At 68.1% G+C, this 112608-nt stretch carries 111 protein-coding genes, 3 tRNA genes, 2 pseudogenes and 1 riboswitch (2 of these 117 only partly in view); of the genes and pseudogenes, 73 read left to right on the top strand and 43 right to left on the bottom strand.

The annotated features are described in order from the left end of the window. A protein-coding gene (locus V9K99_RS01520) for a glycoside hydrolase family 2 TIM barrel-domain containing protein (protein WP_337002974.1) crosses the window boundary here: on the top strand, nucleotides 1-1774 show its 3' portion. 1004 nt of this gene lie to the left of the window's left edge; the window shows 1774 of its 2778 coding nt (coding positions 1005-2778); the start codon falls outside the window, past its left edge; its stop codon occupies nucleotides 1772-1774. A gap of 3 nt (nucleotides 1775-1777) precedes the next feature. Here the strand turns inward: V9K99_RS01520 and V9K99_RS01515 are convergent, their stop codons facing one another. Beyond that, nucleotides 1778-3202, bottom strand: coding sequence for an aminotransferase-like domain-containing protein (locus V9K99_RS01515; RefSeq protein WP_337002976.1), 1425 nt, complete (start codon nucleotides 3200-3202; stop codon nucleotides 1778-1780). A 63-nt stretch (nucleotides 3203-3265) separates the two neighbouring features. Here V9K99_RS01515 and V9K99_RS01510 point away from each other — a divergent pair, with 63 nt between their 5' ends. From V9K99_RS01510 to V9K99_RS01490, 5 genes are all read left to right on the top strand, one after another. Next, the gene (locus V9K99_RS01510; protein WP_337002978.1) at nucleotides 3266-4378 is read left to right on the top strand and encodes a pyridoxal phosphate-dependent aminotransferase; all 1113 of its coding nucleotides are present in this window, start codon (nucleotides 3266-3268) and stop codon (nucleotides 4376-4378) included. 9 nt (nucleotides 4379-4387) lie between these two features. Next, nucleotides 4388-6373 carry a dTMP kinase gene (gene tmk, locus V9K99_RS01505; RefSeq protein ID WP_337002980.1) on the top strand — a complete coding sequence of 662 codons (1986 nt, stop codon included), beginning with the start codon at nucleotides 4388-4390 and terminating at the stop codon, nucleotides 6371-6373. Beyond that, nucleotides 6370-7542 carry a DNA polymerase III subunit delta' gene (locus V9K99_RS01500; RefSeq protein WP_337002982.1) on the top strand — a complete coding sequence of 391 codons (1173 nt, stop codon included), beginning with the start codon at nucleotides 6370-6372 and terminating at the stop codon, nucleotides 7540-7542. Before tmk ends, V9K99_RS01500 begins: the two co-directional genes overlap by 4 nt. Nucleotides 7543-7660: 118 nt before the next feature. Next, nucleotides 7661-8326, top strand: a complete 666-nt coding sequence (locus tag V9K99_RS01495; RefSeq protein WP_337002984.1) for a DUF4190 domain-containing protein — start codon at nucleotides 7661-7663, stop codon at nucleotides 8324-8326. A 73-nt stretch (nucleotides 8327-8399) separates the two neighbouring features. After that, a complete protein-coding gene (locus V9K99_RS01490; RefSeq protein ID WP_337002986.1) occupies nucleotides 8400-9404 on the top strand; it encodes a DUF4190 domain-containing protein in 1005 nt (334 codons plus the stop codon). A 213-nt stretch (nucleotides 9405-9617) separates the two neighbouring features. Here V9K99_RS01490 and V9K99_RS01485 read toward each other — a convergent pair whose 3' ends face one another. Next, entirely contained in the window at nucleotides 9618-10385 is a 768-nt protein-coding gene (locus V9K99_RS01485; protein WP_337002988.1) for a RibD family protein, read from the bottom strand. A gap of 162 nt (nucleotides 10386-10547) precedes the next feature. Between V9K99_RS01485 and V9K99_RS01480 the strand changes: the two genes are divergently transcribed. Together V9K99_RS01480 and V9K99_RS01475 are read left to right on the top strand one after the other, a co-directional pair. Next, complete coding sequence (locus V9K99_RS01480) at nucleotides 10548-11561, top strand: PSP1 domain-containing protein (RefSeq protein WP_337003266.1); 1014 nt, start codon at nucleotides 10548-10550, stop codon at nucleotides 11559-11561. After that, on the top strand, nucleotides 11558-13099 hold the full coding sequence (locus tag V9K99_RS01475) for an alpha/beta hydrolase (protein ID WP_337002990.1): 1542 nt from the start codon (nucleotides 11558-11560) through the stop codon (nucleotides 13097-13099). Before V9K99_RS01480 ends, V9K99_RS01475 begins: the two co-directional genes overlap by 4 nt. Before the next feature lie 66 nt (nucleotides 13100-13165). Here V9K99_RS01475 and V9K99_RS01470 read toward each other — a convergent pair whose 3' ends face one another. Continuing rightward, nucleotides 13166-13792: a hypothetical protein gene (locus tag V9K99_RS01470; protein WP_337002992.1), complete on the bottom strand. Its 627-nt coding sequence runs from the start codon at nucleotides 13790-13792 to the stop codon at nucleotides 13166-13168. An 82-nt stretch (nucleotides 13793-13874) separates the two neighbouring features. Here V9K99_RS01470 and V9K99_RS01465 point away from each other — a divergent pair, with 82 nt between their 5' ends. Continuing rightward, complete coding sequence (locus tag V9K99_RS01465) at nucleotides 13875-14210, top strand: sterol carrier family protein (protein WP_337002994.1); 336 nt, start codon at nucleotides 13875-13877, stop codon at nucleotides 14208-14210. 57 nt (nucleotides 14211-14267) lie between these two features. Here the strand turns inward: V9K99_RS01465 and V9K99_RS01460 are convergent, their stop codons facing one another. Next, a complete protein-coding gene (locus V9K99_RS01460) occupies nucleotides 14268-14528 on the bottom strand; it encodes a hypothetical protein (RefSeq protein ID WP_337002996.1) in 261 nt (86 codons plus the stop codon). 114 nt (nucleotides 14529-14642) lie between these two features. Between V9K99_RS01460 and V9K99_RS01455 the strand changes: the two genes are divergently transcribed. The 3 genes from V9K99_RS01455 to V9K99_RS01445 are packed head-to-tail and all read left to right on the top strand — an operon-like array spanning nucleotide 14643 to nucleotide 17399. Beyond that, nucleotides 14643-15938, top strand: coding sequence for an MFS transporter (locus tag V9K99_RS01455; RefSeq protein ID WP_337002998.1), 1296 nt, complete (start codon nucleotides 14643-14645; stop codon nucleotides 15936-15938). A gap of 21 nt (nucleotides 15939-15959) precedes the next feature. Next, on the top strand, nucleotides 15960-16922 hold the full coding sequence (locus V9K99_RS01450) for a hypothetical protein (RefSeq protein WP_337003000.1): 963 nt from the start codon (nucleotides 15960-15962) through the stop codon (nucleotides 16920-16922). 30 nt (nucleotides 16923-16952) lie between these two features. Then, nucleotides 16953-17399 carry an ABC transporter ATP-binding protein gene (locus tag V9K99_RS01445; RefSeq protein WP_337003002.1) on the top strand — a complete coding sequence of 149 codons (447 nt, stop codon included), beginning with the start codon at nucleotides 16953-16955 and terminating at the stop codon, nucleotides 17397-17399. 85 nt (nucleotides 17400-17484) lie between these two features. Here the strand turns inward: V9K99_RS01445 and V9K99_RS01440 are convergent, their stop codons facing one another. Beyond that, complete coding sequence (locus tag V9K99_RS01440) at nucleotides 17485-18102, bottom strand: TetR/AcrR family transcriptional regulator (RefSeq protein ID WP_337003004.1); 618 nt, start codon at nucleotides 18100-18102, stop codon at nucleotides 17485-17487. Nucleotides 18103-18208: 106 nt separating this feature from the next. Between V9K99_RS01440 and V9K99_RS01435 the strand changes: the two genes are divergently transcribed. From V9K99_RS01435 to V9K99_RS01425, 3 genes are all read left to right on the top strand, one after another. Next, nucleotides 18209-20326, top strand: a complete 2118-nt coding sequence (locus V9K99_RS01435; protein WP_337003006.1) for an MMPL family transporter — start codon at nucleotides 18209-18211, stop codon at nucleotides 20324-20326. A gap of 81 nt (nucleotides 20327-20407) precedes the next feature. Continuing rightward, on the top strand, nucleotides 20408-21553 hold the full coding sequence (locus tag V9K99_RS01430; RefSeq protein WP_337003008.1) for a DUF222 domain-containing protein: 1146 nt from the start codon (nucleotides 20408-20410) through the stop codon (nucleotides 21551-21553). After that, entirely contained in the window at nucleotides 21517-21942 is a 426-nt protein-coding gene (locus tag V9K99_RS01425; protein WP_337003010.1) for an HNH endonuclease signature motif containing protein, read from the top strand. The genes V9K99_RS01430 and V9K99_RS01425 overlap by 37 nt, the downstream gene beginning before the upstream one ends. A gap of 741 nt (nucleotides 21943-22683) precedes the next feature. Here V9K99_RS01425 and V9K99_RS01420 read toward each other — a convergent pair. Continuing rightward, the gene (locus V9K99_RS01420) at nucleotides 22684-24453 is read right to left on the bottom strand and encodes an aminotransferase class I/II-fold pyridoxal phosphate-dependent enzyme (RefSeq protein WP_337003013.1); all 1770 of its coding nucleotides are present in this window, start codon (nucleotides 24451-24453) and stop codon (nucleotides 22684-22686) included. A gap of 28 nt (nucleotides 24454-24481) precedes the next feature. Between V9K99_RS01420 and V9K99_RS01415 the strand changes: the two genes are divergently transcribed. Genes V9K99_RS01415 through V9K99_RS01405 form a run of 3 tightly spaced genes read left to right on the top strand, consistent with a single transcriptional unit; the run spans nucleotide 24482 to nucleotide 26986 of the window. Beyond that, a complete protein-coding gene (locus V9K99_RS01415; RefSeq protein WP_337003015.1) occupies nucleotides 24482-25282 on the top strand; it encodes a methyltransferase in 801 nt (266 codons plus the stop codon). Further along, nucleotides 25279-25434: a hypothetical protein gene (locus V9K99_RS01410; RefSeq protein WP_337003017.1), complete on the top strand. Its 156-nt coding sequence runs from the start codon at nucleotides 25279-25281 to the stop codon at nucleotides 25432-25434. The genes V9K99_RS01415 and V9K99_RS01410 overlap by 4 nt, the downstream gene beginning before the upstream one ends. Before the next feature lie 31 nt (nucleotides 25435-25465). After that, nucleotides 25466-26986, top strand: coding sequence for a CYTH and CHAD domain-containing protein (locus V9K99_RS01405; RefSeq protein WP_337003019.1), 1521 nt, complete (start codon nucleotides 25466-25468; stop codon nucleotides 26984-26986). 109 nt (nucleotides 26987-27095) lie between these two features. Here the strand turns inward: V9K99_RS01405 and V9K99_RS01400 are convergent, their stop codons facing one another. The 5 genes from V9K99_RS01400 to V9K99_RS01380 form a co-directional block, all read right to left on the bottom strand. Beyond that, the gene (locus tag V9K99_RS01400) at nucleotides 27096-28742 is read right to left on the bottom strand and encodes a solute symporter family protein (RefSeq protein ID WP_337003021.1); all 1647 of its coding nucleotides are present in this window, start codon (nucleotides 28740-28742) and stop codon (nucleotides 27096-27098) included. Next, entirely contained in the window at nucleotides 28739-29083 is a 345-nt protein-coding gene (locus tag V9K99_RS01395; RefSeq protein ID WP_337003023.1) for a DUF485 domain-containing protein, read from the bottom strand. The genes V9K99_RS01400 and V9K99_RS01395 overlap by 4 nt, the downstream gene beginning before the upstream one ends. Before the next feature lie 220 nt (nucleotides 29084-29303). Further along, nucleotides 29304-30899, bottom strand: coding sequence for a sodium/solute symporter (locus tag V9K99_RS01390; RefSeq protein ID WP_337003025.1), 1596 nt, complete (start codon nucleotides 30897-30899; stop codon nucleotides 29304-29306). Nucleotides 30900-30901: 2 nt separating this feature from the next. Beyond that, nucleotides 30902-31294, bottom strand: coding sequence for a hypothetical protein (locus V9K99_RS01385; RefSeq protein ID WP_337003027.1), 393 nt, complete (start codon nucleotides 31292-31294; stop codon nucleotides 30902-30904). A gap of 1 nt (nucleotide 31295) precedes the next feature. Then, nucleotides 31296-32042 (bottom strand): LytR/AlgR family response regulator transcription factor, encoded by a 747-nt coding sequence (locus V9K99_RS01380; protein WP_337003029.1) that lies wholly within the window; start codon nucleotides 32040-32042, stop codon nucleotides 31296-31298. A 62-nt stretch (nucleotides 32043-32104) separates the two neighbouring features. Between V9K99_RS01380 and V9K99_RS01375 the strand changes: the two genes are divergently transcribed. Beyond that, the gene (locus tag V9K99_RS01375; protein ID WP_337003031.1) at nucleotides 32105-33055 is read left to right on the top strand and encodes an aldo/keto reductase; all 951 of its coding nucleotides are present in this window, start codon (nucleotides 32105-32107) and stop codon (nucleotides 33053-33055) included. A gap of 10 nt (nucleotides 33056-33065) precedes the next feature. Here V9K99_RS01375 and V9K99_RS01370 read toward each other — a convergent pair whose 3' ends face one another. The 5 genes from V9K99_RS01370 to V9K99_RS01350 all read right to left on the bottom strand — a co-directional run bounded on the left by V9K99_RS01370 (nucleotide 33066) and on the right by V9K99_RS01350 (nucleotide 37966). Further along, nucleotides 33066-33257, bottom strand: a complete 192-nt coding sequence (locus V9K99_RS01370) for a hypothetical protein (protein ID WP_337003033.1) — start codon at nucleotides 33255-33257, stop codon at nucleotides 33066-33068. 134 nt (nucleotides 33258-33391) lie between these two features. Beyond that, the gene (gene fdhA / locus V9K99_RS01365) at nucleotides 33392-34636 is read right to left on the bottom strand and encodes a formaldehyde dehydrogenase, glutathione-independent (protein WP_337323616.1); all 1245 of its coding nucleotides are present in this window, start codon (nucleotides 34634-34636) and stop codon (nucleotides 33392-33394) included. A gap of 169 nt (nucleotides 34637-34805) precedes the next feature. Further along, complete coding sequence (locus V9K99_RS01360) at nucleotides 34806-35939, bottom strand: histidine kinase (RefSeq protein ID WP_337003038.1); 1134 nt, start codon at nucleotides 35937-35939, stop codon at nucleotides 34806-34808. A gap of 17 nt (nucleotides 35940-35956) precedes the next feature. Beyond that, on the bottom strand, nucleotides 35957-36694 hold the full coding sequence (locus tag V9K99_RS01355; protein WP_337003040.1) for a metallophosphoesterase family protein: 738 nt from the start codon (nucleotides 36692-36694) through the stop codon (nucleotides 35957-35959). Nucleotides 36695-36769: 75 nt separating this feature from the next. After that, a complete protein-coding gene (locus tag V9K99_RS01350) occupies nucleotides 36770-37966 on the bottom strand; it encodes a hypothetical protein (RefSeq protein ID WP_337003042.1) in 1197 nt (398 codons plus the stop codon). Between the two features lie 126 nt (nucleotides 37967-38092). On the opposite strand from V9K99_RS01350, the gene V9K99_RS01345 reads away from it, so the two are divergent. Beyond that, nucleotides 38093-39529: a serine/threonine-protein kinase gene (locus V9K99_RS01345; RefSeq protein WP_337003043.1), complete on the top strand. Its 1437-nt coding sequence runs from the start codon at nucleotides 38093-38095 to the stop codon at nucleotides 39527-39529. On the opposite strand, the gene V9K99_RS01340 is transcribed toward V9K99_RS01345, so the two are convergent. Further along, nucleotides 39526-40467: a hypothetical protein gene (locus V9K99_RS01340; RefSeq protein ID WP_337003045.1), complete on the bottom strand. Its 942-nt coding sequence runs from the start codon at nucleotides 40465-40467 to the stop codon at nucleotides 39526-39528. The genes V9K99_RS01345 and V9K99_RS01340 overlap by 4 nt on opposite strands. Nucleotides 40468-40588: 121 nt before the next feature. Between V9K99_RS01340 and V9K99_RS01335 the strand changes: the two genes are divergently transcribed. Genes V9K99_RS01335 through V9K99_RS01320 form a run of 4 tightly spaced genes read left to right on the top strand, consistent with a single transcriptional unit; the run spans nucleotide 40589 to nucleotide 44760 of the window. Beyond that, on the top strand, nucleotides 40589-41923 hold the full coding sequence (locus tag V9K99_RS01335) for a dipeptidase (RefSeq protein WP_337003047.1): 1335 nt from the start codon (nucleotides 40589-40591) through the stop codon (nucleotides 41921-41923). Between the two features lie 43 nt (nucleotides 41924-41966). Then, complete coding sequence (locus V9K99_RS01330) at nucleotides 41967-43091, top strand: NAD(P) transhydrogenase subunit alpha (RefSeq protein ID WP_337003049.1); 1125 nt, start codon at nucleotides 41967-41969, stop codon at nucleotides 43089-43091. Further along, nucleotides 43088-43393 (top strand): NAD(P) transhydrogenase subunit alpha, encoded by a 306-nt coding sequence (locus V9K99_RS01325; protein WP_337003051.1) that lies wholly within the window; start codon nucleotides 43088-43090, stop codon nucleotides 43391-43393. The genes V9K99_RS01330 and V9K99_RS01325 overlap by 4 nt, the downstream gene beginning before the upstream one ends. Then, a complete protein-coding gene (locus tag V9K99_RS01320; RefSeq protein ID WP_337003053.1) occupies nucleotides 43390-44760 on the top strand; it encodes an NAD(P)(+) transhydrogenase (Re/Si-specific) subunit beta in 1371 nt (456 codons plus the stop codon). The genes V9K99_RS01325 and V9K99_RS01320 overlap by 4 nt, the downstream gene beginning before the upstream one ends. A 191-nt stretch (nucleotides 44761-44951) precedes the next feature. Here the strand turns inward: V9K99_RS01320 and V9K99_RS01315 are convergent, their stop codons facing one another. Beyond that, nucleotides 44952-45935: a helix-turn-helix transcriptional regulator gene (locus tag V9K99_RS01315; protein WP_337003054.1), complete on the bottom strand. Its 984-nt coding sequence runs from the start codon at nucleotides 45933-45935 to the stop codon at nucleotides 44952-44954. Between the two features lie 276 nt (nucleotides 45936-46211). Between V9K99_RS01315 and purF the strand changes: the two genes are divergently transcribed. Together purF and purM are read left to right on the top strand one after the other, a co-directional pair. Continuing rightward, entirely contained in the window at nucleotides 46212-47774 is a 1563-nt protein-coding gene (purF, locus tag V9K99_RS01310) for an amidophosphoribosyltransferase (RefSeq protein WP_337003056.1), read from the top strand. Nucleotides 47775-47816: 42 nt separating this feature from the next. Further along, complete coding sequence (gene purM, locus V9K99_RS01305) at nucleotides 47817-48899, top strand: phosphoribosylformylglycinamidine cyclo-ligase (protein ID WP_337003058.1); 1083 nt, start codon at nucleotides 47817-47819, stop codon at nucleotides 48897-48899. Nucleotides 48900-49047: 148 nt separating this feature from the next. Here purM and V9K99_RS01300 read toward each other — a convergent pair whose 3' ends face one another. The 3 genes from V9K99_RS01300 to V9K99_RS01290 all read right to left on the bottom strand — a co-directional run bounded on the left by V9K99_RS01300 (nucleotide 49048) and on the right by V9K99_RS01290 (nucleotide 51162). Next, complete coding sequence (locus tag V9K99_RS01300; RefSeq protein ID WP_137252242.1) at nucleotides 49048-49233, bottom strand: DUF3073 domain-containing protein; 186 nt, start codon at nucleotides 49231-49233, stop codon at nucleotides 49048-49050. Nucleotides 49234-49439: 206 nt separating this feature from the next. After that, entirely contained in the window at nucleotides 49440-50246 is an 807-nt protein-coding gene (locus tag V9K99_RS01295) for an ABC transporter permease (RefSeq protein WP_337003063.1), read from the bottom strand. 28 nt (nucleotides 50247-50274) lie between these two features. After that, the gene (locus tag V9K99_RS01290; RefSeq protein WP_337003065.1) at nucleotides 50275-51162 is read right to left on the bottom strand and encodes an ABC transporter ATP-binding protein; all 888 of its coding nucleotides are present in this window, start codon (nucleotides 51160-51162) and stop codon (nucleotides 50275-50277) included. 143 nt (nucleotides 51163-51305) lie between these two features. On the opposite strand from V9K99_RS01290, the gene V9K99_RS01285 reads away from it, so the two are divergent. Further along, nucleotides 51306-52493: a sensor histidine kinase gene (locus tag V9K99_RS01285; RefSeq protein WP_337003067.1), complete on the top strand. Its 1188-nt coding sequence runs from the start codon at nucleotides 51306-51308 to the stop codon at nucleotides 52491-52493. After that, entirely contained in the window at nucleotides 52490-53146 is a 657-nt protein-coding gene (locus V9K99_RS01280) for a response regulator transcription factor (RefSeq protein ID WP_337003069.1), read from the top strand. The genes V9K99_RS01285 and V9K99_RS01280 overlap by 4 nt, the downstream gene beginning before the upstream one ends. Before the next feature lie 112 nt (nucleotides 53147-53258). Here V9K99_RS01280 and V9K99_RS01275 read toward each other — a convergent pair whose 3' ends face one another. Then, on the bottom strand, nucleotides 53259-54119 hold the full coding sequence (locus tag V9K99_RS01275; RefSeq protein WP_337003071.1) for a C40 family peptidase: 861 nt from the start codon (nucleotides 54117-54119) through the stop codon (nucleotides 53259-53261). A 2-nt stretch (nucleotides 54120-54121) separates the two neighbouring features. Next, nucleotides 54122-54287: riboswitch (cyclic di-AMP (ydaO/yuaA leader) on the bottom strand. 292 nt (nucleotides 54288-54579) lie between these two features. Then, entirely contained in the window at nucleotides 54580-55542 is a 963-nt protein-coding gene (locus V9K99_RS01270; RefSeq protein WP_337003073.1) for a threo-3-hydroxy-L-aspartate ammonia-lyase, read from the bottom strand. 103 nt (nucleotides 55543-55645) lie between these two features. Between V9K99_RS01270 and V9K99_RS01265 the strand changes: the two genes are divergently transcribed. After that, nucleotides 55646-56008: a YciI family protein gene (locus V9K99_RS01265; protein WP_337003076.1), complete on the top strand. Its 363-nt coding sequence runs from the start codon at nucleotides 55646-55648 to the stop codon at nucleotides 56006-56008. 51 nt (nucleotides 56009-56059) lie between these two features. Here the strand turns inward: V9K99_RS01265 and V9K99_RS01260 are convergent, their stop codons facing one another. From V9K99_RS01260 to V9K99_RS01250, 3 genes are read right to left on the bottom strand one after another with little or no spacing between them, the layout of a single operon-like run. Then, nucleotides 56060-56245, bottom strand: coding sequence for a YegP family protein (locus tag V9K99_RS01260; RefSeq protein WP_337003078.1), 186 nt, complete (start codon nucleotides 56243-56245; stop codon nucleotides 56060-56062). A gap of 51 nt (nucleotides 56246-56296) precedes the next feature. After that, entirely contained in the window at nucleotides 56297-56890 is a 594-nt protein-coding gene (locus V9K99_RS01255) for a GNAT family N-acetyltransferase (protein WP_337003080.1), read from the bottom strand. 1 nt (nucleotide 56891) lies between these two features. Beyond that, a complete protein-coding gene (locus V9K99_RS01250) occupies nucleotides 56892-57563 on the bottom strand; it encodes a TetR/AcrR family transcriptional regulator (RefSeq protein WP_337003082.1) in 672 nt (223 codons plus the stop codon). A gap of 90 nt (nucleotides 57564-57653) precedes the next feature. Here V9K99_RS01250 and V9K99_RS01245 point away from each other — a divergent pair, with 90 nt between their 5' ends. The 3 genes from V9K99_RS01245 (at nucleotide 57654) to V9K99_RS01235 (ending at nucleotide 60429) form a co-directional block, all read left to right on the top strand. Then, nucleotides 57654-59078: an MFS transporter gene (locus V9K99_RS01245; protein WP_337003084.1), complete on the top strand. Its 1425-nt coding sequence runs from the start codon at nucleotides 57654-57656 to the stop codon at nucleotides 59076-59078. A gap of 10 nt (nucleotides 59079-59088) precedes the next feature. Beyond that, a complete protein-coding gene (locus V9K99_RS01240; RefSeq protein ID WP_337003086.1) occupies nucleotides 59089-59844 on the top strand; it encodes a phosphotransferase enzyme family protein in 756 nt (251 codons plus the stop codon). A 96-nt stretch (nucleotides 59845-59940) separates the two neighbouring features. Beyond that, a complete protein-coding gene (locus V9K99_RS01235) occupies nucleotides 59941-60429 on the top strand; it encodes a GNAT family N-acetyltransferase (RefSeq protein WP_337003088.1) in 489 nt (162 codons plus the stop codon). On the opposite strand, the gene V9K99_RS01230 is transcribed toward V9K99_RS01235, so the two are convergent. Both V9K99_RS01230 and V9K99_RS01225 read right to left on the bottom strand, forming a co-directional pair. Continuing rightward, on the bottom strand, nucleotides 60358-61593 hold the full coding sequence (locus V9K99_RS01230; RefSeq protein WP_337003090.1) for a hypothetical protein: 1236 nt from the start codon (nucleotides 61591-61593) through the stop codon (nucleotides 60358-60360). The genes V9K99_RS01235 and V9K99_RS01230 overlap by 72 nt on opposite strands. After that, on the bottom strand, nucleotides 61590-62678 hold the full coding sequence (locus tag V9K99_RS01225; protein ID WP_337003092.1) for a helix-turn-helix domain-containing protein: 1089 nt from the start codon (nucleotides 62676-62678) through the stop codon (nucleotides 61590-61592). Before V9K99_RS01225 ends, V9K99_RS01230 begins: the two co-directional genes overlap by 4 nt. 381 nt (nucleotides 62679-63059) lie before the next feature. Here V9K99_RS01225 and V9K99_RS01220 point away from each other — a divergent pair, with 381 nt between their 5' ends. The 3 genes from V9K99_RS01220 (at nucleotide 63060) to V9K99_RS01210 (ending at nucleotide 65725) form a co-directional block, all read left to right on the top strand. Beyond that, on the top strand, nucleotides 63060-63629 hold the full coding sequence (locus V9K99_RS01220; RefSeq protein ID WP_337003094.1) for a hypothetical protein: 570 nt from the start codon (nucleotides 63060-63062) through the stop codon (nucleotides 63627-63629). Nucleotides 63630-63769: 140 nt separating this feature from the next. Then, nucleotides 63770-64864: a serine hydrolase domain-containing protein gene (locus tag V9K99_RS01215; protein WP_337003096.1), complete on the top strand. Its 1095-nt coding sequence runs from the start codon at nucleotides 63770-63772 to the stop codon at nucleotides 64862-64864. Between the two features lie 216 nt (nucleotides 64865-65080). Next, a complete protein-coding gene (locus V9K99_RS01210; RefSeq protein ID WP_337336367.1) occupies nucleotides 65081-65725 on the top strand; it encodes a hypothetical protein in 645 nt (214 codons plus the stop codon). 9 nt (nucleotides 65726-65734) lie between these two features. Here V9K99_RS01210 and V9K99_RS01205 read toward each other — a convergent pair whose 3' ends face one another. Further along, a complete protein-coding gene (locus V9K99_RS01205) occupies nucleotides 65735-66451 on the bottom strand; it encodes a MerR family transcriptional regulator (RefSeq protein ID WP_337323621.1) in 717 nt (238 codons plus the stop codon). Between the two features lie 350 nt (nucleotides 66452-66801). On the opposite strand from V9K99_RS01205, the gene V9K99_RS01200 reads away from it, so the two are divergent. From V9K99_RS01200 to V9K99_RS01140, 13 genes are all read left to right on the top strand, one after another. Then, complete coding sequence (locus tag V9K99_RS01200) at nucleotides 66802-67005, top strand: cold-shock protein (protein WP_337003102.1); 204 nt, start codon at nucleotides 66802-66804, stop codon at nucleotides 67003-67005. A gap of 218 nt (nucleotides 67006-67223) precedes the next feature. Further along, entirely contained in the window at nucleotides 67224-68282 is a 1059-nt protein-coding gene (locus V9K99_RS01195) for a fatty acid desaturase family protein (protein WP_337003104.1), read from the top strand. A gap of 242 nt (nucleotides 68283-68524) precedes the next feature. Beyond that, nucleotides 68525-69226: a PAQR family membrane homeostasis protein TrhA gene (gene trhA / locus V9K99_RS01190; RefSeq protein WP_337003106.1), complete on the top strand. Its 702-nt coding sequence runs from the start codon at nucleotides 68525-68527 to the stop codon at nucleotides 69224-69226. 167 nt (nucleotides 69227-69393) lie between these two features. After that, complete coding sequence (locus tag V9K99_RS01185) at nucleotides 69394-70050, top strand: class I SAM-dependent methyltransferase (RefSeq protein WP_337003108.1); 657 nt, start codon at nucleotides 69394-69396, stop codon at nucleotides 70048-70050. Between the two features lie 54 nt (nucleotides 70051-70104). Then, nucleotides 70105-70797, top strand: a complete 693-nt coding sequence (locus V9K99_RS01180; RefSeq protein WP_337003110.1) for a DUF4386 family protein — start codon at nucleotides 70105-70107, stop codon at nucleotides 70795-70797. 54 nt (nucleotides 70798-70851) lie between these two features. Next, nucleotides 70852-71598, top strand: coding sequence for an AAA family ATPase (locus tag V9K99_RS01175; RefSeq protein WP_337003112.1), 747 nt, complete (start codon nucleotides 70852-70854; stop codon nucleotides 71596-71598). 21 nt (nucleotides 71599-71619) lie between these two features. Then, entirely contained in the window at nucleotides 71620-72261 is a 642-nt protein-coding gene (locus tag V9K99_RS01170; RefSeq protein WP_337003114.1) for a histidine phosphatase family protein, read from the top strand. Nucleotides 72262-72393: 132 nt separating this feature from the next. Then, the gene (locus V9K99_RS01165; protein ID WP_337003116.1) at nucleotides 72394-73341 is read left to right on the top strand and encodes an alpha/beta fold hydrolase; all 948 of its coding nucleotides are present in this window, start codon (nucleotides 72394-72396) and stop codon (nucleotides 73339-73341) included. A 528-nt stretch (nucleotides 73342-73869) separates the two neighbouring features. Further along, nucleotides 73870-74643 carry an SDR family NAD(P)-dependent oxidoreductase gene (locus tag V9K99_RS01160; RefSeq protein ID WP_337003118.1) on the top strand — a complete coding sequence of 258 codons (774 nt, stop codon included), beginning with the start codon at nucleotides 73870-73872 and terminating at the stop codon, nucleotides 74641-74643. A 258-nt stretch (nucleotides 74644-74901) separates the two neighbouring features. Continuing rightward, complete coding sequence (locus V9K99_RS01155) at nucleotides 74902-75642, top strand: PP2C family protein-serine/threonine phosphatase (protein ID WP_337003120.1); 741 nt, start codon at nucleotides 74902-74904, stop codon at nucleotides 75640-75642. Nucleotides 75643-75824: 182 nt separating this feature from the next. After that, nucleotides 75825-77171: a flavin-containing monooxygenase gene (locus V9K99_RS01150; protein WP_337003122.1), complete on the top strand. Its 1347-nt coding sequence runs from the start codon at nucleotides 75825-75827 to the stop codon at nucleotides 77169-77171. Further along, entirely contained in the window at nucleotides 77168-78046 is an 879-nt protein-coding gene (locus V9K99_RS01145; protein ID WP_337003124.1) for an SDR family NAD(P)-dependent oxidoreductase, read from the top strand. Before V9K99_RS01150 ends, V9K99_RS01145 begins: the two co-directional genes overlap by 4 nt. Beyond that, a complete protein-coding gene (locus V9K99_RS01140) occupies nucleotides 78043-79479 on the top strand; it encodes an aldehyde dehydrogenase family protein (RefSeq protein ID WP_337003126.1) in 1437 nt (478 codons plus the stop codon). Before V9K99_RS01145 ends, V9K99_RS01140 begins: the two co-directional genes overlap by 4 nt. Here V9K99_RS01140 and V9K99_RS01135 read toward each other — a convergent pair. Continuing rightward, nucleotides 79387-80571, bottom strand: coding sequence for an AraC family transcriptional regulator (locus V9K99_RS01135; protein WP_337003128.1), 1185 nt, complete (start codon nucleotides 80569-80571; stop codon nucleotides 79387-79389). The two genes, V9K99_RS01140 and V9K99_RS01135, sit on opposite strands and share 93 nt — an antisense overlap. Before the next feature lie 225 nt (nucleotides 80572-80796). Here V9K99_RS01135 and V9K99_RS01130 point away from each other — a divergent pair, with 225 nt between their 5' ends. Both V9K99_RS01130 and V9K99_RS01125 read left to right on the top strand, forming a co-directional pair. Then, nucleotides 80797-82005, top strand: a complete 1209-nt coding sequence (locus V9K99_RS01130; RefSeq protein WP_337003130.1) for an MFS transporter — start codon at nucleotides 80797-80799, stop codon at nucleotides 82003-82005. A gap of 11 nt (nucleotides 82006-82016) precedes the next feature. Next, a pseudogene (locus V9K99_RS01125) lies at nucleotides 82017-82181 on the top strand (tyrosine-type recombinase/integrase); the annotation flags it as partial. 127 nt (nucleotides 82182-82308) lie between these two features. Here the strand turns inward: V9K99_RS01125 and V9K99_RS01120 are convergent. From V9K99_RS01120 to V9K99_RS01105, 4 genes are all read right to left on the bottom strand, one after another. After that, a tRNA-Phe gene (locus V9K99_RS01120) sits at nucleotides 82309-82381 on the bottom strand. 45 nt (nucleotides 82382-82426) lie between these two features. After that, nucleotides 82427-82503: transfer RNA gene (locus V9K99_RS01115), tRNA-Asp, on the bottom strand. A gap of 59 nt (nucleotides 82504-82562) precedes the next feature. Beyond that, a tRNA-Glu gene (locus V9K99_RS01110) sits at nucleotides 82563-82635 on the bottom strand. A gap of 204 nt (nucleotides 82636-82839) precedes the next feature. Next, the gene (locus V9K99_RS01105) at nucleotides 82840-84018 is read right to left on the bottom strand and encodes a hypothetical protein (RefSeq protein WP_337003132.1); all 1179 of its coding nucleotides are present in this window, start codon (nucleotides 84016-84018) and stop codon (nucleotides 82840-82842) included. Nucleotides 84019-84152: 134 nt separating this feature from the next. Here V9K99_RS01105 and V9K99_RS01100 point away from each other — a divergent pair, with 134 nt between their 5' ends. The 4 genes from V9K99_RS01100 (at nucleotide 84153) to V9K99_RS01085 (ending at nucleotide 87272) form a co-directional block, all read left to right on the top strand. Continuing rightward, nucleotides 84153-85103 (top strand): hypothetical protein, encoded by a 951-nt coding sequence (locus tag V9K99_RS01100; RefSeq protein ID WP_337003134.1) that lies wholly within the window; start codon nucleotides 84153-84155, stop codon nucleotides 85101-85103. A 24-nt stretch (nucleotides 85104-85127) separates the two neighbouring features. Then, nucleotides 85128-85478: a metallopeptidase family protein gene (locus V9K99_RS01095; RefSeq protein WP_132323932.1), complete on the top strand. Its 351-nt coding sequence runs from the start codon at nucleotides 85128-85130 to the stop codon at nucleotides 85476-85478. Between the two features lie 121 nt (nucleotides 85479-85599). Next, the gene (locus V9K99_RS01090) at nucleotides 85600-86589 is read left to right on the top strand and encodes a hypothetical protein (protein WP_337003138.1); all 990 of its coding nucleotides are present in this window, start codon (nucleotides 85600-85602) and stop codon (nucleotides 86587-86589) included. Then, the gene (locus V9K99_RS01085; RefSeq protein ID WP_337003140.1) at nucleotides 86589-87272 is read left to right on the top strand and encodes a hypothetical protein; all 684 of its coding nucleotides are present in this window, start codon (nucleotides 86589-86591) and stop codon (nucleotides 87270-87272) included. The genes V9K99_RS01090 and V9K99_RS01085 overlap by 1 nt, the downstream gene beginning before the upstream one ends. Before the next feature lie 4 nt (nucleotides 87273-87276). Here the strand turns inward: V9K99_RS01085 and V9K99_RS01080 are convergent, their stop codons facing one another. The 3 genes from V9K99_RS01080 to V9K99_RS01070 all read right to left on the bottom strand — a co-directional run bounded on the left by V9K99_RS01080 (nucleotide 87277) and on the right by V9K99_RS01070 (nucleotide 90004). Continuing rightward, a complete protein-coding gene (locus V9K99_RS01080; protein ID WP_337003142.1) occupies nucleotides 87277-88005 on the bottom strand; it encodes a polyprenol monophosphomannose synthase in 729 nt (242 codons plus the stop codon). 71 nt (nucleotides 88006-88076) lie between these two features. Then, nucleotides 88077-88460: an STAS domain-containing protein gene (locus V9K99_RS01075; protein WP_337003143.1), complete on the bottom strand. Its 384-nt coding sequence runs from the start codon at nucleotides 88458-88460 to the stop codon at nucleotides 88077-88079. Between the two features lie 188 nt (nucleotides 88461-88648). Further along, a complete protein-coding gene (locus V9K99_RS01070) occupies nucleotides 88649-90004 on the bottom strand; it encodes an LVIVD repeat-containing protein (RefSeq protein WP_337003145.1) in 1356 nt (451 codons plus the stop codon). Between the two features lie 89 nt (nucleotides 90005-90093). Here V9K99_RS01070 and V9K99_RS01065 point away from each other — a divergent pair, with 89 nt between their 5' ends. The 4 genes from V9K99_RS01065 (at nucleotide 90094) to V9K99_RS01050 (ending at nucleotide 93074) form a co-directional block, all read left to right on the top strand. Then, the gene (locus tag V9K99_RS01065) at nucleotides 90094-90729 is read left to right on the top strand and encodes a DUF305 domain-containing protein (RefSeq protein WP_337003147.1); all 636 of its coding nucleotides are present in this window, start codon (nucleotides 90094-90096) and stop codon (nucleotides 90727-90729) included. Continuing rightward, nucleotides 90729-91460 carry an SDR family oxidoreductase gene (locus tag V9K99_RS01060; RefSeq protein WP_337003149.1) on the top strand — a complete coding sequence of 244 codons (732 nt, stop codon included), beginning with the start codon at nucleotides 90729-90731 and terminating at the stop codon, nucleotides 91458-91460. The genes V9K99_RS01065 and V9K99_RS01060 overlap by 1 nt, the downstream gene beginning before the upstream one ends. After that, nucleotides 91412-92185, top strand: coding sequence for a DNA alkylation repair protein (locus V9K99_RS01055; protein ID WP_337323620.1), 774 nt, complete (start codon nucleotides 91412-91414; stop codon nucleotides 92183-92185). The genes V9K99_RS01060 and V9K99_RS01055 overlap by 49 nt, the downstream gene beginning before the upstream one ends. Nucleotides 92186-92270: 85 nt before the next feature. Next, the gene (locus tag V9K99_RS01050; RefSeq protein WP_337003150.1) at nucleotides 92271-93074 is read left to right on the top strand and encodes a M23 family metallopeptidase; all 804 of its coding nucleotides are present in this window, start codon (nucleotides 92271-92273) and stop codon (nucleotides 93072-93074) included. A gap of 104 nt (nucleotides 93075-93178) precedes the next feature. On the opposite strand, the gene V9K99_RS01045 is transcribed toward V9K99_RS01050, so the two are convergent. Beyond that, nucleotides 93179-94651 (bottom strand): MFS transporter, encoded by a 1473-nt coding sequence (locus V9K99_RS01045; protein WP_337003152.1) that lies wholly within the window; start codon nucleotides 94649-94651, stop codon nucleotides 93179-93181. Nucleotides 94652-94668: 17 nt separating this feature from the next. Next, the gene (locus V9K99_RS01040) at nucleotides 94669-95391 is read right to left on the bottom strand and encodes a hypothetical protein (RefSeq protein WP_337003154.1); all 723 of its coding nucleotides are present in this window, start codon (nucleotides 95389-95391) and stop codon (nucleotides 94669-94671) included. Between the two features lie 369 nt (nucleotides 95392-95760). Here V9K99_RS01040 and V9K99_RS01035 point away from each other — a divergent pair, with 369 nt between their 5' ends. From V9K99_RS01035 to V9K99_RS01015, 5 genes are all read left to right on the top strand, one after another. Then, nucleotides 95761-96552, top strand: a complete 792-nt coding sequence (locus V9K99_RS01035) for a DUF4397 domain-containing protein (protein ID WP_337003156.1) — start codon at nucleotides 95761-95763, stop codon at nucleotides 96550-96552. A 152-nt stretch (nucleotides 96553-96704) separates the two neighbouring features. Continuing rightward, nucleotides 96705-97223 carry a class F sortase gene (locus V9K99_RS01030; RefSeq protein WP_337003158.1) on the top strand — a complete coding sequence of 173 codons (519 nt, stop codon included), beginning with the start codon at nucleotides 96705-96707 and terminating at the stop codon, nucleotides 97221-97223. A gap of 46 nt (nucleotides 97224-97269) precedes the next feature. After that, nucleotides 97270-97890, top strand: coding sequence for an L-threonylcarbamoyladenylate synthase (locus V9K99_RS01025; RefSeq protein WP_337003160.1), 621 nt, complete (start codon nucleotides 97270-97272; stop codon nucleotides 97888-97890). Between the two features lie 21 nt (nucleotides 97891-97911). Continuing rightward, a complete protein-coding gene (locus V9K99_RS01020) occupies nucleotides 97912-98430 on the top strand; it encodes a hypothetical protein (RefSeq protein WP_337003162.1) in 519 nt (172 codons plus the stop codon). A gap of 46 nt (nucleotides 98431-98476) precedes the next feature. After that, a complete protein-coding gene (locus V9K99_RS01015; protein WP_337003164.1) occupies nucleotides 98477-99121 on the top strand; it encodes a nitroreductase family protein in 645 nt (214 codons plus the stop codon). Here V9K99_RS01015 and V9K99_RS01010 read toward each other — a convergent pair. Beyond that, a complete protein-coding gene (locus V9K99_RS01010; RefSeq protein WP_337003166.1) occupies nucleotides 99108-99608 on the bottom strand; it encodes a DNA polymerase ligase N-terminal domain-containing protein in 501 nt (166 codons plus the stop codon). The two genes, V9K99_RS01015 and V9K99_RS01010, sit on opposite strands and share 14 nt — an antisense overlap. Then, nucleotides 99605-100429, bottom strand: coding sequence for a SigB/SigF/SigG family RNA polymerase sigma factor (locus V9K99_RS01005; RefSeq protein WP_337003168.1), 825 nt, complete (start codon nucleotides 100427-100429; stop codon nucleotides 99605-99607). The genes V9K99_RS01010 and V9K99_RS01005 overlap by 4 nt, the downstream gene beginning before the upstream one ends. Nucleotides 100430-100610: 181 nt before the next feature. On the opposite strand from V9K99_RS01005, the gene V9K99_RS01000 reads away from it, so the two are divergent. Then, complete coding sequence (locus V9K99_RS01000; protein ID WP_337003170.1) at nucleotides 100611-100982, top strand: VOC family protein; 372 nt, start codon at nucleotides 100611-100613, stop codon at nucleotides 100980-100982. Here the strand turns inward: V9K99_RS01000 and V9K99_RS00995 are convergent. Next, a complete protein-coding gene (locus V9K99_RS00995) occupies nucleotides 100979-101206 on the bottom strand; it encodes a hypothetical protein (RefSeq protein WP_337003172.1) in 228 nt (75 codons plus the stop codon). The genes V9K99_RS01000 and V9K99_RS00995 overlap by 4 nt on opposite strands. A gap of 253 nt (nucleotides 101207-101459) precedes the next feature. Between V9K99_RS00995 and V9K99_RS00990 the strand changes: the two genes are divergently transcribed. Further along, a complete protein-coding gene (locus V9K99_RS00990; protein WP_337003174.1) occupies nucleotides 101460-101711 on the top strand; it encodes a hypothetical protein in 252 nt (83 codons plus the stop codon). Between the two features lie 30 nt (nucleotides 101712-101741). Here V9K99_RS00990 and V9K99_RS00985 read toward each other — a convergent pair whose 3' ends face one another. Continuing rightward, complete coding sequence (locus V9K99_RS00985) at nucleotides 101742-102854, bottom strand: serine hydrolase domain-containing protein (protein WP_337003176.1); 1113 nt, start codon at nucleotides 102852-102854, stop codon at nucleotides 101742-101744. A gap of 121 nt (nucleotides 102855-102975) precedes the next feature. Between V9K99_RS00985 and V9K99_RS00980 the strand changes: the two genes are divergently transcribed. From V9K99_RS00980 to V9K99_RS00945, 8 genes and pseudogenes are all read left to right on the top strand, one after another. Beyond that, complete coding sequence (locus tag V9K99_RS00980) at nucleotides 102976-104940, top strand: amino acid transporter (RefSeq protein WP_337003178.1); 1965 nt, start codon at nucleotides 102976-102978, stop codon at nucleotides 104938-104940. 12 nt (nucleotides 104941-104952) lie between these two features. After that, the gene (locus V9K99_RS00975) at nucleotides 104953-105885 is read left to right on the top strand and encodes a LysR family transcriptional regulator (RefSeq protein ID WP_337003180.1); all 933 of its coding nucleotides are present in this window, start codon (nucleotides 104953-104955) and stop codon (nucleotides 105883-105885) included. Nucleotides 105886-105978: 93 nt separating this feature from the next. Beyond that, nucleotides 105979-106709: pseudogene (locus tag V9K99_RS00970) on the top strand (SDR family oxidoreductase). A 27-nt stretch (nucleotides 106710-106736) separates the two neighbouring features. Beyond that, nucleotides 106737-107627, top strand: a complete 891-nt coding sequence (locus tag V9K99_RS00965; RefSeq protein WP_337003182.1) for an SDR family oxidoreductase — start codon at nucleotides 106737-106739, stop codon at nucleotides 107625-107627. A gap of 64 nt (nucleotides 107628-107691) precedes the next feature. After that, entirely contained in the window at nucleotides 107692-108390 is a 699-nt protein-coding gene (locus V9K99_RS00960; RefSeq protein WP_337003184.1) for a GAF and ANTAR domain-containing protein, read from the top strand. Between the two features lie 710 nt (nucleotides 108391-109100). Further along, nucleotides 109101-110411, top strand: a complete 1311-nt coding sequence (locus V9K99_RS00955) for an SWIM zinc finger family protein (RefSeq protein ID WP_337003186.1) — start codon at nucleotides 109101-109103, stop codon at nucleotides 110409-110411. After that, nucleotides 110378-111814, top strand: coding sequence for a DUF5691 domain-containing protein (locus tag V9K99_RS00950; protein ID WP_337003188.1), 1437 nt, complete (start codon nucleotides 110378-110380; stop codon nucleotides 111812-111814). The genes V9K99_RS00955 and V9K99_RS00950 overlap by 34 nt, the downstream gene beginning before the upstream one ends. After that, nucleotides 111811-112608, top strand: the 5' portion of a protein-coding gene (locus V9K99_RS00945) for an ATP-binding protein (RefSeq protein ID WP_337003190.1). It continues 285 nt past the right edge of the window; only the first 798 of its 1083 coding nucleotides appear in the window; the start codon lies at nucleotides 111811-111813; its stop codon lies off the right edge, out of view. The genes V9K99_RS00950 and V9K99_RS00945 overlap by 4 nt, the downstream gene beginning before the upstream one ends.

The following is a 112608-nucleotide window of genomic DNA, read 5'->3' as shown; positions in this document are numbered from 1 at the left end:
CTACCCGCCGCACCCGCACTTCCTGTCGCTGTGCGACGAGTACGGCCTGTACGTGATCGACGAGTGTGACCTGGAGACGCACGGGTTCGGGTACGAACCGCAGCCGCCGCAGCTGCCGAACCCGGTGATGGACCCGCGGTTCCTGCCCGACCTGGTCGACCGGATCACCCGGACCGTCCACCGGGACAAGAACCACCCCTCGATCATCATCTGGTCGCTCGGCAACGAGTGCGGGATGGGCGAGAACCTCAAGTCCATGTACGACGTGGCCAAGGAGATCGACCCGTCCCGGCCGGTGCACTACGAGCGGGACACCGAGGCCGAGTTCGTCGACATCTACTCGCGGATGTACACCGACCCGGCCGGCTGCGCCGAGATCGGTGCCGACCCCTCGTTGTACCGCGGGATCCCGTTCATCCTGTGCGAGTACGGGCACGCGATGGGCAACGGGCCGGGCGGGCTGCTCGACTACCGCGAGGTGTTCGAGAAGTACCCGCGCTGCCAGGGCGGTTTCATCTGGGAGTGGATCGACCACGGCCTCCGCACCACCATCGACGGCCGCGAGGTCTACGCGTACGGCGGTGACTTCGGCGAGACGATCCACGACGGCAACTTCGTCTGCGACGGACTGCTGTTCCCGGACCGGACACCGTCACCCGGCATGCTCGAGTACATCAAGGTGATCGAGCCGCTGCGCATCGTTGCCGACGGCAATGGTGGGGTGTCGATCGGCAACCGGTACGAGGTGCTGGACACCAGCCACCTGACCTTCTCGTACGTCGTCGAGGTCGAAGGTCAGCAGGTCGACGCCGGTGAGCTGTCGGTGCCGGTGATCGCGGCCGGCCAGACCGCGACCGTAGCGCTGCCGGCCGCGGACGCGTCTCAGCCCGAGACCTGGGTGACCGTCACTGCGAAGCTCACTGAGGCGACGTCCTGGGCCGAGGCGGGGCACCGCATCGCCTGGGGCCAGGTCCGGCTGGACGAGCCGACCCCGGTGGAAGCTGCCACTGGTGGTACGCCGGCCGACGGTGTCGCGGGTGTGGACGGGATCAGCGTCGGCGCCGTGCGGAAGGCTCGACTGGACGTCTGGCGGGCGCCGATCGACAACGACGCGAACCCGGGTGTCGCGGATGCCTGGCGTGAGGAAGGTCTGCACCGGGTGCAGCACCGGATCGTCTCGCAGGGCGAGCGCGACGGTGCCTGGGAGGTCGTCACCCGTACGGCGCCCCCTCAGCTCCAGTGGGGCCTGGTCAGCACGTGGCGCTGGACCGCTGTCGACGGTGGGGTCGTTCTGGACCTCAACGTCGTACCGGACGGGCTCTTCCCCGAGGTGCTCCCGCGGCTCGGCATCACCTTCGAACTGCCGAAGGTGGAGCGGGTTGAGTGGTTCGGCACCGGCCCGAACGAGGCGTACGTCGACACGCGCGAAGCTGCCGCGGTCGGCAAGTACTCGGCCACGGTCGCCGAACTGCAGACGCCGTACGTCCGCCCGCAGGAGAACGGCCACCGCATCGACACCCGCTGGGCCGCGCTCGACGGCCTGCGAATCGAAGCAGTCGGCACCCTCTTCGGCCTCACGGTCCGCGACTGGACCACCCACGACCTGGAAACCGCCAAGCACACCGCCGACCTCACCCCCGGCGACACCACCTACGTCACCCTCGACATAGCCCAAACCGGCGTAGGCACAGCCGCCTGCGGCCCCAAACTCCCAGACCGCGACAAACTAAAGACCGCTCCCGCGTCCCTGTCCCTCAGATTCACGACAGCCTGAGGTTCAGATCGCTATGGCTGGCCGGGGTGATACCCGGTCGGCCGGTGGGTGGTAGGCCTGCCAGGCGGTGGTTAGGCGGGTTACTGCTTCGGTGAGCTCGTCGTGGCGGGCTCGGAAGTGGAGGCGGACGTAGGGGTCGCTGTGGCCGGTTACGTCCAGGCCGGAGCCGGGGAGGATGGCTAGGCCGTGGCGGAGGGCGGTTTGGGCGAAGGAGTTGCCGTCGCCGTGGGGTAGGCGGACCCAGAGGCATTGGCCGCCGTGGATCTGGGGCACGTCCCAGGTCGGCAGGTGCTTGGTGAGCAGTGCGCGCAGGTGGTCGTGGCGGGTTTGCAGCTCGGTGGCCAGGTCCAGGTCGTCCAACCCGGCGACCAGGTGGGCGGCGGCTAGTTGGGCGGGGACGTTGCCGCCCAGGTCGTGGACGGCTCGTAGTCGGGCGAGCCGGTTGATGAGTGGGGCGGAGGCGCGGATCCAGCCGATCCGCAATCCGCCCCAGACACTCTTGCTCAGTGAGCCGATCGAGATCACGGCTTCGCTGTACGCCGCCATCGGCAACGGCCGCGTCGTACCAGGGAATCCGAGATCAGCCGGCACCTCGTCCTCGATCAGCGGTACGTCGGCCGCCGCCGCAGCCCGGGCCAGCCGCTGCCGCACCAGCGACGGCAGCACCGACCCGGTCGGGTTCTGGTACGTCGGGATCACGTAAGCGAGCCCTGGACGCCGCTCCCGCACCGCGGTCTCGAAGCCCTCCAGACCGATCGGCAGACCACGCAGTACGGCGGCCTCCTCCCGGAAGGCCTCCAACGCGCCCGGATAGGTCGGTGCCTCGACCAGCACCTGGTCCCCGGGCGAGAGAAGCGCATGTGCGAGCAGTGACAAGGCTTGTTGGCCGCCGTTCGTCACCAGGATCTGGTCCGGCTCGGTCGGTACGCCGTGGTCGTCGTACCGGGTGGCGATGGCCTGCCGCAGCGTCGGGTGACCGTACGGGTAGTAGCCGATGTCGCCGCGGATCTCGTGCAGTGACGGCACGATCCGTGCGTACGCCTCCGCGAGTTGCGGTGGTGGATCGCCCGGGGCGGCACAGATGGCGAGCAGTACGTCGTCGTCTCGCGACTCCAGTGAGTCCAGGAAGATCGGGTCGACCGGTGCGTCCTCGATCGCCCCCGACGACGAGCTGCCGGCCACGCGCGTCCCGCTGCCCTGGCGACGGGTGATCCGGCCTTCTGACCGCAACAGCTCGTACGCGGCGACCACAGTGGTCCGGCCGACCGCGAGAGCACCTGCCAGCGCCCGGTCTGGCGGCAGCAGTGCGCCCGGTGGCAGTTCGCCGTCGTCGATCAGCCGGCGCATCCGGGCCGCGAGCAGCACGTACAGCGGGCCGCGGCCGGATGACCAGCGGCCCAGACGGTCGCTCAGCTCAATTGGTCTCATTCGCGGACCAATTATGCCGGATTGGCTCTGGGGTGGCCAGACCCCGGCTCGGACGATGGCGGTATGGCCACCTTTCCTCGCAACGACATCGTGTCCCTGACCGACGTACAGCCCGCCCACGAGCTGGGTGAGAGCTATGGACCGGACCTGCGGCTGGCGGACCTGCTGACCCCGGAGCTGGCCGAGCTCGAGCTCGGCTACGGCACCGCGTACGGCGACCTGCAGTTGCGGACCGCGATTGCTGACCGGCACGGTGTACGGCCCGACCAGGTCGTCATCACCGTGGGCGGGATGCACGCGATCTTCCTGCTCGCCTATCTGGTCGCGGACCACGGCGGTCAGGTCGTGACGACTGCCCCGCTGTTCCCACTCGCCCGCAACTGCTACGAGTCGGTGGGCGCCGACGTACGGGTGATTCCGCTGTCCTTCGACGACGGCTACCAGCTGAGCGCAGACGACGTCCGCGCGTACCTCACTCCCGACACCAAGCTCGTCAGCCTGGCGACACCGCAGAACCCCTCCGGTGTCGCGGTGAAACCGGCAGTCCTACAAGACATTGCGGCCGCGATGGCCGAGATCTGCCCGGACGCCTATCTGATGGTCGACGAGACCTACCGGTCCGCCGCGTACGGCGACGATCCGGTCGCGGAGACCGCCGTACACCTGGGACCGAAGGTGGTGTCGGTCGCCTCGCTGTCGAAGTGCCACGGCGCCGCCGGGCTGCGGATCGGCTGGCTCGTCAGCACCGACGCCGACCTGGTCGACCGGATGGTGACCGCCAAGTTCAACACGGTCGTGACCGCGGCACCGCTGACCGAGGTGCTGGCCTTGCGGGTCTTCGAGCAGGAGGACGAGATCCTCGGCGTACGGCGGCGCTGGTTGGCCGACTCCCTGGCCGCGACCGAGGAATGGGTGCGGGCGAACGACGAACTGGTCGAGTGGATCCGGCCGGACGCCGGCGCACTGTGCTGTGTCCGCCTCAAGCCGGAGGTCTCGGTCGAGCGGTTCAAGCGGGCCGCCGAGGAGCTGAGCGTGCGGGTGGCCGACGGCGACTGGTTCGGGGACGAGCCGCGGGTCTTCCGGCTCGGGTTCGGGTTCCCCCCGCCGGTCGAGCTCAAGGCCGCCCTCGACGCCCTGTCGACGGCACTGCGTCAAGCTGTCGATGCCTCCGACTAGTCTTTGGGTGTGCCGGAGGTTTACGACCCGCTGACTGATCCTGCACCGGCGCATGACGTGCGCGCGGTGTTGCGGATCCGGGCGTTCCGGCGGCTCTGGATCGCGTTCGGGCTGTCCAGCCTGGGTGACTGGATCGGCCTGCTGGCACTGACCGCGATGGCGAAGTCCTTCGCCGGGGACGACTACCAGGCGGCGAACTTCGCCATCGGCGGCGTGCTGTTCCTGCGGGTGCTGCCCGCGCTGGTGATGGGGCCGGTGGCCGGCTGGATCGCGGACCGGCTGGACCGGCGCTGGACGATGATCCTCGGCGACCTGATCCGGGCCGCGTTCTTCGTCAGCATCCCGATCGTCGGCACCCTCACCTGGGTGCTGGTGGCAACGGTGCTGATCGAGATCGTCAGCCTGATCTGGGGCCCGGCCAAGGACGCCAGCGTGCCGAACCTGGTGCCCCGGCACCGGCTCGAGGCGGCCAACCAGCTCAGCCTGATCACGACGTACGGCACCGCCCTGCCGGCCGCGGTCATCTTCACCGCGATCACTCTGGTCTCCCGCTGGGCCGGCGACTTCTCCATCGACCTCGCCGTCTACGTGAACGCCGCGACCTTCGTCATCTCGGCCTTGGCGATCGTGTCGGTCGCCGAGATCGGCCGCGCCATCCACGAGCACGAGCAGCACCCGACGCTCTGGCGGACCATGGTCGAGGGCTGGTCCTACGTCACCGGTACGCCGGTCGTCCGCGGTCTCGTGGTCGGGATCTCCGGGGCATTCGCGGCCGGCGCGGTCGTGATCGGCCTCGGTCGCACGTACGTCGAGGACCTGAAGGCCGGCGATCCCGGGTACGGCGTCCTGTTCGGTGCCGTCTTCGGCGGTCTCGCCCTCGGCATGGGGTTCGCGCCGCGACTGTTCTCCGGGCTGTCCCGGCGGCGGCTGTTCGCGGCCGGCCTGGTCGGTTCCGGGATCTGCCTGGCCGGGCTGGCGCTGATCCAGCAGATCGAGATCGCCACCATGATCGCGATCCTGCTCGGCTTCTGCGCCGGCGCCTCCTGGGTCTCCGGCTACACCCTGCTCGGGCTCGAGGTGCCGGACGCGGTTCGCGGCCGGACCTTCGCCTTCGTCCAGTCCGCCGTACGCACCGTGCTTGCCGTCACGCTCGCGATCGCGCCGTTCGCGGCCGGTGCGATCGGCCGTCGTACCTGGACCATCGGCGGGAAGTCGGCGTCGTACAACGGTGCCGCGCTGACCATGCTGATCGCCGCCGTGCTGGCCGGAGTGATCGGCCTGATCGCCTGGCGGCAGATGGACGACCGTCCGGGGGTCCCGTTCTGGCGCGACGTACGACGGAGCTTCGGCAAGACTCCCGGTGTCTACCCGACCACCGGCCTGTTCATCGCGATGGAAGGCGGGGACGGCGCCGGCAAGTCGACCCAGTCCGCGTTGCTGGTCGAGTGGCTGAAAGAGCAGGGCCAGCAGGTCCTGATGACGCGCGAGCCGGGGGCCACCGACCTGGGCAAGACGCTCCGGCAGATCGTCCTGGACCCGGCCACCGGCGACATCTCGCACCGCGCCGAGGCGCTGCTGTACGCGGCCGACAAGGCCGAGCACGTGGACTCGGTGATCAAGCCCGCGCTCAAGGCCGGTGCGGTCGTCATCACCGACCGGTACGTCGACTCCGCCCTGGCCTACCAGGGATCCGGGCGGGATCTCGACCTGTCCGACGTGGAGCGGGTCAACCGCTGGGCCACCGACGACCTGCGGCCGAACCTGACGATCCTGCTCGACCTCCCGCCCAAGAGCGGGCTCGACCGGTTCACCGAACGGGACCGGATCGAGGCCCAGTCGCACGACTTCCACGTCCGGGTCCGGAACGCGTTCCTCGAACTCGCCGCCGCCGAACCACAGCACTACCTGGTCGTCGACGCCACCCAGGACCGCGAAGTCATCGCCGCCCAGATCCGCGCCAGACTCGAGCCAATCCTCCCGAAGGTGGACCTATGAGCGTGTGGGACGACCTCGTCGGGCAGGAGCCGGCGGTCGCCGTACTCAAGAAGGCTGTGTCCGGGGCGGAAGCCGGCATGCGGGGTGAGTCCGGCGCGGCAGTGGCCGGGATGACGCATGCCTGGCTGATCACCGGGCCGCCTGGATCCGGTCGATCGAACGCGGGCCGGGCGTTCGCGGCCGCGCTGCAGTGTCGGACGCAGAGCGGCTGTGGCGAGTGCAACGAGTGCCGTACGGCGCTCAGCGGTGCGCACCCGGATGTGTCGCTGATCCGCACCGAGCTGCTGTCGATCCGGGTCAGCGAGATCCGCGAACTGGTCCGCCGGGCCGCGATGAGTCCGACCCAGGGACGCTGGCAGGTGATGGTCGTCGAGGACGCCGACCGGCTGACCGAGCAGGCCGCTGACGCGTTGCTGAAGAGCATCGAGGAGCCGGCGCCGCGGACGGTCTGGGTGCTGTGTGCGCCGACCGTCGAGGACGTCGTACCGACGATCCGGTCGCGCTGCCGGCTGCTGGTGCTGCGCACGCCGCCGGTGGACGCGGTCGCGAACATGCTGATCGGCAAGCTGGGCGTGGATCCGGAGCTGGCTGGGTTCGCGGCCCGGGCCGCTCAGGGCCACATCGGCCGGGCCCGGGCGCTGGCGCGGGACGAGGAGGTGCGGGACCGCCGGACCAAGGTGCTCGAGGTCCCGTTCGCGCTCCGCGATCTCGGTGCCTGCCTGAAGGCGGCGCAGCAGCTGGTCGAGGCGGCCAAGGCCGAGGCCAAGGCCAGCGCCGAGAAGGTCGACGAGAAGGAACGGGCCGCGCTCGAGCAGGCGCTCGGCGTCGGCACCAAGGGCGCCAAACCGCGCGAGGCGAACGCTGCGCTGAAGGAACTCGAGGACCAGCAGAAGGCCCGGGCCAAGCGCTGGGAGCGCGATGTGCTCGACCGGTCACTGGTCGACCTGATGGCGCTCTACCGCGACATCCTGATGGTCCAGACCCGGGCCGGCGCCGACCTGATCAACGCCGAACTCCGCCCGAACATCGAGCAACTGGCGGGCCGGACCACGCCGGAACAGACGATTCGAAGGATCGACGCCGTCGCCGCCTGCCGAGAGGCGATCGAGACCAACGTGGCACCCCTGCTCGCGCTCGAAGCGATGACAATCGGGCTCTTCGAGGGATAAATCACCTTTTGGGATTGGTGTCCGTTTAGCGGGCAGCCGCTGTAACACCGAGACCAGCCGGTCCGATGTCTGCGGTGTCCGGGCAGAACGCTCGGCGTACATGCCCGAACGGACCTGAATGACGCAACCGCCCCCGATCCAGCCTGCCCGGCCTTCACTGCCGCCGGCCGAGTCCTGGCTCGCGGGCGTACCCACTCCCGCGCAGCAGCGCCAGGACCGCTACGCCGTGGCGGCGTTGGTGACGAGCCTGCCCGGGCTGGTTCCGGTCGCGGTGGTGCTGGCCGGGATCGCGCTGCGCCGGATCAAGCGGACCGGGAGCCGCGGCAAGCGGCTGGCGTACGGCGCGCTCGCGATCAGCCTGTGCTGGATGATCGCGATCGGGGTCGCGGTCGCCCTCGGTCTCTACGGCGAACGCCGGGCCGGGATCGGCCGCACTGTGGCCATCTCGGAGGTCGCCGTACAGCAGTGTTTCGACGCGGATCTGGAGGCGGAGACGCTGCGACTGGTGCGGATCGCCGACTGCGCGGTCGCGCACACCGGCGAGGGGTACGCGAAGGTGCGGGCCGAGCTGGCCGGGCTGACGGCCGAGGACAAGGGAACGGTCGCCACCCAGCAGTGCGCGACCGCGTTCAACACCTTCGTCGGCAAGCCGTACGAGCAGTCGGAACTGGACATGTACTACGTCGTCCTGGAGGATCGCGCTGTTGCTGATGGCAACGTCCTGTGCCTGGTCGGGATGCCTGGGACCCGGTTGACAGGTAGCATGCGCGGGTCGCAGCGCTAGCACCTGCGGGGGAGCACTGGGGGAGAACGTGAGCCAACCACCGTACGGATCGGAGCCGGAACGGCCCCAGGACGTGCCCAGGTCGTTTCCGACCTACGGCCGCCCTGGAGAGCGGCCTGCCCAGCAGCCGGGGGCACCGCAGTCCGGCGCGTCGCAGTCCGGTGGACAGTCGCCTTACGGGCAGCAGCCGTCTTACGGGCCGTCGGGGCAGTCGTCGTACGGGCAGCAGCCTGGGCCGACGCAGTGGGCGGCGCCGGGGCAACCGCAGCAGCAGCCGGTTGGGCAGCCGTCGTACGGGCAGCCAGGGCAGTCGCCGTACGGGCAAGCGCCGTACGGGCAGCCGGGCGGTCAGCCGCAGTACGGCGCCGGCTACGGCCAACCGGGGTATCCGGGGACGTGGCCGCAGCCGTACGGCTACGGGTACCCGGGTGGCCGCGGCGGTGGCAACAACGGGCTGGCGATCGCCTCGCTGGCGACCGGGATCGGCGGATTCTGCATCGGTCTCGCCTCTCCGGTGGCGCTGGGCCTCGGCATCGCCGCGTTGATGCAGATCAAGAAGCGCGGGGACGACGGCAAGGGCATGGCCATCGCCGGCCTGGTACTCGGAGCCCTGGGCACCATCGGCTGGCTGCTCTACGTCGTGCTGATCATCGTGCTCGGCGTGACCAGCGACGACGACTACTACGGTGCACCGGAGCCCACCTCGTCGTACTCCAGCACGCCGGCCACCTACATCGACGACCTCGCCGTGGGCGAGTGTTTCGACGAAGGCGACGAGGATGACGAGGTCATCCGCCAACCCTGCACAGAGCTGCACGACGGCGAGATCTTCGCCGGAGTCACCCTCCCCGACGGCCCGTACCCGGGCGACAAGGAGGTCGACAAGGCCGGCGAGCAGAGCTGCATCACCGAGTTCGGCGAATACGTCGGGTCGACGGTGAAGGACACCGAGCTCGAATGGGATTACTGGACCCCGACCAAGCAGCTCTGGAACTCCAACGACCGCCTGGTCGTCTGCGCCGCCTACGGCCCCGACTTCGACCAACTCACGGGAACCGTAAAAGGCACCCGCCGGTAGAAGTACTGGTGTCCAGCCCACGCGTGCTACGCGGTCACTCCTTCGTCACGCCCACTCCGCGAGCTCCCACCCCCGGCGTATCGCCGGTGCGTCCTTGCCCGGCTACCGCCAGCCTCTGAGCGCTGCCGCGCTCCTCAACCGCCTCGCAGTCCCGCGCGCTGGTGGTTGGTCGAGCAGACTCGTGCAGCGCACTGATCAAGCTGTCGCAGGAGATCAGCTTTCGGTCACGGAGTAGTGCAGGCGAACGGAGCCCCCAGTGTCGGTGTGCACCGAGAGCAACTGCAGTCGGGTCGGAGCCTCGCCTACGGCAAGAGGTGGGCCGTCCATGACCGATGGTGTGCCGAGTCCGCCGATCAGAGCAGGCGCCAGCGTCAGGTGCAGTTCGTCGATCAGACCTGCCCGCAACAACGCACCGTTGAGGCCGCCGCCCGCGGCCGACAGGACGCAACTGACGCCGAGCTCGGTGCCCATCGCGGCGATCCCTCCCGCCAGGTCGACCCGATCTTCGCCGACGACGAGATAGCAGATGCGTTCCCGGCGGAGATAGCCGAGATAGTCGGCCGGAGTCGACCGCGCCACCAGGACCAGCGCGTCCCAGTTCTGATGTTTCTCGGTCCAGCGCACTCGTCCGCGGCTGTCGACGACGGTGAACCACATGTGCGGCGGCGACGGTAGCCCGGTGATGTCCGGTGGAAGGAAATGCTCGTAGAGCCCAGCGGTATCACCGTCGTAGGCGGGCAGCTCCTCCGGAATCGCATCCTCGGTCACCAGGCTGCCGCTGCCCTCCAAGATGGCGTTACAGCCGTACTGCTGCCTGACCACCTCGATGATGTCGATCGGCACCGGATCGGCGGCGGGCGGCGTCATCGCCTCCCAAAGATCCGAACTCGGCGGATGCATCAACAGCGCGTCCCGAGTCAGCGCGACCTTCCCGTCAACACTGGCCCCCACGCTAACCACGACACGCGGTCGCTTCTGCATCACAACCTCCCTCGGCTCGCCGGACCACCAGACCTACCAGCGGCCACCGACAACGCGCCGCGCGGAGTGGGTGCGACGAGGGGAGCGGGGCGACGAGGAGGGGGTGCGGAGCACGTGTGGGACGACCGTAGGGGTTTGGGCAAGTACTCTGGCCGCGTGGGCATGGTGATGGCGGTGTCGTTCGAGCGGTACGGGCGGCTCTACTACCTGGACCCCGGCCCGCATCGTCCGCGCGTCGGGGACAAGGTGCTGGTTCCGACCGATGACGGTCCGGAGGTGGCGGAGTGCGTGTGGGCGCCGCAGTACGTCACGGAGGAGATCGGCGGGCTGCCGCTGTGTGAGGGCATCGCGACGGCCACGGACCTGGACCGGGACGAGCAGAACCGGCAGCGTCGCGCCGATGCGCGGGTGATCGCGAAGCGGCTGATCCGCCAGCACGGGCTGCCGATGAAGGTGGTCGGTATCGACTTCGTCGACCGCCGCCCGGACGTGGACCAACTGGTCATCGTGTACTTCTCGGCGCCGCATCGGGTCGATTTCCGGGAGCTGGTCCGGGATCTGGCCCGCGGGCTCCGCGCCCGGATCGAGCTGCGCCAGGTCGGGGCCCGCGACGAGGCGCGGTTGCAGGGCGGGATCGGGCCGTGTGGCCGGGACCTTTGCTGTGCCACCTTCCTGAAGGACTTCGAGCCGGTCAGTGTGCGGATGGCGAAGGACCAGGATCTGCCGCTCAACCCGCTGAAGATCTCCGGTGCGTGCGGCCGGTTGATGTGCTGCCTGAAGTACGAGCACCCGCTGTACCAGGAGTTCAACGCGAAGGCGCCGGCTGCCGGGACCCAGGTGGAGACCCCCGCGGGTGATGGAGTGGTGGTCGGACACAACGTGCCGAGCGACACCGTGGTGGTGCGGTTGGCGGCGTCGGGCCGGCGCTGCGCGTGCAGCCGGGCGGACGTCTGCTCACCGCGCCAGCAGTACGAGGCCTCCAGTACGACGACGCCGGACGCACCGCCCATCCTCGGGGAACCGATGAAGCGGATCGAGGAACCGGTGGCAGCCGAGGTGGTGGAGCCGGAGGACGTCGTACCTGCGGAGCCCGAGTCGCAGGAGGAGCGTCGCCGGCGGAAGCCACGGCGACGTCGGCGCTTGCACCATGACGACGAGGGAGACACTTCGCAGTGAGTTACCGCAAGACGACCACCCTCATCGTGGCTTTGGCGGTTCTGGCGAGTGGGTGTGGTGTCGCGAGCCGCGCTCAGGACGCGGGCGACGGCGGGACGACCGGATCGACCGGTGGCAACCCGACCAAGGGGCCGGCAGGCCCGATCCCGGCCGGGCTGGAGAAGTTCTACCAGCAGCAGCCGGACTGGGAGCGCTGCGGCGCCAACCAGCAGTGCGCGACCATCACCGTGCCGCTCGACTACTCCAAGCCGACCGGCGAGACGATCGAGCTGCGGGCGCGCAAGGTGCTGGCCCGGGACCGGTCCGGCAAGATCGGGACACTGTTCATCAACCCGGGCGGGCCGGGCGCCTCTGGGCAGCAGTTCGCCGCCTCGGCCGGGTTCGTACTCGGCGCGCAGTTGCTGCGGAAATTCGACGTGATCGGCTGGGATCCGCGCGGAGTGGCGCAGTCGACGCCGGTGCGCTGCCTGGACACGGCTCAGATGGACAAGTTCATCGCGGCCGACGGCAGCCCGGACAACGACGCCGAGATCACCGAGCTGAACGACGAGGCGAAGATCCTCGCGAACGGGTGCCAGCAGCGCTCCGGTGAGCTGCTGCCACATGTGTCGACCAAGGACGCGGCTCGCGATATCGACGTACTGCGGGGGATCGTCGGCGACTCGGAGCTGTACTACCTCGGCATGTCGTACGGCACCTACCTCGGTGCGACGTACGCCGAACTGTTCCCCAAGAACGTCGGCCGGCTCGTGCTGGACGGGGCGGTGGACCCGTCGAAGACGTCGAAGCAGAACAACATGGCCCAGGCGAAGGGCTTCGACACCGCGCTGGACGCGTTCGCGGAGGACTGCGCGCAGCGGCAATGCCGGCTCGGCAGCACCAAGCAGGAGGTGCTCGCGAAGGTCGACAAGCTGATCAACGACAGCGACGCGACTCCACTGCCGGGTGACGGGAAACGCGAGGTCACGCAGGCTCTGGTGGTGCTCGGGATCATCTACCCGCTGTACGTGAAGGACTTCTGGCCGCGGCTCGAGGACGCGGTCCTGGACGGGCTGGCCGGGAACGGCGCCCGGCTGCTGGCGCTCGCCGACGAGTACACGGACCGCGAGCCGTCCGGCTACGCGAGCAACAGCAACGAGGCGATCTACGCGGTGAACTGCCTGGACCGCCCGGACATCACCTCGATCGCCCAGGCCAAGGCGGAGGAGCCGGAGTACAAGGCGGCCTCACCGCGGTTCGGGCCGTTCCTGCTGTGGGGATCGCTGGCCTGCGCCAACTGGCCGGTGAAGCCCGAGGACCAGCCGCACCCGATCAAGGCGGCCGGTGCGAAGCCGATCGTGGTCGTCGGCACCACGCGCGACCCGGCGACGCCGTACGAATGGGCTGTCGGCCTGGCCGGTCAGCTGGAGAGCGGTGTCCTGATCACCCGCGACGGTGACGGCCACACCGGCTACAAGGCCGGCAACTCCTGCGTCGACAACGCCGTCGAGAGCTATCTCCTCCAAGGCACCGCCCCCACCGCTGACATCAAGTGCTAGACCGCTAACGTCCGAAGATCTGTGGTCTATAGGCCACAGATCTTCGGACGTTGCGAGGCTTGAGGGTCAGCTCGGGCGCGTGTCGTTGGCGTCTGTCGGGAGCTGGAGGGTCTTCGTCGCCTGCTCGAGGACGGCGCGGAGGGCGGCTTCGTCCTTCGGGCGGCCGCCGACGGTGATCTCGACGGCGGAGTTCTTGCCGCCGTCGGTGGAGATCCAGCGGGACAGGCCCATCCGCGGTCCGCGACTCTGGTCGTCGTACGTGTAGATCAGGGTGCCGTTGTCGCGGCTGATCACCTTGAGGCCCGGCTCCTCGATGCTGCGGGCGCGGCTGTCCACCTGCTCCTCGGGGGACCTCGAGCTGCCGCGGGTGTCGAACCGGATCTGCCAGACCCCGGTCGGGTCCACGAACCGCGGCCGGGTGCCGTCCTGGGTGCTGTTCCAGCCGGTCGGAATCTCGGCCGACACCGGGTCGCTCTTCGTGCCGAAGGTCTGCAGCGTGTACTGCAGCGAGTCCGCCCGCAGGCAGTCGGTGCAGGACGGTGTGCTGGGTACGGGTTGGGTGTTCACGATCCCGGTGGACTTGTCGTCCCCCGTCAGATCCCCGTTGATCGCCAGCACGGTGCCGAATACGGCTACGCCGACGGTCATTCCCGCCAGCGTCATCAGCAGCGCCTGGTGCCTGGGCGTGAGCATCCCGACCTCGCTTCCCTGTCTCCCCCGTGATTATCGACTACGAAGGGGGCGACACCACAATTCGCGCGTACGCTGGCACGTCGTGGAACCCGCTTTCGACCAGGCACTGCAGCGATACGACGCCGGTACGGCGGAACGCGCCGACCTCAAGCTGCTCACCAAGCACCTGCTGAAACTGCTGGTCGCGAAGGCTCCCGGTCACGCGGTCGAGGTCCGAGTCCCGCCGTACGGCGCGGTCCAGTGCATCGAGGGGCCCCGGCACACCCGCGGTACGCCGGGAGCCGTGGTCGAACTCCCGCCGGAGCTGTGGATCGACCTGGCCCTCGGCCGGACCACCTGGCCGGACGCCCGCGCCACCGGCAAACTCCGGGCCAGCGGCGAACGCACCGACCTGAGCGCCTTCCTGCCGCTCGTCTGACCGCACAGAGCCGCGACACCCGGGTGGGTGCCGCGGCTCAACGTCGTACGGGCTAGGTCAGCGACCGGCGGTGTTGGTGGCCCAGACCCGCGTGCGGCCGTGCATGATGACGGCGTTGCCGTCGTTCAGTTGCTGCAGTACGGCGCCCGCGCGGGGAGCGGTCTTGCTCGACCACAGGGGCTTGTTCGCGGCGGTGTAGACGACCAGGTTGCCGTCGCCCTGCATGATCGCCCAGGCGTTCGGGTTCATACCGGTCGCGGTGTGCCAGAGCGGGGTCTTGCCGTTCTTCACCAGGACCAGGTTGCCGTCGGTCTGCATCTGCAGGCGGTAGATCCGGTTACGGGAAGATTGACGCCATCGGCAACCAATCGGGACCACGGTAGGAAATAAAAGGGTTCTTCCCGGGCGGACTTCCCATGCCACTATGTGCCAGTGGCATCAAGTGTCCGCGAACGCCTTTCGAGGCTGCGCGTCGATCTGACTCCCTGGCGCGGTTCCCGCGACTTCAGGATCCTGCTGATCTCCGGCTCGATCTTCTTTCTCGGCGCCATGGTCGGGTACGTCGCGCTGCCGTATCAGCTGTACCAATTGACGCATTCGAACTTCGCCGTCGGCGCGATGGGAATCGTGACGATCGCACCACTCGTCGTGTTCGGTTTGTACGGCGGAGCACTCGCGGACCATGTCGACCGGCGCAAAATGCTGATCGGCACCGGTATCGCCCAGGTCGTCATTTGTGCGTTGCTGCTCGCCAATACCCTGCTCACCAATCCGCAGGTCTGGCTGATTTATGTCTGCGGTGGTCTAAACGCGATCGCGTCGTCCCTGCAACGGCCGAGCCGGGACGCCCTCTTCCCGCGGGTGGTGAAACACGAGGAGATGCCGGCCGCGGTCACGCTGAACGCGCTGACCCTCCAGGTCGGCCAGCTCGCCGGCCCCGCGCTCGGCGGTGTGCTGGTCGCGACGGCTGGTGTCGGCTGGGCGTTCACGGTCGAGCTCACCGGTCTGGCCGTCGCGACGCTGCTGTACCTGCGGCTGCGGCCGTACAAGACGAGCGAGCACAGTTCGCCGCCCAGCCTGCGCGGGATCGGGGAGGGGATCAGCTACGCCTTCCGGCGCCGCGACCTGCTCGGGACGTACGCCGTCGACATGGTCGGGATGTTCCTGGCGATGCCGATCGTGCTGTTCCCGGCGTTCGCGACCGAGGTGCTGAAGGAGCCGAAACTGCTCGGTCTCCTCTACAGCGCGGAGGCGGTCGGGGCGATGCTCGCGACCCTGACCAGCGGCTGGGCCCGCCGGGTGCACCACCACGGCCGGGCCGTCGTCCTGGCGACGATCACCTGGGGTGCGTCGGTCGGCGTCGCCGGGCTGGCGCCGAACATCTGGTTCGCGATCGCCTTGTTCGCCGTCGCCGGCGGCGCCGACATGATCTCCGGCCTGTTCCGCGCGGTGATCTGGAACCAGACCATCCCGGACGAGATGCGCGGCCGGCTGGCCGGGATCGAGATGCTGTCCTACTCGCTCGGCCCGCTAGGCGGCCAGACGCGATCGGGCCTGGTCGCCGACCTGACCAGCGTCCGTACGTCGATCGTCAGCGGCGGCGTGCTGTGCGTCGCCGGGGTGATCGCGACCTCGGTCTGGCTGCGGTCCTTCTGGCAGTACGACGCTCGCACCGACGAGCACGCCGTACGGGAAAGAGAAGCGCGGGCCGCCGCCGAAGCGGTGTGATTCTGTACAGTCGGGATCACCATGCGTATCCGTCCTGTCATGCTTGTCGTTCTGCTGGCCTTGGCCGGCTGTGGCGGTCCCGGTAACGAGACCGCGCCGAACGTGCCACCGCTGGTCTCGGTGAGTACGACGCCCACTGAGACGCCGTCGGAGACCCCGTCCCCGAGCACTCCGCCGACTGCGAAGGTCGCGGAGACCCTGTGCGTGCGGATGGATCAGCCGCTGGTGCAGTCGACGCTTGGTGTGCCCGTGGTGACCCTCCAGACGAAGGCGCCCCCGGCCGATCTCGGCCTGCCGACGTACGACGTGTGCCAGTTCGGGCTGAGCACCAGTCCGAACGGTCCGGTGCTGCGCGTCGGGGTTTCGGTGCTTCCGGCAACAAAGGTGACGTTGACGGGTGCGCAGAAGATCTACGCGGCCTCGAAGGGTGAGCCGGCCAAGCCCGCGGTCGTGGGTGAGGGCGGGTTCGGGACCAGCACGTTCGTGGTGTTCCTGCTGAGCGGGCGGTTGTACAAGGTCAGTGGTCCGCCGGCCACGCTCGCGAAGTACGTCGTACTCGGGCAAGAGGTGGTCCGTCAGGCGCCCGGGCTGCCGGAGGCGCAGCCGCTGATCGCCCGGCCGGACTGCGAGCGCGGGTCGTCGGCGGCGGAGAAGGTGATGGGCGCGCCCGCGATGGTCCGCCGCGACGGCCAGACCGCGCTCGGCGACCTGGTATGCGGCTGGGTCAACCCGAACAGCGTGCTCTCAACGTCGGTACGGCGTACGCCGAACGCGGAGGCGTTGATGCAGCCGATCCGCAAGGCCGCGACCTCGCAGTCGATCCCGCTCGGGGACGAGGCGTACGTGGATACGGCGACCGGCCGCACCACGATCCGGGTCGGCTCCGACAAACTCGTCGACCTGGTCCCACTCCCGGCCCGAGCGATCGACCCGGACACGATGACTGCGTTCGCACTGGCGATGTCGCCGCTGTACACCCGCTGAGACTTCCAGCACGTGCCTGCAGACCCATAGGTGCGACCTGGTCGCGGGTGTCACTGTGGCCGCGCCGCGACGGGCGTCTGGGACCTGGCGGACCGTTCGCTCGATGAACTGTCCGGCGGTCAACGCCAGCGGGTCTGGATCGCCCTCGCGCTCGCACAGGACGCCGACACCATGCTCCTCGACGAACCGGCCACGTTCCTGGATCTCGCGCATCAGCTCGAGATTCTCGACCTGGTCCAAGACCTCAACCGCGACCAAGGGAAGACGATCGTCCTGGTCCTCCACGACCTCAACCTCGCCGCCCGCTACGCCGACTACTTGATCGCGTTGAAGAACGGCGAGGTGGTCACCGCCGGCACACCAGCCGACGTCATCACATCGGCCGTCGTGGAGCAGGTCTTCGGTCTGTCCAGTGAGGTGATCCCAGATCCCCTCACTGGCACCCCACTTGTCCTGTCGCGCCCCCGTCGTCCTTGAACGCGTACCGAAGGACGGGTAGACCTCGTCCCGATCGGACATATGTCGGGGAACTACGCGGGACAGGTTGGGCCGGAGCCGACCACTACCCGTTCGTCGGTACGTCGGCCAGGGGGCTCAGATAGCCGACCAGGGCGCGGTTCAGTTCGGTGATCCAGCGTTCGCGGTCGGCGGCGGGGACGCTGACGATCGTGCCGAGGAGGGCGGCGAAGATCTGAGTCGCAACGGCGGCCGCGGTGTCGCGTTGCTCGGCGGGCAGGCCGGGGACTCGGGCCGCGAGGACCTCGGCGACCCGGCCGGTGACCGCCTGTTGGAGCGCCCGGGTGGGGGCGGTCAGGCGGTCGGGGAGATCGCCGCTGCTGAAGAGTGCCTTGAAACCGGGGTTGGCGAGGTTCACGTCGACCATCGGGCGGATCATCCGGTCCACCATCTCCGGCAGCGGCAGCTCGACCATGCTCAGGTCGAACGCCTTCTCGTGGGCGGCCTTCAGCTCGGCCCGGTAGCGATCGGCCAGCGCCTCGGCGAGCGCCTCCTTGTTGGGGAAGAACTGGTACAGCGTGCCAGGCGAGACGCCGGCCAGCTTGGCGATCGCGTTGGTGGTCGCCTTCGCGTACCCGACCTCGGCGAACACCACCGCGGCCGCGTCCGTCAGTTGCTCCATCCGCCGCTGCCCACGCGCCTGCCGCCGCGGTTCCTCCGGCATGCCGGACTCCTTCGTTGACAAACACGAGCAAATGCTCGTATTTTTCGGTATGCGAGCAACCGCTCGTGTTTCTTCATCCTACCGCCACTGGCTCCGGAGGTCCGCCGTGCCCGAACCCCTCATGCCACGCACTCGTCCGCAGTTGCTTGATCGGCTCGGCCGGGTCCTGGTTCGGCGTCGCCGGCTCATTGCCGCTCTCTCAGTGCTGCTCACCGCGGTGCTGCTGGCCGTTGCAGCCGGAGCTCTGAACGCGCTGTCGCTCTCCCGCATCGCCGATCCGGCCTCCGAGTCGGACCGCGCCCGCCAGCTCCTCGCGACCCAGTTCGACACCGGCCCGCCGAACCTCGCGTTCCTGGTCACCGCGGATTCGGGGACGGTCGACGATCCCGCCGTACGCGCGTCCGGCCTCGCACTCACCAAGGAGATCGCCGATCGCGCCGGCGTCGCCGAAGCGGCGTCGTACTGGTCGCGCGACGACAGCCCCGCTCTACGCAGCAAGGATTCTCGCCAAGCGCTCGTGCTCGTCCGAGTGCCCGGCGATGTCAACGAGGCCCGCGCTCGCGTCGGCGAACTGGCGAAGGAGTTCGCCGGGCAGCGCGACGGCATCAGTGTGCAGTCCGGCGGGCAGGACGAGGTGTTCCGGGAGATCGGCGCGCAGGCGCGGGAGGACTTTCTGCGCGCGGAACTGATCGTCCTGCCGATGGTCCTGGTGCTGTTGATCCTGATCTACCGCAGGGTCTCGTTAGCCCTTGTGACGTTGGGAGTTGGCGTCTTCGCGGTCGGCGGCGCGCTCGCGGGGTTGCGGGCGATCGCGGCCTTCACCGAGGTCTCCACCTTCGCCGCGAACCTCTCGCTCGTCATGGGTCTCGCCCTCGGTGTGGACTACTGCTTGTTCGTCATCGCCCGGTTCCGCGAGGAATTGGCTGCCGGCTCGGAGGTCGCCGACGCGGTAGTGGCAGCGGTCCGCACGGCCGGACGGACGGTCTTCTTCAGCGGTCTGACCGTCGCCATGTCGTTGCTCGCACTGCTCCTGTTCCCGTTGTCCTTCTTGCGTTCCTTCGCGTACGCCGGTGTGCTCGTCGTCGCCTCGGCACTCGTCGGTGCGCTCGTGATCCTCCCCGCCGTACTCGCCCTCCTCGGTCATCGCGCGGCCGGAACGGTTGTCCAGCGCAACGAAGGTCGCTGGTTCCGCCTGGCCCAGTACGTGATGCGGCGCCCGGCGTTGACCGGTGGTGCGATGCTCGCGCTGATCTTGTTGCTCTCGGCACCGGCTCTGGGCTTGCGGCTCGGCCTTCCGGATGCGCGGATCCTCCCCGCCGATGCGAGCAGCCGGATCATGGCCGATCAGGTCCGGGCCAACTTCGGTCAGGAAGAGTCCGATGCCCTGTACGTCGTGATGCGTACGACGCCTTCGCCGACAGCACTTCCGTCGTACGCCGAGACGCTGTCGAAGCTGGACGGTGTCGCGCAGGTAGACACGTATACCCGGAACGGCGGCTCCTACCTGACGGTCACGCCGACCCAGGACGCGCTCGAGGGTGACATCGCCGGCTTGGTGGAGCGGGTGCGGGCCGTCGAGGCGCCGTACGACGCGATCATCGGCGGGACTCCGGCCGAGATGGTGGACTGGCGGTCGGCGTTGACCGAGCGGATCCCGTTGGTACTAGGGCTGATCCTGATGCTGAGCTTCGCGGTGCTCTATCTGGCGACGGGCAGTGTGCTGTTGCCGTTGAAGGCGACTGTGCTGAATCTGCTCAGTCTGGCGGTGATGTTCGGGGTGATGGTGTGGGTGTTCCAGCGGGGGAACCTGTCCGGGCCGCTCGGGTTCACCGCGACCGGGGTGCTGGAGGCGAGTATGCCGACGCTGATGTTCTGCATCGTCTACGGGCTGTCGATGGACTACGAGGTGTTCATCGTGTCGCGGATCCAGGAGGAGTACCTGCGGACTGGTGACACGGTGAACGCGGTGGCGACCGGGTTGCAGCAGTCCGCGCCGTTGGTGACGACGGCGGCCGCCGTACTGGCGATGTCGTTCGCGGTCTATGCGACTGGAGGAGTCGTCTACTTGAAGATGATCGGCATCGGGATGGCGGTGGCGGTCCTCGTGGACGCGACCGCGATCCGGGGCGTGCTGCTACCTGCCTTCATGAAACTCGCCGGCCCCGCCAACTGGTGGCGGCCGAGTCTCCGTGGCCGGCGTGAGGTAGTGGCTGCAGGCAACTAATTGCGTTCGTTGTCCACCGTCGCGTCGTCTGTGGATAACTGGAGATTGCAGAGATCCATTGAAAATAAGGGGAATCTCGCTTTGGAACTGTCGGTGGGTGTGCATACGATTCTCGGTATGGAGATCCTCGGCGAGCGGCCCGTATGGTCGATGAGTGACAGTGTGAAGCTGGCGACTCTCGACGCGGTCTTCGCGGAGGAGGCGCGCTTGAAGACGATCAAGCTGCAGTTGGTCGGTGACCTCGACCAGTCTGGCTACGCCAAGGAGATCGGCGCCGGTGACACGGCGCGGCTGATGTCGGAGCGCTATCGCATTGACCCTGTCGAGGCGCGCCGCGATGTCAGCCTCGCCAATGCTCTGATCAAACACCCCGCGACCGCTGCTGCTCTGCCCGATCCGGCGATTCCGTTTGCCGACCCTGCGACCGCCGATCTCGCCCCCGACGATCCCGATGCCTCCGTTGGCTGGCGGGTGCATCCCGCGCAGGCGGAGGCGATCGTCTCGGTGCTGGCCAAGGTCCCCACCACCGTTCCGATCGAGAATGTCGAGGTCGCCGAGCGGAAACTGATCGACTTGGCCGCCACCCACACCCCGGCCCAACTGCGCCTGGCCGGCAAGAAGATCCGAGACATCCTCGACCCCGACGGGCCCGAGCCGGACGAGAAGAAGGCCTACGCCCGCGAGTCTCTGACTATGCAGAACGCCGACCAGGGCGTGAACTTCCGCGGCTTCCTGGCCAACGAGAACGCCGAACTGTTCCGCACCCTGATCCACGCGCACGCCCGACCGCACAAGACCCTCGACGGCGAACACGACCCCCGCCCCCGAGACAAGCGCCAAGCCGACGCCCTGGCCACCCTCCTCAACACCGCCGCCAACACCACCCACCCCCACGCCGCCGCACCCACTGACGCAAAACCACCCGCACCGCGACCCCTGGTCCCGCCGCCGCCTCCGCCGCCCCGACGCCCCCGACCGCCAGCGCCACCCGCACCTCGACCGCCGGACCGGCCGATCGCACCTGCACCTCGGCCGCAGCCCACGGTCCATCGGCTGACTCAGTCAGTCCAACTGCCGCGACCGGCTCCGCGGAAGCCGGTGCATGGCACGCGCCATTGCCAGGCATCAACGGGCAGGATCAAGTGGCCAACTCGGGTCCGAGCCAGGCTGGCAGTGCGAGGTCTGGTTCCGTGGCCGGGCATGGGCCGAAGGCGCACATCAGCGTGACGATCGACTTCGAAGCACTGAAGGCCGCCACGGCGACCGCGACCGGTGAACTCGTCTTCGGTGGCACCCTGTCTGCCGCCGCGATCCGTCGCCTGGCCTGCGATGCCGAGGTATTGCCGATCGTGCTGGGATCAAAGTCTCAGCCGCTGGATGTCGGCACCAGCGAACGCTTCGTCACCCGCGCGATGCGCCAGGCCCTGAACGCCCGCGACAAGGGCTGCGTCGTCTGTGGTGCACCACCGATCCAATGCGAGGCCCACCACCTGATCCACTGGATCGACGGTGGCATCACCGCGGTCTCTACCTGGTCCTCCTCTGCAAACGCCACCACATCGACCTACACGCCGGCCACTGGCGCATCCAGATCCTCGACGGCGTTGTCCACGTAGCTCGCCCCACCTGGGCCACACCCGACCCCATCCCACGCACCAGATACCAGCCACCCGCCATCGTCAACCCTCCTCCCGCCGCCAGCATGTCGCCTGGCCCACCACCCCACGCCCACCGAGACCCCACCAACCCACCCCAAACCACAGCCCTCGCCCCGCCGTCTGTTGACCCGTGGGGTGACGACTCCACGCCGATCAAGTCACCCGGTACTCCGGTCGCCGTCCCGCCATGTGTTGACCCGTGGAGTGATGTCTCCGGGCCGACCAAGTCGTCCGCGTCTCCGGTCACCGACCAGGCGTCTTGCAACCCGTGGGGAGACGACACTCTCGGGATGTCAGTCGCCGGTGTACGGCACATCAGAACTACCAGCGCCGCGACTATCGACCCGTGGGGCGACGCCGCGAACATCAACACCGCCGCAAGTTGACTGTCTGCGCTGCCCGTTTTGGGCGGCCGACCTCGGCCTCGGCGACACGGGGCGCAGTTGAGAGGATGCGCTCCGCGCGGGCCCGACCCAACGCCGCATCGCCCCCTCCGTTGGGCGATCATTCCCGGCCCTGCGAGGCGCGCCCCTGGCAGGCGCTCCCGCGGCGGGTTCGTCGCAGGCTGCGGTGCGGTCGGCTCTCAGTTGGCTCGGCGTCCCTGGTTTCTGCGTTCTGTGGGTGCGGTAGGTGGGACCGGCGGCGCCCGAGAGTGTTGCTGGGGCGGCTTCGGGTGGGGCTGGCGGGGATCGGGGTTTGTTACAGGACTTCGGCGATGGTGGCTATGGCTTCGGTGAGTTCGGTGGGGGTGCGGGCGGCGTACCCGAGGACGAGGCCTGGGGCGTGTGGGAGTTGGCAGTGCCACGAGAGGGGGTGGGCTTTCACGCCTTTCTGCAAGGCGGCCGCGGCCAGGTCGACGTCGTTGAGGGAGGAGTCGAAGGTGATGGTGAGGTGGAGGCCGGCGGCGGCGCCGTGGACGGTTGCTGAGGGCAGGTAGTTGGCGACGGCACGGACCATCGCGTCACGGCGGGTGCGGTGGCGGCGGCGGAGGAAGCGGAGTTGGCGTTCGAGTTCGCCGGACTCCATCAGGTGGGCGAGGGTGAGCTGCGGGAGCGCCGCGTTGCCGAGGTCGGCGAGGCGCTTCATCGCGATCAGGTCGTGCTTGTACTGCGGCGGCGGCAGCATCCACCCGATCCGCAGCGACGGTGCGAGCAGCTTCGACACACTGCCTGCGTAGATCACCTGATCGGCCAGCATCGCCCGCAGCGCGGGGACCGGCGGACGGTCGTACCGGTGCTCCGCGTCGTAGTCGTCCTCCAGGATCAACCCACCCTCGGCAGCCCACTGGATCAACTCCCGGCGCCGTTCTCCATCCAGTACGACGCCAGTCGGGAAATGGTGAGCTGGAGTCGCCATCACCACGCGGGCGCCGGATTCGCGGAGCAGGTCGACCCGGAGACCGCCTTCGTCGACGGGAATCGGGGGTGTGTGGAGACCCCAGTTCTGCAGGTGCTGGCGCGAGCCGAGTGAGCCGGGATCCTCGACGGCGATCTCGGTGATGCCGCGGGGCCTGAGGACCTGGGCGACGAGGCCGATCGCCTGGGAGACCCCGGCCACGATGATGAGGTCGTCGGGGTGAGCCGACACGCCGCGGTAGCGGGCCAGCCAGTTGGCGACGGCTCGGCGCAATGCCGGTGTGCCGGCTGGGTCGCCGTACCCGAACTCCGCCGACTCGAGGTCGTTCAGCACCGCACGCTCGGCCCGGAGCCAGGCTGCCCGTGGGAAGGCGGCCAGATCCGGAACCCCAGGTGTCAGATCAATCCGAGCCGGCACCGCCCGCAACGCGTCAAAAACATCGAGCCCCGGCTCAGCGACCACTGTGGTGAGTGCAGGCGAGCCCGGCCCGGCGGAACCGGCGGACGCCGAGCCGTTCCTGCCGGAGCCGGCGGGCGCCGGGCCGGTCCGAGCCTGGGACCCGACCGGGCGGGTGCCAGCGGTGGGTGAACCTGCCTCCGGCGTCGCGGCGGTGCTGGGGCGGGAGGTGGTGGGTCCTCCGGGTCTGGTGGTGGTGCGGGCTGTCGCGGGCCGGTAGGAGTCGCCGGGCGCCGAGCCGGTCCGGGGGTGGGGGCTGCCTTGGGCGGTGCGAGCGTTGGGCGAACCTGTCGCCAGGGCTGCGGTGGTCGTGGGGCGGCGGGCCGCGGTGGGCTGGGCCGAGGTGGCGGTGGTGGTCGAGAGGGGGGCGGCGGCGACTGTGGTGCCGGCGCGGCCTTGGGGGGTTAGTTGGCCGTCTTCGGTGAGGCGTTGGTAGGCCTCGGTGACGACCCCGCGGGAGACCTGGAGGTCGGCGGCGAGGACTCGGGTGGCGGGTAGCCGGGTGCCGATCGGGAGGCGGCCGTCGGAGATCGCGGCGCGGAGCCGCTCGGTCAGCCAGTCCGACAACCCGCCGGCCGGCGCCTCCGCCGGATCCAGTTGAAGGAAGTCGGAGCCCGCTTTGGACCGGCCAATTTTGCCCTGATTGGACCTGTTCACTAGTCCATAGTGGCGGCAACGTGGAGATATGGGAACTGACTACGTGCACGGCTACACACCCGCCGAGACCCGCCGGCTGACCGACCAGGCGCAGACTCTCGCTGATCTGCTGCACGCCGGGACCAGCTTCCCGGCCGGGAGCCGCGTGCTCGAAGCGGGGTGCGGGGTCGGCGGGCAGACGGTCCAGCTGGTGACCCGCAGTCCCGGCATCGACCTCGTCTCGGTCGACATCTCCGAGGAATCACTCGCCCAGGCCAAGGCCCGGGTCAGCGCGGTCGCGCCCGATGCCCGCGTCGACTGGCGGCACGCCGACCTCCACGAGCTGCCCGACGAAGAGTTCGACCACGTCTTCCTCTGCTTCGTGCTCGAGCACCTCCCGAACCCGCACGAGGCTCTGGTCCGGCTGCGTCAGCTGCTCAAACCCGGCGGCACCATCACTGTCATCGAGGGCGATCACGAGTCGGCCTTCTTCCACCCGCGCAGTACGGCGGCGCAAAAGGTCATCGACTGCCTCGTCGACCTCCAGGCGTTGTCGGGTGGCGACGCGCTGATCGGCCGGCGGTTGCAGCCGTTGCTCAAGGACGCCGGGTACGACGACGTGCGCGCCTGGCCGTGCACCGTGTACGCCGACGAGACGCTGCCGCACCTGGTCGACGGGTTCACCCGGAAGACGTTCATCGCGATGGTCGAGTCGGTCCGGGAGCGGGCCATCGCGGCCGGGATGCGAACGCCGGCCGAATGGGCGCAGGGCATCCGCGACCTGGAGAAGGCCGCGGAATCCGGCGGCACCTTCCACTACACCTTCTTCAAATCGGTAGGTATCAGATGATCACGCTGCTGGTCCTCGCCGCACTGATCGGCTGGGCCCTCGAACGCAACCACCGTCGCCAGGTCTGGCCGTCCAGGACCGGCATCACGCGCAACGCCGTACCTGATCGGGATCTGGAACGGGTGGTCGCCGATCTGCGGGCGTTTGGGTGACCAGTTCATGAACGCCTGGTAAACAGGGGACATGCCGGCGACTGAGCAAGTGGAGATCGAGACCAAGTACGACGTTGACGAGCAGGCGGTCCTGCCCGCGCTGCACGAGTTGCCCGGGGTCGTACGGGTGTCCCCGCCCGTCACGTTGGAGCTCGAGGCGGTGTACTACGACACCGACGAGCTCGGCCTCGCGGCGAACAAGGTGACCTTGCGCCGGCGGTCCGGGGGTGAGGACGACGGCTGGCACATCAAGTTCCCGAAGTCCTCGGGTGAGCGGCTGGAGGTCCATCACCCGCTCGGCCGCTCGGTCCGCAAGGTGCCGATCGCGGTGGTGCGGACGGTGCGGGTCCATGCCCGCGACAACGAACTCATCCCGGTCGTGACGCTGAACACCAAGCGCGTCGTCCGCCGGCTGCTCGGCGAGGACGACAAGGTACTCGCCGAGCTCGCCGACGACCGCGTCACCGCCACCGTCGCCCCCGAGCTGGACCAAGCCGACCCCGAGCACGCAGCCCAGCCCGAGAGCTGGCGGGAGTGGGAGTTGGAGCTCGTCACCGGTGACGAGGAACTGCTGGCAGCGGCCGAAACCTTGCTCACCTCCGCCGGCGCGAAACCCGCGGAGGGACCGAGCAAGCTGGCCCGGGCCCTCGGCGACCGCGTGCCGAAACAGGACGAGGGGGAGCTGCCCAAGAAGCCCCGGACCTCGGACCTGTTCCGCGCGTACGCCGCCGCGCAGGTGCAGGCGATCCGGGACCGGGATCCAGAGGTACGGCGTGATGTCCCGGACTCGATCCACAAGTTCCGAGTCGCGACGCGGCGGCTCCGATCGGCAATGGCGACGTACCGACCGGTGGTGGACCGCGAGGTGACCGACCAGATCCGGACCGAGCTGAAGTGGCTCGCAGGTGAGCTCGGGGTCGCACGGGACGCCGAGGTCCAGCGTGAGCACTTCGCTGCCGAGGTCGCGGAGCAGCCGGTCGAGCTGGTGATGGGCCGGGTCGCCGGCCGGATCGACGATCACCTGCGGGCTGTGTACAAGGAGGGCCGCGCGGGCGCGCTCGCCGCGTTGGAGAGCGACCGCTACTTCCGCCTGCTGGACACCCTCGACGAGCTCATCAGCCAGCCGCCGCTGGTCGGTGACGACCGCAAGGCGAGCAAGCAGATCCACGACCTCCTCGACCACGACTGGAAGCGGATGCGGAAGGCCGTCCGCCGCTCCGAGGCTGCCGAGACCTCCGCCGAGCAGGATCACGAACTCCACGAGGTCCGCAAGGCCGCCAAGCGACTCCGGTACGCCGCGGAGTCCGCCGTACCCGTTCTCGGCGACGAAGCCACCAACCTCGCCGCCCGCGCCGAAGAGCTCCAGGAAGTCCTCGGCGCCCACCAGGACTCCGTCGTGTCCCGCGACCTGCTTCGCCAGCTGGCTGTCCAGGTCCACCTGGACGGCGGCAACGCCTTCACCTTCGGCCGCCTGCACGCCGCCGAAGAACTCCGAGGCACCAACTCCCGCGACGCCTTCTACGAACTCTGGCCCACCCTGAAACTGGCCTGAGCAACAGAAGACGGACCCGGCCAGGGGGTACCGGGTCCGTCTCCAGGGGCGGAGGTGGGGCTGTCAGGCAGGTTCGCGTGGAATCAGCAGGGCCTGCCTGACAGGTCTACTAGTGCTGCACCGCCTTCTCGGCGCCCGCGCCGGTCAGGGAGCGGACCTCCATCTCGGCGAACCTGTCGACGTCGACCGGCTCCTTGCTGGTGACCGTGCCGAGCCAGCCGAGCAGGAAGGCCAGCGGGATGGAGACGATGCCGGGGTTGTCCAGCGGGAACCAGTGGAAGTCGATCCCGGTGTCGGTGATCATCGACAGGCTCTTGCCGGTCTTGGCGTCCACCTTGCCGGAGACGACCGGGCTGAACGCGATCAGGATGATCGCCGAACCCAGGCCGCCGTAGATGCTCCACAGCGCGCCGCGGGTGTTGAACCGCCGCCAGAACAGCGAGTACAGGATGGTCGGCAGGTTCGCACTGGCCGCGACCGCGAACGCCAGCGCCACCAGGAAGGCGATGTTCTGACCGTTGGCGAAGATACCGCCGATGATCGCGACCGCACCGATCACCAGCGCGGTGATCCGGGCGACCCGGACCTCGCCGTCGGCGTTGACCTGGCCCTTCTTGATCACCTGGCCGTAGACGTCGTGGGCGAACGACGTACTCGCGGTGATGGTCAGACCGGCCACCACGGCCAGGATGGTGGCGAAGGCGACGGCGGAGATGACGCCCAGCAGGAGCTCGCCGCCGAGTTCGAACGCCAGCAGTGGTGCGGCCGAGTTCGCCTTGCCCGGAGCGGCCCGGATCGCGTCCGGTCCGACCAGCGCGGCGGCGCCGTACCCGAGGACCAGGGTGAACAGATAGAAGATGCCGATGATCCAGATCGCCCAGCTGACACTGCGGCGGGCCTCCTTGGAGTTCGGCACCGTGTAGAACCGCATCAGCACGTGCGGCAGGCCAGCGGTTCCGAGGACCAGGGCCAGCGCCAGGGAGATGAAGTCCAGCTTGCTGATACCGGTCGCGCCGTACTGCAGGCCCGGGTTGAGCAGCTTCTCGCCGGCGGCCGGGCTCTTGTCGACGGCGGCACCGAGCAGACCGGACAGGTTGAAGGTGTACTTCGCCAGCACCCACAGCGTCATGATGCCGGCGCCGATCACCAGCAGGACGGCCTTGATGATCTGCACCCAGGTGGTGCCCTTCATCCCGCCGACCAGCACGTAGGTGATCATGATGATGCCGACCACCGCGATCACCAGGCTCTGCCCGGCCCGGCTGTCGATACCGAGCAGCAGGGCGACCAGACCCCCGGCGCCGGCCATCTGCGCCAGCAGGTAGAAGAAGCAGACGCCGAGGGTCGAGATCGCGGCCGCCATCCGGACCGGCCGCTGCTTGAGCCGGAACGAGAGTACGTCGGCCATCGTGAAGCGGCCGGTGTTCCGGAGCAGCTCGGCGACCAGCAGCAGGGCCACCAGCCATGCCACCAGGAAGCCGATCGAGTAGAGGAAGCCGTCGTACCCGTTCAGGGCGATCGCACCGGCGATGCCGAGGAAGGACGCGGCGGACAGGTAGTCACCGGCGATCGCGACGCCGTTCTGCGGGCCGGTGAAGGACCGGCCGCCGGCGTAGAAGTCGGCCGCGGTCTTGTTGTTCCGGGAGGCCTTGATCACGATCGCCAGCGTCGCGATCACGAACAGCGCGAAGATCGCGATGTTGACGGTCGGGTTGCCGATGTCGGTTGCCAGTGGCAACAGCAGGGGGGCGCTCACTGGTCAACTCCCTCGATCTGGTGGCGAAGCTTCTCGGCGTCGGGGTCGACCTGCTTGTCGGCCCAGCGGACGTAGATCATCGTGATCGCGAAGGTCGAGACGAACTGACCGAGCCCGAACAGCAGCGCGACGTTGATGTTCCCGCCGATCCGCGACGACATGAAGCCGGGCGCGTAGGCGGCGAGCAGGACGTAGAGGAAGTACCAGACCAGGAACAGGCCGGTCATCGGGAACACGAAGCGCCGGAACCGGCGACGCAACTCGGAGAAGTCCGGGGACAACTGGACATCTCGGTACGTCGACACTTCCGGATCGCCCGCGGATCGCGTGGTATCGCTCATTCGCGGGACCTCCAGACGGATCAGGCCGGGCGGAGACCGGCAGGGGTTGCTGGTCCGTACTGTGGTCGGCGTCACGCCGCGCCAACAGCACCCACGCACACCGAGCGCTCAGCGGCACCCATCAGGCGGTCGATGGCGGCGGCCATTGCGACGAGCGGTAGGAAGTGCGCGACGAGTGGCGGACCGCCACCGCTCACCAACGTCCGGCGGCCGGCGGCCTCTAGGTGCGCCGAGGCGCAGGCGGGGCGTTGGGCGGGAGGTTGGTGAGTGCTGCAGGTCCGGGGCCTCGGTCGACGTCGACCGCCTCCGGGGTGTGCAGGCGGACCATGCTGCGGGCGGTGCCGGCCGGGATCTTGTCCGGGGTCAGCTTGGACACCACGATCACGGTGATGAACGCGAGCGGCATCGTCCACGCGGCCGGCTGACCGACGAGCGCCTGCGGCCAACCGCTTTCCGGACCGCCGATCACGTTGATCAGCGCCGCCGCACTCGCCGCGACCCCGCCGACGACCAGCCCGGCAGCGGCGCCGGTCGTCGACATCCGCCGCCACCAGATCCCCAGCACCAGCAGGGGACAGAACGTCGACGCGGCCACGGCGAACGCCAGCCCGACCGTGTCCGCCAGACTCAGCGCCCCGGTCAACTGGAACGCGAGGTACGGCACGCACATCGACAGCAACGCCGCGATCCGGAAGCTGTTGACTGCGACGTAGTCCCCGCCGGTCCATCGGTGCAACCTGCTCCGCAACAGGTCCTGGTCGATCACCCCCGCGATCGCGACGGTCAACCCCGACGACGTCGACAGGAAGGCCGCGAACGCCCCGGCCGCGACCAGTGCCCCGAGCAGATCCCCTGCTGTACCAGGGAAAATCCGCCCCGGCAGCTCCAGTACGACGGTATCCGCGCCACTCCCGACCAGGTCCGCCGCAAACGTCCTGCCGAGGATCGCGTACATCGGCGGGAACAGATAGAACGTCCCCAGCAGCGCCAGTACGACGACCGTCGTGCGACGTGCCGCCCGTCCGTCCGGGTTCGTGTAGAACCGGACCAGCACATGCGGCAGGCCCATCGTTCCGAAACAAAGGGCCAAGAGCAACGAATAGGTCGCGTACAGCGGATGGTCCCGGCCGCCCGCGGTGGACAGCGGCTGGGCCCATTCCGCGCCCGCGCCCTGCAGTGACTCGAGGACGCCGACCGGATGCTCGGCGGACCGCCAGGCGATCAGGATGACGAAGACCGGGAGCGCGAGAGCAGTGAGTTTCAGCCAGTACTGGAAGGCCTGTACGAAAGTGATCGAGCGCATGCCGCCGGCCGCGACGTTGATCACCACGATCACCGCGACGACCGCGGCGCCGACATCGGGTGGTGCGCCGGTCACCGTTTGCACGGTGAGGCCCGCACCGTGGAGCTGGGGCAGCAGGTAGAGGGTGCCGATGCCGACCACGAGACCCGCGCAGATTCGTCGTACGACGGCCGACTCGAACCGGGTCTCGGCGAAGTCGGGCAACGTGTACGCACCCGATCGGCGCAGTGGTGCGGCGACGAGCACGAGCAGCATCAGGTAGCCGACCGTGTACCCGACGGAGAACCAGAGCATGTCGGCGCCGTTCACCAGCACCAACCCGGCGACGCCGAGGAACGATGCCGCCGACAAGTATTCGCCACTGATCGCGGAGGCGTTCCAGCGCGGCGTGACGACCCGGCTGGCGACGTAGAAGTCGCTCGTGGTGCGGGAGATCCGCAGCCCGAACAGACCGATGCCGATGGTCGCGACGATCACCAACCCGATCCCGATCAAACTCGTTGCCGGCGACATTTCTACTCCTGCCGCCCCACGAACTCGGTGAACTCGGTCTCGATCCGCTCGGCGTTGCGGACGTAGACGCGGGCGGCGACGTACACGACCGGATACACCACGATGCCGAGGATCACCCAGGGCAGCGGCAGGCCGAGTACGTCGAACGTGCGGGTGGCCGGGACGAGGGCGAACAGGAGTGGGATGCCGCCGAGGACGACGACCGCACCGCCGATGACGGCGAGGGCGAGGCGGAGCTGGGACTGGATCAGCGAGTGCATGTAGACCTCGCCGAGCCTGGTCTGTTCGTCGATCTCGCGGGTGCCGGTGGGGATGATCGGGCGACGGGCCGCGCTGGTGCGCGGGCTGGTGATCCGCACGCGCCGGGGAACGCGGGGCTCGTCGGGGGTACTCATCTCAGCCGCGCAGCGACGTCGACCGGACCAGGAGGTCGCGGAGCTCGCGGGTGTGGCGACGGCTGACCGGAAGCCAGTCCCCGCCGACGCGGACCGCGCACCGGCCGCCGTCGACGCGCATCTCGTCCACGTGCGCGAGGGCGACCAACGTACTGCGGTGGATCCGGGTGAACCCCGCGTCGCGCCAGCGTTCCTCCAACGTGCTGAGCGGGATGCGGACCAGGTGCGAGTTCTGCCCGGTGTGCAGGCGGGCGTAGTCGCCCTGCGCCTCGACGTAGCGGACGGTCGAGCGCTGGACGAACCGGGTGACGCCGGCCAACTCGACCGGGATGACCTCGTCCTCGGACTCGTCGGCACTCTGCAGCGCGGCCGGTGCGCCGACGGTGACGACTCGGCGGACTGCTTCGGCCAGCCGCTCGGCCCGGACCGGTTTCATCACGTAGTCGGTCGCCTCGAGCTCGAAAGCCGCCACCGCGTGTTCGTCGTACGCGGTGACGAAGACGATCTGCGGGCGGCTGGCGAACTTGGACAGCACCTTGGCCAGGTCGATCCCGTCCAGGCCGGGCATCTTGATGTCGCAGAACACCACGTCCAGGTCGGCGGCCTGCAGGATCTTCAGCGCCTCCGGCCCGTTCGAGGCGGTCCGGATCTCGCCGATCCGGTCGTCCCGCGACAGCAGGTACACCAGCTCGGCCAGGGCGGGCTCCTCGTCGTCCGCGACCAGCGCGCGCAGGGGAGTGTCGGCCATGCCCACACACTAATGCCAGCCAATCGCGAATTGGAGCTACTGTTTTTCCAGGGGTGCCCGGAATGAGCGAGCTATCGATGACACTGGGGCGGACGGACGTCCGGGTGTCGCGGCTCGGCGTCGGGGCGATGGTCTGGGGCGACATGTCGACCGCGCCGCGGTGGAATCCCGCCCGCAACGTCTACGGACCGACCAGCACTGCTGACGATCAGCGAGCGGCGCTCGACGTGAGCCTGGCCGCGGGGGTGAACTTCGTCGACACCGCCGCGATGTACGGAAAGGGTGCATCCGAGCGCCGGGTCGGTGAGCTGACGGCGGGGCGGGACGTCGTACTGGCGACCAAGTTCCCGTCCGGGTTCCTCTCCCGGACGAGCAGTCTGCCGGCGACGCTGGACGCCAGCCTTGCCCGCCTGCGACGTACGACGATCGACCTGTACCAGGTCCACTACCCGTTCCGGTGGATGTCGATCCCGACGCTGATGAACCTGATGGCAGACGCCGTCGAGGCGGGGAAGATCCGCGCGGTGGGCGTGAGCAACTACAGCGTCGAACAGATGCGCACCGCCCATACCGAACTCGCCCGTCGTGGGCAGGTGCTGGCCTCCAACCAGGTGCAGTACTCGCTGCTGCATCGCGGCCCGGAGACGGACGGCGTTCTCGATGCCTGCCGGGAGCTGGGCGTGACCCTGATCGCCTACATGCCGCTGGCTTCGGGGGCGCTCACCGGCAAGTACTCGGCTGACACCCGACCTACAGGGTGGCGGCGCCACAGCAGCCCCTTCCGCTACGAGAACCTGGCGGAGCTGGTCCACCTGCTGCGCGACATCGGCGACCGCCACGACCGGACTCCCAGTCAGGTCGCCTTAAGGTGGCTGATCCAGCAGGACGCCGTACTGCCGATCGTCGGCGCCAAGAATGCGGACCAAGCCGCTCAGAACGCGGGAGCACTCACCTTCACGCTGGACGAGGCAGAAGTCGAGGAGCTCAGCCGCGCCACCGCGCCCGACATGTGAGCTCGACGACTCAGGACAGCATGTGTGGGGCGTGATCGGGCTGGTGCTCCCAGCGGAGTCGGCTCGAGCCGAAGCCCGCGGCATGTACGCCGTCGTGGCCGAGCGGACGCCGACAGTAGTAGTACGGCGAGTAGAGGTCTCGGCAGGAGTCCTGGTACGCCGTGTAGGCGAACTCGAGGTCGAGCCGGCTGTCACTGCTCATGGAAGGTCGCTCTCGTGACGGGTTACCTTCCCTGCAGTATGGCCAGGTCGTTGTTACCGGCACGTTTCGCCGTGGTCACGACTACCAGCGCGACGGGAGCCGGGCCGTGACCCCGCTCCCGTCGTCCGGTCCGGTTACTTGATCAAGCCGTGCGGGTCGAGCACGTACTTGCGGGCCGCGCCCTGGTCGAACTGGCTGTACCCCTGCGGCGCCTCGTCCAGTGGAATGACCGTGGCGTTCACGTTCTTCGCGATCTGCGTCCGGTCGTGCAGGATCGCCTGCATCAACTGGCGGTTGTACCGCATGACCGGGCACTGCCCGGTGGTGAACGACAGCGACTTGGCCCAGCCGAGGCCCAGCCGGATCGACAGCGACCCGGTCTTCGCGGCCTCGTCGCTCGCACCGGGATCGCCGGTGACGTAGAGGCCGGGGATACCGACCGCACCGCCGGCCCGGGTGACGTCCATGACCGCGTTCAGCACGGTCGCGGGACGCTCGGTCCGGGCGTCGCTGCCGTGGCCGTGTGCCTCGAACCCGACCGCGTCGATCGCGCTGTCGACCTCCGGCACACCGAGGATCCGTTCGATCTGGTCCCTCGGATCGCCCTCCGACACGTCGATCGTCTCGCAGCCGAAACTGCGCGCCTGCTCCAGCCGTTCCTTCTGCAGGTCGGCCACGATGACGACCGCCGCGCCGAGCAGGAACGCCGACGTGGCCGCGGCCAGGCCGACCGGCCCCGCGCCCGCGACGTAGACGGTCGAACCGGTCCCGACGCCGGCCGTGACGGCACCGTGGTACCCGGTCGGGAAGATGTCCGACAGCATCGCCAGGTCGCGGATCTTCTCGAGCGCCTGGTCCTTGTCGGGGAACTTCAGCAGGTTCCAGTCGGCGTACGGCACCAGCGCGTACTCCGCCTGGCCGCCGACCCAGCCGCCCATGTCGACATACCCGTACGCCGACCCCGGCCGGTCCGGGTTCACGTTCAGGCAGACGCCGGTCTTGCCCTCCTTGCAGTTGATGCACCGCCCGCAGGCGATGTTGAACGGGACCGACACGAGGTCGCCGACCTTGATGAACTCGACGTCCCGGCCGACCTCCGCCACCTCACCGGTGATCTCGTGGCCGAGTGCGAGCCCCGACGGTGCTGTGGTCCGGCCGCGGACCATGTGCTGGTCGCTGCCGCAGATGTTGCTGGCCACCACCTTGAGGATCGCCCCGTGCGGAATCTGCCGACCCACGTTCGCGGGGTTGACCCCGGGACCGTCCTTGAGCTCCAGACTCGGGTAGTCGATCGTCTCGACCGCCACGTCGCCTGGGCCCTTGTAAATCACTGCCCTGTTGCCTGGCACGAGCAACTGCTCCTCTCCAGCAGGCTCCACCGCAGAACGCCGTGGAGCTGTGCGAAAACCGCTTACCGCGGGCCGCGATCGCCCCCTGAGAAGGCGATCCAGTCGTCGCCTGCCCCGCCCAGGTGAATCCCGTTCCGGCAGCGATGCCGCAATGCCGTCGGGGGATTGCTGCCGACGCTAGTTCGCGCCACCATCACCGTCAACGCGAGACAGCGTGTACTCCAGAGGAGTATTTGGGCACCCGGAAGGTGACCTTCGTGCCCGCGTCGACGGCGGTCTCCACGACCAGGCCGTAGGCATCGCCGTACACCTGCCGGAGCCGGGCGTCCACATTGCCGAGGCCGACCGAGTCGCTGCCCGACTCACCGGACAGCGCGGCCCGGATCACCTCGGGGTCGCTGCCGGCGCCGTCGTCCTCCACGCTGATCTCGGCCTCGTTGATCCGGTCCCGGGCGCGGATGGTGATCCGGCCGACCCCGGTGGTGCCCTCCAGTCCGTGCCGTACGGCGTTCTCCACCAGCGGCTGTACGACGAGGAACGGAATGACCACCGGGAGCACTTCGGGCGCGATCAGCAGCGACACCTTCAGCCGGTCCCCGAACCGGGCCTGCTCGAGCACCAGGTACCGCTCCACGTTCCGCAACTCGTCGGCCAGCGTGGTGAATTCGCCGCCGCGTCTCAACGCGTACCTGGAGAAGTCCGCGAACTCCAGCAGCAGCTCACGCGCTCGCGCCGGGTCGGTCCGCACGAACGACGCGATCGCGGCCAGCGCGTTGTAGATGAAGTGCGGGCTGATCTGCGCCCGCAGCGCCCGCAACTCGGCCTCCATCGCCCGGGTGCGCTCCTTGTTGAGCTCGGCCAGCTCCACCTGGCCGGACACCCAGCGGGCGACCTCCTCGGTCGCTCTGACCAGTGCGGCCGACGACCGGATGCTGTACGCGACCAGTACGGCGACCACGCGCTCCTCGGTCACGATCGGGGCGACCACCGCCGTACGGATCGGACACTGTGGATCGCCACAGGCCACGTCGTGCGCTCCGAGCACCGCCGTACGCCCGGTGCGGAGCGTGGGAGCGGCGAGAGCCTTCGCATCGCCCCGGTGGTTGCTCTCGTACGGTCCACCGACCCCGTCCCACGCCAGTACGCCGGACGAGTCGCAGATCGCGATGGCCGCCGTACCGAGGAGGTCCCTGAGGTGGCGGCTCGCCTTGCCGGCCGCGGCGGGGGTCAGGCCCTCGCGCAGGTGCGGAGTAGCCAGCGAGGCGGTATGCAGAGTCGCGTACGTCGCCTTGTCAGCCAGAGTCCCGAAATGCTTCCGCCGTCGTGCGAACACGTGTCGACGGTAGCCGGTCAGCCCTCCGCACGCGGCCTGAACGCCTCCAGAGCCTCTGTGTCGGAGTAGTTGGACAGCATGTATTCGGCCACCCAGGCCTCCCGGCCGGCGTACGACGACTCCGCGACGATCCGCTCGGCAGCCTTCGTACTGTCCAGGGCTGACCGCCGTAACTGGACCCCCTCCGGCGTCACCAGAGCCCAGCTGGGGCCAGGAGCGCCGTACGGCATCCCAACACTGCCGGCGTTCACCACCAACCGCCGATCAACCTGCCGTGCGAACGGCATATGCGTGTGCCCACAAACAACCGTCCTGACCTCGTCCGGCAGCCCACCGAACACCTGAGCCCACCGCGAGATCGGACTGTCCACCAACACCATCTCCTCGTCATCCCTCGGAGTCGCGTGGCAATACAGCACCTCCCCGATGGTCACAGTGGTGGGCAACGACGCCAGCAACTCCACCTGATCCGCCCGCAGCTCCCGCGCCGCCCACGGGCTGACGGCATCAGGCGGCTCCTGCTCGAACTTCCCCCGAGCCATCTCCACCAGCTCCCGATCCGCATTCCCCCGAACCCAGACCACCCGCTCACCCAACGACCTCAACAGATCCAGCGTCTCCACCGGCTGAGGCCCGCTGGCAATATCCCCCGCCAGCACGATCACATCAGCCGCCCGCACATCCCCCTCCGCCAACACGGCCTCCAGCGCAGGCAGCACCCCATGAACATCCGCAAGCACGGCAACCCGGTCCATGAGTTCAGTCTGCCGCCGGCGGTCCCGGACGTCAGGGTTCTTAGCTGCGGGCAGACATCAGCCGGCGATGAGCAGTCAGGTGCCGATCTCGGTGGATTTGTCGACGGTGATCGGGGTGGCGAGTTCGCAGCCGCCGGTGGCGAGGTTGCAGCGGATGATCGCGCGCTCGACTCCGGTCTCCTCGCCCTGGCCCTTGCCGACGGCAACGATCAGGACGTGCTGGTCGTCCTCGGCGGCGATCCGGTGGAAGCAGCCGTTCCACTCACGGACCAGCTTGCCGGTCCGGCTGTCCACCGCGGCCTGGACCTGGTTGCAGTAGCCGTCGCCGTACGCCGGTCCGCCCACCGCGGTCCGGGTGTCCGGGGTGAATCCGGTGATCCAGTAGTCGCAGGTTCGCGAGAACTGCGTGCCGGAGGCGACCTCGACGATCGAGGAGCAGCTGCCGCCGTCGTTGATCAGGTTCACCGAGGAGGCCACCCGGCCGTCCCTCGACACGGCCGACGGCGAGGTGACCGTCTTCACCAGCGTGGGCTTCGCCGCACCGGGCACCCAGCTGTACAGCTTCCACGCACCGGTGTCGTCGTTGTCCGCGCGGTAGTAGACCTTGTCGTCCACGTAGGCGAGGACCTGCAGGTTCCACGCGTCCGGAAGCTTCAGGGACTTCAGGAAGCCGTCCTCGCCCAGGTCCTCGGCGTAGACGACGCCGCCTTGCTCCTGCGCCCCGAGCCAGCTGGGCCGTGCCGCCGCGTAGGCCGCCGCGGACTGGTCGGTCTTCGTCACCAGCGAGGACACGTCCGGGGTCCGGCGGACCTCGCCGGTGCTGCTGACTCTGAGCAGTTCGGTCCCCGAGTCGCCCTTCGTGACCGCGGCCAGTACGTCGGTCTCCAGCCGGCCGATCGCGATGATGCCGCCGGTGCCGGGGATCTTGAGCGGACTGCCTGCGCCGCCGCGGACCTCGCGGCCGACCAGGTACGGGATCGCGGGTTCGCGGCCCTGGGCGAGCTTGTTGATGTCCACCGTGACCTTGACCGGGCCGGTGGACGTCGCTGGGGCCCTGGTCGGCGTCGGGGTCGGGGTCGGCTTGGCCGTGGTTGGGGTCTTCGACGGCGTTGGCGTGGTGCTTGGGGTGGTCGAGGAGGTGCCGGACAGCGGTGCGGCGTCGGCTTGGGCCTTCTCGGGGCCCTGGCGGTAGGCGAAGGCGCCGCCGATCGCGACGGCGGCGACCGCGACCGCTGCGACCAGGATGATCAGTCGTCTGTTCGTGCGCCGCATGAGCGGTCTCCTAACACCCTCCGACCCCTGACCTCGCCAGCGGTCGCCACACGTCTTCTATCAGCTTGAGACGCCCGGATCTGCCCATTTGTTCGAGTGGCACGAGGTATCGAGCATAATTGCGCCATGGACCAGCCAGAGCGGATCGGCCGGTACGCCCTGGTCCGCCGGGTCGGTGCCGGTGGTTTCGCGACGGTTTGGCTGGCGCGGGACGAGCAGCTGGACGCCGAGGTCGCGGTCAAGATCCTCTCCGACAACTGGATCGAGGACGAGGACGTCCGGCGCCGGTTCCTGGCCGAGGGCCGGTTCCTCCGCAAGGTCGACTCGCTGTACGTCGTCGGTGTCCATGACATCGGGGAGACCGAGGACGGCCGCCCGTACATGGTCCTCACCTATGCCGACGGCGGCACGCTGGCGGAGCGGATCAAGGCCGGTCCGTTGGAGTTCGCCGAGGCGGTCCGGATCATCACCGAGGTCGGCAAGGGCCTCAAGCACCTGCACGCTCGCGGCGTCCTGCACCGGGACGTGAAGCCGGCCAACGTCCTGTTCCGGACCGAGCCGCCGGCCGACCGCGCCATGCTGTCCGACCTGGGGCTGGGCAAGTCCCTCGCCGAGGTCTCGCGGATCACCATGCCCGGCGGCACCCCATCGTACGTCGCGCCGGAGCAGGTGCGAGGTGAACGCCTGGACCAGCGGGCAGACCTCTACTCCCTTGGTGCGGTCGCGTACGCCGCCTTCACCGGCCAGGCACCGCACGGCGTGGCCAGCCTCGGTGCGGTGATGCAGATCGAGTCACCGCCGCCGTCGATGACGACTCTCCGCGCGGACATCCCAGACGCGATCGATGTCGTCGTACGACGTGCGCTCGAGCCGGACCGGGACAAGCGGTGGCCGGACCTGGACAGCTTCCTCAACGCACTGCGAGAGGCCCACACGACCGGCAAGATCCCACCCGGTCTGGTGCCTGCCGCCGAGATGCCCACCCCGACCGCACCCCCAGGCAACGTCGACCAGGCCACCGCCCTGGCCAGCGCCAACCTGTCAACGGTCGCGGTACCCCCGCGCCGGCGCACCCGCTCCCGCATCATCGCCGCCCTCGCCGCCGTCCTCCTCGCAACCGGCGGCGGCTACGCCGGCTACGAACTAGTCCTCACCCGCCCGGTAAAGGTGGAGTACAACTCGCTCTCTGTCGAAGTGCCGCGCGACTGGTCGCAGAAGGCGGAGCGCGCGGACGGACCGGCGTTGCTGGTCAGCACCAGCACAGCCGACTGGGGCAAATCCACTGAAGCCGACGGTGTCTACGTGGGCGTCCTCAGTGGAACCACCCTGCCGAAGACCACCACACCCCCGCCCGGTTGCAACGCGATCCCAGGCGAGGAGCAGGTGGTCGATGATCGGCAGGCGGTCATTTTCCGCTACACCTGCTCGAACGCGCACACGGTTCTCGAGCGGTTCATCCAGTACCCCGGCGGCAAGCAGTTGCAGGTCCAGGTGCGTGAGGACAACGCCGTTCGAAGGCAGCAGGTCCTGGACTCGGCGTCGTATGTCCCCCCAGGCGGTTAAGGCACCAGGGACGTCAGGGACGTGATGGATGCCTTGTGCAGGCGGGGGATGACGTTGAGGGTGGCGGGGTCGGAGCCGTAGAGGTGTGAGGCGGACTCGTAGACCAGGTACGCGGTGCCGTTGTACTCGGTGATGCCCTCGGTCATGCTCGGGGCCCGGAAGCAGCTCAGGGCCGCCGCGTCCAGATCCTTCTGGCCGCGCTTGACCACATAGAGGTTGCTGCGATTTCCCCGTCCGTACGACGTGCTGTAGATGAAGTGGTTGGCGGTCACCGTCAGACCCTGTGTCTTGGTCGGTACCTCCCACGCACCGGCGACCGTGGTCAGTGTCCCGTCGGTCGCGATCTTGTACTCGTACATGACCCCGCGGCCGTCCGCGTTGAACGACCCGGAGAACAGCGAGTCGCCATAGCTACCGATGAACGACGAGGCGGCCACGTCTCGCGCCGTCCCGACCTGCGTGAGGTACGGCGTACCAGCGGCCTTCATCGCATCCCGCAACGCGGTCAGGCTGTACTTGCGGATGCTGCTGCCCTGTCCGGACACGAACGCCCAGCCCTTGCTGACCGTGATGCCGCCGACGTGCGACTCGGCGATGGCGACCACACCGACGGTGGCGCCGGTGGACGGGTTGATGCCGTAGATCTGCGAGTCGGCGCCGTCGCGGTAGGAGGCGACCAGCAGCAGGTTCGCGCCGGAGCCGTCCCAGTTGTACCAAGTGGCGGCGCCTTGCGGGGTGTGCGTGCTCAGGTTGGGGATGCTCGCGCTGTTGCTGAACCGGGCGTCGTACTTGTAGGAGGCGGACGGTCCGTCGTAGAAGGTCGAGCCGCCGCTGGTGGCGGTGTCACAAGTGATCGCGGCACTGGCAGGTAGTACGGCGGTGAGCGCGGCGGCGGAGGTGATCAGGGCGGTCAGGATGGCGAGTGGGCGTCTGGCCATGGTGAGAGATCCTCTTCGGTTGGGCGGAAACCTACGAGAATTTCAGAGTAGATCGCCAATGAGTAACGCGCGAGGGTGAACTGGGCGTCGGTCCTGAGAACAGACGCCGTACGGTAGGCGCATGACCGATCTGTCCGCGGCGATCGACCGCGTTCTGCCCAGCGTCCGTGCCGACCTCGAGGACCTCATCCGGATCCCGTCGGTCAGCTACGAACCGGCCCGCGCGGCCGACGTCCAGCGCTCCGCCGAGGCGACCGCGGCGCTGTTCGAGGCCGAGGGATTCACGGTGAAGATCGTCCGCGCCGGCGACGGCGCACCGGCGGTCATCGCGAAGAAGCCCGCGCCGGCCGGGATGCCGACCGTGCTGCTCTACGCGCATCACGACGTACAGCCGACCGGTGCGGTCGAGCAGTGGACGTCGGACCCGTTCGTGCCGACCGAGCGCGGCGACCGGTTGTACGGCCGGGGCGCGGCCGACGACAAGGCCGGGATCGCCGCCCATCTGGCCGCCGTACGGGCCTTTGGCAACGATCTGCCGGTGGGCGTGACGGTGTTCGTCGAGGGCGAGGAGGAGATCGGCTCGCCGACCCTGCTGCAGCTGCTGGACGAGTACTCCGCCGAGCTGGCCGCCGACGCGATCGTGATCGCCGACTCCGGTAACTGGGACATCGGCCGGCCGGCCCTGACCGTGTCGCTGCGCGGTCTGGTCGAGGCGTACGTCGAGGTGCGGACGCTGGATCACGCGGTCCACTCCGGCCTGTTCGGCGGCCCGATCCCGGACGCGCTGACGACCTTGTGCCGGCTGCTCGCCACCCTGCACGACGACAAGGGTGACGTCGCGGTGGACGGGCTGCACGCTTCCCGGGCGGCGGACGTGGACTATCCGGAGGACCGGCTGCGCGCCGAGTCGGGCGTACTGGACTCGGTCCGGCTGACCGGTTCGGGTTCGCTGGTCGACCGGCTGTGGACCCGCCCGGCGATCGCCGTACTGGCCATCGACGCACCGGCCGTCGCCGACGCCAGCAATACCCTGGTCCCGGTCGCGCGCGCCAAGGTGAGCCTGCGGGTCGCGCCCGGCGACGACGCGATCAAGGCGAGCGCGGCGCTGCGCGAGCACCTGGAGCAGAACGCTCCGTGGGGTGCGCAGGTGACCGTGACCGAGGGTCAGACCGGTCAGCCGTGCAGCGTGAACGCGCGCGGTGCCGGGTACGAAGCGGCCCGGGCGGCCTTCCAGACCGCGTGGGGTGTGGAGCCGATCGACATGGGCATGGGCGGGTCGATCCCGTTCATCGCCGAGTTCCAGCAGACCTTCCCGCAGGCCTCGATCCTGGTCACCGGCGTGGAGGATCCGGACACCCGCGCACACGGGATCGACGAGGGCCTGCACCTGGCCGAATTCCGCAAGGTCTGCCTGGCCGAGGCCCTGCTGTTGCAGAACCTGGCCAAGCAAGCGTGATCGGGCTTTCCGGCGACCCAGTGTTTGGCATAGGTTTCGGCGAGTGAAGATCGCAGTCGTACGGGAGACCAGACCGGCCGAGCGCCGGGTCGCGCTGGTGCCGGAACAAGTCGCGAAACTCATCGAGCTCGGCTATGAGGTGGCGGTCGAGCCGGCCGCCGGCGAACGGGCCCTGTATTCCGACGAGCAGTACCGCGACGCCGGGGCCGAGGTCGCCTGGGGTGCGGACCACGCGGCCACCATCGTGGCGTCGGTGCAGCCGCTGGAACGCGAGCGGCTGCAACGGCTGCACGCCGGTACGGCGCTGATGTCGTTCCTGCCGACCAACCCGCCGGATGTGGTCCGGTCCGCAACCCGGGCCAAGCTGACCATCTTCGCGATGGAGCTGATCCCGCGGATCTCCCGGGCCCAGTCGATGGACGCGCTGTCCTCGCAGGCCCTGGTCGCCGGGTACCGCGCGGCGATCGTCGCGGCCGAACGGCTGCCGCGCTTCTTCCCGCTGAACATGACCGCGGCCGGTACGGTCCCGCCGGCCCAGGTCCTCGTCCTCGGCGCCGGTGTGGCCGGCCTGCAGGCGATCGCGACCTGCAAGCGCCTCGGCGCCGTGGTCAAGGCGTACGACGTCCGGACGGCGGCCGCCGAGGAGATCGCCTCGATGGGCGCCGTACCGATCGAGCTGGAGCTCGGCACCCTCGACGGTCCCGGCGGATACGCCCGCGAGATGACGCCGGAACGGGCCCAGCTGCAGCGCGAGCTGCTCACCCCGTACGTCGCCGCCGCGGACGCCCTGATCACGACAGCCTCCGTACCGGGCCGGACCGCGCCGATGCTGGTGTCGCGGTCGATGGTCGAGCAGATGAAGCCCGGTTCGGTCGTGGTCGACCTGGCCTCGGAGCAGGGCGGCAACGTCGAGGGCTCGGTCGCCGGTACCGAGCTGACCATCGGCGACGCGCTGGTCTGGGGCGGTGCGAATGTGCCGAGCCAGATGGCCGGACCGGCCAGCCGGCTCTACGGTCAGAACATCACCAACCTGATCCGGTTGATGACTCGCAACGCGGCGTTCGATCCTGACTTCGAGGACGAGATCGTCCGCGGCTGCTGCGTCACCCACGACGGCAGCGTGCTGCACGAGCCGACCCGCGAGCTGCTAGAAGGAAGGCTGTCGTGACCGAGTCCATCGCGCTGCTGACGATTTTCGTGCTGGCCGCGTTCGTCGGCGTCGAGGTGATCAGCAAGGTCTCCTCGACCCTGCACACCCCGCTGATGTCCGGGGCGAACGCGATCCACGGCGTCATCCTGGTCGGCGCCATCATCGTCACCGGTCAGGCCGAGTCCGCGATCGTGGTGATCGTCGGGCTGCTGGCCGTCGTACTGGCGACCGTGAACATGGTCGGCGGGTTCGTGGTCACCGACCGGATGCTGGAGATGTTCAAAGGCCCGGGGGCGCGCAAGAAGGAGCTGCAGAAGTGATCCCCACCTGGGCGCAGATCGGGTATCTGGTCGCCGCGGTCTGTTTCATCGTCGCGCTGAAGGCGCTGTCGTCGCCGCGGTCCGCCCGGGCCGGTAACGCGCTCGGCGCGGCCGGTGCGGTCCTCGCCGTGGTGATCACCTTCATCGCCTACAAGCCCGATCACCTGGCGCCGATCCTGATCGCGCTCGGCGTCGGCACCGTCGGCGGTGTGGTCGGGTCACGCCGGGTGCAGATGACCCACATGCCGCAGCTCGTTGCCCTGTTCAACGGTGTCGGCGGTGGCGCGGCCGCCCTGGTCGCGCTGATGGAGCTCGGCGACGTGCACGACGGTCAGACGATCGCCGCGATCGCGACCGCGTTCACCGTCCTGGTCGGCGCGATCAGCTTCTCCGGCTCGATCGTGACGTTCGCCAAGCTCCAGGAACTGATGACGACCCGGCCGGTGACGTTCCCCGGTCTCCCGGTGCTCTTCATCGCGTCCGTCATCGGCGGGATCGCCCTGGCCGGCTGGCTGGTCTCCGACCCGCGCGTCTGGGTCGGCGTACTGCTCTGCCTGGTCGGTCTCGCGGTCGGCGTGATGCTGGTGCTGCCGGTGGGTGGCGCCGACGTACCGATCGTGATCTCGCTGCTGAACGCCTTCACCGGCCTGACCGTCGCGGCCGGTGGTTACGTGCTCGGCAACACGCTGCTGCTGGTGGCCGGCACCCTGGTCGGCGCGGCCGGTACGTTGCTGACCAAGCTGATGGCCGACGCGATGGGCCGCTCGGTCTTCAACATCCTCTTCGGCGCGGTCCGCGGCGGCTCGACCCTCGGCGGAGGTACGGCGTCCGAGCGGCCGGTCATCTCCGGCGGCGCGGAAGACGTCGCCATCCTGCTCGGGTACGCGAACAAGGTCATCATCGTGCCCGGGTACGGCCTCGCGGTCGCTCAGGCCCAGCACACTCTGCGGGACCTGGTCGAGGAACTGCAGGGCCGCGGCGTGAAGGTCGACTACGCGATCCACCCGGTCGCCGGCCGGATGCCGGGTCACATGAACGTGCTGCTGGCCGAGGCGCAGGTCCCGTACGACCAGTTGCGCGAGATGGACGACATCAACGGCGACTTCAAGTCCACCGATGTCGTCCTGGTGGTCGGCGCCAACGACGTGGTCAACCCGGCGGCCCGCAACACGCCGAGCGCCCCGATCTACGGCATGCCGATCCTGAACGCCGACGAGGCGCACCGGGTCATCTTCCTCAAACGTTCGATGCGCCCCGGTTTCGCCGGAATCGAGAACGAACTCCTCTATGACCCGCGAACCACCCTGCTGTTCGGCGACGCAAGGGACTCCCTGACCAAACTCCTCGCCGCCCTCAAAAATATCTGACCGATGCTGACGATGTCATTAAAGATCGCGGACTAAAGCACGTCCAGAGGCCGATGGCAAGCGTTTGGCACCTTCCTGCCCGGTACGGCGGCCAGCGGTCCAGACCGGATGCGGTGGCCGGGAAGCCTGCGAGGACAGGTGTTCCGGGCCGCTCGACGTACCCGGTGAATTCCCTGGGAATTCTGGTGTGCTCACACCCAGCCGCGTTTGGCGGCGGCGACACCCAATTCGAATCGGCTGGCCGCGTCGAGTCGCTCGGAAAGGTTCGCGGTAATTCTCCGGGCGGTGCGCAAAGAAATACCGAGTAAACGGGCGACCTGTTCGTCTTTCGCGCCGCCGGCGAGAAGCCGCAAAACCTCGGCCTCGTGCGGGCTGAGGGGCGCGTTCTCGTCGCGGTCCTCGGGCGCGAACATCTCGGTGGCGCGCGACCAGTAGGCGTCGAACAGGGCCAACGCGACCGAGACCACGGCCGGGGTGCGGTGGATCACCGCGCCGGCCGTCGGGTTCTCCGGGTCCATCGGCATGATGGCGATCTCCTGGTCGAAGATCAGCAGCCGCATCGGCAGCGTCGGGGTCGCCCGCACCTCGCCGCCGAGCCGGTGCATCGTGGCGGCGTACTCCACCGCCGTCTTCGACGAGGACATGCTCTGCAGGTAGACGGTCCGCATCTTCAGGCCGCGTTCCAGCAACATGAAGTCCGGTGACCGGTCCACCTGCTGGATCGTGTCGTCGATGTGCGCCGGTACCAGGCCCCAGAACGTGTCCCGGGCCTTCAGTGCGAGCTCCTCGATCCGGCGGGAGGCGTTAGCCCGGCCCTTCAGCAACTCCACGTCACCGCTGCTGCGGGCGGTGAGGAGCTCGTTGTACTGCTCGGCGACCACCTCGGCCGACGCCTCGGCCTCCCTGAGCTCGCCGAGCATCTTGTTCAGCTCGGTCCGGCGCCGCTCGGCCAGACCGGTCAGCCCGACCCGCGGATGGACCGCGTGCTCGGAGTCGGGGTTGGTCCAGGTGGGGACCAGCAGCTCGAGCCTGCGCAGCTTGTCCATCAGCTCGTGGACTTCCGGTACCGAACGTTTTACTAGCGCGGCAATCTGCTCCGGCGTACTGTCTGGGTGGCTGAGAAGGGCGTGATAGACCGCGAAGGTGCCTTCATCCACCCCCAGCGGTTCGAGCACGATCCCTCTCCTCCAGAAACTTGTCGGAACCGACCATATACAGAGTGCGTCGACAAAGAGCACTCAATAGGTGGTTTCGGATTATTTCTGAAAGGACTATCAGTGATCAAGAAGCTGCTGACTGTAGTCGGCGTCGCCCTGCTTCTCCTGCTGGCTGCTCCCGCGACGGCATCCGCCGCCGGTGAGAGCGACGCATGTCACTTGATCGCGACCTGCTGGTAGTCCACTGACGCCCGCGTGGCGGGAGGGCCGGTCTGCGTCCCGTAGACTGCTGGTGTGGCTCGTGGCGATGGTCGGCTCACCCATGATCTTGACCCGCAGGATCTCGGACCGCAGGACGCCTGTGGCGTCTTCGGGGTCTGGGCACCGGGGGAAGAGGTCGCCAAACTCACCTATTTCGGGCTCTACGCTCTGCAGCATCGCGGGCAGGAGTCGGCTGGCATAGCGGTCAGCAACGGCAGCCAGATCCTCGTCTACAAGGACATGGGGCTGGTCAGCCAGGCGTTCGACGAGGCGACCCTGGCGTCGCTGCGCGGACATATCGCGATCGGGCACTGCCGCTACTCGACCACCGGGTCGAGTGTGTGGGCGAACGCACAGCCGACCTTCCGGTCCACCGCGACCGGGTCCATCGCACTCGGTCACAACGGCAACCTGACCAACACCGGCGAGCTGGCCGCCAGCCTCAACGGCGGTGGCGACCTCGATCTCGGGCTGGACGTCGAGGTCGAGCACGCGAAGGCGAACGCCAAGCACAGCGCCTCCTCCGACACCGACATCCTCACCTCGATGCTGGCCGGGTACCCCGACCTCACCATCGACGAGGCGGCCGCCAAGATCCTGCCGAAGGTCAAGGGCGCCTACAGCCTGATCTTCATGGACGAGAACACCCTGTACGCCGCCCGCGACCCGCAGGGCATCCGCCCGCTGGTGCTGGGCCGGCTGGAGCGCGGCTGGGTGGTCGCCAGCGAGACCGCCGCCCTCGACATCGTCGGCGCCTCCTTCATCCGGGAGATCGAGCCCGGCGAGATCGTCGCGATCGACGCCGACGGGCTGCGCTCGACCCGGTTCGCCGAGGCGGACCCGAAGGGCTGCCTGTTCGAGTTCGTCTACCTGGCCCGTCCGGACACCCAGATCTCCGGCCAGCGGATCCACTCCACCCGGGTGGAGATCGGCCGCCGGCTGGCCCGCGAGCACCCGGCCGAGGCCGATCTCGTCATCGCCACCCCGGAGTCCGGCGTCCCTGGCGCGATCGGGTACGCCGAGGAGTCCGGCATCCCGTACGGCTCGGGCCTGGTCAAGAACGCGTACGTCGGCCGGACCTTCATCCAGCCCAGCCAGACCATCCGCCAGCTCGGTATCCGGCTCAAGCTGAACCCGCTGCGTGAGGTGATCGAGGGCAAGCGGCTGGTGGTGGTCGACGACACGATCGTCCGCGGCAACACCCAGCGCGCGGTGATCCGGATGCTGCGCGAGGCCGGTGCGAAGGAGATCCACGTGCGGATCACGGCGCCGCCGGTGAAGTGGCCGTGCTTCTACGGCATCGACTTCGCCAGCCGCGCGGAGCTGATCGCGAACGGCCTGAACACCGAGGAGATCTGCCGCTCACTCGGCGCCGACTCGCTCGGCTACATCAGCCTGGACGCCCTGGTCGAGTCCACCACGGTGCCGAAGGAGCGACTCTGCCGCGCCTGCTTCGACGGGGTCTACCCGGTCGCGCTGCCGGAGCCGGAGCAGCTCGGCAAGCACCTGCTGGAGCTGCCCGTGGCCACCGACATCGACGGTCTGGCGACGGTGGCCGGCGGTGCCGGTGCGGCCGACGCGCTGAGCCGTCCGTAGTCAGCGATCCGCCCGCGCGGACGCCGTACCGAGGAGAACAACGTGAGTGAAGGGGCGAGCTACGCCGCCGCCGGAGTCGACATCGAGGCCGGTGACCGGGCCGTCGAGCTGATGAAGGAGTGGGTGGCGAAGGCGACCCGCCCCGAGGTGGTCGGCGGGCTCGGCGGGTTCGCCGGGCTGTTCGACGCGACCGCGCTGACGTCGTACCGGCGGCCGTTGCTGGCGACCTCGACCGACGGTATCGGGACCAAGGTCGCGATCGCGCAGAAGCTCGACAAGCACGACACGATCGGGTTCGACCTGGTCGGGATGGTCGTCGACGACCTGGTCGTCTGCGGCGCCGAACCGCTGTTCATGACCGACTACATCTGCACCGGCAAGGTGGTCCCGGAGACGATCGCGCAGATCGTGAAGGGCATCGCCGAGGCCTGCGTCGAGGCCGGTACGGCGCTCGTCGGCGGCGAGACGGCCGAACACCCGGGCCTGCTGGAGCCGGACGAGTACGACGTAGCCGGCGCGTCGACCGGCGTGGTCGAGGCCGACGAGGTGCTCGGCGCGGAGCGGGTGCGCGCGGGTGACGTGGTGGTGGCGATGGGCTCGTCGGGCCTCCACTCGAACGGGTACTCCCTGGTCCGGCACGTGTTCTTCGACCGGGCGAAGTGGTCGCTGGACCGCGAGGTGCCGGAGTTGGGTGGCACCCTCGGCGAGGTGCTGCTGACGCCGACCCGGGTGTACGCCAAGCACTGCCTGGAGCTGATCCAGGAGCTGAACGGCGAGTTCGAGGGTGACGCGAAGCCGCTGCACGCGATGTCGCACATCACCGGCGGTGGTTTCGCGGCCAACCTGGCCCGGGTCATCCCTGCCGAGTTGTCGGTCCGGATCGACCGCTCCACTTGGACCCCGGCGCCGATCTTCGGTCTCGTCGGTCAACTGGGTGACGTGCCGCTGCCCGAGCTGGAGAAGACGCTGAACATGGGTGCCGGCATGGTCGCCGTACTCGATCCGGCCGCAGCCGATCGAGCCATCGCCGCGCTGGCCGCTCGGGACATCCCCGCCTGGATCTGCGGTGAAGTCGCCCAGGCTCCTGGCGGCACGGTCACCCTCAAGGGCACGTACGCCAAGTAGGCCGGTGTAGTGGTGACCTGAGGCCCCGCCTGCCGGTTGAGAGCAGGCGGAACCGCCACGGCTACTGCTGGTGTGGTGAAGCTCGTCGGCGCGCAACTACCTGCTCAGGCACCCGTGAGGGCACTGAGCAGGTCAGTCGAGCTGTTGCTTACCGACGGGGGTGGTAGTCGTCGGCGTCGTAATCGTCGCCGTCGTTCTCGCCGTTCGCAGAACGGTCGCCACCTTGGTCACCGGACAGCTCACGCTTGAGCTGGTCCAAGTCGGTGTCCCAGGTGCGGTACTTCAGGTCGCGAGCGACCTTCGTCTGCTTGGCCTTTGCACGGCCGCGCCCCATAGCGTCGACCCCCTCGCACAAGTCAACCGGGTACGCAGCGTGGCGCCCACGGATCAGTCGTCAGTAATCGTGTTTCTAGGATACCCGGAGCGCGGGATCGACACACGCACCGGCCCCCTGGCTGGACCCCGAGAGGTCCGATCACGCCGCCGGTGGGGTGGGTCCGGTCCCCTCAAACCGGCCCACCCCACCGCGTCGGACCCCCGTTACTTGACCTCGCGACGTGAGCTTGCCCACAGTCCCACGATGGTCGGCAGAACGATCCAGACCCCGATCGCGGTGAGCGTCTCGGGCAGCATCCCGTTCAGGTCACGCTCCGCGATCCGGCCGAAGGCGCCGAACACGTCCAGCCAGTTCGCGTTGTCCTTGAACAGCGCGGGACCGGCCAGCGCCCAGGCGGTCGGGGCGATGAAGTACACGAGGATCGCGACCGCGGTCTGGGCGATCACCGCACCGAAGGCGGCACCCATCACCACGTTGAGCGCGACGGTCAGGTAGGCCCCGGCCAACTGCCCGCCGGCTCCGGCGTACGACGTGGTGTGGTCGGTGACCGCACCAGCGAGAGCGGTCCCGGCGAACGCGAGGACGACGACCGCGGACATCGCCACGACGCTCAGCACGATCGCGGAGACGAACTTGGCCAGCTGGACCCGGACCCGGCGCGGCGACAGCGTGAACGTGGTCAGCGCGGTCCGCTGGGTCCACTCGCTCGTCATCGCCATCACGCCGATCACCGGCAGCAGCAGCATGACGCTGGTCGACGCGGCGCCGAGGAAGCCGTCGAAGCCGGCGGGCCCCTGCGGCAGATGGGTGAGCTGCCACCCGATCGCGATCGCGGCCAGCAGCAGGATCGCGGCGAGCAGAACCCGGCCGCTCCGGGTGTTCACGGACTTGCGAAGTTCGAGAGTGACGAGTTTGAGGAAGGACTGGCCGCGTGCGGGCGGCAGCGCGGTCGCCACCTCGGCCCGGTGCTTGGCCGGGGCCGACGGCGCGATGTCGGTGACAGTGGTCATGGTGATGAGCTCCAAGAAGTAGGTGTGATCAGGCGGCTTCGGCGACCGGGGCGGTGAGCTGGAAGAACAGCTCCTCCAGGCCGGCGCCGTCGCTCTGGCGGAGTTCGAGCAGGATCTGACCGGCGGCCGCGGCGGCCCGCCCGACCTGCTCGGCGGTGGCGTCGACCCGCAGGGCACCGTCCTGTAGCGGCTCGAGGTTCAGGCCGGCGGCGGTGAGCGCCTGGTTCAGGCCGATCGGGTCGAGACCGCGGACGAGCGTGCCGCTGCCGGCCAGCAACTCCTCCAGGGAGCCGTTGGCAACGATCCGGCCGCCGCCGATGACGACCAGCCGGTCGACCGTTGCCTGCACCTCGCCCAGCAGGTGGCTGGACAGGATCACCGTGCCGCCGCGGGAGGCGAAGTCCTGCAGCAGGCCGCGCATCCACCGGATGCCCTCGGGGTCCATCCCGTTGGCCGGCTCGTCCAGGATCAGTACGGCGGGATCGCCGAGCAGCGCACTGGCAATACCGAGCCGCTGCCGCATCCCCAGCGAGTACTGCCCGACCCGGCGCTTCGCCGCGTGGCTCAGGCCGACCGCCTCGAGCATCTCGTCCACCCGGCCCTTGGGAACGCCGAGCAGGCTCGCGTTGAGCAGCAGCGTCTCCCGCCCGGTCCGGCCCGGGTGCTGCGCGGCGGCATCGAGCATGACCCCGACGACCCGGCCCGGATTCGGCAGGTCGACGTACCGCTTGCCGGTGATGGTCGCGGTGCCGGACGACGGCGGGGTGAGCCCGGTCAGCATCCGCAGCGTGGTGGACTTGCCGGCGCCGTTCGGGCCGAGGAAGCCGGTGATGCTGCCCGGCTGAACGGTGAAGGACACGTCCTGGACGGCGGTGGTGCTGCCGTAGCGCTTGGTCAGGTTCTCGACGGTGATCATGACATCGAGTCAACCGTTCGCGACCCCGGTCGCACATCGGACGAGCGGCTGCGATCACCCCCTACGAAAGTCGTCAGGGACGATCCCTGAACCCACCCGAACGGGTGACGAGAACACCGATGCCGCGCAACTACGCTGACAGAATGCGACGGTTGCGCCGGTGGTACGCCTGGTGGGTCCGCCATGCCCCGCGCCTGCGCGACTTCCTGTACGTCGGTTTCGCCCTGCTGACCGTGGTCGCCCAGGCGGCGTCCGGAGGCGGCGGTTGGGGAACGCGCGACTGGTTCGTGCTCTGCGCCGGCGTGGTCGCCTCGGTCGCCCTCTTCTGGCGCCGCCGCTTCCCGGCCACTGTGACCGTCGTCGCCATCGCCGCCATGCTGACCGCGGCCATCTTCGTGCCGATGGGCCTGGCCCTGCTGACCCTGGCGATCCGCCGCCGCGACCTGGTCCTGCACATCCTCGGCCTCAGTGCGTACGTCGCCTACGTCATCAACGCGTGGTACGGCGACGGCGAGTTCTGGGTCTCGGTGTTCACCGGACCGTTCCTGATCGGGACCTGGATCGCGATCGGCGCCTACGTCGGAGCGCGCCGGGACCTGATGGTGTCGCTCCGGGACCGCGCCGAGCGGGCCGAGGCAGAGCGCGAGCTGCGCGGCGAGCAGGCCCGGCTCGGTGAACGGGCCCGGATCGCCCAGGAGATGCACGACGTACTCGCGCACAAAGTGTCGCTGATCGCCCTGCACGCCGGCGGGCTCGAGGTGAACCCGGCGGTCGGCCCGGAGAAGGTGGAGGGCTCGGCCCGGCTGATCCGCGAGACCGCGCGGCAGGCGATGGAGGACCTGCGCGAGGTTCTCGGCGTACTGCGGACTGACGTCAGCGTCGACGGGGCCGACCTGGCGCCGGTGCCGCAAGCGGCGGATCTGCAACGACTGGTGGAGGACTCCCGGGACGCCGGGGTGAGTGTGAAGGGTGAGCTCGCGCTGCCGGACGACGTACCGGTGTCTGTCGGGCGCACTGTCTATCGCGTGGTGCAGGAGTCGCTGACCAACGTGCACAAGCACGCCCGGGCAGCCTCGACCGAGGTGGTCGTCCACGGCGCCAGGGGAGCGGGGGTGACGGTCAGGGTGACGAACGTGCGGCCGGTCGCTGCTGGTTCACTGCTCCCAGGGTCAGGCTCAGGTCTTGTCGGCCTCCGCGAGCGGGTGCAGCTGGCCGGCGGGCGACTGTCGGCCGGACCGACTCGGGACGGCGGCTGGCAGGTGGAAGCCTGGTTGCCCTGGCCGGACGGCCGGGACAACGTGGACTCAGCGGTGGACGAAGGGGAACGATGACGCGGCTGCTGATCGTGGACGACGAGGCGCTGGTCCGGGCCGGGCTGAAGATGATCCTGGAGTCGGACGCCGACCTCGAGGTGGTCGCCGAGGCCGACGACGGCGCCGACGCGGCGGCGATGGTGGTGAAGCACCGGCCGGACGTCGTACTGATGGACATCCGGATGCCGCGGCTGGACGGGCTGGCGGCGACCCGTGAGGTGCAGGCGCTGCCGGATCCGCCGAAGGTCGTCGTACTGACGACGTTCGACCTGGACGACTACGTGTTCCGGGCGCTGCAGGCCGGGGCCAGCGGGTTCCTGCTGAAGGACACTCCGCCGCGGGAGCTGGTGCATGCGGTCAAGGTGGTCGCGGCCGGGGACGCGATGCTGTCGCCGGCGGTGACCCGGCGGCTGATCGGGCACTTCGCGGCGGACTCGCGCTCAGACCGCCAGCGGCAGGCGCGGGAGCGGATCACCGCGCTCACTGATCGGGAGCGCGAGGTGCTGGCCGCGGTCGGGCGCGGACTGTCGAACGCCGATATCGGCAAGACGCTGTACATGAGCGAGGCGACGGTGAAGGCGCACGTGTCGCGGGTGCTGGTGAAGCTGGACGCCACCAACCGGGTCCAGGTCGCGATCCTGGCGCACGACGCCGGGCTGCTGGACGACTAGTTGCTCTAGACAAGGAAACCGGTCGGGGCCGTCGGAGGGGTGGGGGGTCGACGGCCCGCGACCGGTTTCAGGGTCAGCCATCCCTGGGGGAGAGGATGCTGACAGGTCGGACTCAGACGCGGCCGAAGGCCACGCTGCTGGTCCAGATCTTTCCCTTCTTGACCGGGACACCCGGCTTCGAGGAGTGCCACAGCATGTTGCCGCCGGCATAGATACCGACGTGGTACACGCCGCCGCCACCGCTCTTGAAGAAGACGAGGTCACCCGGCTTCGCGGACTTGCGGCTGATGTGCTTGACCGCGCTGTACTGCGCACGCGACGTACGGGGCAGCTTCTTGCCGGCCTTCTTGTACACGTAACCGGTGTAGCCGGAGCAGTCGAAGCCACGCGGGGTCGTGCCGCCGTAGCGGTACGGCGTGCCCTTCAGTTTCGCCGCCTCGCGAAGGACCTTCGCGCGGAAGGTGCCCTTGCTGGTGCTGGCGGTGCCGTACGGGCCGTAGAGCAGTCCGCGCTTGGCGGTGTAGGTCAGCCGGCTCCAGGTCTCCCGGGTCGTCGTGCCGGTGGCCTTGAGACCCCAGGACGCCTGGTACTTCTTCAGGACCCGGATGGTGCTGGCGCCGTAGTAGCCGTCGGGACCCAGGTGCAGAGCCTTCTGCACGTACTTCACGGTCGGGCCCTTGTCCCGGAACCGCAGCAACGGCCGGCTCGGGATGCTCCAGTACCCACGCGGCGTGGTCGTGGCAGTGGCGGAGGTGGTGGCAGCCGAAGCGGTGGCAGGCGGGGCGGCGAGGGTGATCGCGGCTCCACCGCCGACCGTGAGGCCCACCGTCAGGACGGCGGCGGCGGCCCGAGGGGTGGCCGGCTTGGTGGACTTGCGGTGCTTCGCGACAGTCCGGCCGGTGGGCCGGGTACTGACCTCGCTGGTCTGGCTGACGGCGCGCAAAAGCGACGTCCGTCGGGCAGTGACGGGCATGGTTGGTCTCCCGACGCCTGCGGAGTTAGCTGTCGGGTTCGGGCTGGGATTCATAGCCCGGTCCGCTCCCGCGGACTTCACCCCAGGGTTCCGACCACTCACGGTCGAGACCCAACCTCCTGGGTCCCCCACCCCTGCCTTGGTTTTCGAGGGGAGCACAGGTGCCTGGCAGGGCTCGGCGTTGACACCTGTGCGGTTCGTCGTATTTACCGAACCGTCGACGACTGTATAACAGAATGATCACGACGCAAACCCTCGAATCCACAGAGGGGCTCCGAAAAGGCCTTGAGCGGCTCTCTGACGGATCAAGGACCGGTGGTGAACACCAGGTGTCCTGAGCGCGTCTGAGCGGGGCCGAGGCGGCAAATGAGCGGCTCGATGTGACCCCGGTCACATCCGATTGTTGCTGTCTGTGACAACGGGCACAGTGCGTGCTCAGGGCACTCAGTTCCTTGCGAATTCAGCTATTTCTGAGCAGCTCGAGGAAGCGGTCCAGGCCGACGTTCCCGCCGGACAACACGACTCCGACGCGCTCCGGCAGCGGATGGATCCGCCCGGCCAAGAGCGCCGCCAGCGCACTCGCGCCACTAGGCTCGAGCACGATCTTCAGCCGCTCGAACGCGAACGCCATCGCGGCCACGATCTCGTCGTCCGCGACGAGCTCGAAGCTGTCCACCAGCCGCCGGTTCACCGCGAACGTGAGCTCGCCCGGCGTCGAGATCGCCTGCCCGTCGGCGATCGTCCGCGGTACGTCGATCTCCACCCGCTCGCCCGCCGCCAGCGACCGGGCGTGGTCGTCGCCCGCGGCCGGCTCGACCCCGATCATCCGGATCCCGGGCGACAGCGCGGTCGCTGCCGTCGCGCAGCCGGCCATCAGCCCGCCACCCCCGACCGGGACGAGCAGTGCGTCCAACGGCCCGGTCTGCTCGATCAGCTCCAGCGCGACCGTCCCCTGTCCGGCCATCACGTCGTAGTGGTCGTACGGCGGAATGAGGGTGAGTCCACGTTCGGCCGCCAACTCCTTCGCCAGGGCAGCCCGGTCCTGGGTATAGCGGTCGTATGTGACGACCTCAGCGCCGTACCCGCGAGTGGCGGCGAGCTTCGTCGGCGGTGCGTCCGCAGGCATCAGGATGACCGCCTTGGTCCCGGCGATCCGCGCCGCCAGGGCGACGGCCTGCGCGTGATTCCCCGATGAGTACGCGGCGACGCCGTACCGGAGCTGGTCGGGCGACAGCCGGCTGACCGCGTTGTACGCGCCGCGGAACTTGAACGCGCCGATCCGCTGCAGGTTCTCCGCCTTGAGGAACACCCGCGCGCCGACCCGCTCGTCCAGGGTTCGTGAGGTCAGTACCGGCGTACGGTGGGCGAGCCCGGCGATCCGGTCGGCGGCGGACCGGACATCTGTGAGACTCAGCTCGGCCATGCGGCTGACGCTATCTGTTCCGGACCGATGTCAAGATGGCGGCGTCGGCTCCGTACTGAAGGCGAGAGGCTCCCGGCCGGGAGCCACGGGTGAAGGAGACATCGTGAAGTACCTACTGATCATGAACATCAACCCCGACGTGCTCGCCGCACTGACCGAAGAGGAGCAGCAGGCGATCGGCGCCGGGCACCAGAAGGTGATGGCGGAGACGAAGGCGTCGGGAGAGTTCCACAGCACCGTCGCGCTGGCCGAGCCGGCCAAGTCCGCGGTGGTCAAGGTCCGCGACGGCGTACCGGCGGTGACGGACGGCCCGTTCGTGGAGTCGAAGGAGTTCCTCGGCGGCTACTATCTGGTCGACGTGGCCTCGGCGGAACGCGCGTACGAGCTGGCCGCGATGATCCCGGACGCCGCGATCGAGGGCCTCGGGGTCGAGGTCCGGCCGGTGGTTTTCGAAGACGGTCTCTGAGTGCAAGGGGGTCTCGCCGTGATGGCGAGACCCCCTTGTTTTCTTGGGTTCTCAGTCGGTCTGGTCGTCGACGTTCGCGTCGGCGGCGTTCCGCTTGATCGACTCGATCCCGTTCAGGGCGCCGGCCTTGGACTCGTAGCTCTCGCTGCTGGTCGCGATCACCTCGCCGTTGCCGGCCTTCAAGCGGAACCGGAACTCGCCCGACTTGTCCTTGTACAGCTCGAACTTCCCCGCCATCGCCATACCTCCAGCTGAATTGGTATCACTCCGTCTCGGAGCGTAGCCGCCTCAGCCCGCCGGCACCTCACGCACCACGCCGGGTGGGCCGGACCAGCCCGGCCACGGACCGGGTGCCGGGCCATCGGCGTCGGGGCGTTCCTCTTCCACTGTCTTGTACGGCTTCAGGCCGCGCGCCTGGTAGTTGACCAGTGCGGCCGGCCCGTCGAGGGTGTTCGTGTTCACCCAGACCCGGGTGATGGGGTCGACGCTGTCGTGGCGCTCGTCCAGGGTCCACGCGTTCCGCAGGCCAATGGTCAGCAGGTGGCCGCCGATACCGCGGCCGATAAATCCTTTGAGCAGACCGAAGTTCTCGATCTCGACCTCGCTGCCGACTCCGCGGAGGGCGACGTACCCGGCCGGAACGCCGCCGACCCATGGCACGTAGGTCTCGAACCCGGGCCGGCTCAGCCAGTCGACCCATTGGTCCCAGTTCCACCCGAGCTTCCCGACCCAGTGCCAGTGGCCGCCGACCGCGGTGTAGAGGTAGCGGGCGAACTCTGGTGAGACCTCCTCGACCCGTCTCACCTCCACCGACTGCTCGCGGGCCGGCAGGATCTCGTCCGGGCTGTGCTGTTCGAGGTAGGTCAGGACGCTGAGTGCCAAGCTACTTCTCCTCTTTCAGTACGCCGTGAATGCCGGCAACCACCAGGTCGACGCCCAGTGCGTAGTACCGGTCTGTGGACGTCGGGCAGATCAACGTGTCCGCGGCAGCCGTGACCAGCGGGTACTTCCGCGGTGACAGGGCGGCCAGCGATGCACGCTTCCGGCGGAGTGAATCCTCGCGGGCGATCGGGTCGCTCACCTCCCGCGCGATCGGATCGTTGGTCACCAGGGCGATCAGGGAGCAGATCGACTGCCGCCCCACCTCGGCCGCGTCGTCGGGCGAGAACCCGCCTTCGGTGAGGATTTCCATCGTCCGCTCGGCCAGCGCCAGGCCTGGCTCGGCGACCAGGATGCGCATCAGGGTGAGGTCCGCCAGTCGCGGATGCCCGCGGAGTGCAGTCACGAACGCCGTCAGCACCTTGTGCAACTGCCGGTCCCACGGCTCGTCAGTCGGCTCCGGCAGTACGACGTCCGCGAGCAGCCGGTCGCCGAGTGCGGCGAGCAGGTCGTCCTTGTCCTTGAAGTGCCGGTACAGCGCCATCGGCGTGACCTCGTGCTGACCGGCCAGTCGACGGAGGGTGACGGCGGCCGGTCCCTCGTCGTCGGCGATCGCGAGTGCGCTGTCGACGACCTTGTCCGGGTCGAGCCTGCGGGCCGGTTCTTTGCTGATCACGTTGACAAGTTTACACCGTAGACCTACCGTCTACTACGTACGCATACAGCGTATACATACAGCGTAGACTCTCTTCGTAGTGAGGTAGGCATGCGACGTAGTCCCTGGGCCACCCTGGCGGTGCTGGCTCTCGCGCAGTTCATCGTGGTGCTCGACGTGACGATCGTGAACGTCGCGCTTCCGCACATCCAGGCGGATCTGAACTTCTCCGCCGACTCCCTGCAGTGGGTGATCAACGCCTACACGCTGCTCTTCAGCGGCTTCCTGCTCCTCGGCGGCCGGATGGCCGACCTGCTCGGGCCGCGCCGGGTGTTCGTGGCCGGCCTGCTCCTGTTCGGTGCCACGTCGCTGGTGGCGGGGTTGTCGAACTCACCCGAGTTCCTCATCGGTGCGCGCGCCGTACAGGGTCTTGGTGGTGCCCTGCTGTCGCCGGCTGCTCTTGCGATTCTCACGGTGACGTTCGCGCATGGTCGCGAGCGCAACATCGCCATGGGGGTCTGGGGTGGCCTTGCGGGTCTCGGCGGCACGCTCGGTGTGGTGGCGGGCGGCGTACTGGTCGATTCACTCAGCTGGCAGTGGATCTTCTTCGTCAACGTGCCGATCGTGATCGCACTGGTCGCGGTGATCCCCGTGTTCGTTCGCGACGTACGGCACGCGACTGGTCGTCGTACTTTCGACACTCTGGGCGCTGTGCTGGGCACGGCCGGGCTGATGGCAGTCGTGTACGGCGTGGTGCGGTCGGAGCCCTCTGGTTGGGGTTCCGCTGAGGTTGTCGGCGTACTGACGGCCGGAGTGGTGTTGCTGATCGCGTTTGTTTTCGTGGAGCGGCGGTCTGCTGCACCACTGGTACCGCTGCGGTTGTTCCGGTCGCGGGCATTGAGTGTGTCGGGCGGATCGCTTGCGCTGAACGGTGCTGCGTTCCTGTCCATGTTCTTCCTCACTGCTATCTACCTGCAGCAGGTGCGTGGCGACAGTGCGCTCGAGGCAGGTGTGCACTTCCTGCCCATGGGCGGTGCGGCGATTCTGGGTGCTGCGCTGGCGTCACAGCTCGTGCAGCGTGTTGGTACTCGTACTGTGCAGCTCGCGGGTGCTGTGTTGAGTGTGATCGGGTTGCTGCTGCTCTCGCAGGCTGATGCGACTGGTAGCTATGCGTCTGAGTTGCTGCCTGGGTTGATCGTGTTCGGGTTCGGCATCATCGGTGTCGGCGTACCTGGTCAGATCACTGCCGTCTCCGAGGTTCGGCCGCAGGAGGCCGGTGCCGCGTCCGGTGTGGTCAACGCGATGTACCAAGTGGGCGGCGCACTCGGTCTGGCTATCGTCACCACGCTCTCCATCACCCACACAACGCAGGAGTTGACTCGTGGCGCCACTCAGCAGCACGCCCTCGAATCAGGGTTCGAACGCGGGCTCCTCGTCGCGGCCTTCTTCGCCGTAGCCAACGTCCTCCTCACCCTTGCCTCTCCCCAGCTCCAGCCCACCGCATCCCAACTGACCGAAGCCACCGCGGCAGCGTAAGTTTCACCGCGTGCATGATGAGGAAATCCTGACTGGCGGGAACGTGGCAGCGGAGGTCGTCCGGATCGGATCAACCGTCCGAAAGCCTGCGCTGCCACAGACCCCCGGTATCGAAGCCATCCTCGAACACCTTGCAAACAAGGGATTCCCCGGTGCTCCGGCGACGATGGGCATCGACGACAAACGACGGCACGTCGTCGAGTACATCCCCGGCGACCTGGCCGACACGCTGCCACTGATGACGTTGGACGAACTGCACCGGATCGGCCGATTGATCCGCGAACTCCACGACGCGATGGAGGACTTCGCCGTACCGGCCGACGTACGTTGGAACGTCGCGGTCCCCGACCCCGCCGGCGGCGACCTGATCTGCCACAACGACCTGGCGCCGTGGAACCTCGTCCGCGACGGCGACCGCTGGGTCTTCATCGACTGGGACAACGCCGGCCCGTCCTCCCGCCTCTGGGACCTCGCCTACGCCGCCCACGGCTTCGTCCAATTCCTCCCCGACGGCAATCCCTCAACCGACGCCCCAAGGCTCCGCGCCCTGGTCGACGGCTACGGCCTCAACTTGCACGACCGCCAAGCCCTCCCCACCCAACTGGCCGCCAACACCCAAGGCATGCACGACCTCCTACTCCGCGGCCAGCAAACCGGCGAACAACCCTGGTCCCGCCTCTACGCCGAAGGCCACGCCAACCACTGGGGCCCAACCGCCGCCTACCTAACCCGACACCACAACACCTGGCTCACCGCCCTCATGTGACCTGCTCCCCACCTCCGCCCCGGCGACACCGCCTGGTGAGCTGTGGTCCGACTTCTGTGTTGTCATTGCAGAGGAGTCGGGAGAAGGGCCTGGGTCTTGGACGTTGAGGTGCTCGCTGCTGACGACTGGAAGATTCTGAGGGAGGTCCGCCTTCGGGCCCTGAAGGATTCGCCGACCGCGTACATCTCCACCTACGAGGAGGTGGCGTCCTGGACCGAGGCGGATTGGCGACGCCGCCTCACGACGGCAGTGTGGGTCGTGATCCGGGGTGAGCGGGACATCATCGCCGTGGCCAGCTCGTTGCGGGACGGTCCGGTGAACGAGCGGTACCTCGAATCGGTGTGGGTCGAGCCCGGGCACCGCCGGTCCGGTGCCCTGCGAGCGATCCTGCGGTACCTGGCCGAACTCGAACCCGAGGTCGAGGACTGGTTCCTCTGGGTCCTGGACGGCAACGCCGAGGCGCGCGCCGTCTACGAGCGGTTGGGGTTCGAGCCCACCGGCAAGAGTCAGCCCCTAGACGACGGCCGGACGGAGGTCCGGTTCAGACTCAACGCGCGGCACTTGCACACCACGGATCCCGAGTGAGGACCGGCTGCTGCCGTAACCGCAGGAGATCCACTTCTTGAGCCCGAGTCTGTCCAGGGCGTCCCGTTCGCCGAGGGTGGTAGGGAGCTTGTCCATCATCTCGAGCCATTGGCGTTCGTCCTCCCGCCAGCGATCGATGAAGTCGACGCAGACCTCGGGGGAGATGTCCGCCAGGTACTTCTCGGCGTACCGCAGTGACTCGAGCGCTTGGGACATCGTCGGGTAGTCCACCGAGCCCGTGGTGTTCTGCGCACGCTCGAGTGCCTTCTTGGTCGTCTCGATCATGGACAGGCGATCCTCCTTGAAGTTCCGCCAATGGCCCGCGCCGGCTGCCGTCAATTGCTCGCTGAACTTCCAGCCAGGCGTGTTCTCGAACATCGCGTAGAGGCCCTCGGCAAGGAGGTCGCCCAACTCCTCGCGGCCGGCACGCAGCGGGTCGGCGAACGGGTGGTACTCGTCCTGCCCGACCTCGCCGACCTTGGACAGCGACCGTCCGGCGGCATGCCGCGCGAAGAAGAACCAGTCCTCGTTGTAGATGTCAGGAAAGAAGGACATCGCCGGGTGTTGTGTGTTGACCCCCAGCACGGCACCGCTGACGAAGACGTCTTGCCGGTAGTCCGCGAGGCGGCGTGCGTGACAAACGACCGAGTTGTCGGGGAACCACCGGCTGGCCATCGCTGCGACGGGACGACGATCGAGATAGCCGGTGAGCCGGGCGATGTCCTGCCCACGGATCTGCGAGATGTCGTCGTCGAGGAAGAGAATCTTGTTCCAGCCGCGGAGGCGGGCGAAGAGAAGACCGAGGTTGCGCTTGACACTCAGGTCGCTCGAGCGATCGGCGCTCAGCTTGCGGAATTTCTCATCGGAGGTCAGCTGGGCTTCGTACGGCGGCAGATAGTCGTCGGGCACCTCGACGACCAGCGCGCGGGCTCCGAAGGTTGCTTCCACCCGCTCGGCGACCTTGTCCACCTTCGCCTGCCGGCTGCACAGCAGAACCAATGGCACCGACAAGTCCGCGGAGAGCGAGATGACGCGCTGCAGTGACGCTCGTGCAGCCGGTACGACGATCGCGTCGAGGCGACTGCGCGTCGGCGGGACGGACACTGCCGAAACATCCCGCAGCAACGATGCGTGCGACTGCCGGTGCCTGAGCTGACGACTCACTTGGCGGCTACCTTCTTCTCACCTGGCGACCACTCGTACAGTCGGTTGTAGGGGTTGTCCAAGTCGGGCGAGATCGCCTCGCCGTGCACCACTGGCACCCGCAGGAGCAGCGCGAACTCCCCGTCGGGGAACCGGTTGGCGAGAAATTCCTCGTTCTGCTCGCGGACGTTGAGATCGGTGAGGGCCCGTACCGCCCCGAGCACTCCACGGCTGTGAATACCGTTGCAAATGGTGATCGTTCGACTGTGATTGAAGGGGTTCCGCAGCCGGGTCAGAAGCCCGACGTCCTCGACCAGTTCAGGACCGTTCCCCCGGTCCTCGAACTGGGGGTAGAACTCCTGGCCGCCGGGCCCGCTGGCCTTGAGGATCTCCCCGGTCTTCAGATCTGAGACCTCGAACTGGGAGATCGGCAGCTGGCGCAGCGTCCTCAGCAGGCGCTCGGTCACATAGTTCCAGCCGATGCCACCGAGCACGATCAGATGGCCTTGCATGTGATCGGCCGTCACCTCGGACGGCAGCCTGTGCATGACAGTGGTCAAGTCGGGGTTGAAGGCGCGAATGTGACCCCACAACTCAATCAGCGCGTCGAGGTCGGCGTACCGGTACATCCGCGTGTAGTTGGGGTCTCGCTCGCTCGCCAATCGGGGACGCTCGTCCTCGGGGATCTCTGGGCAGACGATCGTGACGGGTTCGCTGTCGAAGACCCAGGTGCTGGAACCGCGGGCCGCCGCACCGACTGCGCCGGAATGACTGCGGGCGGCCTCGCGGAGCCCGACCAGTTCTTCGTAGAGGGCCTCGAACCTTTCTCGCTCGTCCGGGAACAGGTCCTGCTCGGGGATCAGATGGGGAGAGCCGTCGGTCGATCGATCCGTGCAGAAGAACGAGGCGTAGGAGCGCAACCGGTCGGCCGGCGGCAGCTTGGGGGTGGTCAGGTTCTCCCACGAGCTGATCGTCGCCACCGCGACCCGGGCATCGTCGCTCAGCGCTCGCGCCAGCCCGGCCTGGGTCAGCCCAGAATGGGATTCGCGCAGGGCTCGGAGCCGCTGGGCGAGTCGTACGGCCGCTGGTGACGAGGCCAATCTCACTCCCGAATATTGGCGCCCGCGTACGTCGCAAGCGCAGCACGGTGATGCTACACCCAACTCCACCCGAAAATACCCATAACTACTCTCTACCACTTGAAGCGCGTGTTGGGACAGCGATGAGCGCAAAGTACCCCTCGTTCGTTGCAGATCTAACGCTTGAGTCGCCGACTCGCTACGCCCCGTGGCGTCCGGCTCATATGTAAGCGACACGCTTTATGTTGACCGGTCTACACCCTGCTCTACTATAAGTACTGTAGTACTGCGTGTAGTCACCGAAGCCACTCTGTATGCACCGTAGAGAGATGGCCGGGGCGCTGATCGCCCGATCGAGGCGGTCGCAAAGCTCCCTCCCGGGGTTCGTTTGACGAGAGCAGGTGCGCAATGGACAAGCCAGCCCGCGCCAAGCCCACGACCGAAGCCCAGCGGCACGAACCGCTGGCCGGCCAACAGCCTCAGCTCGAGATGCTGCCGCCGCACCTGGCTGCAGCCCAGCGATCCGGCCGGCGCCCACGCCGGGACGCTCTGTTCGACTTCGTCTACTCCAGCGGTCAGTGGAGGCAGGGCAGCGTCGCCCTTGCCCGCCGTACGATGGCCGCCCTCTGGATCCTCGTGGCCATCGGGGCAGGCAGTTGCCTGGCGCTCGTCACGATCGTCCGCAATCGGGCCGGGTGCCGTGGCGTCCCGTGTTCGGTCGCCACGTTCGGCGGGCGTCCGCTGCTGACCCTCGTGCTCGCCGCAGCAGGCACCGTGGCCCTGCTCGCGATGGCCGTCTTTACTCGCGGTTTCACCCGCTCGGGCGAGACCGGTCTCTGGCTGCTGATATCAGCGGCCTGCCTGACGGTCGCAGCGGTGGCCGGCATCCTCCTCGTGGTCGCCGCGGTGGGAGTTGTGCTCCTCATCGCGATGCTCGCGGTCACCCTGATCTTTGCCTTGTTCGCCGATCACACCTGATCGACGCGGTTCGGGGGACGGGAGATCACCGGGTTACCCGCCCTTGGTTCTCGGGGGAGAACCAAGGGCGGTCCCGGATCTGTTTGTGCGTTGACTTCGCAAGGCTTGCTGCGGACGACGTGCCGACAGGGAGGCTGGGGATGAAGCGAGGGGTTCGGGTTCTTGTTGCTGCGACGACTGTGGCGGCGGTGATTGCGGTGCCGGCGACTGCGGTTGCCGGGCCGGATCGTCCCGGTCTGCAGAGACAGTTGGACAACGTCGCGGCCACGAGTGCGGTGGGTGTGCTCGCGGAGGTACGTGACGACCGTGGTGTGTGGCGCGGTCGGAGCGGTGTCGCCGAATTGGGTACGACGCGAGCAGTCCCGCTCAATGGTCGATTCCGGGCCGGCAGCATCACGAAGACGTTTGTTGCGACCGTCGTACTGCAACTTGTCGACGAAGACGAGCTGCGGCTGGACGACACAGTAGAGAAATGGCTGCCTGGAGTGGTCCCGAACGGTCGCCACATCACCGTGCGCATGCTGCTCAACCACACCAGCGGGTTGTATGACTACAAGAAGACGCTGCCGCTGCCGCCGACGCAGGAGTTCCTGGCCAACCGCTGGCGAACCTGGACCGCGGCCGAGCTGATCCAACGCGCCGTCGGCGACCCTTCGCAGTCCGATCCGCCGGACAAGGTGTTCGAGTACTCGAACACCAACTACGCCATCCTCGGCGAGATCATCGAGAAGGTGACGGGGGAGTCGTACGGCGATGAGGTCGAGCGCCGGCTGATCAAACCGCTGCGGTTGCACGGCACCGAGATGCCAGGGACCTCGCCGCGCATCCACGGGCCGCACCCGCACGGCTATGTGCCAACAGAACAAGGCCTTCTCGACTACACCGAGCTGAACCCGTCGTTCCTGGGTGCGGGCGGCGAGCTGATCTCCACCACGGCCGATCTCAACACCTTCATGACCGCACTCCTCGGCAGCCGACTGCTCCCGCCGTACCTCCTCGAAGAAATGAAGACACCCCGTTTCGAGAACCGTGCGTACGGCCTCGGCCTGACCTGGCGAGACACCCGCTGTGGAATCCGCGTCTACGGCAACGACGGCGACGCCCTCACCCACCAGGCCTGGTCCTTCGTCACCCCAGACGGCCGCCATCAAGCAACCGTCGCCCTGACCGCCAACCTCCCCGCCGACCCCGACGACGCCATCGACACCTTCCTTGACGACGCCATCTGCACCTGACGTCTACTCTGGCTGGTGATGGACAAGCCAGGCGCCCGACGTTGGATCTACGAGGTCCGTGCTGAAGCATCCGGCCACGTGGGTTCTTTCGGCGTTCGGCACAGTGCGGCAGAAGCCGAGGAGCTTCGCCAGGAGTGGGTGGCGCGGCACAAGGCGGCAGGGGCCCGATACGAGCGGCACTGGGTTGAACAGATCGAAACCACCGGGCTGTATCAGGTGCCTTCACGACCGACGCCGCGCGAGCGTTACACCACCCGGGTCGACACCACACAGCAGCCAGGCACTTGGCCGACCGTCCACGTCGACGTGCTGGACGGTGACGATGTCGTCGCCGGCTACGACCGCAACTACGAGATGCTGAGCACTTTCGAACCGTTCCGCCAAGACGGTCGGACGTATGCACTCATCTCGCCGCACTACATGGCGACATCGGTGTTAGATCTACAGAGCGGGGAGATCATCGCGTCGGAGGAGCTGCACCCTGGCGGCTTCTGCCCGGTCGGCTTCTACGTCCCCGACTGGTGGGACCTGCATGACGGCACGACCAAGTCTCCCGGCTCGTTGCACTGGCGACCCGTCGACGACGAATGGCCCGTCGGCGACTTCGGCTTCGTCTGGGGTTGCGTCTGGGGAGACGACTCGTCCTGGAAGGTCCAGTACTTAGACCTGTCCGCGGTGCGCGACGGGATCATCCGCCGAGACGACCGCTTCGGTTACCTCAAGCTCGCCACCAACCCCAAACTGGAACCGCGGGACTTGATCAAATGCTCCTCCTGGGAAGGCCGTCGGCGCGTCGTGTTCGCCATCGAGACACAACACGATCTGACGACAGGGGAACCCATCCCAGACGACGAGTTCTGACGCCTCTGGTCACCGCGCGCTCTCCCACAGGACGACTCGGTTTCCGACTGGATCGGCGAACCGAGAGTGTCGGGGCATGTTCTCGCCGTCTGTGGGTGGGAAATGCTCGCCTGCTCCAGCTGCCAGAGCGCGTTGGTGGGCGTCGTCGAGTCCGACGACGCCAAGCCCGAACGCGGATCTATGGCCGTACTGCGGTTCGTCCGTCGAGCGCACCCTGATGTTGAGGAAGCTGATGGCGTCCCCCTCGCCGAGAACCACCTGTCGGCTTCCGCTTCCCCAGTCCTCCAACTGGACTCCGAGTAGCTCGCCCCAGAACGTGCAGGCGATCTCCAGCGCGGCATCGGAGTCCACCCCGATGTTCACCGCAGCCAGGCCGAAGTCAGCGGCCGATTTCATCTGCGGGGGATCCCCTTCCAGGTCCTGCGCCAGTTGATCCAGCAGCGCCTCGACCCGCCCGGTTCGTTCGCGGAGCATCAACCGTTGCCGCGCGAGGACCGCACGAGCATCGGAGGCGTCACCGTCGAGGATCCTGCCGATGTCATCGGTGGACAATTCCGCCTCGCGCAGGAGCCGGATCCGTCGTGCGGTGTCGACCTGGACGGAGCTGTACCGCCGATACCCCGTCCGTGAGTCGACCTCGGCCGGCCGCAGCAGACCGATGTCGTCGTAATGGCGAAGCGTCGGGATCGACAATCCCGACAGCATCGAAAAGGTCCCTATCGTCACCAGCTTGTCCGGCACGACAGCATCATCCAGTCTCAGGCAACCCGAGAGTCAAGCGATTCGCGTCGTACTCGTTGCTGGAGGCAATGACCAGGACCTGGCGGACCGGCCGCCAGGACCAGGCCGAGGCGCTCGTTCGACCTGCATGACGAGTGCTGGGAATAGATCCGGGTGCGCACAGGTTGTGGCGGACAGGTCGAAGTTCTGTGTACGTGGTTTACCTGTCACGCTCGCGGATGTTCCGCGGGCGTGTTGCTGTTTCTTGCCAGAGATGGTGGGGCCGCCGCCGCTGCGACAACCGGCCGGGTGCTCGGCGACCGCCGGCACCTACATCTCTCACGAGGAGCAACAACATGGCACAGGGAACTGTGAAGTGGTTCAACGCCGACAAGGGTTTCGGCTTCATCTCTCTCGACGGCGGCGGTGAGGATGTCTTCGTACACTTCTCCGCGATCCAAACCGACGGCTTCCGCAGCCTGGACGAGAATCAGCGTGTCGAGTTCGACCTCACCCAAGGCCCGAAGGGGCAGCAGGCGGAGCGAGTGACGGCACTCTGAGCCTCTGTCGCTCGGCAGTACGGCGTTGATAGCTGCGGCCCGCTACCAGTTCATGGTGGAGGGCCGCAGCCCATTCCAGGCGGGCGGAATAACCGCCAGGGCGGCAGCGTTGAACTACGTAGGGTGATGGATCCAGATGTGCCGAACTGCGGCATCGGCCGCACCGCTCACGGCCCTGGTGGTTCCTCCTCTGGGTAGCAAGACCGAAGGACTTCTTTATGGCACCGTCAAGTGCCCTGCTCGACCGACCCACCATCACCCGGCCCAGGCCCAAGGGCAGTGACTTTGCGCCACTGCTGCGCGAGATCAAGGATGCCGCTCTACTGGAGCGTCGTACCGGCCGTTATCTGGTCTCCATCGCCGTCAACCTGCTCTCTCTGGCCGCAGTTGTGGCCGGGATGATCCTGCTGGGCAACTCCTGGCTCGTTCTGCTGCTCGCGATCCCAGCCGCGCTGTTCACCACCCGGGCTGCGTTCTTCGGTCACGATGCCGGCCACCAGCAGATCGGGCGCTCCCGGCGTCTTCACGACGTGCTCGGGCAATTGCACGCGAACCTGCTGCTGGGGATGAGCTATGGCTGGTGGAACGACAAGCACAACCGTCACCACGCCAACCCCAACCACACCGACAAGGATCCTGACGTCGCCGCCGGCGTCCTGGTCTGGACCCTTGACCAGGCCGAAGGCCGCACCGGTCTGCACAGCTGGCTCAGCCGGCACCAGGCCCGCATCTTCTTTCCGTTGCTGACGCTGGAAGGCCTCGCCCTGAGGGTGTCCAGCATCCGCTACCTGCTCGGCCGGCCGCGCCGCGGAGCGTTGCTGGAACTCGGCCTGATCGCTGCTCACCTCACCATGTACGTCGGTGGGCTGCTGCTGATCATGTCGCCGGAGAAGGCGATCGTGTTCGCCGTCCTGCACCAGGCGCTGTTCGGGCTGCATCTGGGCAGCGTCTTCGCGCCCAACCACAAGGGCATGGAGATGCCTGATGCCGACACCCACTGGGGCTTCCTCGAAAAGCAGGTCCGCACCTCCCGCAACGTCAACGGGCACCCGGTCACGGACTGGATGATGGGCGGACTCAACTACCAGATCGAACACCATCTGTTCCCGAACATGCCCCGCGCCAACTTGCGCCACGCCCAAGGCGCAGTCCGTGCCTACTGCCAGCGGATCGGCGTTCCCTATCTGTCGACCGGCATCATCGACTCCTACGCCCAAGGCCTACGCCACCTGCACGACGTCGGCCGGACACTTCGCGGATCAGTCGCCACTGCCTAGAAAGATCCGGGACCATCGCTGGTCCTTTGCGGGACGTCGGCCCCTGCCCGGCTGTCGAGGATCCGGCGACGCTGGAGGGGAAGGGAGTGGCGCGGTGAACCTGGGAGCTGTGAAACGTTCGGCCTCCCGCGCTCGCTTCGCCGACCCTCGAGAGTTGGCTGATCAGGCGAGTGCGTCGTACCGCGTCCTTGACGTTGAGATGGCCAGGCGTCTGCTCGGAAGGCCGGAAGGAGAAGTCCGTCATGCCTGACAACCAACTTCACAACCTCACCGACGCTCTCAGCGATGCCGTCGCCCCACTGAAACCTCTCCTGCGCGGCTGGCTGCACGCGGGGACCTTCCCCGTGGCGGTCGCTGCCGGGGTGGTGCTGATCGTGGCGGCCCCATCGGCTACCCCACGGATCGCAGCAGTGGTCTTCACGATCGCGTCGTCGCTGCTGTTCGGTGTCTCCGCGCTGTATCACCGTGGCCACTGGAGACCAGCCCCCGCGGCGGTGCTGCGGCGTATGGACCACTCGAACATCTTCGTGATGATCGCCGGCACCTACACCCCCTTCGGTGTCTTGCTGCTCACCGGTGCCGACCGCGTGGCCCTCCTCGTCGCTGTCTGGGGAGGAGCCCTCCTCGGGGTGTTGTTCCGGGTGTTCTGGCTGACGGCGCCGCGCTGGCTCTACACCCCGATCTACCTTGCGCTGGGCTGGGCCGCGGTCTTCTGGATGCCGGACTTCTACCGCCTCGGTGGCGCTGCGGTCGTCATCCTGCTCGCGGCCGGAGGACTGATGTATTCGGCCGGTGCGGTCGTCTACGCACTGAAGAAGCCGAACCCGTCACCGCGCTGGTTCGGGTTCCACGAGATGTTCCACGCCTGCACCGTGGCCGCGTTCATCGCTCACTACATCGCAGTCAGCCTGATCACCTACAACGTCACCCTCCCAGTGAGCTGACCACACTCCACCATGCGGTCCTGCTTCCGGCAAACGGCCTGCCCCGCCGCCTGCACACAGATCCTTCTACCGGCAGCCGCGTTGTCCGGCGCCTGCGCCGTACGCAGGGAGACGGCGTGGGATAGTCCGACAAGATCTGTCGGCGGTGCTGTCTAGTCTCCATGACCATGATGGATGCAGCTTTTGTCACCGCCACGCGGGACTCGTACGACGCCCTGGCCGCGGAGCACGCCGACGTGGTCGCCTCAGGTCTCGACGACAGACCCTTTGACCGGGCGCTGTTCGCCGCTTTCGCGGAGCAGGTACGAGCCGGCGGCAACGGCCTCGTCGCCGATGTCGGGTGTGGGCCGGGCCGGGTGACGATCCTGCTGTCCGGCTTGGGGCTGGACGCGTTCGGCATCGACCTATCGCCCGGGATGCTGGCGTTGGCCCGTCGGACCTACCCGCAGCTGCGGTTCGAGGAGGGATCCATGCTGGCGTTGGACCTGCCGGACGCTTCACTCGGCGGACTACTTGCCTACTACTCGATCATCCACATCCCGTGGGATCAGAGGCCGCAGGTCTTCGCCGAGTTTCACCGGGTGCTCGCGCCAGGCGGCCAGTTGATGCTGACCTTCCAGATCGGCGACGAGCGGAGCGAGTACACCGAGTTGTTCGGCACGCCTGTCTCCCTCCACTGGTACCGACAACAACCCGACGAGGTCGCCGAACTGCTCCGCTCAGCAGGCTTCGAGCTGTCGATGACCGCAGTACGCGAGCGTGAGGACACGGAGAAGACCCCAAACGGTTACCTCCTGGCCCGCAAGCCGACAGGGTCGCCGTAGCCGGATGGCACGTGGCCAGTGGGCAAGAAGCCGGGTCAGGCGCATGCTGAGGGCATGACGGATCGTGACGAACTGGTGGTGCGCGGCACCCCGATCGCTCGGATAATCGGCCTGACCGGGCTGGTCGGCGCTGTGCTGCTGTTCGCCGGGTTGATCGCCGGCTCGCCGGGAGAGCCGCCGATCAACGCCACCGCCGCTCAGGCCGCCGAGTACGTCCGTGGCCTGGACACGACCTGGGTACGGCAGGTGGAGGTCGTCAGCGACATCGGGATGTTTGTTCTGCTCTGGTTCATGGTGGGCCTGGCCCTTCTCCTTCGCCGCGTCGACGGAGATGTCCCGGTGCGGTCGACGATGGCCGTGCTGTCCAGCGTCCTGGTCGCTGTGTTCGTCATCCTCGACTCCAGCGAGGAAGCGGCCGCCCACCGGTCCGCCGACCTCGATCAGGGCCAGCTGGCTTACGCGTACGACGTCACCCACCTCGGCCTCACCAATATCTTGCTGCCGCTGGGCGGCTTCGCCTTCGCCTGCGGCTGGATCATCGTGTCGACCGGTGTCATGCCGCGCTGGCTGGGCCGCTGGGGCGCCATCAGCGGAATCGCCCTCGCGTTGGCACAGTTCGTCTGGACGATCGAGGTGGCGTGGCTCGTGCCCTACATCGCCGTCTGGCTCTGGCTCCTGACCACCGCCGTCCTCCTGACCCGCCGCCGCGACCTCGCCCTGCCCGAAAAGGTTGCCGATGGCACCTGACATTGTCTCCGGGGAACAGAACCAATTTCCCGGGCCTCGATAGACTCTTGTCATATGAGTAAAGAACCGGAGCGCGCGAGTATCCTCTGGGTGGGTGGTCCGGCGGCGGCGGGCAAGACCACGGTGAGCCGCCTACTCGCGCGAAAACATGGATTTCTCTGGTACAGCGTAGACGCTTATGCATTCGCCCATGAGAAGCGCGCAGCCGAGGCCGGACTTCATGTCATGGGCACCGGTCCAGGCGACTTTGATCGCAGGCCAATGATCATGGAAGATATCCAGTCGCTGTCCTTGGGTACGGCGGTCGTTGTCGAAGGCGCACAGGTCACTCCCAAGATGGCCGGGGTTGCCGAGAACGCAGTGTGGCTCATGCCCTCCAAGGAGGAACAGCTCGCAAGACTCCAACGCAGGCATCCAGATGGTGTGCACAAAGACTATGTCTGGGGATGGGAGCTGGTGCGAAGCCAGCTCGAGGGAACCGCCGCAAACGTCGTCGTGGTCGACGGTCAGACCGTCGAGCAAACAATCACGGCCATCGAGCAGAGCTTCAGCGCAATCCTGGGATCTTCCCTCGCAGCACGCACCACCGACGAGCGTCAGTCCTTGATTCGTATCAGCAATCGCCAACTCGCCAAACAGGCAACCGAAAGGCTGGTACGCCGCGCGGTTCGCCTATACGACTGCGAGTGCGCACAGCCAAATTGCAATGAACTCGTCGAGCTCACCGTCGAGGAGCTGCCAACTATGCTCGCTCAGGGGCCCCCATCAATTGTCTCACCGGAACACTCCAACCCAACCTGAAGAGACCGCCAAAGGAGGGTAATGAGACACATCTACCTCGTCACGCATCCCGAGGCACAGCATCACGTCGACGGCGTCGTTGGAGGCTGGCACGACTCGGATCTGTCAGCCCGTGGATACCTGCAGGCCGAACTCATCGCCGAGGTCCTTTCGAGCAGGATCGGACTCCAGCCAGTCGAGGTCTACTCCTCTGATCTGCGTCGAGCCAGCCAAGCGGCAGAGCGAATTGCTCGGAGGTTCTCCGTAGAGGTCCAAACTGATGCCCGGCTTCGCGAGAGGTCTAACGGTGAGGCCGACGGGCGCCCCCAAGCGTGGCTCGCCGAGCGCCGCATCCCACTCCCGGAGTACGGCGATCGTCTCGGCCACCACGACGGACCAGCCGGTGCGGAGACACGATTGGCCTTGGTCGAACGCCTGTACCCAGCCCTCGACGACATCCTCCGCCGACCAGTCGAGAACCAGATCGTGGTCTCTCACGGCTCCGCATCGAGCTACCTGATCGCCGCCTGGATCGGCATGCCGATGACCTCGACAGACCGAGTCTTCTTCCCCCTGACCTCAGGCAGCATCACCACCCTCCGCCGCAACAACACCCACTTCAGCCACCAGGTCATCTCCCTGAACGAAACCCAGCACTTACACGGTCTCGAAGAGCCCCTTTAGATGTGATCTTGCCCCTCACGCAGAATCCCGCCGATATAGGTGGTGGTAGCCGACCAGCTGTTGGGTCTGTGTCGTCGTCGGTGTCGCGATCCCACCGCACCTGGATGAGTGCGGCGGGTAGTGTGGCGCGCCGTGAACGAACGCGTGGAACTCCGGCAGCGAGTGCTGCTCGGCGGACTTGCACAAGAGGTCGTGGTACGAGGCGCCGACCTCGGCAATCCGTTGCTGCTCATCCTGCACGGCGGTCCGGGTTTCGCTGAGATGCCGCTGTTCACGGCGTACAACGCGGAATTGGAGCAACACTTCCTTGTGGTGCATTGGGATCAGCGCGGTGCCGGCCGGTCCTATGACCCCGATATTCCGGCCGAGTCGATGACGCTGCGCCAGTTCATCGCCGACGCACTCGAGTTGATCGATTGGCTCGCCGAACGCTTCGCCCAGGAGAAGGTGTACCTCCTCGGGCACTCGTGGGGCAGCCTGGTCGGCGCGATGCTCGCCAGCGAGCGGCCGGCGAGGTTGCACGCGTTCGTCGGCGTGGGTCAGCTTGTCGCCGGGATGCGCAACGAGCAGGCGTCGTACGCGTTCACCCTGCGGAGGGCGATCGAACTACAGAACAGTGAGGCGATCAGCGCCCTGCGGGCGATCGAGGACCGATACACCGGGGACGGCGGATTGACGTTCGCCGATGTGGTCGTTCAACGGGCCTGGCTCGACAGGTTCGGCGGCGTGGCCCGCGGCGACACCGCCGCGCTGTTCGAGCGCGTGGCGCCGGAGCTTCGTGAGCAGTACTTCGGCGAGCGCTCGGCGATCGCGCAGGAGTTCTCGTTCGGCCACCTGATGCCGGACCTCCTCGAGGCCGACCTAGCTCGCGCCGCGCGGACCTACGACATCCCGGTCCATTTCGTCATCGGGCGCCACGACCAGAACACCCCCGCCCAGCTCGCGGTCGAGTACTTCGACGCGATTGAGGCACCCTTCAAGCAACTGCACTGGTTTGAGCAGTCGGCTCACATGATGCCGTTCGAGGAGCCGGCGAAGTTCAACGCCTTGCTGACCGACACCGTGCTGGGCCGTCGCTAGCGTCGCGAGGCACAAATCAGCGCTCAGTCGCTCAGTAACCCAGCCCTGGTTCGTGATTGGCTGAGTTGGGCGGCTTGACGGCGATGGGCAGTACGCGTGATCAGGCTCACCTGAGGCAGGCGGCCGACGTGCGTAGTCAGTCGCGACAAGCGCAACGCGTGGGGAAAGAAAAAATCCCTCCCCGGTGGTGGAGAGGGTTCTGGTGGTCAGGGGCGGTCTCGAACCGCCGACCTTCCGCTTTTCAGGTCGCTGATGGGTCCGCTGACGGTTTGTTGCCGACCGCACCGACGAGTGCTAGACGACTGCCGGAAGGCGTCGCTGTCGCAGCCTGTTGCTGCACCGACTGCTACACCCATTCCTCCGCGCTTCGACCGGTTTGCCCTTGGGCGTCGCAACAGCATGCAGGCGCGCGCAATCGGCCAGCAGGTCCATCCACTCCGCGGCACACCGGTCTGGCCGTGGATCGTGCCGATCGGCCGTGCTGAGACCTATCGAGGGTGTGAAGCTTGTGTTACGAGGCTCGAAGACATGGCGGACTCGTTCCGGCTGCACGGCCGGGTCGCGCTGGTGACGGGCGGCAACGGTGGCATCGGTTTGGCCGTGGCCCGGGGGCTCCGGCGCGCCGGCGCCAGCGTGGCGGTCACCGGACGCGACTCGGCCAAGAACGCCCGCGCACGCAACGAACTCGGATCGGATGCCTTGGTCCTCGATGTCGACGTTTCCGATGAGGACGAGGTCGCGGATGCCGTCGACCAGGTGGCCTCCGTTCTCGGTGGGCTGACTGTTCTGGTCAACAACGCGGGCACGTTCCGCGGCGGCGCACTCACCGATCTGTCGCTGTCGGCATGGCGAGCCGTCATCGACAGTCATCTCACCGGTGCGTTTCTCTGCGCCAAGCATGCTGCTCGGCACATGCAGGCGGCCGGCGGTGGCAAGATCATCAACGTCGGCTCGATGTACTCGTACTTCGGTCCGCCCGACTTCGCTGACTACGCGGCCGCCACGACTGGTCTGCTCGGCCTGACGCGAGCGCTCGCCGTCGAACTGGCGCCACAACACATCCAGGTCAACGCGATCCTGCCCGGCTGGTTCGAAACCGACCTGACCCGCGGGCTGCGAGGCAGCCGGCTCGGCGAACAGATCCGCCGCAAGACGCCCGCCGGCCGCTGGGGCGAGCTCGACGACCTCGTCGGCCCGGTCGTGTTCCTCGCCTCGCCGGCCGCCGACTTCGTCACCGGAGCCGCCCTACCGGTCGACGGCGGTTACCTGGTCGCCGACCGGCTTCGCCCGAACGACGACTGAAGGCCCAACGACTGGCCCGCGGTATGCATCTGCGCGCCAGATCGGCGGACCGTGGCGAGGCGGCCCGCCGACCAATCGGCAGAGTTTGGCTGATGTCAATCGCGTGAGGCCGACGATGGTCGGTGTTGTTACACCAACGCTGCAGCGCTCCGGTGTGTTGAGTGGAGCGGTCGGATCCGCGACGAATTTCGCACCGGCCGGGCAGCGCCGTCGCGGTAGGGTCGAGGCAGGATCGGATCGACCGTATCTGGAGCATCGGTGAGGTTTGCCGCCATCTCCGCGCTCGGCCACGACGGGTTGCTCCGTGATCACAACGAGGACAGTCTCGTCGTCGGCCCGTGGACTATCTGCGCGTCCGCGACCCTCGTCCCGGAGACGCTCATGTTCCCGATCGGGTCGCCGCTGGTGGTCGCCGTCGCGGACGGGCTCGGCGCTCATCCGGCCGGGGCGCTGGCCAGCACGTTGGTGGTCCAGCAACTGGCCCGGGTTGGGCCGCGCCTGGCTGACGAGCGGTCCCTGCGCTCGGCGATCGACGACTGCAACAAGCGGGTCTATGAGGCGGCCGACCGCGATCCGCGCCGCATCACCATGGGAACGACCGTCGCTGGTGTCGTTCTGACCGGTGACTCGGTGTTTGTCTTCAACGTGGGCGACAGCCGCGTGTACGCCTGGAACGGGTTGGAGCTGTCGCGCCTGAGCATCGACGACAGTCCCCCGTTGCAGCCCGGACAGACACACACGACGATCGTCACGCAGACGCTCGGCGGATATCCGTCGTACAAGGGAATCGACACGCATGTCAGCATCCGCCCGCTGAACGACGCCGAACGATACCTGGTCTGCTCCGACGGGCTGAGCGACGTTGTCGACGACAGGACGATCAGCCGGCTGCTGAGCGATCACCGGGGCGGCAAGGCAGCATTCGAGTTGTGGAGGGCGGCGATCGCCGGCGGTGGCCCGGACAACATCACGCTGGCCTTGGTGGAGCTCGAACGCTAGCAAGTACGGCGCCTTTGGGGGCTAGCCCGCCGGATCGCTCGATGCCCGTGCCCTCAGCCGTGGAACCGGCATCAGGTTGGCCGCTGAGGTCCTCGTTGTGGCCGCGCGAGCCAGTTCGGTTCGGCCGTCGTTTACGTAGGTTTCCGGTCACTGGACGGGGCGCGACAGAAGGAGGTGGGCTCGTGGAAGCTCATCAGTACGACACCTGCGTGATCGGCGCCGGACCCGCGGGCCTGGCCGTGGCCCGGGCGCTCGCCGAGCGCAACCTGCCGTACACGCACTACGAACGGCATACCGGGCCTGGCGGAATCTGGGACATCGACAATCCCGGAGGCCCGATGTACGAGACGGCGCACTTCATCTCCAGCAAGACCCTGTCGGGGTTCGGTGGGTGGCCGATGCCCGACCACTTCGCCGACTACCCGCCGCACCGGCAGATTCTGAACTACCTGACGTCGTTCGCGGACCGGTACGGGCTCACCGACCGGATCCAGTTCGGCACGGCGGTGGGCGGCATCGACAAGAACGCGGACGGCAGTTGGACGGTGACCACCGCCGACGGCGGTCAGACCGTGCACGGAGAGGTCGTGGTCTGTACCGGCTCGCAGTGGCACCCCAACATCCCGGAGCTCCCCGGTAGCTTCGCCGGCGAGGTCCGCCACACTCTGACCTACCGCATCCCGGACGAGCTGCGCGGCAAGCGGGTCCTGGTCGTCGGGGCCGGGAACTCCGGCCTCGACATCGCCTGCGACGCCGCCCGCAGCGCCGCCCACGCGGTGATCAGCATGCGGCGGGGCTACTGGTTCATTCCCAAGCACGTGTTCGGCCGGCCGGTCGACACGATCGCCGAGACCGGGCCCAAGCTGCCGATGTGGCTGGAGCAACGGCTGTTCGGCGCCCTGCTGCGCCTCATGAACGGCGATCCGCGCCGACTCGGTCTGCAGAAGCCCGACCACAAGCTGTTCGAAACCCACCCCGCGGTCAACTCGATGCTGATCCACCATCTCCAGCACGGCGACATCACGGCCAAGCCCGGCATCGCGCACACCGAGAACACCACGGTGTACTTCACCGACGGCACGAGCGACGAATTCGACCTGATCCTGCTGGCGACCGGATACCTGCACAGGGTCCCCGTCGCGCAGCGGTACTTCGGCAGCGAACAGCACCCCGACCTCTACCTGTCGGCATTCTCCCGCGAGCACCGGGGCCTGTTCGGCGTCGGGTTCGTGGAGACGAACTCCGGCGCCTACCACTTTTTCGACACCCAGGCGCAGATGATCGCCTCCTACATCCACGACGAGCACCGAGACTCGCCGAACGCCAGGCGCTTCGCCGACATGATCCACAACGACCGTCCCGACCTGACCGGCGGCCTGACGCTCGTCGACTCGCCCCGGCACACCGGCTACGTCGACAGCAGAGCCCTCGGGACCTACCTGGCGAAGGTGGCACGCCGGATGGGTTGGCGCACGCACGGCAACCCGCCGGCGAAGACCACGACGCACCCGGTGGCGGTGACGTCATGAGCTATGACTTCAACGGAAAGGTCATCCTCGTCACGGGCGGGGCGGGCGGTATCGGCAGCGCCCTGTGCCGACGGTTCGCCGAAGAAGGCGCCCGGTGCCTGGTCGCCGACATCGACAAAGGCCGCGCCGAGCACGTCGCGCGCAGCCTTCCCGGTGTCGGCCATTCGGGTATCGAATGCGACCTCCTCGACCGCACCGCCGTCCAGGACCTGCTCAGCATGGTGTTCCATGAGCACGGTCGGCTGGACATGCTGATCAACAACATCGGCATGACCAGCACGGAGCGCTTCGACGTGCGCAGCGTCGAGAGCATCGAGCAAGAGCTCGACGTCAACCTGCTGTCCCCGCTGATCATCACCCGCTTGGCGATTCCGCTGCTACGGGCCGCCGCCGACCCTCGTGTCGTCACTACCGTCTCGCTCGGTGGCATCTTCCCCCTGGGCGAGACCCCGATCTACACGGCCTCGAAGTTCGGACTGCGTGGGGCGATGCTCTCCATCGGGCTCGATCTGCGGGACAAGGGCATCCTGGTGGGATCCGTGCTTCCCTCCGCCACCGATACCCGGATGCTGCGTCAGGAGGCCGTGGAGGGCGGCAACACCAGCCAGTTCATGGATCGGCCCCAGCAGCCGTCCGATGTCGTGAAGGCGGTCGTGCGCCTGCTGGACAAGCCACGCCTGGAGGTGTACGCGCGGCCCAGCGAATCGTGGACCGCGCGCCTGGCAATGCTGTCACCGAACCTGCTGCCCCGGTTGTTCCCGCTCTTCCGCGGACGGGGTGAGCGCGGTGCGGCCCGCTACCTGCAGTCCCTCGAGCAACAGGGCCTGGCCCGCCGTGTCAACGGCCGGTGGGAACTCGTGGAGGAAGCCCGATGACCACCACCGAGGCGACCGACCAGTCGGTCCTGCACGTGACCAACCCGGCGACCGGTGAACGGATCGCCACCCTGCCCGCAACGACCGCCCGCCAGGTCACGGAGGCGGCCGAGCGCGCCCAGCACGTCTTCGACAACGGCTGTTGGGCGCGTCGGCCGCCACGAGAACGGGCATCGGTACTCCTGCGACTTGCTGAGTTGATGGAACGCGACGCCGAGACGCTGGCCCGCCTGGACAGCCAGGACGCCGGCAAGCCGATCACCGAGTGCCGCACCGGCGACGTCCCGGGAGCGATCGAGTCGATCCGCTGGTTCGCCGAGGCCACCGACAAGATGTTCGACCGCCTCGCCCCGACCGGCCCCGACCACATCGGGCTGATCCGCCGCGAACCGATCGGGGTGACCGCAGCGATCCTGCCGTGGAACTACCCGTTGGCGATGGCCGCCTGGAAGATCGGACCGGCACTCGCGGCGGGCAACTGCCTGTTGCTCAAACCCGCCGAGGCGACTCCGCGGTCGGTACTGCATCTGGCACAGCTGGCCGCGGAGGCGGGTCTGCCCGACGGCGTCCTCACCGTGCTGCCCGGATATGGGCCGGTCGCCGGCACCGCCTTGGCGCGCGATCCGCTCGTCGGCGCCCTGTCGTTCACCGGCTCCACCGCGGTCGGGCGCCGCATCCTCGCCGACGCGGCCGAGACCAACTTCAAGCGAATCTCGCTGGAGATGGGCGGCAAGAGCCCCCAGATCCTGATGGCCGACGCGCTGACCTTCGGCGGCGACCTGATCGACCACATGGTCGAGGCCGCGTTTCTGACCATGGGGCAGAACTGCACCGCAGGCTCGCGTGTGCTGGTCCACGACGACATCGCCGAGGCGCTCGTCGCCCGGTTCGTCGCCGCCGCGAAGCGCCTGCCGATCGGCGATCCGTCGCACCCGGCGACCCGGATCGGCCCGCTGATCAACCCCGCCGCCCGAGACCGGGTCACCGCCGCCGTGGAGGCCGCACGTGCCGCTGGCGCGCGGATCCACACCGCAGGCGTTCCTGACGGCCTGCCTTCAGGCGGCGCGTTCTATCCGCCCACCGTCATCACCGATGCACCGGCCGGGAGCGACGTGCTCATCAAGGAGTTGTTCGGCCCTGTCGTCACGGTCCAGACATTCACCAGCGAGGCCGAAGCGGTCAATCTGGCCAACGCGACCGACTATGGACTGGCTGCCTCGGTATGGACCCGTGACCTCGACACCGCGTGGCGCATGGCGTCCGGCGTCCAGGCCGGCGTCGTCTCCGTCAACGGGTACAGCGAGGGTGAAATCACCACCCCGTTCGGGGGCTGGAAACAGTCAGGCTTCGGTGGCGCCGAGAAATCCACCACCGCGTTCGAGCAGTGGTCCAGAGTGAAGACCGTCTGGGTCCATACTCGACCGCCGGCCTGAGAGTCCGACGATTTGAGCCGGGTCTTCGGTCGCCGTCGCGGTGTGAAACCGCCGGCGTAGTTCCGCCGGGGCCAGGCCGTGCCAGCGTCGCACGGCGCGCCGCAGGGCGCGCTCATCGGCGAACCCGGACTGGTGCGCGATGTCACGCAATGTCAGCTCCGGGCGACGTAGCAACTGCTCGACGCGTTCGTGCCGCACCCCATCGACGACCGCCTCGTACGTCGTTCCGCAGTCGGCCAGACGCCGCCGCAGCGTGCGCTCGCTGGCGGCGTGCCGCCGAGCCTGTTCAGCGAACGACGGCACGGCGGGGAGGCTCTGCGCGATCGACACCTCCAGCACCTCGAGCAGTTCCTGCCGCTCGCGGCGCGGCGCCAGTTGCGCCTCCAGCAGCTCCAGGGTCGAGGCGTAGACGACCGGATCGCGACCCGGCATCGCAGTACGGGACCACAACGGGGAGAAGGTCAGCCGATTCCGGGGTGCCCCAAAACTCACCGGACAACTGAACAGCTCCGTGAACACGCCGACGTCGCGCGGGGCGCGATAGGTGAACTCGACGCGAGCCGGCGCGAAGGCGGGGCCGACACTCAGCCGCGTCAACGTGACGACGCTGGCAAACGCCTCGTCGATCAGGAAGACAGCGACCCCTGGGTCCAGCGACGGGTCCGGCAGGTCCACACGCAGCGCGAAGCCGTCCTCGACTTCCCCCGCCGACCACATCACCATTGCACCCGACAGGCTCTGATACTTCACACCGATCTCGATGGCGTGCCGCAGGGTGTCACACGCCATCAGTGCGAACCCGAGCAGTCCCCACGCGGTCAGGTGCTGGGCGGCACCTGACCGCAGGCCCAGCCGCTCGTCGCCGGTCAGCTCCAGCGCGCTGCGGATCACCGCGCTGCCCTGCCGGTACGACACCCGCAGCGCGGCGGAGCGCATCACGTCCTCGTCCAGGCGCACCTCCGCCAGCGCCGGTCGCAGGTCGACCCCACGCTCGGCGGTGACCACCACCAGCGAGCGCAGAATATTCGGCGGGATCGTCGCCGAGGTACTGCGGTTGGTTGCAGGCGCAACCAGGCCGGGAGCTTCGGTCATCGCGGGTCTCTCCACCAGGTCTTCCATCCGACCTGAACACGGCGTGAACAGCCCAATCGTAGTCGAGGGGACCCTGCCGGTTGCCTCGTTGGCCGCCGGAGTCCGCAGGAAGGCCCCCGCTGTCCTGCCCCGCGCGCCGTACACGTACCTACGGTTACGGCCAGTCCCCCCATCGGTGACGCGCCTTGTCGATCCCAGACGAGCGCACGACAGCAAAGGCGTGCCATGGAATTGTCGTCGCAAGCTCCGACCCTCGTCGGAACGAATGGCCCCCTCGCCGCGGCCAGACGCGTCACGGCCGGCGTGTTCGCCGCCCAGGGCGCCGCAATCGCAGCCGTATACACGACGGTGCCCAGCGTCCAGCAACACCTCGGGCTGTCCTCGACCGTGACCACCGCGGTGATGTTCGGCGTCGCACTCGCCGCAGGCGCGGGGAGCTTCGCCGGACTGGCTGCGGTGCGCGCGCTCGGCGTCATCGCCACCATGCGCTGCGCCCTCCTGCTCGGCGCCGTCGCCATGCTGATCATTGGATGGGCACCCGATCCGATGACCGCCGTCTGTGCCTACCTGCTGTTCGGGGTCGTGATCGGCGGAATCGATGTCTCTGTGAACACCAGAGCCGCGGCCATCGAACGGGCATACGGCGGCAGCGTCTTCGTATCGTTCTACGCGTTCTGGAGCGTTGGAGGCATTGCCGCTGCCCTTCTGACATCCGGCCTGGTGCGACTCGGCTGGCCCACCGCGCACGTGCTGACACTCCAGGCCGGCCTTGTGCTCGTCCTCGCCGCGACCATCCGCTCCCATGCCGTGGCCGGCCCGCCCACAGCCGGCGCGGCTGACGCCGAGGCAGGACCGCTCCGGCGGGGTGCGTGGACCAGGCTCCTGCCACTCGGCCTGGTCCTGCTGATCGTGTTCGTCATCGACTCGACCGTTTCGGCGTGGTCCACCGTCTATCTCCACCAGACCCTCGCGGCGTCCCTGGCCACCGCACCACTGGCCTACGCGGCCTACCAGACCGGCACCGTCACCGGACGCATCGGCGCCGACCACCTGATCCGCAGAGCTGGACCCATCGCAGTCGTCCGCCTAGCCGCACTACTTACTGCAGGCGCCCTGATTGCTTTGGCGGCTGTCCCGAGTTGGCCCTTCGCGATTCCGGCGGCAGGTCTCACCGGCCTGGGCGTCGCGGTGCTTGCTCCGTTGTGCCTGGCCTCTGCAGGGCGATTACAACCAGACTCCACCGAGGCGGTCCTCGCCCGCCTGAATCTCTTCAATTACGCCGGCCTCGTAGGCGGATCGGTTGCAAGCGGCATTCTCGGCTCGAGCGGCCACTTCCGTCTTGCCTACGCAATCCCGGCCCTTCTCGCACTCGTGCCGCTGTTGGTCGTACGGGCGTTCGCTTACCCCCTACAAGGCCGAGGCCGCGCCTCGTAGCCTCCCCCCGGCTGGCCGTTGCGGGTGCCGCCGCAGACGCGGCCGGGCTCGGGAAGATGCGCTTCCACGATCTGCGGGATAGCTGTGTGACCTTGCCCCTACGGCTGAAGGTGCCGCCGCACATCGTCCAGGCGATCGTCGGGCACGCGGACGTCCAAGTGACGATGGCGGTCTACGCGCACGCGTCCCTTGAGAACCAGCGGAAGGCGCTCGACCAGCTCGCGAGCACATCACCGGATACACGTTGCGGTCATTTGCGGGAGGTCGGCGGTTCTCCGACTGAGAAACCGCAGTTGAGAAGGGTGGTCAGGGGCGGTCTCGAACCGCCGACCTTCCGCTTTTCAGGCGGACGCTCTACCAGCTGAGCTACCTGACCGGAGGAGAAAATAGGGCGGCGGTGTTTGACACCGCCGCCTTCTCCTGGCGACCCAGACGGGACTCGAACCCGCGACCTCCGCCGTGACAGGGCGGCACGCTAACCAACTGCGCCACTGGGCCAGATTTCTCGACGATCCTACAGCATCTCCGAGGTGGTTCTGACACCGGTCTTTCGACCGTATCCCCAACGGGATTCGAACCCGCGTTACCGCCTTGAAAGGGCAGCGTCCTAGGCCACTAGACGATGGGGACTCGGACCCGCGGGAGCCGAAGCTCCAGGGACAGCCGTAAGCATAGAGGAGTTGGGCGCTGGCTCCAAAACGAGTTCTTGGGCACCCCCAGAAGCCCGCCGCGAGCCCAACCAAGAGCCCAACCAAGAGCCCAATCAGGAGGGCGCCGTACGGCGGGGGTCCGTACGGCGCCCTGGGCCGAGGGAGGAGGTCGGCCCGCCCTGAATCAGCTGGTGGCGTCGGGGGCGATCAGCTGGGGGTAGTGCGCGGCGAAGAGGTCGAAGAAGCCGAGTGCCGGCAAGATCTGGCCCTGTGGTCGGGCGCTGTCCGCGAGGCCGTATGCCCACAGAGCGGACCGCATCCGCTGGTTCGGTGTGCCGTGGTGGCCGTCGCCGGTGAAGCCGCAGTCGCCCAGTTGGTAGAACATCTCGCCGAACAGGGCGACCCGCTTCCACTGCATCGCCGCGCCGCGGGCGTGGGTGAGGAAGTAGGAGCTGTACGCGTCGGCCATCAGCTCAGCCCACCGGGACGCCTCGGGGGCCGGCAGGTCGGTGCGCATCAGGCCGTCGGCGTACTGCACGTGGTGACCGAATTCATGCGCCAGGATCGCCTGTGGTGCCACGTCGCCGAGTCCGACCCGGGCGAAGCCCTCCAGTACGCCGTCGCCGAAAGCGATCCGCTTGGGCGAGACGCCGTACCCGGGGATGACGTCGCCGCCGGAGGCCGCGTACGCGTTGAAGGTGAAGATCGGCAGGTCGCCGTACCCGAGGGCAGGGCTGTTCAGCTCACGCGCGACCAGGTCAGCGGACACCCGCGACGCGACCGGGTCGAAGCCGTAGAGGGCGGTGAAGACGCGGTAGTTGACCTCCGGGTCGAGCATCGACCGGCCGTGGGCGGGCACGAGTTCGATGTCGGCCGACGGGATGTCCCAGAACTCCCGCAGGTCGCGGATCGTGCGATTGACCACATTCGTGAAGTCGCCGCGGGCGCCGTACGTGTACGGACCGGGCTGCGGCAGGTACGCCGCGTCAACGAGGGCCATCTGGAACAGCAGCACGTGGATGACGGCCAGGCGCTGCTCGAAGGTCCAGTTCGTCACGTCCGGCATGACCGCGGCGGCCACTGGCGGAGTGGCTGACGAGCACTCGTACTGCGTGGGGTCGATGGCCTCGAGGACGGCGTCCTGCACCGGGTTGTCCGGCAGCCCGAGCGACGCCTTGACCTCGGCCGCGCGCTCACGCATGGCCGGTAGATTGTCGACGATCTGCTGGATCTCGGGTGACAGTTGCTCAGGTACGGCGGAAGCACTCGCAGCCACCGGAGCGGCGGTGGCCGCGGGTGGGGCGGCGAGACCGGCGACCAGGGCGACGGCGGCGACAGCCGGCCAGGCCAGACGCATTCTCATCACGAACTCCTTGGGGACGGGGGATTCGGCCTCAGTATCAGCAGCCGGTAGCGCCCGCTACGAGGGCTCGAGCTGTCAGAAACCGGCATGTCACGAACCTGTCGCCGTCCCCGCCGCCGGTGGTACACAAAGGCATGGAACCGCTCCGGGCACTGGGTCTTTCCAAGGCAGCCGAGGCACTGCTCCTCGACCTGCTGCAGCACCCCGACGCGACCACGGCCGACCTGGCCGCGCAGCACGACCAGGTGGACGCGAGCCTCGCGGAGCTGACCGGCCTCGGTCTGGTCGAGCGCACCGATGACGCTCTGGCGGTCCGCCCGCCACGGCTGGCGATGGAGGCGCTGGCGGAGCGCCACACCCAGCAAGCCTCGCTGGCCCGCGACAGCGCGGAGATGCTGAACGAACTCTGGAAGGCGGCCGCCGGCAAGCAGGACTACCTGGAGGTTCTGCCCACGTACGTCGCCTCACAGGCCGTACTCAACTCGGTCCAGACCGACGCCCAGGAGCAGGTCCGCGCGATGACGATGGGCAACCTCGCGGCCCGGGAGCTGCGGATCGTCGACGGGATGTTCGACGCGCTCGAGCGCGGCGTCCGGTACGACGTGATCTACGGAGCCCACGTCCTCCAGGACGCGAACGCGCTGCACATGGTGCAGGCCTGTATCGACGCCGGTGAGACGGCCCGGGTCTTTCCGCACGTACCGCTCAACATCACGATTGTCGACAATCGGTGGGCGTTGGTGGGTGCGCGGTCCGAGGTACGGCGTGGGCCGGAATTCGCGGCCGTCGTCGTCCATGACTCCCCGCTGCTCGCCGGGATGGCGCGGATCTTCGAGGCGCTCTGGCGGATCGCCGTACCGATCACTGGTGGCACCGAGCTGAACGACGTGACGGCCGGGCCGAGTCTGGAGGCGAAACGGCTGCTGACGTACCTGAGTGCCGGGCTGACGGACGAGTCGATCGCGCGGGAGTTCGGGGTGAGTGAACGCACCATCGCCCGGCGGATCGGCCGCCTGCAGGAGGCGCTCGGTGCGCAGACCAGGTTCCAGCTCGGCGTGCAGGCGTCGCGGCAGGGTTGGCTCTGAGCAACCAGTTACTAGGCTGGCTGCGTGATCGAGATGAGCCGGGCGGACTTCGAGGTGCTGGTGTCCGAGGCGCTGGACGAGGTGCCGCCGGAGCTGGCGGCGCTGATCGACAACGTGGCGATCTTCGTCGAGGACGAACCGCCGGCGAGCGATCCGCAGCTGCTCGGGATCTACGAGGGCATCCCGCTGACCGAACGCGGGCACTACTACGGCGGCGTGCTGCCGGACCGGATCACGATCTACCGCAACCCGACCCTGGCGATCTGCGACACCGTCGACGACGTCGTCGACGAGGTGAACATCACCGTGGTGCACGAGATCGCGCACCACTTCGGCATCGACGACGCCCGCCTGCACGAGCTCGGCTACGGCTGACTGTTGCCAGTTCCTGCAATTCACGAAAGTCGCAGGCCGAAAGTCGCTTCACTCCTGTACTCTCGGCCGGTCGGAATCGGGGTCCGGCCAATTCGCCCAGCACGATCGAGTGAGGGATTTCGTGAGCGACCCCACGTCCCAGCCGCCCCTGCCCGGACGACCTCCCGGCTGGAACCCCGACAACGAGCCGACGCAGGCGTACGGCGTACCGAGCCAGCCACCGTACGACGGCCAGCGCCAGCAGCCGTACGACGGGCCGCGCGACCAGCCGCAGTCCTATCAGCAGCCGCAGTACCAGCAGCCGCCGCCGCAGTACGGCCAACCCGCGTACGGTCCGCCGCCGGGCTTCCAAGGTGGTCCGCCTCTCCCGCCGCAGGGCAAGAGCAAGATGCCGTGGCTGCTCGCCGGAGCGATCGCCGTCGTGGTCGCGCTGGTCGGCGGTGCTGGAGTGATCCTCGTCAACCGCTCCGGCGGGACTGACTCAGCAGAACCGCCGGTGCCGACCGCCACCTTCACCGACGGACTGTCGTCCCCAGAGCCTTCCGCCGACCCGACCGACACGCCCACCACGGTCCCGTCGCCGGAGCCGACGCCTACGCCCACTCCGTCACCGACGCCGACCGAGCGGCGTCGTACGTTGAAGGACGTCGACGAGGGTCTGAAGGTGTACGACGACGTATACGTCAAGCCGGCCAAGGGATGGGTGAAGGCCCGGCAGACGAAGTACAGCGTGACGCTCGGCTCGCAGAGTCGCATGGGTGTCGTCGTGGTCCTTGTGTCCCCGATCGGCTTGCCGGCCGCCACGGCCGTGCCGGCCGTCGCTCAGCAGTTGATCTCCGTGGACCACCTGACCGGCGTACGCAAGGAGCCCGTCCGGACTCTCCCTCCGGTGAACTCCAACATCGGGAGCCAGGCGGAGATGTCGTTCACCGGCCGGTTCACGCAAAGCGGAGCGACCGTCTCGCTCGCCTCCCGTTGCACGACGATGACTGGTGTTGCGTCGATCCACAACGTCACCGTGACCGTCTGCGTCGAGGCGCGGAAGGACGCTCGCGAGGCGGCCTTCCGCGATGCGGCCCGGATGCTGGCCTCTGTCGCCCGATCGATCTGATGACGCAGGAGCAGCCCCCGCTCGGCGGAGGGAAGGTCGCGCTGCTGACCGGCGGCCTCGTCGTGCTGGTCGTCGCCGTCGTCGCGGCCGGCGGCCTGCTGGCGCAGAAGGTGGAGCCTGCCGACCCGCCAGCAGCCGCGGCCCCGGTCGAGTCAGTGACGGCGTCGCCGACAGCTCCGATCGTCGTGCCGTCTCGCAACCCGCGCCGGCAACCTGACCTCGATCGGGGGAGGCCGATCGCCAACGGCGTGTTCGTTGAGGTGGCCGACGGATGGCAACCTGAGACACCCGGCTATAGCGTCATGCGCGCCACATCCTTCGACCGCGGTGCGTCGGTGACGTTCTCGGTCTCTGAGCGACCGATGCCCTCTCGTCCCTTGCTCCGTCCGGACGCCGAAGCGTTCGCCGAGGCCTATGAGCTCAGCGGCGTCCGGATCGGTGCGGTCCGATCAGTGCCGCCGCCGAACCTCAACACCTTCGACGCGGCGGCCGTCAGCTTCACCGCCCGGCGGACCTGGGACGGCGTCACCTACTCGCTTGTCGGCGAGTGCGTCAGGCTGCGGGGTCGACCGGCGATCAACGACGTGAGCGCGAGTATCTGCTGGGCCGCAAACGTCCAGGACGAGGACACGGTCCGTCCTGAAGTCCAGCAGATGATCGGCTCGTTGACCGGCTCCATCTGAGGACTCACGAGCGGCGGAACAGCAGCCGCCACGGCATCAGCGCGGATTCCAGCTGGACCTTCAGGCTCATCTTCGAGGCACCCGCCGTACGCTCCTCGAACCGGATCGGGACCTCCGCGATCCGCAGGCCGCGGCGGACCGTGCGGTGGTTCATCTCGACCTGGAACGAGTACCCGTTGCTCTCGATCGTGGTGACGTCGATCCACCGCAGCGTGTCGGCCTTCCAGGCCTTGAACCCGGCGGTGGCGTCCTTCACGTGCAGCCGCAGGATCGCGTTCACGTAGAAGTTGGCCCAGGCGGACAGGGCCCGGCGGTGCCAGCCCCATTCCGCGGCCGCTGAACCGCCCTCGACGTACCGCGAGCCGATCACGACGCCGGCGTCGGTGGTCCGCAGCGTCTCGACCATGATCGGGATCACCGAGGCAGGGTGGGACAGGTCTGCGTCCATCTGGATCACGATGTCGGCGCCCTCGTCCAGCGCGCGGCTGATACCGGCGATGTACGCGCGGCCGAGGCCGTTCTTCTCGGTCCGATGCAGTACGCCGACTGTCTCGGGCGACTTCTTCGCCAGTTCGTCGGCCACGTCGCCGGTGCCGTCGGGGGAGTTGTCGTCGACCACGAGCATCTGCAGGCCCGGCAGGTTCAGGTCGGACAGCAGCCCGGCCAGCACGGGCAGGTTCTCCCGCTCGTTGTAGGTCGGTACGACGACGACGATCTTGCTCAGCTCACCCATGACTTTCCTTCTTCGGGGGACCACCGGACGCTATCGCATCCACCGGTCGAGCACCGAAAACGACCTGGAACTCAGAGCGAGGCGAGGGCCTCCGCGACGGTGGAGTGGATCCGGAACTGGCCGCCCAGACCGGTGACCGCCAGCGGCCGGTCGACCGGCCGGCCGACGCCGACCAGGGCGAGGTTGATGTTGTGCTGGCCGGCCAGATTGCGGGCTTCGACCAGGTTGCCCAGGCCGGCGGAGCTACAGAACGTGACAGCGGACACGTCGATCAGGACCAGCCGGGCCGGCGGTGCCACCGCAGCACGGATCGACTCGGCGGCGAAATCGGTGGTCGCAATATCGATCTCACCGGACAGCCGGACCAGCAGTACGCCGGGTTCCAGCTCCTCGGTCACAGCGTCGAACGTGGTTCTGATCATCTCGCCGTCCCGCGGCTCAGGCTGGCTTGTCACGCCGGTCTCTCCCCCGGGTGGTTCCGCGAACGCCGGTCGGTCCTGGCGGGACGGAACTGCCCTGCCATCACCGTATGCCCCAACGAGCAGGCGTCACAACGGGTCTGACCCGGATGACCTCGGAGCGTGATCTAACCAGGGATGTAAGCGCTACCACCTGGAAGAATCCGTCGAGCCAAACGCATGAATCACCCCCAGAAGGCCGGTTGGGTCTGGACGTTGAGTTCGGACAGCTTGACCCGGCCGGCCGAATTGGTCCGCGGATCGGAGATCTTGAAGGTGTCGAACGCGGTCACCGACTCGGTGCCGTAGATCGTGCCGTTGTAGTAGTACACCGACCAGTACCCGCCGAACGAGGCCGGCTGACGTGGCGGCCGGTCGAAGTACCCGATCTCGACCGGGTGCGCGGAGTCGGTGAAGTCCCAGACCGAGAAGCCGCCCTGGTACCAGGCCTGCACCATGATGTCGCGGCCGCGGACTGGGATCAGCGAGCCGTTGTGCGAGACGCAGTTCTCCCGCTCGGCCTGGTGCCGCTGGATCTTGTAGTAGCTGCGGAACTTCAGCTTCCGGTTCTGGATGTCGAAGATCGCGGTTGCGCCCTTGTTCGGCCCGACCACCTCGTTGCACATGGCCCCGCCACCACCGCCGAGCTCGTCCATGAAGACGACCTTGCTGCCGTCACCGTTGAACGTCGCCCCGTGCCAGAAGGAGAAGTTCGCCGCGTCCTGGACCCGGTCGATCACCCGCGGTGCGGCGGGCCGGGAGATGTCCAGCAGGACGCCGTCGCCCATACACGCCGCGGCCGCGATCCGCTTGGCCGGGAAGGCAGTGATGTCGTGGCAGCCGCTGGTCGCATAACCGGTCTCGCTGCCCGGGAACCCGCCGTCCGGGAACAGCACCGGCGACGCCACCACGGCGGCCTTGGCCGGATCCCGCAGCGGCACCTTGACGATGTCGATCCGGTCGTTCGGCGGCAGGCAGTCCGGGTACGTCGCGTCGGGGAAGTACGACGAGTTGTAGATGTACACGGAGCGGTTCGACGGCTCCGGGATCAGGGTGTGCGTATGCGAACCGCATTTGGTCTCGACGGCGGCGACGTACCGGGGATTCGCCGGGTCGCGGACGTCGAAGATCTTGATGCCCTCCCACGACTCCTTGATCTTCGGCGACTGCGGCACGCTCTGGCACGAGCTGTCGCTGCGGGACTGGTCGGTGCTGAGGAAGAGCAGGCCGCCGTACACGCTGATGTCATTCTGACTGCCCGGGCAGGACACCTGGCTGATCATTTGCGGGTTCGCCGGATCGCCGACGTCGTAGATCGCGAAGCCGGCGTAGTTGCCGACGTACGCCTTCTTGCCGGCGAACGCGATGTCGGTGTTCACACCGCCGGTCAGCGGACCGGTCATCGGCACACTGGCCAGATGCGTGATGTTGTCGCTCTTCGACGCACCGGTGTCCGGCGGGTTGGCCGAGGCCGTCCCGGCGAGGCCGGTGAGGAGAGCAACAGTCAGGGCGAGACGGAGGAGCGTGCGTGGGCGGCGCATGCCTTGGGTCCCTTCTTCGGTTGTCTTCGGTCCCTACCCTAAGCGTGATAGACACGTTATGGAAGCGATCTGACACAAGGAGTGAGGCTGTGGGGATCTGTCGCTCAGGGGTTGCCGCCGCGCTCGTCGCCGTACTGGCCGGCTGCAGTACGACGGAACGCGCGGCCGAACCGCCCGCCTCGCAGGCCCCGGTGATCGTCCCCGGTACGCCGGGCGGACCGAACCAGACGTTGTCCGCGCTGCCGTCCCAGCAGAGCACGCCCGATCCTGACGATGTCGCGTTCCTGGCCGACATGATGGTCCACCACACGCAGGCGCTCCGGATGGCCGGCTTCGCCGCGACCTCGGCACAGAACGCGAAGGTCAAGGCACTCGCCGACCGGATCCGGGTCGGCCAGCAGCCGGAGATCGAGGCGATGCGGCAGATGCTGGTCGCCCGCGGCCTGACGCCGCCGGACCTCACTCACGTCGATCACATGGACCACGGCGACATGCCCGGCATGGCCACGCGGGACGAGCTGACCGCTCTGGAGAAGGCGCGCGGCAAGGCGTTCGACCAGCTCTTCCTGAGCCTGATGATCAAGCACCACCAAGGTGCGGTCACGATGAGCGGCACGGTGATAGACAAGGGAACGGACCCGCAGGTGGGGGAGCTGGCCCAGGAGGTCGGTATCACCCAGACCAAGGAGATCGCGACGATGCGGCAACTGCAGAAGGGGTTGTGATGGGCGTACTCGACGGCAAGACGGCCCTCGTCACCGGCGGTTCGCGCGGGATCGGAGCGGCGATCGTACGGCGGTTGGCCGCCGATGGTGCCGTGGTCACCTTCACCTACGTGTCGAGCGAGTCCGCCGCGGCCGAGGTGGTCAACGAGGTGAAGGCCGCCGGCGGCCAGGCGATCGCGGTGCAGTCCGACCAAGCCGACCTGGGCCGGATCCCCGAGCTGTTTGAACGGCTCGGCAAGCTCGACATCTTCGTCTGCAACGCTGCCGAGGTCGCGGTCAAGCCGATAGACGCCGTCACCGAGGACGACTACGACCAGCTGTTCGCGACGAACGTGAAGGGCCCGTACTTCGCCATCCAGCAGGCCGCCAGGGTCCTTCCGGACGGCGGCCGGATCATCGCGCTGTCCACGCTGAACACCGTCGTACCCGGTCCGGGCATCTCGTTGTACGCCGCAAGCAAGGCCGCGCTCGAGCAGTTCGTCAAGGTCGCCGCCCGCGAGTACGGCGCCCGCGGGATCACCGTGAACACGGTGTCTCCGGGCGCGACCGACACGGACATGTTCCGCGGTTCCAACCCGCCGGAGGCCAAGGCCGCGCTGGTCGGCATCACCGCACTCGGCCGCGTCGGCGAGCCGGCCGATGTCGCCGACGTGGTCGCCTTCCTGGCCGGTCCGGACAGCCGCTGGCTCACCGGGCAGAACCTGCGTGCCACCGGAGGGCTGCTGATCTGAGTACTGCGGACCTGCTTGCCGACATCGATGCCGCGGCCGATCCCGCGGTGGCGAAGATTCTCGCGGGCTACTTCAAGCTGGAGCCCGGCGGCTACGGCCACGGCGACCAGATGATTGGCGTGAAGCTGTCCACGATCCGCGGCCTGCTCAAGCCTTACCTGCGTGCGGACCTTCCGCTGGCCGAGCTCGAGGAGGCGCTGAAGAGCCCGGTCCACGAGCACCGGCTGGCCGTCCTCTGCCTGCTCGCCGATCGTGCGTCCCGCAGTCTCAAGCCGCGTACGGCGAACCCGGCCGAGGCCACCGCGATCTACGAGCTGTACCTGCGCAGTACGTCGTACATCAACAACTGGGATCTGGTCGACTGCAGTACGTCGGAGATCGTCGGCGGGTATCTGCTCGACAAGCCGCGGGACGTGCTCTACACCCTGGTCCGGTCGTCGTCGCTGTGGGAGCGGCGGATCGCGCTGGTCGCGACCCACTGGTTCATCCGGGCCGGCGAGAGCGCGGACACGTACGCACTGGCGGCGCTCGTGCTCGAGGACCGGGAAGACCTTATCCACAAAGCGTCCGGGTGGATGCTGCGCGAGGCGGGTAAGCGGGTCTCGGAGGACGAACTGCTGGCGTTCCTCGATCGGCACGCGGCGGTGATGCCGCGGACGATGCTGCGCTATGCGATCGAGCGGCTGGCGCCCGACGTACGCAAGCACTACCTCCAGGCCCGCTGAAGGTTTTCGCCCAGGTCGAAAGGCCTGTTCATCCAGCGGCGCAGCGCTAGCCTGGCCTGACTGGATTCGCGAAAGGGCCGCCCCCATGAACCTGAAGCGCATCGTCCATCTGTTGCTGCTCGCAACACTCGTCGCCGCCGGCTTGATCGGCGTACCGACATCGGCCATGGCCGCACCCGGCTTCCAGATGCCGATTCCGTGCGGTCTTCGCTGGACCACCGCGACCCACAGCGGTCACGCCAGCCAGTGGATGCTCGACATGGTCTCGCCGAGCGGAGCCACCCGCGGTACGCCGGTCCTCGCATCGGCCGGTGGGACAGTCAGTGCATCGCTGCTGTCCTCCAGCGGCGGTCACATGGTCGTCATCGACCATGGTGGCGGCTGGCAGACCCGGTACCTGCACATGGATCGCCGAGATGTTGCCGTCGGCAACGTGGTGAATCAGGGCAGGCAGATCGGCATCGTCGGCAACACCGGCGACAGCAGCGGGCCGCACCTGCACTACGAACAGAAGCTGAACGGCGTCGTCCAGCAGTCGTGGTTCAACGGGCACGCCGTACCGCTCACCTGGTCGTACAACCAGCACTTCGAGACCAGCGCCAACTGCGGCGCCGGCGACGGGAAGTACTGGGTCGACACGTTCGCCAACGCACCCGGTTACAGCACTCCCGGCGGAACGCAGACCGGCACCCTCTACGCGGGCACCAACTACGTCTTCTGCAAGGTCTGGGGCCCCGAGGTCCGAGTCGGTACGGCGTACAACCACTGGTGGATGAAGACCGACCTCGACGTCGGCCCGGCGAACCAGTGGGTATCGGCGTACTACCTCTCCCGCTGGGGCAACGACGAAGCCAAGGACAACAACGGCCGCGACCTACCGAACTGCTGACCACCCGACTTTGTCCACCGGATCCGTACGGCGAGGCGCCGGAAACGCGGCAACGGTGCACAAAGTGGGGTAGGGGGTGGTGCGATTTGTCGACTTGTCGGTTGTTAGGGGGTGCGGCGGCTGGTGGCGTAGGGCGGGGCTTCTAGGGCGCAGTGGGTGTGGTGGTGGACCAGCGTGGGCTTCGTGCGGCGGTCGCCGAGGGTGACCCAGGCCAGGACGCCGCCCGCCACGGCCAGTGCGGCGGAGATCCAGAGGGCGTTGCCGAACCCCTCGCTGAAGGCAACCGGATCGCGGTACGAGTCGCCGGTGATACCCGCCGCGATCGGGATCGCCGCGACCGCCATCAGTTGCGCCGACCGGGCGACCGCGTTGTTCACGCCCGACGCGATCCCGGCGTGGTGATCCTCGACCGACGACAGTACGGTCGCCGTCAGCGGCGCGACCGTCGCGACGAGTCCGAGGCCGAGTACGACGACCGCCGGCAGGACGCCGCCCACGTAGCTCACGCCCGGCTCGATCCGCAGCATCAGCAGGAAACCCGCACCCATCAGCAGCGGTCCGACCGTCATCGGGATCCGCGCACCGATCTTCTCCGCGAGTCCGCCGGCGTACCCGGACAGTGCGAGCATCAGGATGGTCATCGGCAGTAATGCGGCTCCAGCCTGGAGGGCGGAGTACTCGAGGACGGTCTGGAGATACACGACGACGAGGAAGGTGGCCGTACCGAGAGCGCCGTACACGACGACGGTGACCAGGTTCGCGCCGGTGAACCGGCGGTTGGCGAAGATGCCCGGCGGCAGCATCGGGTGCGAACTGCGGCGCTCGACCTCGACGAACACCGCCAGCGCGACCACGCCGACCGCCAGGGAGACCAGCACGAGTGGGTCGCCGAATCCTCGGTCGCCCGCGCTGATCAGGCCGAAGGTGAGGCCGGCGAGGCCGATCGTCGCGAAGGCGGCGCCAGTCAGGTCGAGCTTGCCGGTCGCGGTCTCGTCCCGGGTCTCCGGCACGTGCCGCAGGGTGATCAGGACGGTCACCAGCGCGATCGGGACGTTGAGCAGGAAGATCAGCCGCCAGGACCCGCTGTCGACCAGGCTGCCGCCGACGAACGGCCCGATCGCCGCGGCGACCGAGGTGAGGCCGGACCAGGCGCCGACCGCCTTGGCGCGGTCCGACTGCGCGAAGGTCGTCTGCAGGATCGCCAGGCTGCCCGGGGTGAGCAACGCGCCGCCGATGCCCTGCAGCACCCGGCCCGCGATCATCACCTCGAGGCTCTGCGCGACCGTGCAGATCACGGACGCGACCGCGAACCAGATCACCCCGACGACGAAGATCCGCCGCCGGCCGAGGCGGTCGCCGAGCGAACCGCTGAGCAGGATCAGCGCGGCGAGCGGCAGCATGTACCCGTTGATGATCCACTGCAGGCCGGCCACGTCCGCGCCGAGCTCCTCGCCCATCGCCGGCAACGCGACGTTCACCACCGTGCCGTCGAGGAACGCCATCCCCGATCCGAGGGCCGTGGCCGCGAGTACCCACCTGGCCCGGCTGGTCCCGAACGCGATCCGCTCGTCCGTCATGGGCTCACCCTAGGCGGTTACTGCGGTTGTGGCAGGTCCAATTGGAGAACGACGAGTGCTTTGTCGGCCGGGATGCCCTGCAGGACCGAGAGGTTCGGCGGATCGCCGACCGCGCAGAGGGGCTGGGGCAGCAGCGGGCAGACCGCGTTGAGCAGGTCGCCGCCGCTGATGGTCAGGTTGGTCGGCAGTCCGCCCTCGCTGACCGCGGTGAGCGGCCTGATGGCCGACGCGGCCCGCTCCGGTTTCGCCGGCGTACGTCGTACTGTCGAACCGGTCAGGCGGTAGGTCAGGCGCAGGCTGCTGACGGCGCTGGTGAGCGGCACGTCTGTCGGTTTGTTGACCTCGGAGTTGGCCAACGGGATGGTCGTCCCGTTCGTCGTCATTCGAAGGCCGGTCGCGTGCGGTGAGGTCTTGGTCATCATCCCGGGTAGCTGCTCACCGGAGGCGGGCAGCTGCAGTTGCAGGATGTTCGTTGCCCTGGACAACATCACGTCCTCGGTGATGTTGAACGATCCATCCGGAAGCGGTACGACGACCATCCGGATCCCCGGCCTGGTCGCGCCGGGGCCTGTGGTGGTCGGCGAAGCCTGACCCGGCCGGGTGGTGCTGGTCGGCGTGGCCGGTGTGGTCGGGATGGTGACCGTCCCGGGACTGGGAGCGACCGGACCGGCGATATCCGGTGAGCAGGCCGCGGTCGCGCTGAGCCCCAGAGTCAGCGCGGCCGTAGCCAGCCACCGCATCCCCGTAGCCCGCCGAGACCCGAGGTCCTCCACCCCCGATGGCACGATCGGGAGGAACTCCGGACTCGCCCTCGGTGCTCTGTCCGGAGAACCGCGTTCCGACATGAGTCATCGCCCCCCAACGGATCCGGCCAGTGCGCGAGCGAAGCGAGTTCACCATCGAGCACTTCCTCTGGCGGCCGGATCGGACTTGCGCATACGATACGCCGCAATTAGTGGGGTACGGCAATTAGTGCCGAATTTTTCGTGGGGACTTCAAGGGGGCACAAAATGGTGAGACGGAGCGTGTCCGGATCATTCCGGGCGGTATGTGGAACAATTTCGAGAATTCGCGGTCCGGTAATTCGCAGAGCACTTCCGCTGACACTCGTGGTGACCGTCGCGGCGGCCCCGGCGCTGCTCGCGGTACCGGCCCAGGGGGCGGTGAGCTCGGACCTCTACATCGTCCAGGGCCTGCCCGGGCGGTCGCTGGACATCAGTATCGACGGCCGCACGGTGGCCACCGGGGTGCAGACGACGAAGATCGCCGGGCCGTTCGCGATCGCGTCCGGCAAGCGGATGGTCACAGCCCGACAGGGCGGGAAAGTCGTGATCCAGCGAGAGGTTTCGGTCGGGTCCGGGGTCAGCGTCGACGCCGTCATCCATCTGCCGGTCTCGCCCACGGGTGCGCCGGTGCTGACGTCGTACGCGAACAAACTGAGTGCGATCCCGAAGGACAAGGCCGCCCTGCGGGTCGCGCACGACGCGGCCGTCGGTCCGGCCGACATCCGGGTGAACGGAAAGGTGGCGTTCGCGAACGTGGCGAACGGAGAATCGCTCGAGGCGGTGGTTCCGGCCGGCACCTACAAGGTCGACATCGTTCCGGCCGGCGCGAGTTCACCTGTTGTTCTCGGTCCGTTGGATTTGCCGGCCAAGGCCGGATATCTGACCCGGGTGTTCGCGGTCGGTGATCCGAACGCGAGGACGATGAATGTCGCGGCCGGGACGATCAAACTGCCGGCCACCGGCACCGGCAAGCCGGTGCTGGTCAACACCGGGACCGGCGGGCAGGCGGCGGAGCTGAACCAGGCGCACAGCTCCACCTCCGGCCTCTGGGTCGTGGTCGTTCTGGCCGGCTTGCTGGCGGCAGTGGTCACGGTCCGGAAGGTGGTCCGTCGCTGAAGAAACTCCTGCTCGTATTGGTGCTGTGTTGCGCGGGCCTGGAGGGGTGCGCCGCGCAGACAGCTGGTTCCGTTTCGGACCCCGAGGCGGACGGCGGCACCCCAACGCCATCGTCCGTCTCGGCTACACAGGGTGTCCCGACGCCGGCGCCGGTGGAGACCGATGCGACGTCGGCGCCACCGGCCCGGATCGGTACGCCGGCGCCCAGCCAGCGGATCTGGTTCATCCCGACCCGGGTCGTGCTGCCGGGCGGGGCGAAGGCTCCGGTGGTTCCGGCGAGCACGGTCGACGGCGAGCTGAAGGTCCCCGAACAAGGTGATCGGGTCGGTTGGTGGGACGGTGGTGCCCAGGCCGGCGACCCGTTCGGATCGGTCGTGCTGGCCGGCCATGTCGACACCAAGGCCGACGGAATCGGGTACTTCGCCCGGCTGCTGCGGATCAAGCCGGGTGAGCTCGTCGTACTGCACGGCTCGGGCCACACCGCGACGTACCGGGTCAGCACGGTGGTCTCGGTGCCGAAGGGTGCCCTGGCCACCCGCAGTGGTGCCTTCGATCAGAAAGTCGACCACCGTCTCGTCCTGATCACCTGCACCGGCGCGTACGACGCATCGCGCGGCGGCTACGAGGACAACCTGGTCGTCACCGCCACCCCGGTCGGCCCGGCGCGCTAAGCCACCCGCCGAGCCGCTCCCTGACGAGGCACTAGGCTCGGCGGTTATGGCCAGGTATTTCGACGTACATCCGGAGAATCCGCAGCGCCGGGCGGTCGGCCAGGTGGTGGAGCTGGTGCGCGAGGGCGGGTTGATCGCGTACCCGACCGACTCCTGCTTCGCGCTCGGCTGTCAGCTGGGGAACCGGGACGGGATCGATCGGATCCGCGCCATCCGGCACCTGGACGATCGGCACCACTTCACCCTGGTGTGCCAGGACTTCGCGCAGCTGGGGCAGTTCGTGCACATCAGCAACGCGGTGTTCCGGTCGATCAAGGCGGCCACGCCGGGGAGCTACACGTTCATCCTGCCGGCCACGAAGGAAGTGCCCCGCCGCCTGCTGCACCCGAAGAAGAAGACGGTCGGCGTTCGGATTCCCGACCACATCGTCACGCAGGCGTTGCTGGAGGAACTGGGCGAACCACTTCTGTCGAGCACGCTCCTGATGCCTGACGAGGAAGAGCCCATGACCCAGGGCTGGGAGATCAAAGAGCTCCTCGACCACCAGCTCGACGCCGTCGTCGACTCCGGCGACTGCGGCACCGAACCCACCACCGTCGTCGACTTCTCCGACGACCTCCCGGAAGTCGTCCGCGTCGGCGCCGGCGATCCCTCGCCCTTCGTGTAGGTGATGCCCGATCATGGGCGGATGCGCACGCTTCCGGCATGGGTCCAGGGCATCCTCGCCGGCTTGTTCTTCGGCATCGCGATGGGGGCGTTCATCAGACTCGATGGCGCGAGTTGGACCGAGGTCGTGCTCTGGGGACTCGGAGCAGGAGTCGCGCTCGGCGTTTCGATGGGCCGGTTCGCGGTGCGCCAGCGCCGCGAGTTCGCTGAGGCCGAGGGCGACCTCCCGGCGGAACAGGTGCAGGCGGCGCATCAGGCGGTGAGTCGTGAGCCGGTGCCCTACGACCCGGACGTTCGGGCCGCGGCGGTCCGGATCGGCACTGTCTATCTGAAGTCCACGCAGAAACACCGCTGGGTGGCTGTGGTGCTCCCGGGCCTGATGCTCGTCGGCGCCGTGGGGGCTGCCTTCGAACGGTCGCTGTGGACACTGCTGTACGTACCGGCGGCAGCCTTGATGGTCTACATCAACTGGTTCTGGCCCCGGAGGCTCCGCCGCAGGATCGACCGGCTGAGCTCTTGCGGTGAGGAAGATTCTGCCTGATCGTGACTGGGCGCGCCGGGAATCGTGGCGCTGACATAGTGGGGTGGTGACCACACTCGACCTGTCGCCTGATGAACTGCTCACCACCACTCGCACGGTCCGCAAGCGGCTCGATCTGGAGAAGCCGGTCCCGCTCGAGTTGATCCGCGAGTGCATCGAGATCGCGTTGCAGGCGCCGTCCGGAAGCAACCGGCAGAAATGGCACTGGCTGGTGATCACGGACGCGGAGAAGCGGGCGGCGATCGGGGAGTACTACCGGCGCGCGGTGGAGAAGTACCTGGCCGGATCCGGTGCGGCCGGGAAGCTGTTCGCCGACGACCCGGTACGCGGGCCGGTGCAGCGCCGCGTTGGTGACAGCGTTGCCTACCTGGGCGAGCGGATGGGGCAGGTCCCGGTCCTCGTGATCCCGTGCCTCGAAGCGCGCTCGCTGCCGGCCGGGAACCAGGCCGGCCTGTGGGGCTCGATCCTGCCGTCCGCCTGGAGCTACATGCTCGCCGCGCGCGCTCGCGGGCTGGGTACGGCGTGGACGACCTTGCACCTCAGCTACGAGCAAGAGGTCGGCGAGTTGCTCGGTCTGCCCGAGGAGATGCGGCAGACGGTGCTGATCCCGACCGCGTACACGATCGGGACCAACTTCAAGCCCGCCCCTCGCCAGCCGCTCGACGAGGTCCTTCACGTCAACTCCTGGTAGCGGCCATGTCCTCGATGGTCAGGCCACTGAGCACGGACTGCGGCTCGGTGACGGTCAGGTCGAGGTCCGGATCGGCGGCGGCATCGCGAACCTTCACCAACAGCCAGTCGTCACCCGTTCTGGTGAAAGCCCAGGCTCCGTTGAGTTTCACGCCGTACAGCCGCACCTTGAGGTGACCGCGCTCGATCGCCACCGCCGGATCCACCAGCTGGTGGCGATCGTCGCGGGTCAGGTTGGTGTAGACGCCGGCATCCCACACGATCACGGCACCGCTGCCGTACTGGCTGTCCTCGTGCACACCCTCGTACGACGCGTACTCCAGGTCGTGATCGGTGGTGAACACCGCGAGCCGTTTCACCGTGGGGTCCAGGGACGGTCCGCGGGGAACCGCCCAGGACTTGAGTACGCCGTCCACCTCGAGCCGAAGGTCGTAGTGCAGCCGCCGGGCATCATGCAGCTGCACCACGAAGATCGGCTTGGACGTCAAGCGGCAGCTGCCGGGGGTGGTTCGATTCGATCGCGCAGCCGGTCCAGGATGCCGCGGAGCAGCCGGGAGACCTGCATCTGGCTCACTCCGATCTCGGCGCCGATATCGGCCTGGGTGTGTCCTTCGACGAACCGTAGTTCCAGAATCCTACGCTCGCGCGGCTCGAGCTCGTTGAGCACCGGTTCGAGCACGGCGACCGCCTCGGTCCGCTCGAACGAGGTGTCCTGCTCGTCGGCGATCGTGTCGGCCAGGTTGGCGGTCGAGTCGTCGTCGACCGGGCGGTCCAGCGAGAGCACCGAGAAGCAGCCGTCGGCGGCGATGGCCGCCTCGATTTCGTTGACCTCGGCCCCTATTTGGTCGGCGAGCTCTTGCAGGGTGGGATCGCGATGCAGGTCCTGGACCAGCTGCGGACGGACCGCGGCGATCGAGCCCTGGAGTTCCTGTAGCCGGCGGGGGATCCGGACCGTCCACGAGCAGTCGCGAAAGTACCGTTTGACCTCGCCTCTGATGGTCGGCACGGCGTACGCCAGGAACGGTGTGTCGGTGCTCGGGTCGTAGCTGCGCGCGGCCTTGACCAGACCCAGGTAAGCGACCTGATCCAGGTCCTCGGGTTCGACGCCCCGGCCGCGGAACCGGGTGGCAATGCTGTGGGCGATGCTCAGGTTGAGCTCGATCGCCTCGTCCAGGAGGGACTGCCGGAGATTTTCGTCCGTGGTGGTGGCTCGCCGGCTCAGAAGGGCCCGGGTCGTCGTGTCTCTGCGCTGCTTCGGATCTGTGCTGCGCTGCTCATCGACGGTACTGCGGGTAAGTACGGTGACCATTTTTGCTGACCTCGCGACATTGAGTCACGGCGCGGCACATGTCTGGACCGCGGTCAGAGCTATCTGCTCACATTCCTACCCCAAGAATCGCGGCATTAAGCCTTCGAACCGGTAACACCACGGTCCGCGAACGGTCGGCTACAGGTTCTCCGTGCCCCGATTTGACCGTAGGTTTCCTCCCATGGACTGGAAGCTGGAGTTGGTATCGGTCCCGGTGTCCGATGTGGACCGGGCGAAGGCGTTCTACACCGAGAAGGCCGGCTTCAACGCCGACCACGATCACCAGGTCAGCGAAGACCTGAGGTTCGTTCAGCTGACGCCGCCCGGCTCGGCGTGCTCGATCGCGATCGGCAGCGGGATGGACCAGGCCGAACCCGGATCGGTCCGCGGGCTGCAGATCGTCGTACCCGATGTGGCCGCGGCCCGGGCGGAGCTGGCCGGCCGTGGGGTCGAGGTGTCGGACCTGCAGGAGTTCCCGTGGGGGACGTTCGCCTTCTTCAGCGACCCCGACGGGAACTCCTGGGCCCTGCAGCAGATGCCCGCCTGGCGCTAGCTCTCCTCGAAGTGGGGGAGTTGCTCGTTCGGGTCCTCCTCGTCCGGCTTGTCCGGGTTGGAGGCCGGTTGCTCGAGCGGTGAATCGTCGTCGGGTCGGGTGCCGACGGCGGGTTCCTCGTCGATCGCGGGGTCGACCAGGTCCGGCATGTCCGGATCCGGGTTGTCGGGGTTCCGGGAGTCGCCCGGGCCCATCGGGATCGGTGGGATCGGATTGGTACTCATCGCCGTCCTCGCTTCGCTCCGGGCGCCGATGAGATCATGCTGTGCTCGATGATGAGCTCGCTGCGCTCCCTCATGGCACCTCCTAGGTGAGATATTTTCCGGTACCCAGGCGGCGACAACCGCACGCGGTGCGAGGTTCTGGGGCAATTCGAGTTATCGCTAACGCTGTGTCACTCGGCGGTTGTAGGGTGGCCTTTGGTTGAGTAGCCAGCCCCCCGACGTTGGCTGCCGTGTCTTCCCTGCGAGGGCGACGATGACCGATCTTCAGCACCACCACAGCGCCGTACGACGCCATCCCGTGACCGCCCCTGTCCAGAAGTCAGATGCCATGTCTGTTGCCACCTCTCCGGCCCGGCCGGTCGCCGTGCAGGTCCGTATCGGCGGTCGCTGGATCGCGGGTCAGGAAGTCGGTCGCCGTACCGGCGTGGCCGGTGACGACGAGGTTCTCGTCAGCCACCACGGTCACCTGGTCTGGGTCGATCAGCAGTCCGTTCGCAGCTCCTAGAGTCTGGAAAGCCCTTACACACAAGGGGTTTCAGCAAAGAGATTTCGCAACCAGATTGCCGATCTCGATGGCCGACGGCGACTGCGTCGGGTCGAACAGGTTCCTGGTGAGACCGAAGGCGACGCCGGCGCGCGTGTCCGCCCAGCCGACGCTGCCACCGATACCCGGCATGCCGAACGAGTCCGGGCTGTCCGCCGCGGTCGATCCGAGCCGGCCGACCGGGAGGCCGAGGGCCCAGACCGCCTCGTTGCCCATTAGTTCGTCCTTCGCCGTGAGCGCCGGTCCGGTGATCTCCGCGACCGTCTCCGGTCGCACCAGCCGCACACCGTCCACCTCACCGATCAGGGCGGCGTACAAGGTGGCGATACCGCGCGCACTCATGGTTCCGCCGGACGGGATGTCGGCGGCGAGCACGTCGGGGCGGTTGCCGTACGTCGCGGACGGCATCACCGCGGCCGGGGCGACCTTGGCGAACATCTCGGCCATCATCGCCGTCATCTCCTCGATCCCGTCCGGCTCGACCAGCCGGGCCACCCGGTGCTGCTGCTCCACCGGTACGCCGAAGTAGAGCTGGTCCGCGATCCCGAGCGGCTCGGTGATCAGTTCACGGAGGAGCTGAGAGATCGGGCTCCCGGTGGCGCGTTGCGCGATCTCGCCGACCAGGAATCCGAACGTCTGCGCGTGGTACGTCGTCTTCGTACCCGGCTCCCACCACGGCTCGGCCGAGGCGAGGTACGTCGTCATCGTCGTCCAGTCGGTCAGGTCCTCGACTGTGGTGCTCGCCGGAAGCGCAGGCAGGCCGATCGAGTGGGTCAGCACGTGCCGAAGGGTGCCCTTCTCCTTGCCGTTGGTGGCGAACTCGGGCCAGACGTCCGCGATCGGAGCGTCGTACGAGAGGACACCGCGGTCGACCAGGATGTTCGCGATCGTCGCGGAAGCGGCCTTGCCGGTGGAGGCGCTGTAGAAGGGGGTGTCCGAGGTGACCGGGCGGCCGGTTGCGGGGTCGGCGAGGCCCGCGACGGCGTCGACGACCAGTTGTCCGTCCTTGTACGCCGCCGCCTGCAGGCCGACCTCGGCACCTGAGGCCACCAGCTCGTCGAGCCGCTGCTGTACCTGGTCCTGGAGGTTCGTCACGATGCTCATCCTGTCTCTTGTGTGGTCTGTCACGAACAGGTCGGAGCCGGGCCGGCGGTTTTGACATGGCTTGTTAGAGACGTGTTAGAGGCCGGGGGTCACGCTCCTACCGCTGCATAGGCTGCGGCCCGTGGCAGTGACAGAAACGCAGGAGAAGGACGTGGTCGGCGTACCGCCGCCGACGCATGGGCGGCTCGTCGCGTGGTTGCTGCACGACCGGCCCACCGTGCGGTCCGGGCCGCACCGGCCGCCGCCGCACCCGACCCACCGCTGGTGGAAGGTCATGTGCCTGACCGGGGTCGACTACTTCTCCACCCTCGGCTACCAGCCCGCGATCGCCGCCGCGGCCGTCGGCCTGCTGTCGCCGCTCGCCACCCTGGTCCTCATCCTGCTGACCCTGCTCGGCGCGCTCCCGGTCTATCGACGGGTCGCGGCCGAGAGCCCGCACGGCGAGGGCTCGATCGCGATGCTGGACCGGCTGCTCGGCCGTTGGAAGGGCAAGTTCACCATCCTGGTGCTGCTCGGCTTCATGGCCACCGACTTCATCATCACGATGACGCTGTCGGCCGCCGATGCCACCGCGCACGTGGTCGAGAACCCGTACGTGCCGCACTGGTTCGAGGGCAAGGAGGTGATCATCACCCTGGTCCTGCTGGCGCTGCTCGCGGCCGTGTTCCTGCGCGGCTTCGGTGAGGCGATCGGGATCGCCGTCGTCCTGGTGGTGGTCTACCTCGGACTCAACCTGATCGTCATCGGCGACGCGCTCTGGAACGTGATCACCGCGCCGGAGCTGGTGACGAACTGGCGCGGTCTGCTCAGCACCGAACACTCCAACATCTGGGTGATGATCGGCATCTCGCTGGTCGTGTTCCCGAAGCTCGCCCTCGGCCTGTCCGGGTTCGAGACCGGCGTCGCGGTGATGCCGCAGGTCAAGGGCGCAGCGGACGACGATCCGGCCCATCCCGCCGAGCGGATCCGCAACACCCGCAAGCTGCTCACCACCGCCGCCCTGATCATGAGCGGATTCCTGATCACCAGCAGCTTCACCACGGTCGTCCTGATCCCGCAGGACGAGTTCAAGGACGGTGGAGAGGCGTCCGGGCGGGCGCTGGCGTACCTGGCGCACGAGCACCTCGGCAACGTCTTCGGGACCGTGTACGACGTCAGCACCATCCTGATTTTGTGGTTCGCCGGGGCCTCGGCGATGGCCGGTCTGCTGAACATCGTGCCGCGGTACCTGCCGCGCTACGGGATGGTCCCGGACTGGGCCCGCGCGACCCGGCCGCTGGTGCTCGTGTTCGCGGTGATCGCCTTCGTCATCACCGTGCTGTTCAAGGCCGACGTGGACGCCCAGGGTGGGGCTTACGCGACCGGCGTACTGGTGCTGATCCTGTCCGCGTCGGTCGCGGTGACACTGTCCGCCCGGCGGCGCGGCCAGAAGGCGAAGACGATCGGCTTCGGCGTGATCAGCGTGGTCTTCCTCTACACCACGATCGCGAACATCATCGAGCGGCCGGACGGCGTCCAGATCGCCTCGTTCTTCATCGTCGCGATCGTGCTCACCTCGCTGATCTCCCGGGCGACCCGGTCGCTGGAGCTGCGCGCGACCGAGGTCCGGTTCGACGACGAGGCGCGCCGGATCATCGAGGCGGCCGCGGTCGACGGCGAGCTCCGGATCATCGCGAACGAACCGGATGCGCGCGACGAGGCGGAGTACCAGGAGAAGGAGGCCGAGCAGCGCGAGGTGCGGAACCTGCCGGAGGGGCTGCCGATCGTGTTCCTCGAGGTGACGCTGACCGACGCGTCGCAGTTCGAGTCCGAGCTGGACGTGATCGGTGAGGAGCGGTTCGGGTACCAGGTCCTGAAGGTCTCCAGCCCGAGTGTGGCGAACGCGATCGCGGCCCTGTCGCTGAAGATCCGCGACGACTGGGACGTGATGCCGCACATCTATTTCGCCTGGGCCGAGGGCAACCCGTTCTACTTCCTGTTCCGCTACCTGATCTCGGGTGAGGGAGACGTCCCGCCGGTCACCCGCGAGGTGCTCCGCCGCGCCGAGCCGGTCCGCTCGAAACGACCCTGGGTGCACGTCGGCTGACACACTTCCGTTGTGGAACTGCGGCAACTGGAGTACTTCGTAGCGGTGGCGCACGAGCGCAGCTTCACGCTGGCCGCTCGCCGGCTGCACGTGGTGCAGAGCGCGGTCAGCGCTGCGATCGCCGCATTGGAACGGGATCTGAAGGTCACCCTGTTCGAACGCAGCGCGCAGCGGGTGGTTCTCACCGAGGCTGGTACGGCGCTGCTGCCGGAAGCGCTGGCGGTGATGGACGCCGTCCAGGGTGCTCGTGATGTCGTCGACGAACTCGGCGCGGGAGTGCGCGGCTCCGTCCGGGTCGGCCTGCTGCCAGGCCTCGGTCTGGTCGACCTGCCCGCCGCGGCCGGTGACTTCCGCCGCCGCTACCCGAACGTCGAGCTGCAACTGCGGGTCGAGCCCGAGGGGTCGGCTGGTGTCATCGTCGGCCTCCGCAACGGCGACATCGACGTCGGCTTCCTCGGTATCGCAGCCGGCAGTGCGCCACGCGAACTGACCACCTGGGAACTGCTCAGAGTCCCGCAGGTGCTGGCGGTCCCGGTCGGTCACCGGCTCGCCCGGCGGCGGACGGTCAAGCTGGCCGATCTCGCCGACGAGGCGTTCGTGGACTTCCCGCCCGGCTTCGGCACCCGGACCCTGATCGACCAACGATTCGAGGCGGCCGGGCTCGAACGGCAGGTCGTGGTCGAGGCCCTCGGGATCGAGAACGGCGTCCAGTTCGTCTCCCACGGCGTCGGCCTCGGCATCCTGCCCGGGTACGCCGTCGCCGGCATCGACGCGATCAAGGTGGTCCGGATCGCCGACGAGTCGTTCCAGTGGTCGCTCTACCTGGCCACGCTGAAGAAGCGGAAACCGACGGCCGCGCTGCGGGCCCTGCTCGGCCTGGTCAGCACCCACCTCCAACACCCGCCGGGCACCGAACTCGGCACCGACCTGGATCAACAGAATTGATTTACCTATCGACTTGAGTCGTTGGACTTGATGCATCGCCCGCAGCAAGATCTTGGTGTCAGCACAAACACCAAGATCTGAAGGAGCAAGGCGATGACCGAGCGGGTAGCGATTGTGACCGGCGGTTCGAGCGGAATCGGCCGCGAGGCCGCGACCCGGCTGGGGCAGGACGGCTACGCGGTGGTGATCGGGTACGGCGGTAACCAGGTCGCGGCCGAGGAGACCGTCAAGGAGGTAGAGCAGGCCGGCGGCCGGGCGATCGCGGTCCGGGCCGACGTCGCCGACGAAACCGCGGTGGCGGCCCTGTTCGACCGGGCCGAGCAGGAGTTCGGCGGTATCGACGTGGTCGTGAACGCGGCCGGGATCATGCCGCTGGCACCGCTGGCCGACCTCGACCTCGACGTGTTCGACCGCGTCGTACGGACCAACCTGCGCGGGACCTTCGTGGTCGACCAGCAGGCGGTACGGCGGGTGCGCGGCGGCGGCGCGATCGTGAACGTCTCCAGCTCCCTCACCAAACTGGCCCGGCCGGGCTACTCCGCCTACTCCGCCACCAAGGGCGGCGTCGAGGCGGTCACCCTGATCCTGGCCCGCGAACTGCGCGGCCGCGACATCACCGTCAACACGGTCGCGCCCGGCCCGACCGCGACCGCCCGTTCTTCGAGGGCAAGTCGCAGGAGCTGGTCGACCGGATCGCCGCCGAGCCGCCGCTGGAGCGCCTCGGGCAGCCGTCCGACATCGCCGAGATCATCGCATTCCTGGCCGGTCCGGCCCGCTGGATCAACGGTCAGGTCATCTACGCCAACGGCGGCTCGGCCGCCTGACCCCCTTGTTCTGAAAGGAAAACCACCATGAGCAAGACAGTCCTGATCAGTGGTGCCTCGAGCGGTTTCGGCGCTCTCACCGCTCGCGCCCTCGCCGACGCCGGACACATCGTGTACGCCGGAATGCGCGATCTCGCCGGCCGGAACGCGACTGCGGCGGCCGACGCCAAGCAGTACGCGAGCGAGCACCGGGTCGACCTCCGGGCCGTCGAGCTCGACATCAGCTCGGACGCCTCAGCCCAGCAGGCCGTCGACACCGTGATCGGTGAGCAGGGGCATCTCGACGTACTGATTCACAACGCCGGGCACATGGTCACCGGGCCGGCCGAGGCGTTCACACCCGAGCAGCTCGCCGAGCTGTACGACACCAACGTGCTCGGCACGCAGCGGCTGAACCGGGCCGCGTTGCCGAAGCTTCGCGAGCAGCAGGACGGGCTGCTGGTGTGGGTCGGCAGCTCGAGTACGCGCGGCGGCACCCCGCCGTACCTGGCTCCGTACTTCGCGGCGAAGGCGGCGATGGATGCGCTCGCGCAGAGCTATGCGCTGGAGGTGGCGCGGTTCGGGATCGAGACGACGATCGTCGTACCGGGTGCGTTCACTCATGGGACCAACCACTTCGCGCACAGCGGTTCGCCGGCCGACGCGGACGTGGTCGCGGCGTACGAGACGAAGTACGCCGGGCTGCTGGAACAGGTCAGTCAGAAGCTCGCCGAGCTCGAGCCGGCCTGGGCCGACGTCGCCGAAGTGGCGAAGGCGATCGTGACCGTGGTCGACACCGAGAAGGGCCGCCGGCCGTTCCGGGTGCACATCGACCCGTCCGACGACGGCGCCGCCGTGGTGAACGCGGTCGCCGACCGCGTCCGCACCGAACTCCTCCGCCGAATCGGCCTCGAGGACCTCCTCCACCCAGTCCGATGACCGGCGTGTTCGGGTGACTGCGGAACGTCTCGTCGCGGGGATGGTGGCGTCGTAAAGTTACGGTGTGGAGGATGACGGAGCGAATGTCGCTGACGTCTTCGCGAAGCTCGCGGTCGAGCTGCATGAGGAGCCGGGCGTCGGCGAGACGGTGGACGCGGTCGTGCAGTTCGCCCTGCACGCGGTGAGCTGTACGCACGCCGGTGTCCTGCTGTCGCAGCGCAGCGGACAGTGGGAGACCCACACGACAACGGACCCGCTGGTCGAGGAGTCCGACCGGCTGCAGGCGGAGCTGGGCGAGGGCCCGTCCACCGACGTGATCGCCGAGCACGACACCGTCCTGATCCCCGATACCGCCTCTGACCCGCGCTGGCCGATCTGGGGGCCGAAGGTGGCAGCGCTCGGGTTGCGCAGTGTGCTCAGCGTCCGGCTGGCCGCCGGCGGCAGCACCCTCGGCGTCCTCCAGCTCTTCAACTCCGAGCCCTACGCCTTCGAGCCCGACGACGATGCCGTCGCCCACATCCTCGCCCGGCACGCCTCCGTCGCCCTCGCCAACGCCCGCCAGGAAGCCTCCCTCTGGCAGGCGATCGACGCCCGCAGGCTGGTCGGCCAGGCCCAGGGCATCCTGATGGAACGCTTCGGTATCGACAGCGATCAGGCCTTCGCCGTCCTCCGCCGCTACTCCCAGGACAACAACGTCAAACTCCGCGACGTAGCCCAAAGGCTCATCGACACCCGCAAGCTCCCGGACCAACGGCGCGCGTAGTTCGAGGGTGAGAGACCCCGGCGGGCCCTGACAGCTCCGCCGGGGTGGCTGTTGATCTCTCAACAGCCACCGGATCGTACGCGGTAAGCCCTCTCCTGAGGAGGGTTCGTCTCAGGAAAAGATCAGCGGGCGGTGATCGGGTGCTGACGGTGGGGATTATTGTTGGTTCTTGCAACCAAATAGGGCTGGGTGAGGACGCGCCGGCCGTTTCCGCCCCGGGGCAGCCGATCGGCTGCCCCGGCCGCAGCGAACCGACGCCGACCACGTCCGCGACGCCGCGCGGGCCGATGCCGATCGGCTCCTGGCCGAGGCGAGCGCCGAGGAGCGAGAGATCCGGCAGCGCATCGCCGAACTGGAGGCCGTCGAGCAACGCCTCCTCGCCACCATCCGCGACAACCTCTCCGACACCCCACCGCCTCCCGCAGCCCACGCCGCCAACGGCTACCCCGAACCCCACCGCCAACCCTTCGGCTGACCGGCACCCGCCCGCCGCCCGCCGCCGGCTGGTGGGCTCACCCACGAGAAGCTGGGTTCGCGCCCCGGATTCTGGTTGGCTAACCCACTGGCTGGTTGGCTGACCCACGAGGAGGCGGGTTGGCCTACTCGACTCCGGGTGGCGAACCCGCCTTCTCGGACGTGGACCCACCAGCGGGGGGTTGGGGGTGTGTCGGCGCAGGATGGCATGCTCTCGACTCAGGGACACCGATTGAGTGAGGAGTGCTGTGGGGCCGTGGGATGGGGATCAGGTGCTGGGGTTGGCGCCGGATCCTGCGTCCGCCAAGGCAGCCCAGGCTCAGGCGCGTACGACGAAGTGGCCGGAGACCGGTAGTTCGGACCGGGCCGTGTGGGGGCTGTGCCAGGGGAGCGGCAAGCAGCCGTACCAGACCACGGTCGACTTGAGTGGTCCGGCGTACAAGTGCTCCTGTCCGAGCCGGAAGTTCCCGTGCAAGCACGCGCTTGGGCTGCTGTTGCTCTGGTCGACCGGTGAGGTCCGGCCGGGCGACGAGCCGGAGTGGGTGAAGTCCTGGGTGGACCAGCGCGCTGAACGCGCCGAACGCCCGGAGCGCAAGCCGGGTGAGGTAGCCGATCCGTTGGCGGCCCAGCAGCGTGCCTCGAGGCGGGCCGACCGGGTCTCCGCCGGTATGGCCGAGCTGGCAAGTTGGCTCGACGACCAGGTCAGGCAAGGGCTCGGCGGGTTCGACCAGCGGGCGTACAGCGAGCTCAGCCGGTTGGCCGCGCGGATGGTGGATGCCCAGGCCCCAGGCGTGGCAGGAGCGGTACGGCGTGCAGCAGGCGTAGTCGGCCGCGGACACGGCTGGCCCGGCGAACTGCTGGAGGAGCTGTCGCTGATCCACCTCACCGTGTCCGCTCACTCCCGGCTCGCCGATCTGCCACCGTCGCTCGCCGACACCGTGCAATCCCGGATCGGCTGGACCGTCGAGACCGCGCGAGTGCTGGCTGAGGGAGAGAAGGTCGAGGACGACTGGCTGGTGCTCGGCCGGGTGATCGAACCCGACGACCGGCTGACCGTCCGCCGGGTCTGGTTGCGCGGGGCAACAGCCGGACGGCTCGGCCTGATCCTCAACTTCGCCGCTGCCGGGCGACCCCTCGATCCGCTGCCGGCGCGACCAGGTGAGTACGTCCCCGGCGCCCTCTCGTTCTACCCCGGCGCACTCCCGATGCGTGCCCTCCTCACCCAGACCGCTCCTCGCCTGCCCGCACCCCGGCCCACCGGATTCACCGCGCAACAGGCGTTGGCGTCGTACGTCGAATCCGTCGCCGCGGACCCGTGGAACGAACGCTGGCCGCTGGTCCTGCAGGATGTTCGCCCGGCCGGGTACGGCGAGGGGTGGGCGCTGGTGGACGCAGCAGGCGATGGACTCGAGATCATGCCCGGCGTGGATCCGTTGAAGCTGCTCGCGGTGTCGGCCGGTGATCCGGTCACGGTCGCCGGTGAGTGGAACCGGGCCGGGTTCCGCCCGATGACATGCTGGCATGGCGATCGGCCGGTGCTCCTGTGAAGGGCTGGGACGGGCTGGTCAGTTCGGCGCTGCTCGGAACCGATCGGCGGCCGGTGCATTTCGAGGAGTTGCCCGAACACATCCAGGAGCGGCTCGGTGAGGGCGGTCTCCTGGACGCGGCCGCGCTGGCGACGGTCTACAAACGGGCTGGTCGAAAGCCGTTGCGTGACCTCGAACCGTTGCCCGCGGCCCCTGGTGAGGACCGACCGCTGCCTCGGCCGGTCGCGATCCGTCGGCTGGCCGCGATGCTCGGCGGATTCCAGACGACTGCTCTCGGGGAGTGGTTGCGGGCGGCGGACGCTCGGGGCTGGGGAGTGCCGCCGGAGCATCTGCCCGCGTTGGCCGACTACGCCCGCAATCGGGCCGAGTACCGGCCGCTCGTCATCGCCGCAGCCGGTCGACGGGCGACGTGGCTGGCCGATCTCAACCCGGAGTGGAAGTTCCTCCACGCGGCGGTTGCCGAGAGCAATGACCCTGAGTTGTGGACACACGGCAACGCGCTGCAGCGGCGCACTTGGTTGCAAACGACGCGCCGTCAGGACCCCGCCGCCGCACTCGAAGCGCTGCGCGAGGTCTGGCCGACGGAGGCGGCCGCGACCCGGGCGGAGTTCCTCGGTCTGCTGGCCGATGGATTGTCCATGGCCGACGAGGAGTTCCTCGAAGAGGTCGCGCTCGACGATCGCGCCAAGGACGTACGCCGGGGCGCGGCCAGGTTGCTGTCCCGGATCCCTGGTTCGCGGTACGGCGCCCGGATGACTGAACGGATGTGGTCCCATCTGGTCGTCAGCCAAGGCGTGCTGGCCGTCGACCTACCGAAGCGACTCAGTACGTCGATGGAACGCGACGGCATCGACTCGCAGAACCCGGAGGGGATCGGCAAACGCGCCTGGTGGTTCCTCCAGATCGTCGCGAACACCCCTCTCGACGTGATGGATCCAGCCTGGCTGGGGATGCCGGTGGAGGGTTGCGCGCCCGAGATCCTGCAGTCCGCTTGGGCGGAGGCCGCCGTACGGGAGAACGCTGAGCCCTGGGCACGGGAGTTGCTGAAGGCAAATGCTTCGACCGGTAGCCGGAGTGCGGCCGAACTGCTGCGAGTGCTGCCGGCCGACGAATGGGTGCGGGCGGTGACCGCACTGAAGGACAGCATCGAACTGACCGAGTTGGTCGGTGGGTTGCCGGTGCCGTGGCCGGCCTCGCTGGGCAGCATGATCCTGGATCAACTCATGAAGGCCGGGACGCCCAGAGGCTGGGCCCGGTTGGCGAGTATCGCGGCTCGCGCGGTGCCGGCCGACGTACTCGATCATCCGATCACCCGCGAGCCGACCGGCGAGGAAGACACCTGGCGCCGCCGCCTGGTGGAGACCCTGATCTTCCGACGTGAAATGTATGAGGAGCTCTCATGACCACTGAGGTACTGCGACCGCACGCCGAGGAAGAGTACGCCGGGGAACTCGCGGCGCTGGCCGCCGCGGACGAGCGGCCGCGGCCGCCGGCGTGGCGGCTCTCGCCGGCCGCGGTGGTCACCTACCTCCTCGGCGGCCGGGCCGGTGACGTGGAGATCTCACCCAAGTACGTCGGTCCGCGCCGGCTGATCGAGGTCGCGGTAGCCACCCTGGCGACGGATCGTGCGCTGCTGCTTCTCGGCGTACCAGGTACGGCGAAGACGTGGGTCAGCGAGCACCTTGCGGCCGCGGTCAGTGGTGACTCGACCCTGCTGGTGCAAGGTACGGCAGGGACGGCCGAGGAGTCGATCCGGTACGGCTGGAACTACGCGCAATTGATTGCCCAGGGCCCCAGTGAGGCGGCGCTGGTGCCGAGTCCGGTGCAGCGGGCGATGACGGAGGCGAAGATCGCCCGGATCGAGGAGCTGACTCGGATGCCGTCCGACGTCCAGGACGCCCTGATCACGATCCTGTCCGAGAAGACGCTGCCGATCTCCGAGCTGGGCACGGAAGTCCAGGCCCGCAAGGGTTTCAACGTCATCGCGACGGCCAACGACCGCGACAAGGGTGTCAACGAACTGTCCAGCGCCCTGCGTCGGCGGTTCAACACCGTCGTCCTGCCGCTTCCCGACTCGGCCGACGACGAGGTGGAGATCGTGTCTCGCCGGGTCGCGCAACTCGGGACCGCGCTCGAGCTGCCGCAGCCGGACGACGCGCTGGCCGAGATCCGCCGGGTGGTGACGATCTTCCGCGAA

Source organism: Kribbella sp. CCNWLW201, from assembly GCF_037203805.1.
GTDB lineage: Bacteria > Actinomycetota > Actinomycetes > Propionibacteriales > Kribbellaceae > Kribbella.
Note: the sequence above shows the minus strand (reverse complement) of the source record. Positions and strands in the feature narration are given on the sequence as shown.

Excerpts from the sequence above, each read along its gene's own strand:
- V9K99_RS01000 (WP_337003170.1), top strand. The coding sequence starts at position 100,611 with ATGGACTGGAAGCTGGAGTTGGTATCGGTCCCGGTGTCCGATGTGGAC.
- V9K99_RS00995 (WP_337003172.1), bottom strand. The coding sequence starts at position 101,206 with ATGAGTACCAATCCGATCCCACCGATCCCGATGGGCCCGGGCGACTCC.
- V9K99_RS00950 (WP_337003188.1), top strand. The coding sequence starts at position 110,378 with ATGCTGGCATGGCGATCGGCCGGTGCTCCTGTGAAGGGCTGGGACGGG.
- V9K99_RS01245 (WP_337003084.1), top strand. The coding sequence starts at position 57,654 with ATGCGACGTAGTCCCTGGGCCACCCTGGCGGTGCTGGCTCTCGCGCAG.
- V9K99_RS01290 (WP_337003065.1), bottom strand. The coding sequence starts at position 51,162 with ATGATCACCGTCGAGAACCTGACCAAGCGCTACGGCAGCACCACCGCC.
- V9K99_RS01495 (WP_337002984.1), top strand. The coding sequence starts at position 7,661 with ATGACGCAACCGCCCCCGATCCAGCCTGCCCGGCCTTCACTGCCGCCG.
- V9K99_RS01050 (WP_337003150.1), top strand. The coding sequence starts at position 92,271 with ATGAACCTGAAGCGCATCGTCCATCTGTTGCTGCTCGCAACACTCGTC.
- V9K99_RS01140 (WP_337003126.1), top strand. The coding sequence starts at position 78,043 with ATGACCACCACCGAGGCGACCGACCAGTCGGTCCTGCACGTGACCAAC.
- V9K99_RS01130 (WP_337003130.1), top strand. The coding sequence starts at position 80,797 with ATGGAATTGTCGTCGCAAGCTCCGACCCTCGTCGGAACGAATGGCCCC.
- V9K99_RS01070 (WP_337003145.1), bottom strand. The coding sequence starts at position 90,004 with ATGCGCCGCCCACGCACGCTCCTCCGTCTCGCCCTGACTGTTGCTCTC.
- V9K99_RS01385 (WP_337003027.1), bottom strand. The coding sequence starts at position 31,294 with ATGAGTACCCCCGACGAGCCCCGCGTTCCCCGGCGCGTGCGGATCACC.
- V9K99_RS01350 (WP_337003042.1), bottom strand. The coding sequence starts at position 37,966 with ATGCGGCGCACGAACAGACGACTGATCATCCTGGTCGCAGCGGTCGCG.
- V9K99_RS01020 (WP_337003162.1), top strand. The coding sequence starts at position 97,912 with ATGCGCACGCTTCCGGCATGGGTCCAGGGCATCCTCGCCGGCTTGTTC.
- V9K99_RS01215 (WP_337003096.1), top strand. The coding sequence starts at position 63,770 with ATGAAGCGAGGGGTTCGGGTTCTTGTTGCTGCGACGACTGTGGCGGCG.
- V9K99_RS00985 (WP_337003176.1), bottom strand. The coding sequence starts at position 102,854 with ATGAGCATCGTGACGAACCTCCAGGACCAGGTACAGCAGCGGCTCGAC.
- V9K99_RS01280 (WP_337003069.1), top strand. The coding sequence starts at position 52,490 with ATGACGCGGCTGCTGATCGTGGACGACGAGGCGCTGGTCCGGGCCGGG.
- V9K99_RS01025 (WP_337003160.1), top strand. The coding sequence starts at position 97,270 with ATGGCCAGGTATTTCGACGTACATCCGGAGAATCCGCAGCGCCGGGCG.
- V9K99_RS01300 (WP_137252242.1), bottom strand. The coding sequence starts at position 49,233 with ATGGGGCGCGGCCGTGCAAAGGCCAAGCAGACGAAGGTCGCTCGCGAC.
- V9K99_RS01160 (WP_337003118.1), top strand. The coding sequence starts at position 73,870 with ATGGCGGACTCGTTCCGGCTGCACGGCCGGGTCGCGCTGGTGACGGGC.
- V9K99_RS01380 (WP_337003029.1), bottom strand. The coding sequence starts at position 32,042 with ATGGCCGACACTCCCCTGCGCGCGCTGGTCGCGGACGACGAGGAGCCC.
- V9K99_RS01450 (WP_337003000.1), top strand. The coding sequence starts at position 15,960 with ATGCGTATCCGTCCTGTCATGCTTGTCGTTCTGCTGGCCTTGGCCGGC.
- V9K99_RS01340 (WP_337003045.1), bottom strand. The coding sequence starts at position 40,467 with ATGGCCAGACGCCCACTCGCCATCCTGACCGCCCTGATCACCTCCGCC.
- V9K99_RS01410 (WP_337003017.1), top strand. The coding sequence starts at position 25,279 with ATGATCACGCTGCTGGTCCTCGCCGCACTGATCGGCTGGGCCCTCGAA.
- V9K99_RS00965 (WP_337003182.1), top strand. The coding sequence starts at position 106,737 with ATGAGCAAGACAGTCCTGATCAGTGGTGCCTCGAGCGGTTTCGGCGCT.
- V9K99_RS01415 (WP_337003015.1), top strand. The coding sequence starts at position 24,482 with ATGGGAACTGACTACGTGCACGGCTACACACCCGCCGAGACCCGCCGG.
- V9K99_RS01105 (WP_337003132.1), bottom strand. The coding sequence starts at position 84,018 with ATGAGAATGCGTCTGGCCTGGCCGGCTGTCGCCGCCGTCGCCCTGGTC.
- V9K99_RS01405 (WP_337003019.1), top strand. The coding sequence starts at position 25,466 with ATGCCGGCGACTGAGCAAGTGGAGATCGAGACCAAGTACGACGTTGAC.
- V9K99_RS01460 (WP_337002996.1), bottom strand. The coding sequence starts at position 14,528 with ATGCAGACCGACGGCAACCTGGTCCTGGTGAAGAACGGCAAGACCCCG.
- V9K99_RS01470 (WP_337002992.1), bottom strand. The coding sequence starts at position 13,792 with ATGCTCACGCCCAGGCACCAGGCGCTGCTGATGACGCTGGCGGGAATG.
- trhA (WP_337003106.1), top strand. The coding sequence starts at position 68,525 with ATGCCTGACAACCAACTTCACAACCTCACCGACGCTCTCAGCGATGCC.
- V9K99_RS01060 (WP_337003149.1), top strand. The coding sequence starts at position 90,729 with ATGGGCGTACTCGACGGCAAGACGGCCCTCGTCACCGGCGGTTCGCGC.
- V9K99_RS01185 (WP_337003108.1), top strand. The coding sequence starts at position 69,394 with ATGATGGATGCAGCTTTTGTCACCGCCACGCGGGACTCGTACGACGCC.
- V9K99_RS01200 (WP_337003102.1), top strand. The coding sequence starts at position 66,802 with ATGGCACAGGGAACTGTGAAGTGGTTCAACGCCGACAAGGGTTTCGGC.
- V9K99_RS01100 (WP_337003134.1), top strand. The coding sequence starts at position 84,153 with ATGGAACCGCTCCGGGCACTGGGTCTTTCCAAGGCAGCCGAGGCACTG.
- V9K99_RS01270 (WP_337003073.1), bottom strand. The coding sequence starts at position 55,542 with ATGGCCGAGCTGAGTCTCACAGATGTCCGGTCCGCCGCCGACCGGATC.
- V9K99_RS01345 (WP_337003043.1), top strand. The coding sequence starts at position 38,093 with ATGGACCAGCCAGAGCGGATCGGCCGGTACGCCCTGGTCCGCCGGGTC.
- V9K99_RS01275 (WP_337003071.1), bottom strand. The coding sequence starts at position 54,119 with ATGCCCGTCACTGCCCGACGGACGTCGCTTTTGCGCGCCGTCAGCCAG.
- V9K99_RS01005 (WP_337003168.1), bottom strand. The coding sequence starts at position 100,429 with ATGGTCACCGTACTTACCCGCAGTACCGTCGATGAGCAGCGCAGCACA.
- V9K99_RS01395 (WP_337003023.1), bottom strand. The coding sequence starts at position 29,083 with ATGAGCGATACCACGCGATCCGCGGGCGATCCGGAAGTGTCGACGTAC.
- V9K99_RS01515 (WP_337002976.1), bottom strand. The coding sequence starts at position 3,202 with ATGAGACCAATTGAGCTGAGCGACCGTCTGGGCCGCTGGTCATCCGGC.
- V9K99_RS01295 (WP_337003063.1), bottom strand. The coding sequence starts at position 50,246 with ATGACCACTGTCACCGACATCGCGCCGTCGGCCCCGGCCAAGCACCGG.
- V9K99_RS01085 (WP_337003140.1), top strand. The coding sequence starts at position 86,589 with ATGACGCAGGAGCAGCCCCCGCTCGGCGGAGGGAAGGTCGCGCTGCTG.
- V9K99_RS01145 (WP_337003124.1), top strand. The coding sequence starts at position 77,168 with ATGAGCTATGACTTCAACGGAAAGGTCATCCTCGTCACGGGCGGGGCG.
- V9K99_RS01170 (WP_337003114.1), top strand. The coding sequence starts at position 71,620 with ATGAGACACATCTACCTCGTCACGCATCCCGAGGCACAGCATCACGTC.
- V9K99_RS01175 (WP_337003112.1), top strand. The coding sequence starts at position 70,852 with ATGAGTAAAGAACCGGAGCGCGCGAGTATCCTCTGGGTGGGTGGTCCG.
- V9K99_RS01220 (WP_337003094.1), top strand. The coding sequence starts at position 63,060 with ATGGACAAGCCAGCCCGCGCCAAGCCCACGACCGAAGCCCAGCGGCAC.
- V9K99_RS01180 (WP_337003110.1), top strand. The coding sequence starts at position 70,105 with ATGACGGATCGTGACGAACTGGTGGTGCGCGGCACCCCGATCGCTCGG.
- V9K99_RS01260 (WP_337003078.1), bottom strand. The coding sequence starts at position 56,245 with ATGGCGGGGAAGTTCGAGCTGTACAAGGACAAGTCGGGCGAGTTCCGG.
- V9K99_RS01335 (WP_337003047.1), top strand. The coding sequence starts at position 40,589 with ATGACCGATCTGTCCGCGGCGATCGACCGCGTTCTGCCCAGCGTCCGT.
- V9K99_RS01355 (WP_337003040.1), bottom strand. The coding sequence starts at position 36,694 with ATGGACCGGGTTGCCGTGCTTGCGGATGTTCATGGGGTGCTGCCTGCG.
- V9K99_RS01480 (WP_337003266.1), top strand. The coding sequence starts at position 10,548 with ATGGTGATGGCGGTGTCGTTCGAGCGGTACGGGCGGCTCTACTACCTG.
- V9K99_RS01440 (WP_337003004.1), bottom strand. The coding sequence starts at position 18,102 with ATGCCGGAGGAACCGCGGCGGCAGGCGCGTGGGCAGCGGCGGATGGAG.
- V9K99_RS01285 (WP_337003067.1), top strand. The coding sequence starts at position 51,306 with ATGCGACGGTTGCGCCGGTGGTACGCCTGGTGGGTCCGCCATGCCCCG.
- V9K99_RS01375 (WP_337003031.1), top strand. The coding sequence starts at position 32,105 with ATGAGCGAGCTATCGATGACACTGGGGCGGACGGACGTCCGGGTGTCG.
- V9K99_RS01510 (WP_337002978.1), top strand. The coding sequence starts at position 3,266 with ATGGCCACCTTTCCTCGCAACGACATCGTGTCCCTGACCGACGTACAG.
- V9K99_RS01040 (WP_337003154.1), bottom strand. The coding sequence starts at position 95,391 with ATGCGGTGGCTGGCTACGGCCGCGCTGACTCTGGGGCTCAGCGCGACC.
- V9K99_RS01485 (WP_337002988.1), bottom strand. The coding sequence starts at position 10,385 with ATGCAGAAGCGACCGCGTGTCGTGGTTAGCGTGGGGGCCAGTGTTGAC.
- V9K99_RS01195 (WP_337003104.1), top strand. The coding sequence starts at position 67,224 with ATGGCACCGTCAAGTGCCCTGCTCGACCGACCCACCATCACCCGGCCC.
- V9K99_RS00990 (WP_337003174.1), top strand. The coding sequence starts at position 101,460 with ATGACCGATCTTCAGCACCACCACAGCGCCGTACGACGCCATCCCGTG.
- V9K99_RS01370 (WP_337003033.1), bottom strand. The coding sequence starts at position 33,257 with ATGAGCAGTGACAGCCGGCTCGACCTCGAGTTCGCCTACACGGCGTAC.
- V9K99_RS01500 (WP_337002982.1), top strand. The coding sequence starts at position 6,370 with ATGAGCGTGTGGGACGACCTCGTCGGGCAGGAGCCGGCGGTCGCCGTA.
- V9K99_RS01045 (WP_337003152.1), bottom strand. The coding sequence starts at position 94,651 with ATGACGGACGAGCGGATCGCGTTCGGGACCAGCCGGGCCAGGTGGGTA.
- V9K99_RS01390 (WP_337003025.1), bottom strand. The coding sequence starts at position 30,899 with ATGTCGCCGGCAACGAGTTTGATCGGGATCGGGTTGGTGATCGTCGCG.
- V9K99_RS01080 (WP_337003142.1), bottom strand. The coding sequence starts at position 88,005 with ATGGGTGAGCTGAGCAAGATCGTCGTCGTCGTACCGACCTACAACGAG.
- V9K99_RS01135 (WP_337003128.1), bottom strand. The coding sequence starts at position 80,571 with ATGACCGAAGCTCCCGGCCTGGTTGCGCCTGCAACCAACCGCAGTACC.